Origin of the sequence: Arenibacter amylolyticus, assembly GCF_002150785.1 — a bacterium.
In the GTDB taxonomy this organism is placed as follows: Bacteria; Bacteroidota; Bacteroidia; order Flavobacteriales; family Flavobacteriaceae; genus Arenibacter; species Arenibacter amylolyticus.
Genome location: NZ_MTAZ01000004.1, coordinates 346,029 through 461,371 on the forward strand (window position 1 = coordinate 346,029; position 115,343 = coordinate 461,371).

97 protein-coding genes (2 of these 97 cut by a window edge) are annotated in these 115,343 nt (G+C 42.3%); 43 read left to right on the top strand and 54 right to left on the bottom strand.

Annotation, left to right across the window (positions count from 1 at the left end; translation table 11 throughout):
• Positions 1-394, top strand: partial view of a transcription elongation factor GreA gene (gene greA / locus BV214_RS02230; RefSeq protein WP_086475833.1) — the 3' portion only. 80 nt of this gene lie to the left of the window's left edge; the window shows 394 of its 474 coding nt (coding positions 81-474); its start codon lies off the left edge, out of view; it ends in the stop codon at positions 392-394.
• A gap of 176 nt (positions 395-570) precedes the next feature.
• The gene (locus tag BV214_RS02235; protein ID WP_086475834.1) at positions 571-963 is read left to right on the top strand and encodes an HIT family protein; all 393 of its coding nucleotides are present in this window, start codon (positions 571-573) and stop codon (positions 961-963) included.
• Here BV214_RS02235 and BV214_RS02240 read toward each other — a convergent pair.
• Together BV214_RS02240 and BV214_RS02245 are read right to left on the bottom strand one after the other, a co-directional pair.
• A complete protein-coding gene (locus tag BV214_RS02240; protein WP_086475835.1) occupies positions 956-1,306 on the bottom strand; it encodes a hypothetical protein in 351 nt (116 codons plus the stop codon). The genes BV214_RS02235 and BV214_RS02240 overlap by 8 nt on opposite strands.
• A gap of 4 nt (positions 1,307-1,310) precedes the next feature.
• Positions 1,311-2,459, bottom strand: coding sequence for a sensor histidine kinase (locus BV214_RS02245; protein WP_086475836.1), 1,149 nt, complete (start codon positions 2,457-2,459; stop codon positions 1,311-1,313).
• 116 nt (positions 2,460-2,575) lie between these two features.
• Between BV214_RS02245 and BV214_RS02250 the strand changes: the two genes are divergently transcribed.
• The 3 genes from BV214_RS02250 to aat all read left to right on the top strand — a co-directional run bounded on the left by BV214_RS02250 (position 2,576) and on the right by aat (position 4,865).
• Entirely contained in the window at positions 2,576-3,466 is an 891-nt protein-coding gene (locus BV214_RS02250; protein ID WP_086475837.1) for a flavin reductase family protein, read from the top strand.
• A gap of 226 nt (positions 3,467-3,692) precedes the next feature.
• Positions 3,693-4,070 (top strand): DUF3127 domain-containing protein, encoded by a 378-nt coding sequence (locus tag BV214_RS02255; protein WP_086475838.1) that lies wholly within the window; start codon positions 3,693-3,695, stop codon positions 4,068-4,070.
• 123 nt (positions 4,071-4,193) lie between these two features.
• Entirely contained in the window at positions 4,194-4,865 is a 672-nt protein-coding gene (gene aat, locus BV214_RS02260; RefSeq protein WP_086475839.1) for a leucyl/phenylalanyl-tRNA--protein transferase, read from the top strand.
• Here the strand turns inward: aat and BV214_RS02265 are convergent.
• Both BV214_RS02265 and BV214_RS02270 read right to left on the bottom strand, forming a co-directional pair.
• Positions 4,840-5,412, bottom strand: coding sequence for a hypothetical protein (locus BV214_RS02265; RefSeq protein WP_086475840.1), 573 nt, complete (start codon positions 5,410-5,412; stop codon positions 4,840-4,842). The two genes, aat and BV214_RS02265, sit on opposite strands and share 26 nt — an antisense overlap.
• Entirely contained in the window at positions 5,402-5,965 is a 564-nt protein-coding gene (locus BV214_RS02270; RefSeq protein WP_086475841.1) for a DNA-3-methyladenine glycosylase I, read from the bottom strand. The genes BV214_RS02265 and BV214_RS02270 overlap by 11 nt, the downstream gene beginning before the upstream one ends.
• Before the next feature lie 228 nt (positions 5,966-6,193).
• On the opposite strand from BV214_RS02270, the gene BV214_RS02275 reads away from it, so the two are divergent.
• Entirely contained in the window at positions 6,194-6,820 is a 627-nt protein-coding gene (locus BV214_RS02275; protein ID WP_086475842.1) for a thioredoxin family protein, read from the top strand.
• Here the strand turns inward: BV214_RS02275 and BV214_RS02280 are convergent.
• The 6 genes from BV214_RS02280 to BV214_RS02305 all read right to left on the bottom strand — a co-directional run bounded on the left by BV214_RS02280 (position 6,803) and on the right by BV214_RS02305 (position 12,233).
• Positions 6,803-7,480 carry an energy transducer TonB gene (locus BV214_RS02280; RefSeq protein WP_223883446.1) on the bottom strand — a complete coding sequence of 226 codons (678 nt, stop codon included), beginning with the start codon at positions 7,478-7,480 and terminating at the stop codon, positions 6,803-6,805. The genes BV214_RS02275 and BV214_RS02280 overlap by 18 nt on opposite strands.
• 129 nt (positions 7,481-7,609) lie before the next feature.
• On the bottom strand, positions 7,610-8,305 hold the full coding sequence (gene truB, locus BV214_RS02285; RefSeq protein WP_086475844.1) for a tRNA pseudouridine(55) synthase TruB: 696 nt from the start codon (positions 8,303-8,305) through the stop codon (positions 7,610-7,612).
• Complete coding sequence (locus BV214_RS02290; RefSeq protein ID WP_086475845.1) at positions 8,305-9,090, bottom strand: undecaprenyl-diphosphate phosphatase; 786 nt, start codon at positions 9,088-9,090, stop codon at positions 8,305-8,307. The genes truB and BV214_RS02290 overlap by 1 nt, the downstream gene beginning before the upstream one ends.
• Positions 9,091-9,092: 2 nt before the next feature.
• Complete coding sequence (locus tag BV214_RS02295) at positions 9,093-9,359, bottom strand: DUF3098 domain-containing protein (protein ID WP_086475846.1); 267 nt, start codon at positions 9,357-9,359, stop codon at positions 9,093-9,095.
• Positions 9,360-9,368: 9 nt separating this feature from the next.
• On the bottom strand, positions 9,369-10,247 hold the full coding sequence (locus tag BV214_RS02300; RefSeq protein WP_086475847.1) for a cell division protein FtsX: 879 nt from the start codon (positions 10,245-10,247) through the stop codon (positions 9,369-9,371).
• Between the two features lie 108 nt (positions 10,248-10,355).
• Positions 10,356-12,233, bottom strand: a complete 1,878-nt coding sequence (locus BV214_RS02305; protein ID WP_086475848.1) for a T9SS type B sorting domain-containing protein — start codon at positions 12,231-12,233, stop codon at positions 10,356-10,358.
• A 193-nt stretch (positions 12,234-12,426) separates the two neighbouring features.
• Between BV214_RS02305 and BV214_RS02310 the strand changes: the two genes are divergently transcribed.
• Together BV214_RS02310 and BV214_RS02315 are read left to right on the top strand one after the other, a co-directional pair.
• Positions 12,427-15,354, top strand: coding sequence for a leucine--tRNA ligase (locus BV214_RS02310; RefSeq protein WP_086475849.1), 2,928 nt, complete (start codon positions 12,427-12,429; stop codon positions 15,352-15,354).
• Positions 15,355-15,528: 174 nt separating this feature from the next.
• Positions 15,529-16,224, top strand: coding sequence for a zinc metallopeptidase (locus tag BV214_RS02315; RefSeq protein ID WP_086475850.1), 696 nt, complete (start codon positions 15,529-15,531; stop codon positions 16,222-16,224).
• A 120-nt stretch (positions 16,225-16,344) separates the two neighbouring features.
• Here BV214_RS02315 and BV214_RS02320 read toward each other — a convergent pair whose 3' ends face one another.
• The 4 genes from BV214_RS02320 to BV214_RS02335 form a co-directional block, all read right to left on the bottom strand.
• Entirely contained in the window at positions 16,345-16,860 is a 516-nt protein-coding gene (locus tag BV214_RS02320) for a ferritin (RefSeq protein WP_086475851.1), read from the bottom strand.
• A 178-nt stretch (positions 16,861-17,038) separates the two neighbouring features.
• A complete protein-coding gene (locus tag BV214_RS02325) occupies positions 17,039-17,359 on the bottom strand; it encodes a hypothetical protein (protein WP_086475852.1) in 321 nt (106 codons plus the stop codon).
• A 39-nt stretch (positions 17,360-17,398) separates the two neighbouring features.
• Positions 17,399-17,869 (bottom strand): Lrp/AsnC ligand binding domain-containing protein, encoded by a 471-nt coding sequence (locus BV214_RS02330; RefSeq protein ID WP_086475853.1) that lies wholly within the window; start codon positions 17,867-17,869, stop codon positions 17,399-17,401.
• 185 nt (positions 17,870-18,054) lie between these two features.
• Positions 18,055-19,419, bottom strand: coding sequence for a saccharopine dehydrogenase family protein (locus BV214_RS02335; protein WP_086475854.1), 1,365 nt, complete (start codon positions 19,417-19,419; stop codon positions 18,055-18,057).
• Between the two features lie 78 nt (positions 19,420-19,497).
• Here BV214_RS02335 and BV214_RS02340 point away from each other — a divergent pair, with 78 nt between their 5' ends.
• A complete protein-coding gene (locus tag BV214_RS02340) occupies positions 19,498-19,902 on the top strand; it encodes a DUF423 domain-containing protein (RefSeq protein WP_086475855.1) in 405 nt (134 codons plus the stop codon).
• 44 nt (positions 19,903-19,946) lie between these two features.
• The gene (gene pckA, locus BV214_RS02345; RefSeq protein WP_086475856.1) at positions 19,947-21,554 is read left to right on the top strand and encodes a phosphoenolpyruvate carboxykinase (ATP); all 1,608 of its coding nucleotides are present in this window, start codon (positions 19,947-19,949) and stop codon (positions 21,552-21,554) included.
• Between the two features lie 76 nt (positions 21,555-21,630).
• Here pckA and BV214_RS02350 read toward each other — a convergent pair whose 3' ends face one another.
• Genes BV214_RS02350 through BV214_RS02360 form a run of 3 tightly spaced genes read right to left on the bottom strand, consistent with a single transcriptional unit; the run spans position 21,631 to position 24,712 of the window.
• Positions 21,631-22,383, bottom strand: coding sequence for a uroporphyrinogen-III synthase (locus BV214_RS02350; RefSeq protein WP_086475857.1), 753 nt, complete (start codon positions 22,381-22,383; stop codon positions 21,631-21,633).
• Complete coding sequence (locus BV214_RS02355; protein ID WP_086475858.1) at positions 22,380-23,045, bottom strand: DUF4271 domain-containing protein; 666 nt, start codon at positions 23,043-23,045, stop codon at positions 22,380-22,382. Before BV214_RS02355 ends, BV214_RS02350 begins: the two co-directional genes overlap by 4 nt.
• Positions 23,045-24,712, bottom strand: coding sequence for an ArnT family glycosyltransferase (locus BV214_RS02360; protein ID WP_086475859.1), 1,668 nt, complete (start codon positions 24,710-24,712; stop codon positions 23,045-23,047). The genes BV214_RS02355 and BV214_RS02360 overlap by 1 nt, the downstream gene beginning before the upstream one ends.
• Before the next feature lie 129 nt (positions 24,713-24,841).
• Here BV214_RS02360 and BV214_RS02365 point away from each other — a divergent pair, with 129 nt between their 5' ends.
• From BV214_RS02365 to BV214_RS02375, 3 genes are read left to right on the top strand one after another with little or no spacing between them, the layout of a single operon-like run.
• Positions 24,842-25,570, top strand: coding sequence for a polyprenol monophosphomannose synthase (locus BV214_RS02365; protein ID WP_086475860.1), 729 nt, complete (start codon positions 24,842-24,844; stop codon positions 25,568-25,570).
• Position 25,571: 1 nt separating this feature from the next.
• A complete protein-coding gene (locus BV214_RS02370; RefSeq protein WP_086475861.1) occupies positions 25,572-26,906 on the top strand; it encodes a dihydroorotase in 1,335 nt (444 codons plus the stop codon).
• A gap of 2 nt (positions 26,907-26,908) precedes the next feature.
• Positions 26,909-27,331 carry a DUF4296 domain-containing protein gene (locus BV214_RS02375; RefSeq protein ID WP_086475862.1) on the top strand — a complete coding sequence of 141 codons (423 nt, stop codon included), beginning with the start codon at positions 26,909-26,911 and terminating at the stop codon, positions 27,329-27,331.
• On the opposite strand, the gene BV214_RS02380 is transcribed toward BV214_RS02375, so the two are convergent.
• Positions 27,312-28,319, bottom strand: coding sequence for an NAD-dependent epimerase/dehydratase family protein (locus tag BV214_RS02380; protein ID WP_086475863.1), 1,008 nt, complete (start codon positions 28,317-28,319; stop codon positions 27,312-27,314). The genes BV214_RS02375 and BV214_RS02380 overlap by 20 nt on opposite strands.
• Positions 28,320-28,507: 188 nt before the next feature.
• On the opposite strand from BV214_RS02380, the gene tyrS reads away from it, so the two are divergent.
• Entirely contained in the window at positions 28,508-29,803 is a 1,296-nt protein-coding gene (gene tyrS, locus BV214_RS02385; protein WP_086475864.1) for a tyrosine--tRNA ligase, read from the top strand.
• Between the two features lie 144 nt (positions 29,804-29,947).
• Positions 29,948-30,478: a hypothetical protein gene (locus tag BV214_RS02390; RefSeq protein WP_086475865.1), complete on the top strand. Its 531-nt coding sequence runs from the start codon at positions 29,948-29,950 to the stop codon at positions 30,476-30,478.
• Here BV214_RS02390 and BV214_RS02395 read toward each other — a convergent pair.
• The 5 genes from BV214_RS02395 to BV214_RS02415 form a co-directional block, all read right to left on the bottom strand.
• Positions 30,473-31,462, bottom strand: coding sequence for a LuxE/PaaK family acyltransferase (locus tag BV214_RS02395; protein WP_086475866.1), 990 nt, complete (start codon positions 31,460-31,462; stop codon positions 30,473-30,475). The two genes, BV214_RS02390 and BV214_RS02395, sit on opposite strands and share 6 nt — an antisense overlap.
• Positions 31,463-31,635: 173 nt before the next feature.
• The gene (locus BV214_RS02400) at positions 31,636-31,962 is read right to left on the bottom strand and encodes a T9SS type A sorting domain-containing protein (protein WP_086476020.1); all 327 of its coding nucleotides are present in this window, start codon (positions 31,960-31,962) and stop codon (positions 31,636-31,638) included.
• A gap of 172 nt (positions 31,963-32,134) precedes the next feature.
• Positions 32,135-32,446, bottom strand: a complete 312-nt coding sequence (locus BV214_RS02405; RefSeq protein ID WP_086475867.1) for a T9SS type A sorting domain-containing protein — start codon at positions 32,444-32,446, stop codon at positions 32,135-32,137.
• Between the two features lie 416 nt (positions 32,447-32,862).
• Complete coding sequence (locus tag BV214_RS02410; RefSeq protein ID WP_086475868.1) at positions 32,863-35,691, bottom strand: TonB-dependent receptor; 2,829 nt, start codon at positions 35,689-35,691, stop codon at positions 32,863-32,865.
• An 86-nt stretch (positions 35,692-35,777) separates the two neighbouring features.
• Positions 35,778-37,223, bottom strand: a complete 1,446-nt coding sequence (locus BV214_RS02415; RefSeq protein ID WP_086475869.1) for a hypothetical protein — start codon at positions 37,221-37,223, stop codon at positions 35,778-35,780.
• A 291-nt stretch (positions 37,224-37,514) separates the two neighbouring features.
• Here BV214_RS02415 and BV214_RS02420 point away from each other — a divergent pair, with 291 nt between their 5' ends.
• The 9 genes from BV214_RS02420 (at position 37,515) to BV214_RS02460 (ending at position 44,262) form a co-directional block, all read left to right on the top strand.
• On the top strand, positions 37,515-38,201 hold the full coding sequence (locus BV214_RS02420) for a response regulator transcription factor (protein WP_086475870.1): 687 nt from the start codon (positions 37,515-37,517) through the stop codon (positions 38,199-38,201).
• Positions 38,201-39,268, top strand: a complete 1,068-nt coding sequence (locus BV214_RS02425) for a sensor histidine kinase (RefSeq protein WP_086475871.1) — start codon at positions 38,201-38,203, stop codon at positions 39,266-39,268. Before BV214_RS02420 ends, BV214_RS02425 begins: the two co-directional genes overlap by 1 nt.
• Before the next feature lie 110 nt (positions 39,269-39,378).
• Positions 39,379-40,050 carry a tRNA (guanosine(46)-N7)-methyltransferase TrmB gene (trmB, locus tag BV214_RS02430; protein ID WP_086475872.1) on the top strand — a complete coding sequence of 224 codons (672 nt, stop codon included), beginning with the start codon at positions 39,379-39,381 and terminating at the stop codon, positions 40,048-40,050.
• Between the two features lie 3 nt (positions 40,051-40,053).
• A complete protein-coding gene (locus tag BV214_RS02435) occupies positions 40,054-40,686 on the top strand; it encodes a LysE family transporter (protein WP_086475873.1) in 633 nt (210 codons plus the stop codon).
• Positions 40,686-41,021, top strand: a complete 336-nt coding sequence (locus BV214_RS02440) for an MGMT family protein (protein WP_086475874.1) — start codon at positions 40,686-40,688, stop codon at positions 41,019-41,021. The genes BV214_RS02435 and BV214_RS02440 overlap by 1 nt, the downstream gene beginning before the upstream one ends.
• Positions 41,022-41,175: 154 nt before the next feature.
• Complete coding sequence (locus BV214_RS02445; RefSeq protein ID WP_086475875.1) at positions 41,176-42,315, top strand: Mrp/NBP35 family ATP-binding protein; 1,140 nt, start codon at positions 41,176-41,178, stop codon at positions 42,313-42,315.
• 2 nt (positions 42,316-42,317) lie between these two features.
• Positions 42,318-42,557 carry a NifU family protein gene (locus BV214_RS02450; protein WP_086475876.1) on the top strand — a complete coding sequence of 80 codons (240 nt, stop codon included), beginning with the start codon at positions 42,318-42,320 and terminating at the stop codon, positions 42,555-42,557.
• A 71-nt stretch (positions 42,558-42,628) separates the two neighbouring features.
• The gene (locus BV214_RS02455) at positions 42,629-43,687 is read left to right on the top strand and encodes an NAD(P)/FAD-dependent oxidoreductase (protein WP_086475877.1); all 1,059 of its coding nucleotides are present in this window, start codon (positions 42,629-42,631) and stop codon (positions 43,685-43,687) included.
• Positions 43,688-43,932: 245 nt separating this feature from the next.
• Positions 43,933-44,262: a 2Fe-2S iron-sulfur cluster-binding family protein gene (locus BV214_RS02460; RefSeq protein ID WP_086475878.1), complete on the top strand. Its 330-nt coding sequence runs from the start codon at positions 43,933-43,935 to the stop codon at positions 44,260-44,262.
• Positions 44,263-44,372: 110 nt separating this feature from the next.
• Here BV214_RS02460 and BV214_RS02465 read toward each other — a convergent pair whose 3' ends face one another.
• From BV214_RS02465 to BV214_RS02475, 3 genes are all read right to left on the bottom strand, one after another.
• Entirely contained in the window at positions 44,373-46,172 is a 1,800-nt protein-coding gene (locus BV214_RS02465) for a glycoside hydrolase family 9 protein (protein WP_086475879.1), read from the bottom strand.
• A 179-nt stretch (positions 46,173-46,351) separates the two neighbouring features.
• Positions 46,352-47,140, bottom strand: coding sequence for a polysaccharide deacetylase family protein (locus tag BV214_RS02470; protein WP_086475880.1), 789 nt, complete (start codon positions 47,138-47,140; stop codon positions 46,352-46,354).
• 13 nt (positions 47,141-47,153) lie between these two features.
• Complete coding sequence (locus tag BV214_RS02475) at positions 47,154-48,890, bottom strand: ABC transporter ATP-binding protein (protein WP_086475881.1); 1,737 nt, start codon at positions 48,888-48,890, stop codon at positions 47,154-47,156.
• A gap of 186 nt (positions 48,891-49,076) precedes the next feature.
• Here BV214_RS02475 and BV214_RS02480 point away from each other — a divergent pair, with 186 nt between their 5' ends.
• The gene (locus BV214_RS02480) at positions 49,077-51,257 is read left to right on the top strand and encodes an acylase (protein ID WP_086475882.1); all 2,181 of its coding nucleotides are present in this window, start codon (positions 49,077-49,079) and stop codon (positions 51,255-51,257) included.
• Between the two features lie 32 nt (positions 51,258-51,289).
• Here the strand turns inward: BV214_RS02480 and BV214_RS02485 are convergent, their stop codons facing one another.
• The 4 genes from BV214_RS02485 to BV214_RS02500 form a co-directional block, all read right to left on the bottom strand.
• Positions 51,290-51,931 (bottom strand): hypothetical protein, encoded by a 642-nt coding sequence (locus BV214_RS02485; RefSeq protein WP_086475883.1) that lies wholly within the window; start codon positions 51,929-51,931, stop codon positions 51,290-51,292.
• A gap of 155 nt (positions 51,932-52,086) precedes the next feature.
• Entirely contained in the window at positions 52,087-53,199 is a 1,113-nt protein-coding gene (locus BV214_RS02490) for a D-TA family PLP-dependent enzyme (RefSeq protein WP_086475884.1), read from the bottom strand.
• A gap of 162 nt (positions 53,200-53,361) precedes the next feature.
• On the bottom strand, positions 53,362-54,678 hold the full coding sequence (locus tag BV214_RS02495; protein ID WP_086475885.1) for a gluconate:H+ symporter: 1,317 nt from the start codon (positions 54,676-54,678) through the stop codon (positions 53,362-53,364).
• A 125-nt stretch (positions 54,679-54,803) separates the two neighbouring features.
• The gene (locus tag BV214_RS02500) at positions 54,804-55,379 is read right to left on the bottom strand and encodes a phosphatase PAP2 family protein (RefSeq protein WP_140157703.1); all 576 of its coding nucleotides are present in this window, start codon (positions 55,377-55,379) and stop codon (positions 54,804-54,806) included.
• Positions 55,380-55,631: 252 nt separating this feature from the next.
• Between BV214_RS02500 and BV214_RS02505 the strand changes: the two genes are divergently transcribed.
• The 3 genes from BV214_RS02505 (at position 55,632) to BV214_RS02515 (ending at position 58,927) form a co-directional block, all read left to right on the top strand.
• Positions 55,632-56,369: a slipin family protein gene (locus BV214_RS02505; RefSeq protein ID WP_086475887.1), complete on the top strand. Its 738-nt coding sequence runs from the start codon at positions 55,632-55,634 to the stop codon at positions 56,367-56,369.
• A 194-nt stretch (positions 56,370-56,563) separates the two neighbouring features.
• A complete protein-coding gene (locus BV214_RS02510; protein WP_086475888.1) occupies positions 56,564-58,006 on the top strand; it encodes a spondin domain-containing protein in 1,443 nt (480 codons plus the stop codon).
• A gap of 195 nt (positions 58,007-58,201) precedes the next feature.
• Positions 58,202-58,927 carry an energy transducer TonB gene (locus BV214_RS02515; protein WP_086475889.1) on the top strand — a complete coding sequence of 242 codons (726 nt, stop codon included), beginning with the start codon at positions 58,202-58,204 and terminating at the stop codon, positions 58,925-58,927.
• Positions 58,928-58,955: 28 nt separating this feature from the next.
• Here the strand turns inward: BV214_RS02515 and BV214_RS02520 are convergent, their stop codons facing one another.
• The 3 genes from BV214_RS02520 to BV214_RS02525 all read right to left on the bottom strand — a co-directional run bounded on the left by BV214_RS02520 (position 58,956) and on the right by BV214_RS02525 (position 63,644).
• Positions 58,956-62,660, bottom strand: a complete 3,705-nt coding sequence (locus BV214_RS02520) for a metallophosphoesterase (RefSeq protein ID WP_086475890.1) — start codon at positions 62,658-62,660, stop codon at positions 58,956-58,958.
• A 104-nt stretch (positions 62,661-62,764) separates the two neighbouring features.
• Positions 62,765-62,941, bottom strand: a complete 177-nt coding sequence (locus BV214_RS16705; protein ID WP_176328438.1) for a hypothetical protein — start codon at positions 62,939-62,941, stop codon at positions 62,765-62,767.
• A 79-nt stretch (positions 62,942-63,020) separates the two neighbouring features.
• Positions 63,021-63,644 carry a DUF2652 domain-containing protein gene (locus BV214_RS02525; RefSeq protein ID WP_086475891.1) on the bottom strand — a complete coding sequence of 208 codons (624 nt, stop codon included), beginning with the start codon at positions 63,642-63,644 and terminating at the stop codon, positions 63,021-63,023.
• Between the two features lie 310 nt (positions 63,645-63,954).
• Here BV214_RS02525 and BV214_RS02530 point away from each other — a divergent pair, with 310 nt between their 5' ends.
• Both BV214_RS02530 and BV214_RS02535 read left to right on the top strand, forming a co-directional pair.
• Entirely contained in the window at positions 63,955-64,170 is a 216-nt protein-coding gene (locus tag BV214_RS02530; RefSeq protein WP_086475892.1) for a hypothetical protein, read from the top strand.
• Between the two features lie 188 nt (positions 64,171-64,358).
• A complete protein-coding gene (locus tag BV214_RS02535; RefSeq protein WP_086475893.1) occupies positions 64,359-66,713 on the top strand; it encodes a GAF domain-containing protein in 2,355 nt (784 codons plus the stop codon).
• Here BV214_RS02535 and BV214_RS02540 read toward each other — a convergent pair.
• Positions 66,710-67,912 carry a Pycsar system effector family protein gene (locus tag BV214_RS02540; RefSeq protein ID WP_086475894.1) on the bottom strand — a complete coding sequence of 401 codons (1,203 nt, stop codon included), beginning with the start codon at positions 67,910-67,912 and terminating at the stop codon, positions 66,710-66,712. The two genes, BV214_RS02535 and BV214_RS02540, sit on opposite strands and share 4 nt — an antisense overlap.
• A gap of 132 nt (positions 67,913-68,044) precedes the next feature.
• On the opposite strand from BV214_RS02540, the gene BV214_RS02545 reads away from it, so the two are divergent.
• Positions 68,045-71,674, top strand: coding sequence for a metallophosphoesterase (locus tag BV214_RS02545; RefSeq protein ID WP_245806733.1), 3,630 nt, complete (start codon positions 68,045-68,047; stop codon positions 71,672-71,674).
• 179 nt (positions 71,675-71,853) lie between these two features.
• On the opposite strand, the gene BV214_RS02550 is transcribed toward BV214_RS02545, so the two are convergent.
• Positions 71,854-73,200: a vanadium-dependent haloperoxidase gene (locus BV214_RS02550; RefSeq protein WP_086475896.1), complete on the bottom strand. Its 1,347-nt coding sequence runs from the start codon at positions 73,198-73,200 to the stop codon at positions 71,854-71,856.
• A gap of 328 nt (positions 73,201-73,528) precedes the next feature.
• Between BV214_RS02550 and BV214_RS02555 the strand changes: the two genes are divergently transcribed.
• The gene (locus BV214_RS02555; protein ID WP_086475897.1) at positions 73,529-75,181 is read left to right on the top strand and encodes a solute:sodium symporter family transporter; all 1,653 of its coding nucleotides are present in this window, start codon (positions 73,529-73,531) and stop codon (positions 75,179-75,181) included.
• A 166-nt stretch (positions 75,182-75,347) separates the two neighbouring features.
• Here BV214_RS02555 and BV214_RS02560 read toward each other — a convergent pair whose 3' ends face one another.
• From BV214_RS02560 to BV214_RS02585, 6 genes are all read right to left on the bottom strand, one after another.
• Entirely contained in the window at positions 75,348-78,605 is a 3,258-nt protein-coding gene (locus BV214_RS02560; RefSeq protein ID WP_086475898.1) for a VCBS repeat-containing protein, read from the bottom strand.
• A 9-nt stretch (positions 78,606-78,614) separates the two neighbouring features.
• The gene (locus BV214_RS02565) at positions 78,615-81,914 is read right to left on the bottom strand and encodes a VCBS repeat-containing protein (protein WP_223883378.1); all 3,300 of its coding nucleotides are present in this window, start codon (positions 81,912-81,914) and stop codon (positions 78,615-78,617) included.
• Complete coding sequence (locus BV214_RS02570; protein WP_086475899.1) at positions 81,914-82,498, bottom strand: hypothetical protein; 585 nt, start codon at positions 82,496-82,498, stop codon at positions 81,914-81,916. Before BV214_RS02570 ends, BV214_RS02565 begins: the two co-directional genes overlap by 1 nt.
• Entirely contained in the window at positions 82,485-85,760 is a 3,276-nt protein-coding gene (locus BV214_RS02575; RefSeq protein WP_086475900.1) for a VCBS repeat-containing protein, read from the bottom strand. Before BV214_RS02575 ends, BV214_RS02570 begins: the two co-directional genes overlap by 14 nt.
• A gap of 68 nt (positions 85,761-85,828) precedes the next feature.
• A complete protein-coding gene (locus BV214_RS02580; protein WP_086475901.1) occupies positions 85,829-87,430 on the bottom strand; it encodes a RagB/SusD family nutrient uptake outer membrane protein in 1,602 nt (533 codons plus the stop codon).
• A gap of 10 nt (positions 87,431-87,440) precedes the next feature.
• On the bottom strand, positions 87,441-90,401 hold the full coding sequence (locus tag BV214_RS02585) for a SusC/RagA family TonB-linked outer membrane protein (RefSeq protein WP_086475902.1): 2,961 nt from the start codon (positions 90,399-90,401) through the stop codon (positions 87,441-87,443).
• Positions 90,402-90,771: 370 nt separating this feature from the next.
• On the opposite strand from BV214_RS02585, the gene BV214_RS02590 reads away from it, so the two are divergent.
• The 5 genes from BV214_RS02590 (at position 90,772) to BV214_RS02610 (ending at position 96,470) form a co-directional block, all read left to right on the top strand.
• The gene (locus tag BV214_RS02590; protein WP_086475903.1) at positions 90,772-91,800 is read left to right on the top strand and encodes a LacI family DNA-binding transcriptional regulator; all 1,029 of its coding nucleotides are present in this window, start codon (positions 90,772-90,774) and stop codon (positions 91,798-91,800) included.
• Positions 91,801-91,806: 6 nt separating this feature from the next.
• A complete protein-coding gene (pgmB, locus tag BV214_RS02595) occupies positions 91,807-92,469 on the top strand; it encodes a beta-phosphoglucomutase (RefSeq protein WP_086475904.1) in 663 nt (220 codons plus the stop codon).
• A gap of 113 nt (positions 92,470-92,582) precedes the next feature.
• Positions 92,583-94,403 carry an alpha-amylase family protein gene (locus BV214_RS02600; RefSeq protein WP_086475905.1) on the top strand — a complete coding sequence of 607 codons (1,821 nt, stop codon included), beginning with the start codon at positions 92,583-92,585 and terminating at the stop codon, positions 94,401-94,403.
• Between the two features lie 82 nt (positions 94,404-94,485).
• Positions 94,486-95,175: a glycerophosphodiester phosphodiesterase gene (locus BV214_RS02605; RefSeq protein ID WP_245806734.1), complete on the top strand. Its 690-nt coding sequence runs from the start codon at positions 94,486-94,488 to the stop codon at positions 95,173-95,175.
• Positions 95,175-96,470 carry a BaiN/RdsA family NAD(P)/FAD-dependent oxidoreductase gene (locus BV214_RS02610; RefSeq protein WP_086475906.1) on the top strand — a complete coding sequence of 432 codons (1,296 nt, stop codon included), beginning with the start codon at positions 95,175-95,177 and terminating at the stop codon, positions 96,468-96,470. Before BV214_RS02605 ends, BV214_RS02610 begins: the two co-directional genes overlap by 1 nt.
• Here BV214_RS02610 and BV214_RS02615 read toward each other — a convergent pair.
• The 3 genes from BV214_RS02615 to BV214_RS02625 all read right to left on the bottom strand — a co-directional run bounded on the left by BV214_RS02615 (position 96,467) and on the right by BV214_RS02625 (position 99,768).
• Entirely contained in the window at positions 96,467-97,195 is a 729-nt protein-coding gene (locus tag BV214_RS02615; protein WP_086475907.1) for an MIP/aquaporin family protein, read from the bottom strand. The genes BV214_RS02610 and BV214_RS02615 overlap by 4 nt on opposite strands.
• A gap of 19 nt (positions 97,196-97,214) precedes the next feature.
• Entirely contained in the window at positions 97,215-98,714 is a 1,500-nt protein-coding gene (gene glpK, locus BV214_RS02620) for a glycerol kinase GlpK (protein WP_086475908.1), read from the bottom strand.
• Positions 98,715-99,294: 580 nt separating this feature from the next.
• The gene (locus BV214_RS02625) at positions 99,295-99,768 is read right to left on the bottom strand and encodes a TspO/MBR family protein (protein ID WP_086475909.1); all 474 of its coding nucleotides are present in this window, start codon (positions 99,766-99,768) and stop codon (positions 99,295-99,297) included.
• Positions 99,769-99,863: 95 nt separating this feature from the next.
• On the opposite strand from BV214_RS02625, the gene BV214_RS02630 reads away from it, so the two are divergent.
• The 6 genes from BV214_RS02630 to BV214_RS02655 all read left to right on the top strand — a co-directional run bounded on the left by BV214_RS02630 (position 99,864) and on the right by BV214_RS02655 (position 105,358).
• Entirely contained in the window at positions 99,864-100,946 is a 1,083-nt protein-coding gene (locus BV214_RS02630; protein WP_086475910.1) for a diphosphomevalonate/mevalonate 3,5-bisphosphate decarboxylase family protein, read from the top strand.
• A gap of 126 nt (positions 100,947-101,072) precedes the next feature.
• On the top strand, positions 101,073-102,011 hold the full coding sequence (locus tag BV214_RS02635; RefSeq protein WP_086475911.1) for a mevalonate kinase family protein: 939 nt from the start codon (positions 101,073-101,075) through the stop codon (positions 102,009-102,011).
• 11 nt (positions 102,012-102,022) lie between these two features.
• Positions 102,023-102,931, top strand: a complete 909-nt coding sequence (locus BV214_RS02640) for a geranylgeranylglycerol-phosphate geranylgeranyltransferase (RefSeq protein WP_086475912.1) — start codon at positions 102,023-102,025, stop codon at positions 102,929-102,931.
• A gap of 71 nt (positions 102,932-103,002) precedes the next feature.
• On the top strand, positions 103,003-103,845 hold the full coding sequence (locus BV214_RS02645) for a pseudouridine synthase (protein WP_086475913.1): 843 nt from the start codon (positions 103,003-103,005) through the stop codon (positions 103,843-103,845).
• A 126-nt stretch (positions 103,846-103,971) separates the two neighbouring features.
• A complete protein-coding gene (locus BV214_RS02650; RefSeq protein ID WP_086475914.1) occupies positions 103,972-104,538 on the top strand; it encodes a hypothetical protein in 567 nt (188 codons plus the stop codon).
• Between the two features lie 133 nt (positions 104,539-104,671).
• On the top strand, positions 104,672-105,358 hold the full coding sequence (locus tag BV214_RS02655) for an SMUG2 DNA glycosylase family protein (protein WP_086475915.1): 687 nt from the start codon (positions 104,672-104,674) through the stop codon (positions 105,356-105,358).
• A 102-nt stretch (positions 105,359-105,460) separates the two neighbouring features.
• On the opposite strand, the gene argH is transcribed toward BV214_RS02655, so the two are convergent.
• The 10 genes from argH to BV214_RS02705 form a co-directional block, all read right to left on the bottom strand.
• A complete protein-coding gene (gene argH, locus BV214_RS02660) occupies positions 105,461-106,741 on the bottom strand; it encodes an argininosuccinate lyase (protein WP_086475916.1) in 1,281 nt (426 codons plus the stop codon).
• 113 nt (positions 106,742-106,854) lie between these two features.
• Positions 106,855-107,928: a M20 family metallo-hydrolase gene (locus BV214_RS02665; protein WP_086475917.1), complete on the bottom strand. Its 1,074-nt coding sequence runs from the start codon at positions 107,926-107,928 to the stop codon at positions 106,855-106,857.
• 6 nt (positions 107,929-107,934) lie between these two features.
• Complete coding sequence (gene argB / locus BV214_RS02670) at positions 107,935-108,714, bottom strand: acetylglutamate kinase (RefSeq protein ID WP_086475918.1); 780 nt, start codon at positions 108,712-108,714, stop codon at positions 107,935-107,937.
• 87 nt (positions 108,715-108,801) lie between these two features.
• Positions 108,802-109,746 carry a Rossmann-fold NAD(P)-binding domain-containing protein gene (locus tag BV214_RS02675; protein WP_086475919.1) on the bottom strand — a complete coding sequence of 315 codons (945 nt, stop codon included), beginning with the start codon at positions 109,744-109,746 and terminating at the stop codon, positions 108,802-108,804.
• Between the two features lie 4 nt (positions 109,747-109,750).
• Entirely contained in the window at positions 109,751-110,512 is a 762-nt protein-coding gene (proB, locus tag BV214_RS02680) for a glutamate 5-kinase (RefSeq protein ID WP_086476023.1), read from the bottom strand.
• Between the two features lie 83 nt (positions 110,513-110,595).
• A complete protein-coding gene (locus tag BV214_RS02685; protein WP_086475920.1) occupies positions 110,596-111,720 on the bottom strand; it encodes an aspartate aminotransferase family protein in 1,125 nt (374 codons plus the stop codon).
• 58 nt (positions 111,721-111,778) lie between these two features.
• Positions 111,779-112,573 carry a pyrroline-5-carboxylate reductase gene (proC, locus tag BV214_RS02690; protein ID WP_086475921.1) on the bottom strand — a complete coding sequence of 265 codons (795 nt, stop codon included), beginning with the start codon at positions 112,571-112,573 and terminating at the stop codon, positions 111,779-111,781.
• A 131-nt stretch (positions 112,574-112,704) separates the two neighbouring features.
• Complete coding sequence (gene argC, locus BV214_RS02695; protein WP_086475922.1) at positions 112,705-113,679, bottom strand: N-acetyl-gamma-glutamyl-phosphate reductase; 975 nt, start codon at positions 113,677-113,679, stop codon at positions 112,705-112,707.
• Complete coding sequence (gene argG / locus BV214_RS02700) at positions 113,672-114,862, bottom strand: argininosuccinate synthase (protein WP_086475923.1); 1,191 nt, start codon at positions 114,860-114,862, stop codon at positions 113,672-113,674. The genes argC and argG overlap by 8 nt, the downstream gene beginning before the upstream one ends.
• A gap of 45 nt (positions 114,863-114,907) precedes the next feature.
• Positions 114,908-115,343: the 3' portion of a GNAT family N-acetyltransferase gene (locus tag BV214_RS02705; RefSeq protein WP_086475924.1), read on the bottom strand. Its footprint extends 185 nt past the window's final position; only the last 436 of its 621 coding nucleotides appear in the window; its start codon lies off the right edge, out of view; the stop codon is at positions 114,908-114,910.

Here is a 115,343-nt window from a genome sequence, read left to right on the forward strand (position 1 = left end):
TCCAAAAGCATCACGTGCAATTGGGGAAGCAAGAGATAAGGGAGATTTATCGGAAAATGCAGAATACGATGCGGCCAAAGAGGCTCAAGGCTTATTGGAGATGAGAATTTCTAAATTGGAAGAGACTTTATCGAATGCCCGTTTAATTGATGAATCGCAATTGGATACCTCCAAGGCGCTGATATTATCTACCGTTAAATTAAAGAATTTGAATAACGGACAGGAAATGAAATATACCTTGGTGGCAGAAAGTGAGGCCGACTTAAAAGCGGCCAAAATATCTGTGAGCTCCCCCATAGGAAAAGGCTTGCTTGGGAAGAAAGTGGGTGAAATCGCAGAAATAGCGGTTCCTAATGGGATACTGAAATTTGAAATAGTGGAAATTTCCAGATAACTTCATGATATATGTGGTGATGGCCTTAATTCTCTTGTGAATTAAGGCCGTTCCATTTTATAAGGTGCTGGGTTTATCAATGTCTTTTAGTAAATTGTACTCCAAAGGGGTACGGCTCCATATTTCTGATTGGTTTTGGAGTCTTCTGTCCTATAATTTTAAAAACTACAACGTTTATGGCATCTATCTTTACCAAAATTATTAAAGGGGAAATTCCCTCTTATAAAATTGCCGAGGACGAGCATTTCTATGCGTTCTTGGATATTAACCCTAACAGCCCGGGACATACCCTATGTATCCCCAAAAAGGAGGTAGACCGACTTTTAGATCTGGATGAGGAAACCTATATGGGACTTATGGCCTTTTCCCGTAAAATAGGAAAAGCCATAGAGGCTGCCATTCCTTGTAATAGGGTAGGCTTAACCGTAATTGGTCTGGAGGTTCCCCATGTTCATGTTCACCTGATACCGCTCAATGAGATGCGCGATGCTACCTTTCAGCACAAGGTGCCCCAATCCAAAGAAGAGTTTGTAGAAATTGCAGAAAAAATCAAGGCTCAGATCAAATAAATTCCTGAATTATAAAATAGCCCCCAATGGCTACAATGGAGGTTAGCAATAATATTAGTACATAAAATAAGGTGGTAAACCGTATAGTGGCTCTTTTGGGGGCGGCCATTCTACGGTAATATTCATATACTCTTTCAATATCCTCGGTCCAAGAAACCGGATAGATCAAAGAGTTGCATTTGGTGCACTTTATTTCGTGCTCAATATCCTTGGTTGTCCTGTGAAACAACCTGCCATAAGTGTGTTTTTGATAAAAAGTAAGTTTTAGTTCCTGATTGAAACATTCGGGACAATTATTGGTTAGATCCGCTTCTTTCAAAACTACCATTTTCTCCTTTGCCATCTCCTTATCTATTTGCTTTTAATGTAATTTGCATTATGGTGCCTTCTTTAGAGGACGAAAGTACTTTAATTTTACCATTATGGTATTCTTCTACGATTCTTTTAACCAAGGAAAGTCCTAATCCCCATCCTCTTTTTTTGGTAGTAGCCCCTGGATTGAAGATAGATTGATAGTTTTTCTTGGGTATTCCAGTACCTGTGTCCGCAATAAGAACTTTAACACTATTCCCATTGGGAATAACCTCAATACGAATCTTGCCCTTACCTCTCATAGCATCTATGCCGTTTTTCACCAAATTCTCTATGGTCCAATTAAACAAGGCCTTGTTTAATAATACCGGGTAATGATCTACTTCCGTATGGAAAGTAAATTGGATGAGCTTAGAGCTTCGGGTCTTTAGGTAATTATAGGCATTTTTAGTCTCCTCTACAAGGTCGTGTTCCTCCAGGACCGGAAGGGAGCCAATTTTTGAAAATCTGTCTGTGATGGTTTCCAGCCTCTGAATATCTTTTTCTATCTCCTTGGTGATTTCTGGATTAATAGGTTCTGACCTCAACAATTCATTCCACCCCAGCAGGGAGGATAAGGGCGTGCCTATTTGGTGCGCGGTTTCCTTTGCCATCCCGGCCCAGAGTTTGTTCTGCTCGGAAGCTTTGTTGGTCTTGAACAGGAAATAAATAACGGTCCCAAAGAGAAATATTATTAAAAGAAGTAAAATGGGGTAAAATTTCAATTTGTTTAGAACGTCCGAATTTCCGTAGTAAAGCGTGGCAAGGTTCTCCCCCTTGTATTCTATTAGTATGGGTTGGTTCTCTGCCTTGAACTTCTTAATTTTTTTGTTTATATAAGTAGTATCTGAGATCTGTGCCCCTGGCATGTTATTTATTTTTATGGAACCATCCTTGTTAACCAAGATCATGGGGGTAGAGGTGTTATTCTGAAAAATTTTAATATGAAGATTGCCAGGATCCGCTTCCACCGGTAGGGAAAGGAACTCCGACTGGGCAGTGGCCCATATTTCCATCTTATGTCGTTCCTCCTCCTTAAACTTCTGGAAAAAACTATTGGTATTCCAAAGAATCAGGCTTACTATGGCAAAGGAAGCCATGAGCAATAACATCTTGGGAGTTTTCTTTTTGGGATTAAAGCTCATCCAGCAAAATAATTAAACATAGGTACTACAAGATAACGTAATTTCGGCAAAGATATTCTATTTTGGAAAGGTGGGATATATCTAGTTTTATTCGTAAATTACTACCTTTGACCGCTATGAAGACCAAGGTTTCCCTTCTCGTTTCAGAAGTCCCAATTGCAAAATTGCACGGTATTTTATTGGGCGCAGTAGGACCAAGGCCTATCGCCTTTGCAAGTACTATGGATACCCAGGGGAGACCAAATTTAGCGCCCTTTAGTTTTTTTAATGTGTTTAGCGCTAATCCGCCTATCTTAATATTCTCGCCAGCGAGGAGGGTGCGCAATAATACCACCAAGCACACCTTGGAGAACGTGTTAGAAACCATGGAGGTGGTAGTGAATATTGTTAACCATACCATGGTGCAACAAATGTCACTGGCTAGTACGGAATACGAAGCAGGGGTAAATGAGTTTGTGAAAGCCGGATTTACCATGATGCAATCCGATTTGGTAAAGCCACATAGGGTGGCGGAAGCCCCAGTGCAATTTGAATGTAAGGTACTGAAGGTAGAGCCGTTGGGAGAGGAAGGAGGTGCCGGTAACCTTGTTTTTTGTGAGGTGCTGAAAATTCATTTGGACGCAGATATATTGGATGAAAATGGAAGCATAGACCCATATAAAATAGATCAAGTGGCGCGTATGGGAGGTAATTGGTATAGCAGGGCCAATATGGGATTGTTTGAAGTTCCCAAGCCTCTTTCCACCAAAGGGATAGGAATAGATCAACTTCCCAGTCATATACGATTAAGCCACATCCTTACGGGGAATGATTTGGGTATGTTGGCGAATATTGAAAAACTGCCAAGCAAAGAGGAAGTTAAGGCCTTTATCGATCGAAATTTGGAAGTCCGTAGCTTAATTAGTTCGGGGGAGCCAAAAAAGTTGCACGAGAAGGCGCAGGATCTCTTAAGATCCAAGGAGGTGATGACCGCCTGGATGTTTTTATTGGCAGAAGCAGAAATGTGATCTGCGAACGTCTAGATTGAAAATTAAACTAGGGGATGGGCTTCTGAGGAACCAGATAGAAGGCTAAAATTAGACGGATAGTATTAAAACTAATATGGTTGGGATGTTAAAATAAGGGGGCGCTTAACAGAAGGTAGCTTTTGTACTAGGTGGTCCTTTCCAAAATCCTTAATATTGACAAATATTTAGAATATCAAGTAGAATTATTTAGATAAAGAATAGTAAAATGGAAGTACAAGGGAAAATTAAAATGCTAGGTGATACCCAAACTTTTGGGAGTAACGGATTTAGAAAAAGGGAAGTGGTAGTAACTACAGAGGAGCAGTATCCACAACACCTTATGGTTGAATTTGTACAGGATAAATGTGACCTATTGAACAACTTCAATGTTGGTCAGCAAGTTAAGATTAGCATTAACCTAAGAGGTAGGGAATGGGTAAACCCGCAAGGGGAAACCAAATATTTTAACTCTATCCAAGGATGGCGTATAGAAAGCTTGCAGCAAGATGCGGCAGGAGCAGGAATGCCTCCGGTTCCCCCAATGGATGCTTTTGAGCCAGCAGATAATTTAAACGAAGACGATCATGATGACCTACCTTTCTAAGAAGGTGCTAGGATTTTGTGATCAATAGCTGATACCAAAGGCTAAAAAGAAAAGGAGTAAAACCTACCTGGAAAGAAGCCAGGTAGGTTTTGCTGTTTTTAGGAACATAAAACAATTGGGTGAATGTATCTTTTAGATGAGCGATTATTGTTTCCCGAGGTAACACATGCAGATAAGGAGGGGTTACTGGCAATAGGGGGTGATCTTTCCCCGGAAAGGTTGCTATTGGCGTATAAAAACGGAATTTTCCCTTGGTTTAACGAAGGGTCCCCTATTCTGTGGTGGAGCCCGGATCCAAGGATGGTCCTGTTCCCAGAGGAGGTAAAGATATCCAAGAGCATGAAGCAACTAATTAAAAAGAAACCCTTTCGCATTACTTGGAATACCCGCTTTAAAGAGGTGCTGCACCAATGTTCAACGATAGACCGCAAGGATCAGGACGGGACTTGGATTACCGCTGACATGAAAAAGGCTTATATGCAACTGCATAAAATGGGAGTGGCAAAATCTCTGGAAGTGTGGGAAGATGATAAATTGGTGGGAGGCTTGTACGGCATAGATCTAGGTCAGGTGTTTTGTGGGGAGAGTATGTTCAGTAAGGTAAGCAATGCCTCAAAATATGCCTTCATTCATTTAGCGCAAGTATTAAATGAGAAAGGATACCAGCTAATCGATTGCCAAGTCTACAACTCGCATTTGGCCAGTTTAGGGGCTAGGGAAATTTCACGGAATAAATTTATGGATCTATTACGCGATGCGGATGGGAAAACTAATAGAGGACCCGATCGTAGTTAACAGGGAGTGCTTTCTCAATGGACAGTAAAGTGCCTTCAGCATTAAATAGGAGGTGATAGTCTTGCCGGTTGCCTCGCTGTAGGTCCCTTTTTCCCCTTACCAAGAGTTCGTAGGTATTTGATGGAAGAATTAAATTTTGGAAAGTATTCCTTATGGCATCTGTGGACTCGGCAGAATACCATTGTAGGATACGCTTTACTTTTATCTTTTTAAAAGTTCTTTCTAGATAATTGTTAATTCTGGAATAGCTATCCCTGGGAATATCTACCTCCTTAAGAACAAAACCCAACTGTTGAATATCGCCTTCTTGGTCTACCTCTACGTGATAGTTGATTCTTTCTAATCTAAATTTTAAGGTATATATGGTAGCGAGGCTATCTACCTCTTTGTAGTAGCGAATTCTCTTGGCCGCTTTTGGGATTACCGGAGTCGTTATTTCCGGGAATTGGGATTTTCTAATTCGATGCTCTCTTTCCGGTTTGGTATGGGAAAAACCAAAATGCCCTAGTATTAAAAACAGTACAATAAGGGAGTTCTTATACTTCATGATATCTAAAACAACTTATTTCGTGATCGTTAACCATCCCAGTGGCCTGCATATGGGCGTATATTACGGTGCTGCCTACAAACTTAAATCCTCGCTTTTTTAAATCCTTGCTAATAAGGTCGGATAAGGGAGTGGTGGGCGGAGTATCCTTATAATTTTCAATCTTGTTCTTTATAGGTTGGCCGTTTACAAATCCCCAGATATATTCGCTAAAACTACCGTAGGCTTCCTGGATTTTTATGAATTGCTGCGCATTATTTATCGTGGCCCTTATTTTTAGTTTGTTCCTTACTATCCCCGAGTCTTGTAGGAGTGAGGCTATCTTATCTTCGGAGTATTGGGCAATTTTATGGTAATCGAACTGATCGAATGCCTTTCTGAAATTCTCTCTTTTCCTGAGGATGGTAATCCAGCTTAATCCCGCCTGGAAGGTTTCCAGGATTAAAAACTCAAATAAGGTGGCATCGTCCCGTACGGGAACGCCCCATTCCGTATCGTGGTATTTTTCGTAAAGTGCATCGCCTTTGCACCATCCGCATCTGTGCTTTTCCATGGGCCTGTTTTATAAATTTAAATATAGGGGAATTAATTCATATAGATTAGGGGGAAGAGGATTATTTCTATTTGTTTATTGCGCTAGATGGGGTGTGCTTTAATGCAGATCCGGAGGGTATGGAATAGCATTCTCTCTGCTTGCAAACAATAGGATTAGGTGATTAATGTCATCTTTTATCACGGTTTATAATCCTTATCTTTGCTGCTTTCAATTAAGCGAATTCATATGGAGCAAAATCAAGAACTACTAGTAGATCACCAATTAATAGGTCAGAGTCTAAAAAATAGCATGAGTTATGGGGAATACCGGGAGTTGATGGACCAACTAGTCGTGGAAGGGAAATCTACGGGACCCGAGCAAAATGAAAAGTTGAGCAATTATACTTCCCTAAACCAAAGAAGAATGAAGCGCTTGGAGAAAACCCTTAAAATTGATCCTGAAACTGCCGATAAAATAAAGCGTGTAGACCGCCAGATTACTTGGTTGGTACTTACTGAAAGCTGGTGTGGCGATGCAGCACAGACACTACCTGTTATGGATAAAATGGTCGCCTTAAATGAAAATATCTCCTTGAGATTGGTTTTGCGTGATGAGAATACAGCGCTTATGCAGCGTTTTCTAACCAATGGGGCTATGGCTATTCCCAAACTGATTGCTATAGACAACGCCACTGGGGATATAATAGGGGAATGGGGATCCAGACCTTCTATTGCCAAAAAGATGGTGCAAGATCAAAAGGAAAAATTTGGCGAGTTTACGCCAGAGTTTATAGAGGAGTTGCAGCAATGGTATAATAAAGATAAGGGGCAGAATACGATATCAGACCTCTTGTCGCTACTTCCCTTGGAATAGATAGGTGATGGTACCCGGTTGTTCGGAGCGCTTTCCCGAATTAAACTTGGATCGTAGGGCATAGGCAATGGCATTGTCTACAAGACAGCCGTTTAAGGTGCTAGAACTTCTTTTATTGACCTCTGCCTGGGTTACCCTGCCCAGGTGGTCTACCCTAATATTAATAACAACCTTACCGCCCTCTATACAAGTATAGATTGGAATAGGTAGGCTGCGGTGTTGCCTGTTTACCAGGGAGTAGGATACGGAGGTTCTGCGCTTGGCCAAATTATTGGTCATTACCTCCTTGCTGGCCTCTTTTTCTCCTAAAAGTTGTTGCTTCTCCCGTCTGCGCTGGGCAAGTTCTTTTACCCTTGCGGCATATTCCGAATCTGTAATAGGGAAGTCCATGGGCTCTTCCGTATCCGAGGAGCTTTCCTGCTCCTCCATGAGCTCCTCCAAAGTTTTAAGGGGCTCTGGATTTCCATAGCTAGCTTTGTTGGCTTCGTTATAAGCCATATGACTTTTGATGGGGGGCGTATTGCTGAGGTCTTCCTGCTCTTCTTCCTCCAGGATTTCTTCAAGCTCTTCCTCGTCTGGTAAGATTAATTCAATGGCGTACTCTTCCACTTCCTTTTGTCCCAAATGGATATTGTAAAGGAACAATACCATTAAAGCCATGGAAAGAAAGGTTATTAAAAAAGAAAGCTGTTTCCTGTTTAAAGTCATATAGGATTATAACCGCGTTTAATCAAAAATATTTTAAATTATCGATAAACGGGTAGGATGTTGCTCTTCAAATTAATTTCACTAGCCGTCTATCGCCAATAATTCTCTAAATTCCTCTGGGGCGATTGCTTTATCTACGTTGTAATCACCTATTTTGGTTCTCCTGAGGGTGGATAGATGTGCCCCAGAACCCAATTCTTTTCCAAAATCGTAGGCTAAAGATCTAATATAAGTGCCCTTGCTACAGGCTACCCTGAAATGGACTAGGGGTAGTTGAATTTTGGTGATTTCGAATTCCGTTATGGTCACTAAACGTTTTTTAATTTCTACGCTTTTCCCTTCCCTTGCATACTCGTAGAGTCGTTTTCCATCCTTTTTAAGGGCCGAGAATACAGGGGGTGCCTGCTCTATTTCTCCCAAGAACGCAGAGGTGGCCTCATGGATCATCGCTTCGGTGATATGGTCTGTGGGGTAGTGTTTGTCTACCTCCGTTTCCAAATCATAAGAAGGGGTGGTGGCTCCTAAGGTAAAACTGCCCGTATATTCTTTTTCTTGGCCTTGTAGTTCGTTAATAGTCTTAGTGGCCTTGCCCGTACATATTAATAATAAACCGGTGGCTAGGGGATCTAAGGTCCCGGCATGCCCGATCTTTATCTTCTTTAATTGAAACTTTTTACGGATGGCCCATTTTAAGGAATTCACTGCTTGGAAGGAACTCCAACCCAGCGGCTTATCAATGAGCAGCAATTTTCCTTCCAAAAATTCTTCCTTGGTCATTAGATTACGGTTAAGGGGCTAATAAAATAATGTATGATTAAAATTGCCACTCCTACAATCACTCTATAATATCCAAAAAGTTTAAATCCGTGTTTCCCTAAATAGTCGATAAAAGTTTTAATGGCCACAAGGGCTACAAGAAAACCTACCACGTTCCCTACAATTAAGTAATTGATCTGATCCGAGCTAAGGGTAAATCCTGCCATATAATAGTCGTAGCTTTTTTTCAGTGTGGCCCCCAACATGGTGGGCACAGCAAGGAAAAAAGAAAATTCTGCGGCTGTGGTCCTAGAAAGTTTTTGAGTCATTCCCCCAACAATACTGGACCCACTTCTAGACATTCCAGGAATCATGGCCAAACATTGGAAAAGCCCAATTTTAAAGGCGGTAGAATAGGTAACTTCTGTGTTCTCCTCACCTCCAAACCAATCATCGACCTTTAAGAGGATTAGACCTCCTATTATTAAAGAAATGGCCACGGTTATGGGACTTTCCAAAAGAGAGTCTATTACATCGCTAAAAAGCAACCCTAAAACTACTGCTGGAATAAATGCCACCAACAATTTGTAATAAAAGTCTATGCTTTGAATAAATCGTTTGTAATACAGTACTACCACCGATAATATGGTTCCCAATTGGATAACGATGGTAAATAATTTAGTGAAATCTTCGTGTGCAATGCCAAAAAAAGAGGAAGCAACAATAAGGTGTCCAGTGGAAGAAACAGGCAAAAACTCGGTTAGCCCTTCTATGATGGCTAGAATAATAACTTTAAATATGTCCAAAACTAATTTTTCTTATGGGGGTTTAATAGAATGGCGTACACTTGGAGGCCCAAGCCAATCAAGACCATGGTAGGGGCAAGTCGTATTCTCCTAAAACTATAGACTTCTGGGTTAAAAACAGCATGGTCGTCCATTCCGCCACCGCTCATTAAGATAAATCCAAGGGCTATAAATGCCAAGCCGATAAACATAAAAAGGTAGTTTCTCTTTTGGAAGATAAGTTCCCGAGTGGGTTTTTGGCCTTGTTTAATATTCTTTTTCTTGCTCATGCTGCAAATTTAGTAATATAAATCATCTGTCCTCAAGTTTAGGAAGCGTTGTGTGGCAAAATAGGTACTTATCCATGAAATTAACACTCCTAGTAGAAATACCCCTACAAAAAGCACTATCAATATGGTGGGATCTTGGAAGAGGTTTAATTCCGGGAAGCTTTGATCCACATAATACAGTACCAGCCCCAATGCAATTAAGGCAATAATGGCTCCTAACACCCCTAGCTTAATATTGGTCCAGATAAAGGGCCTCCTAATAAAAGATTTGGTGGCTCCAACCATTTGCATGGTTTTTATAATAAAACGTTTGGAGTAGATGGAGAGTCTTATGGAGCTATTGATCAAGAGAACCGCAATAAAGGTAAAAGCCCCGCTTGCCACTAATATCCAAAAACTCAATTTTTTTACATTGTCGTTCAGTAAACTAATAAGAGGTTGATCGTAGCTTACCTCTTCCACATAGCCTTTCCTGGAAATTTCTTGGGCTATGTTGGCAATGGTATCTGTATGTACATAAGCAGCATTCAGGCGAATGTCTATGGAGTTCTTTAAGGGGTTATACCCCAAAAAATCCAGGAAGTTCTCTCCAATTTCCTCACTGTGCTTTTCTGCGGCTTCTTCTTTAGAGACGTAGATGGCATTCTTGGTGTAGGGTGCCATTGCTAAACTTTTCTGTAACTGGTCTACTTCTACCTCCTTGGCACTATCCTTTAAAAAAACCGATACGGTGATCTGTTCTTTAAAGTGGTCTGCTAATTTTTTAGTATTCAACACCAATAGCCCCAGTATGCCCAATAGAAAGAGCACTAGCCCAATGCTGAGGACCACTGAAAAATACGAGGAAATTAGCTTTCTTTTTTGAAAACGTTCAAAAGATTTGCTCATAATGGAAAATCAATGCGTAAAAATAGCAAAGTAAATTGAAATAAAAATGGCTGATATATGTTCATTTTTATGCTTCTGGTTTTATTCTGGTAAAAACATGAGGATCCATTACCTTTTTAGGGTGAAATGGCCACGTTTTTCCAGGTGGTCCAGCTGTATGCTATACCAATAGTCCGATGCAGGCAGATCCCTATTCTTAAAGGTTCCGTCCCAGATAAAGGGGGCATTCCTAATGCTTTTCAATAAGTTTCCATAGCGATCATAAATATGTAGCTCGGCGTTTCTAAAATTTTCGGTGCCGTTAATAATAAAAAGGTCATTGTGGTGGTCGCCGTTGGGAGTAAAGAATTTTGGGATTACCAAATGCAAGTATTCCATAGTGGCCAATCCACAACCGTTTTTCTCCCTTACATAGATCGTATAATGTCCACCTTCGGTGTTTTTAAAACTATTTTGATGCTGATAATAGGTGCCATCCAAGGAATATTCAAAAGCGCCACGATTTTCCGTTAAGACCGTAATTGTATATTCATCCGACCTAACGGATTCTATTAGGGGGCGGTCTATTTGGGATAGCGTAAAGTTTTTGGTGTTTTGGCATCCATGGGAATTGGTGACTATGAGGGAATAAGTGCCTGAAGAATCTACAACGATGCTAGGGGTAGTTTCCCCTGTATTCCATTCATAGGTTGCATTACTGGTATTTGCATATAGAATAACAGAATCGTCTTCACAGAAATAAATGGTTTCGTCCGTTACCACAGGGAGCTCATAATGCGTCAGCTTAAGCGGGGTCCTACTATCGGCATAACAAGCTGCTAAGGTAGATACGGCCTCGGCATAAAAGGTTCCTTCGTAAGGGGCCAAGAAGGAGGAACTATTCTGTAGTAGAAGGTTTCCTTCGGAAGGGGCGTCGTACCAATTTACTTGTACATCTGCAGGAACACTGACCGTTAATGGCTTGTTTTCGTTGATGCAAGTAGCTATATCCCCATTGCTAGTTGGTGGTTGGGGTTTTGGGACTATAGTAACCTTGAAGACATCCGATAACGTGCTGCAAAGTGGATTAGCTAGGTTAATGACATCCTCTGCCAATTTCACCCGAAAGAAAGTGGTGGTGTTTAGCAGCGGGGAAGTGAACTTTGGGCTGGTTTCCCCCGGGATGTCAGACCACACTGTCCCGTCCGGACTATCTTGCCATTGAAAAGCATGACTGGTGTATATGGAATAATCGGGAGTTGCTGTAAGTGTTACACTGCTAGGAGGGGCTGTTTCACAGAAGGCCATGTCTAAATTTCCCTGTTCATCGGAAATGGCAATGGCATCTCCACAAGTCCTAAAGACAATATCGTCTATGGCCAAATCGTTTCCACAACCGCCTTCCCCGTTATTACGCATTTTTAGAATTACCGAGGTTTGTCCAGGAAGGGTCTGGAAGATTAGGCCGTACTGTTGCCAAAGTGGGGAAGGGGTACCATGAAGGTCACCAGTGTCTCCCCACGCCAGCCTTTGAGTGTCCGTAACATCCCAAATTTCAAAGCGTACGTTTATGGGAATACCGTTGTTGCTACATCCGGATGCCGGCAGAAGGTTTAGGAGCCAGGACGAAAATTCATAGGAGGTATTTTCGCAGAGACCAGTGACCGTTCGCCTAAAAAACTCCCCTGCGCTATAATCGGCATTTACAATAAAGGCCTTTCCATTGGAATCGTTTGGGGTGTGGTCCGTAATGCGATGCCAGTCAAAATAGGGTGTAGTGCTAGAGATGGTATAGCTGCCATCCGTAGGTTCTCCATTTACATATTGGTACGTGGTACTGCCTGGGGGTAAAGGCGGACCATTGGTGGTTCCGCTTCCAAAATCTTCCGTAAAAATAGGTTGGCCCGTATTGCCAGGGCAAAATCCCACTTGTCCCAACAGACTGTTGGCAAAAAGCAGGAGGATGGGAAGTAGCGCCGCTGGGAGCTTTATAAAATTTTGGTTCACCGTTTAAAGATATAGTAAAGGAACAATTTAAACTAGGATGGCCTAATTGTTAGGAATAAATATATGAATCAGAAGCGGATGCCTTAGCGGTTAAGTTGATAATATCTTTTCACCTTTCATAGATTAGACCTATTTTTGCGGTCTATAAATCCTGCCGATATTAGCAGCAGGAAGGTAGAAAGAAATTTGGTACATGGAATACGACTTTAAGAAAATTGAAGAAAAATGGCAAGGGTATTGGGCAGAAAACCAAACCTTTAAAGTAGAGAACAATTCTGAAAAGGAAAAGTTCTACGTGTTGGATATGTTTCCCTATCCTTCTGGAGCGGGATTGCATGTAGGCCATCCATTGGGGTATATTGCCAGTGATATTTATGCGCGTTATAAAAGGCATAAGGGATACAATGTTTTGCATCCTATGGGCTACGATTCTTTTGGCCTGCCAGCAGAACAATATGCTATACAGACCGGACAGCACCCTGCTATTACTACGGAAACCAATATTAATAGATATCGTGAGCAGTTAGATAAAATTGGGTTTTCTTTCGATTGGAGTCGGGAAGTGCGAACCTCCGACCCCAAGTACTACCAATGGACGCAGTGGATATTCATCCAACTCTTTAATTCTTGGTATGATAAGGAGGCCGACAAGGCTAGGGATATTGCCGATTTGATCGCTATCTTCCAAAAGGAGGGGAACTCAGCGGTTAATGCCGTTTGTGACGAGGATGTTGTCCCGTTTACTGCAGCAGCGTGGAATGCTTTCTCCGATAAGGAAAAGCAACAGGTGTTGCTACAATATAGATTAACCTATTTGGCAGAGACCGAGGTTAACTGGTGTCCGGCTTTAGGTACCGTGCTAGCCAACGATGAAATGGTGAACGGAGTTTCCGAACGTGGAGGCCATCCAGTAATCCGTAAGAAAATGACCCAATGGAGCATGCGCATCTCTGCCTATGCCCAGCGATTATTAGACGATCTGTCTATCTTAGATTGGCCGCAGCCATTAAAGGATGCCCAAACCAACTGGATTGGGAGGTCCGAGGGGGCTAGTGTAAGCTTTAAGGTGCTTCCCCAAAATAATACCATGGTAGCGGACGCAGAAATCCCTGTTTTTACTACCCGTCCCGATACCATCTTTGGGGTGAGCTTTATGACTTTGGCCCCGGAACACGATTTAGTATTAAAAATTACCACTCCAGAGCAAAAGGAGGAGGTAAAACAATATATTGAGGCTACGGCAAAACGTAGCGAACGCGACCGTATGGCCGATGTAAAGACCATTACCGGAGCCTTTACGGGGGCCTATGCAGAGCATCCCTTTACCAAAGAACCCATTCCAATTTGGATTGGCGATTATGTATTGGCCGGTTATGGTACCGGGGCGGTAATGTCTGTTCCATGTGGAGATCAACGAGATCATGACTTCGCCAGACATTTCAACATTCCTATTCCTAATATTTTTGAGGGGGTGGATGTGAGCGAAGAGGCCTTTGCCGATAAGGAAAACACGGTTATTGCCAATTCCGATTTTCTGAACGGAATGCCCTATAAAAAAGCGGTGAAACGCGTTATTCATGAATTGGAGCAACTGGGTCAGGGGAAAGGAAAAATAAATTATAGGCTACGCGATGCTGTATTTAGCAGACAGCGGTATTGGGGCGAGCCTTTCCCGGTATATTACAAGGACGGATTGCCGCAAATGATTGCAGCAGAGCACCTTCCCATTGTGTTGCCCGAGGTAGAAAAGTACCTGCCAACCGAAACTGGAGAGCCTCCCTTGGGGAATGCTACCCATTGGGCGTGGGATGTGGAAGCCGCTGCGGTGGTTTCTAATAAGTCCATAGACCATAAAACGGTGTTCCCATTGGAACTGAATACCATGCCTGGATGGGCGGGGAGTTCGTTCTATTTTAACCGCTATATGGACCCTCACAACACCGAGGAGGTGTTCTCTAAGGAGGCTATGGACTATTGGCAGGGAGTAGACTTGTACATTGGTGGAAGCGAACACGCTACAGGACATTTGTTGTATTCTCGCTTTTGGCAAAAATTTCTTTTCGATAAGGGGTTGGTCCCTCAACCCGAATTCGCAAAAAAACTCATCAACCAGGGGATGATTACTGGTACAAGTGCCCTTGCAAAAAGGTTGCAATTTGAAGTAGAGGGGCGTCCTTTCTTTATTTTTGTGGATGTAGATGTATTAGAGGAATATCTTAAATCTCCTGATAAGTCGTCAGGAGATAGTCCAGTAGAGGAATTTGTTAAGAAATATGGGGATTTTGTGGTTCAGGATATCCACGCAGACGTAACCATGGTAGATTCCTCGGATCATTTAGATGTTGACGCTTTTGTTGCATGGCAGCCAGAATATACCGACGTTACTTTTGTTAAGAATACCGATGGTAGTTTTAAGGTTTCCCGAGAGGTAGAGAAAATGTCTAAATCCAAATATAATGTAGTAAGTCCAGATAGTATCTGTGAAGTATACGGAGCAGATTCCTTAAGGCTTTACGAGATGTTTTTAGGGCCATTGGAGCAATCCAAACCGTGGAATACCGCGGGGATAACGGGTGTTTATGGGTTTATGAAAAAGCTGTGGCGATTGTATCACGGTGGTGCCCAGGGAAGCTTCTTGGTTACTGAAGGAGCTCCAACGGCAGACAATCTAAAAACATTGCATAAGACCATTAAAAAAGTTGAGGAAGATATTGAGGGATTCTCTTTTAATACTTCCGTTGCCACTTTTATGATCTGTGTGAACGAATTGGCAACCCAAAAATGCAACAATAGGGAAGTGTTGGAGTCCTTGGCGATTTTGATTGCGCCCTACGCTCCTCATATAGCCGAGGAGCTTTGGAGTAGGTTGGGGCATAGCACATCTATTGCTACGGCACCTTTCCCAAAATTTCAGCCAGAATACCTGATTGAAAGTACTAAGGAGTATCCTATTTCATTTAATGGGAAAATGAGGTTTAAATTGGAGTTGCCGGTAGACCTTTCTAAAGAGGAAATAGAAAAGGCGGTTTTGGCAGATTCCAAAACTCAGGATCAATTGCAGGGTCGCGCCCCTAAAAAGGTGATTGTGGTTCCTGGGAAGATTGTAAATATCGTTGGCTAACGAAGCTTAGGAAGCCAATGAGAATGGTAGGAGTTAGACATTTTGGCAGAAATTGGCACTTAAGATCATTTCGGCAGATCCTTGGTGAATATGGCGGGGTTTTTGCTGTGGTTGAATTAGGATATCAGTGAGTGAATATTAGAACTATTTAAAAAACTAAAAAAGAATATAGATATGATGTTATATTATGTGTTGTTGGGAGCCATCGCTTTAGTGAGCTGGTTGGTAAGCAATAAGTTGAAAAGTAAATTTAAGCATTATTCCAAGGTGCATTTGCGCAATGGGATGAGCGGAGCGGAAATTGCAGAGAAAATGTTGGCAGACCATGGTATCAGGGATGTTAAGGTAATCTCTACACCTGGGATGCTTACAGATCATTACAATCCGGCCAATAAGACCGTAAACCTTAGTGAAGGGGTTTATAATCAGCGCAATGCTTCTGCTGCTGCGGTAGCTGCTCACGAAGTGGGGCATGCTGTACAGCACGCTACTGCTTATGAATGGCTTACTATGAGATCTAAACTGGTGCCTATAGTTAGTGTAACCTCGGGCATGTCTACTTGGGTAGTATTTGGAGGTATTATGCTTGGTGCCGCTGCAGGTGTGGGCTTAGGCTACTGGGTTGCCGTAGCTGGACTGGTAATGATGGGATTTGCTACCTTGTTTAGCTTTATTACCCTGCCGGTGGAATACGATGCCAGTAACAGGGCTTTGGCTTGGTTAAAAAGTAAGAACATGGTAACACAGGAAGAATACAAAGGGTCCGAAGATGCTTTAAAATGGGCTGCTCGTACTTACTTAGTGGCTGCTATTGGTTCCTTGGCTACCTTGGTATATTGGGCTATGCAAGTCCTTGGTAGTAGGGATTAAGTAAGTGGTATTCAAATAAAGAATAAAAAAAGGAGATGCATTTGCATCTCCTTTTTTTTATGGTTGTATGTACCTGTTTTCACTGATATTGATGTGATAATAGGTTATTGGCAATCCACACTATTCGTCTCTTTTAATGCGCTCGTCAATAAATTTAAGCGCAATGCCGTCTCGTCCCATTACTTCAAAAAGGTCCAAGATGTCTCTTAGGGATTTTTCTTCTTCCATTTGTTCCTCAACAAACCACTGAAGGAAATTCTCCACAACAAAATCCTGATCTTTTCTGGCGGTTGCTAAAATTTTATGAATAGAGTTGGTTACCATTATCTCATGATCCAAAGCACTTTCAAAAACTTCCTCTAAATGGGAAAAATCATGATTGATGTTCTCTACGGTAGGGGAAATGGCGTTTCCTCCGCAATCCGTTATAAACTTGAATATTTTCATCATGTGCTCCCTTTCCTCTTCTGCTTGATCATAGAAGAACTCGGCACTGTTTGTAAATGCATGCTGGTCGCACCAAGAAGCCATGGCCAAATAAGTGGCAGAGGCGTGGGCTTCCATTTTTATCTGATCGTTGAGCAGGTCCATAGTACTGACCTTAATACTCATTTGTTGTCTAGCTATATTTTTCATTATCTCAAAGTTTAATAATTGTGTACTGGGTTCCCATGTAAATAGAGCGATATGTTGGGGCTTAAACCAACAATATCACTTCGGAATATCTTAGATTTATATAAAGATATTAAAAGTGTCTGTATTATAAGAATGGAGAGGCTTAAATATAATTGGACTTAGACTCAATAAAAATAGCCTAGGTGTAAGACAAGGTGCTTTCGGAAGAAATACCCAAGAGTGCAAAGCCATTGCTTACTAAGCTTTTTAGGTCCAAGACCTCAAAAGTATTTAATAGGAATAAATGTTCCTTGTTACAGAGCATTAGCACTTCAAAGCCATGCTTGTTTAGGTCCGCATCAAAATGGGACTCAATGGATATGGCATTTACCTTCTGTCTTAATGCCAGTAGTTGGCAAAAAGATAGTTTAACCACTTTTTGGCCAAAATCGATGTAGAAATATCTATCCGAATTGGATTGATATAAGGTGTAGAATTTGGATTGAAATAGTATGCTCATCGGGGCAAAATTAATACTTATTTAGATTCAATCCAAACATTAAATGCTGATTTGGCGATCAATTTGTTGGTTTAAGGATATAAAGGTTTCCGTCCTAGAGACCCCCTCTATTATTTGAATTTCCTTATTTAATACATGCATTAAATGTTCGTTGTCCTTGCAAAGTACCTTAATTAAAATAGACCAGTTGCCCGTGGTATAATGACATTCCAAAACTTCTGGAATCTTCTCCAGTTCCTTTACTGCCTTGGGGTTGCTCATGGCCTTGTCTAGGTAGATACCGATATAAGCCATGGTGGTATAACCCAAGACCTTGGGATTAATAATAAATTTAGAACCTGCAATTAGGCCAGACGCTTCTAGCTTTCTAAGTCGTTGATGGATGGCTGCCCCAGAAATACCAATCTTCCTGGCTATTTCCAATATGGGCTTCCTAGCATCCTCCATTAGGAATCTTAGAATCTCTTTGTCTATTCCGTCTATTTTAACACTTTCGTTAGGTGATTTCATTGGTAGCCTTCATGATTCAGGATAAAGGTATTAAAAATCCTTTCAGTTTGTAACACCCCGGATGGTGTATATCTGGGTGCATTTATTTCAGAACGGATGTACCCATCCATGCAGTGCTAAAGTATCGTTCAGCTAAAACAGGAACCTATTGAATTTTGTAAATGACTTTGCTAGTGCAAGCTGTTTTATAGATGAGGATTATAGCCAAGATAAGGAACCTTCTGCTCCTTAAACTGAATCCCATAATGCTCCAGTTCTTTTAAAATTGGCTCGTACACCTCCTTAGCTATAGGTATCTGTACCCCTGGAATGGTAATTTTTTTGTTCAGGATAAACAGGGCGGCAATGGCTACAGGTAATCCCACGGTCTTGGCCATGGCGGTATGTACTCTGTCTTCCCCTAAAACCACCATGTTGGTGTCTATTTGCTCTTTCTTTCCGTTAAGCAGGTAGCCAAACTTATGGTACATCACAATCATGTCCTTGTCTTGGTCTCCTAGGGTCCAGCTTTCCTCTAAAATTTGTTGAAGGATTTGGGCAGGAGTGGCATTTTTTAGGGTAATCTTTTTTTCATCATCAAATAAGTTGAGCTCTAGGAGCTTCTCCCACATAATGTCGTCCTGATCTATTTTTAAATAGTGTCGCATCTTTAGTTCTACGCTATCGGTTGGGGAGTAGGAGAGGAATAGGTTAACAAATTCCCTATAAGACATCCCTTCCGAGTTTTTTATGGTATAACTATCATCGGTCATGCCCATTTGTACAAACATGTTCCAAGCCTTGGAAAATCCCACCCTTCTCATGGTTCCTCTGTATAGGGTAAGAACATCGTCTAAGCCGTACGTTCCCCTGTATTTTAGGGAGTCCCTATTGGCGTAGGCCTCAAACTTCCCGTATCCCTCTATATCCATAAATTCCGTTCGCCTAAATAATTTGTGATAGGGAATGTATTTATAGGTGCCCTCCTGCAAAAATTTTGCGGCACCCCCTTGCCCAGCTAAAACAACGTTTCTGGGGTTCCAGGTAAATTTATAATTCCACAGGTTGTTGTCGCTCTCAGGTGCTACAAGTCCACCAGTAAATGATTCGAATAATAATATTTTGCCGCCCCTGCACCTTATTTTGTCTATAGACTGCATGGCGCTCATGTGATCTATTCCGGGGTCTACCCCTATTTCATTCATAAATACCAGTCCCCGCTCTTTAACCTGTGCGTCCAAGGCTTGCACCTCATCGCTAACATACGAGGCGGTGACTAGGTGTTTTCTATGCGTTAAACAATCTTTAGCTACAATAATATGCAGACGTGCGGGCAACATGGAGATAACGAGGTCGCAGTTTTTAATAGTGTTGCTCCTTTCCGTAGCATCAAAGATGTCTAACTTTAAAGTGTTGACGGCCTTATGATTTTTTACATTGTCCGGTAACCCTTCCGGATTTAAATCGCAAATGGTAAGGTGAAGCTTTTCCTCTTCCGATTTAGCTATTAAATAATCTAGTAGGTAGGAGGTAGATTTTCCAGCGCCAAGGATCACTATTTTTCGCAACATGTGTAGTTTTATGTTCTGATTAGACAGATACTAAGGTATCAAAATGTTATATTTGTAAAAAATAAGAGAGCACAAGTTATGAACAAAACAATTTTGGGAGCTGGCGTATTTTTCGGTGCCACGGCCGTATTGCTTGGTGCCTTTGGGGCCCATGGATTGGGTAACATCGTGGGGCCCAAGGCGGTAGAGTCTTTCGAGACCGGGGTTCAATACCAAATGTATCATGCCTTTTTTCTAATGATTTTAAGTGGATTAAAACCTATTTCAGAAAAACAGAAAAAAACAATCTCATATTTTATTATTTTAGGGATTATATGCTTTTCTTTCTCCATATACCTGTTGGCACTCAATGAGCTAAGCGGTTTCGATTTTACGCGGATAGCATTGGTTACCCCTTTTGGGGGCCTACTGATCTTGGTAGGTTGGGTACTCTTGGGAGTGGGAATTCTGAAAAAAACACAGCAATCTATACCTAATAATTAATACATAATTTATACTTTATTATAGCTAATTAAAACCCAGTTATTATGGCTTCAACTACGAAATCGATTTCGTTAAAAGAGTATGGTTTAAAAAACTGTAGTATCCATTATCAATTGCCTCCATCAGAATTACATCGGATAACCGTGGAAAAGGGAATGGGGGTAACCTCTTCTACTGGCGCCCTAGCGGTAAATACGGGCGAGTTTACCGGTAGATCTCCCCAGGATAGGTTTATCGTAAGGGATTCTATTACCGAAGATGAGGTGTGGTGGGGAAATGTGAATATCCCATTTGAAAGCGATAAATTTGATGCGCTTTACAACAAGGTGATAACATACCTAGACACCAAAGAAATCTTTGTAAGGGATTGTTTTGCCTGTGCAGACGATGATTATAGAATGAATATTAGGGTGATTAATGAGTATCCTTGGTCTAATATGTTCGCCTATAATATGTTTATAAGACCGACCAAGGATGAATTGGTGGGTTTTGAAGCCGAATGGACGGTAATCAACGCTCCTGGGTTTATGGCAAATAGTGAGGTGGATGGGACTAGGCAACACAATTTTGCGATCTTAAATTTTACCAGAAAAATTGCCCTTATCGGCGGAACTGGCTATACAGGGGAAATAAAGAAGGGGATTTTCTCTGCTCTAAACTTCATTTTACCTGTCTACAAAGACTGCCTTCCTATGCACTGCTCCGCAAACGTGGGAGACGATGGGGATACGGCTATTTTCTTTGGCCTTTCCGGGACGGGAAAGACTACTTTATCTGCTGATCCGGAAAGGAAATTGATTGGGGATGATGAACATGGTTGGACCAAAGAGAATACCGTGTTTAATTTTGAAGGTGGATGTTATGCAAAGGCCATTAATCTCTGCCAGGAAAACGAACCGGAGATCTTTGGGGCCATTAAAAAAGGAGCGCTTTTAGAAAATGTTATCCTGGATGCCAATGGGGTGGTAGATTATGAGGATGTTTCCATAACGCAAAACACTAGGGTAAGCTATCCTATTTATAATATTGATAATATACAGGTGCCTTCCATTGGTAAAAACCCCAAGAATATTTTTTTCTTAACGGCCGATGCTTTTGGGGTGCTGCCTCCAATTTCTAAACTGACCCCGAGTCAGGCTGCCTATCATTTCATTTCTGGATATACTGCCAAAGTAGCGGGTACCGAAGCGGGAGTGGTAGAGCCTGTGCCCAATTTTTCAGCTTGTTTTGGAGCGCCCTTTATGCCCTTGCATCCTACAAAATATGCCGAGATGCTTAGCGCTAAAATGAAAGAAGCGGGAGTTAATGTATGGCTGGTAAATACAGGATGGACCGGAGGGCCTTATGGAGTTGGAACCCGTATGAAGCTAAAATATACTAGGGCAATGATCCGTGCGGTACTAAATGGGGATTTGGGGTTGTACAGTTATGACAAGTACCATATCCATTCCGTATTTGGAGTGGCGCAGCCTAGGGAATGTCCAGGAGTGCCTAGCAGTGTCCTTAGTCCTCGGGCAACCTGGAACAATGATGAGGCCTATTATAAAACAGCTTTTAAATTGACCAATGCCTTTAGGGAAAACTTTAAAAAGTTTGAGGCCTATGCCAATGAGGAAATAAGACGGGGAGGGCCACAACGGTACTCTTTCTAATACAAAAAACCCGAGGTTTCCCTCGGGTTTTTATTTTTATTAAGTAGTTGTTTCTAAAATTCCCAGTGATGGGAAATTAGGATTGCTTTTTGTTTGCTGTAGAAATATACTTTTGAAGCGCCATGGTCATGGACGGGGTTTCGGGAGTAGGTGCTTTAATATCTATCCTTAAACCTGCTTCGGTGGCAGCTTTCACAGTAGAGTTGCCAAACACGGCAATTCTAGTATTGTTCTGTTCAAAATCCGGGAAGTTCTTTAAAAGAGATTCTATACCAGATGGGCTAAAGAAAACCAATACATCATAGTATACATTTCTAAGATCTGAAAGATCGCTGATTACCGTTTTGTAAAAAATACCTCTAGTCCAATCTATTCCCAAACTATCCAAAGTTTCCGGTACAATTGGTTTTAATACGTCAGAGGAGGGTAAAAGAAATTTCTCGTCCTTATACTTCTTAAGTAAAGGAGTGAGATCTAGGAAATTCATTTTTCCAACATAAATTTTACGCTTCCTGTATACGACATATTTTTGAAGATAGTAGGCAACAGCCTCGGACTGACAGAAATACTTCATAGAGTCCGGCACCTTAAACCTCATCTCATCGGCAATCCTAAAAAAATGGTCAACAGCATTTCTGCTGGTAAGAATAATCGCAGTAAAATTATTTAAATCAATCTTTTGCTGCCTTACCATTTTAGCATTTACTCCTTCTACATGTATAAACGGTCTAAAGTCTACCTTTACTTTTTCCTTATCTATAAGCCTAGAGTAAGGGGAGTTTTCCTTCTTGGGTTCTGGCTGCGAAACCAATATTGTTTTTACTTTCATAAGCTGCGGTCTAACAAGTAAGTACCAATTAAAATTAACGGAGCTACTTCTAGAGCGCAAATATACAAAATAAAATAAACAAAGTTATTGGCAATGAATTTTTGATGATTTTTTAAAGTGGTGTACCATCCTACAATATTTATAAGTAAAATCAATAGGACGCTCGTTGCAATCACCGGTCTAGATCCTGGGTATACGAAGTTTAGCATAATATTGGTTAAAAGCATTACCATGCCGCTATAATTAAAATAGGTAAGCTTTTTGTAAACTATTTCTGAAATCGACTTTTCGGAATTAAAGAGAAAACCATTGCCAAGTTGAAAGTATAGTTTCACTACCCAAAGAAGGGTAAGGGTGAGCAGGATGCTGCCAAAGGTTTGCAAGGCCGATTCTTCCGTGGGATTAAAGAATATTTCTCTGATAAAAAATAGAAAAAGGGATAAATTAAGTATCTGAAAAGCGGAGAGGAGTATGTTGAACCAATTAAATATCCTATTCTTTTTATTGTACATTAAGATGTACTTATTGTTAAAGGGTAGTATAATGAAGTTTAGGAACCTACTATAGAATAAACTCTTTGCAAGAACCAGCAGTAGAATGCTAAAAAAGAGGATAAGACTTATCCAGTCGGCAGGAGGTGGGTTTCTTAGTATGGCTTCCATTATTTTAGCGATATGTTTTTGCCGTTATACCCCAAATATAAACCGTTTTCAGATATTCCCATTCTAAGGTAAGCAGCTTCATCCGTCTTGGGCTTGGGAATGCTTAGTCTAAAAGTGGTGGTGTCTTTTTTTTGTACATATAACGCCTGGGGGTCTGTGGGCATAACTTTAACGAATTGGGTTTCTATAACCCGTTTGTATTTGTTTAAAAAGGTGACCCCAAATTTAAGTTTATTTAAATCGATATCCTCACTATATGGATTGTAAACCTTCAGGCTTATTTCCTGCTCAGGCTTTATAGGTTGTTCTTCTTGTGGGATGATGCACTGCAGCTTGCGGAAAGATTCAAAACTATCTAGGTACTTGCCCCGATATGCTTCCCCCTTGGCACCGATAAATTCTAGATCACCTTTATTTAAGTACCTAGAGACATACAGTACCCGTTTATCTTGTACTGCTTCCTCAGAATTGTCTAAGGAGTATTGATTTAGTCGGTATTGGGTATTGTTAAGGGAATAGGAGGTGGCTCCCGTATAAAAGGCGTAGACAGCAGCATTTCCATAAGAATTCTCGAACACTACGGGCATATCGCCTACCGCATCATGGATATAACTTGTCCAAGCCTTGTTGTAATGGGTTTCAAAGGGGATGGGGAGCACGGAGCCAGTAATCAGCCACACTCTTAAGAACAGTAAGATGACCACATTAGCCAAGCCTAAGCGCAGTATCCAAAACCTTGCTTTGGCGTGCTCCGCTAAATAATTGAAAGTAATGATGATTAAAGGGATGCTTATAGCAATCATCCATTGCGCTTGTACCTTTCTACTAAAGCTGCTGATAAAAAAGAAACCTATAAATCCGTAAGTTAAAAACACCAAGGCGCGGTTAAATCGGTCCCCAATTTTGGTGGTTGCGAGTGCATAATATACCCAAGGGAAAAGCAGCCCAAAAAGTGCCATTAGGTTTACGATATAGCCCAAGGTGAAGTCCGCAAATTTGTAAGGACTGTTCGGTCTGTCCGAGAGATGATAGCCAAGGCTAATAAAATCGTTTTGCACCAACCACAGAAAATGAGGTAGGTAGCAAATAAGGGAGATCACTACGGACAACCAAGCATTTCTGTTGAAGACCAATTTTATGTTAGACAGCAGTACAAATATAATTACCAAGAAGCCATGGTATTTACTATACATCATGGCGGCCATTACAAGACCTAGAAATACGGTATTTAAAAGGGTATTGTTGGTAATAAATCGCTTATAGGCCAGTAGAAATAAGGTGGTGAAAAATAGTAAGGGCGTATCTGGGAGGGTTAGAAAGCCATAAGCATGCATTAGGGTAACTGCAAAAACAAGCACGCAATAATGTAGGGTAAACCTATCTTTTTTTGGATGATCTATCAGCCACCATATAAATAATAGGTTCAAGGCATATAAGACGCAGCTTAGGAGTCTAACCCCCAATTCCCCTTCACAAAGGGAACTTCCAAGGGCAATCATCCAGGCCACCATGGGAGGGTGGTCAAAATAACCCCAAGCTAAATTTTGAGCATAATACCAGTAATAGGCCTCATCTAACAATAGCTCCGTTACACTGCTCTGTATCAAATTCAATACAAAGGTAAACGCTATGAAAAACAGTAGAATTTTGGGTGTTTTTTGCAGCATTCGATACAATTTCCTTAACAAAACTACAAATTATACAAAGACCCTTGAATTTAAAAATATCATAAATAAGGTGCAATGCTTCCCTACGGATTATAAAATACTATTTTTGCTAAAAAAGGAAATACCCAGATGACGGATAGTTTGGTCATTATACCGACCTTCAATGAAATTGAGAACATTGAGCTTATTATTGAGGCGGTCTTTGCATTAGAGAAGGAGTTTAGTATTCTAGTGGTAGATGACAACTCCCCGGATGGGACCGCAGCGGTGGTTCGGACTTTACAGAGAAAGTATGAGGATAGACTTTTTTTGGAGGTTAGGCAAGAGAAATTTGGACTGGGAACTGCATATATCCATGGCTTTAAATGGGCCGTTGAAAGGGGATATGACTACATTTTTGAAATGGATGCCGATTTTTCGCATGCTCCCAGTGATTTGATAAATTTGTACCAAGCTTGTTTAAATGGGGCCGATGTGGCCATTGGTTCCCGATATAAAAAGGGAATTAATGTGGTAAATTGGCCTTTGCACCGAATTCTTTTATCTTATGGAGCCTCTTTTTATGTAAAATTGATAACTGGGATGAGGGTACACGACCCCACAGCGGGCTTCGTGTGTTATAAAAGAGAGGTGCTCGAATCGATTAGGTTGGATTCCGTTAAATTTATAGGATACGCATTTCAAATAGAGATGAAATTCAGGGCCCACCTGCTAAACTATAAGCTTGTAGAAGTACCTATAGTTTTTACAGATCGTATCCGTGGAAAATCTAAGATGAGTACTTCCATAGTCGGGGAAGCGGTGTTTGGGGTTCTTCAGATGAAAATAAGAAGCTTGTTTCAAAAAAATAAATTTTAATATGGGCAAAACAATACTAAAGAATGCTACCCTGGTTAATGAGGGGCAAATCGTAACCAAGGATATTCTACTAGACGGAAAGACCATTCAAAGAATTGATGATCACATCACCGAAGCGGGAGCCAAGGAAATTAATTTGGAAGGGAAGTATGTTTTGCCAGGAATCATAGACGATCAGGTTCACTTTAGAGAGCCCGGACTTACCCATAAAGGGAATATTGCTACGGAGAGTAGGGCCGCGGTAGCTGGAGGTATCACTACCTTTATGGAGCAGCCCAATACCAATCCGCAGACCACTACCATTGCCAAATTAGAGGAGAAATTTGATATTGCCCAACAATCGGCATTTGCTAATTATTCTTTTTTGTTTGGAGGGACTAATGACAATTTGGAGGAGCTAAAGCGATTAGATAAGAACGCCTGTTCTGGGGTAAAACTATTCTTGGGGTCCTCTACGGGAAATATGTTGGTAGACAACGAGGAGGTCATTGAAAAAATATTTAGGAATACCGAGCTGGTGATCTCGGCCCATTGTGAGGACGAGGCTACCATACGGAGAAATATGGCGCTCTACACCGAACGCTATGGGGATGACATTCCCATGAAATACCATCCTCTTATACGGAGTGAGGAAGCCTGTTACCTGTCTTCCTCCAAGGCAATTGCCCTAGCAGAAAAAACAGGAGCGCGTCTCCATGTTTTTCATGTGTCTACAGGAAAGGAAACAAGCCTTTTTAGGAATGATATTCCCTTGGAGCAAAAGAAAATTACCGCTGAGGTCTGTATCCATCACCTTTGGTTTTCCGAAGAGGATTATGAAACCAAAGGGACTCATATTAAGTGGAATCCTGCAGTGAAAACCGCTGCCGATAGGGACCAATTATGGGAGGCCCTGCTAGACGATCGGATAGATGTGGTTGCTACTGATCACGCGCCACATACCCTAGAGGAGAAAAACAATTTGTATACCTCGGCTCCGTCTGGAGGGCCTTTGGTACAGCACGCACTGCCTGCCATGTTGGAGAATTACCATTCGGGGAAAATAAGCTTGGAAAAAATAGTGGAGAAAATGTGCCATAACCCTGCAAAACTGTTTCAGATAGAGAAACGTGGGTTTATTAGGGAAGGGTATTTTGCGGATTTGGTGGTAGTGGATCTTAACAGTCCGTGGAAGGTAACCCAAGAGAATATTGCCTATAAGTGCGGTTGGTCGCCCTTTCAGGGAGATGCTTTCCAGGCCAAAATAAGCCATACCTTTGTAAATGGGCATTTGGCATACGAAAATGGCCGATTCTCGGACGAAAGAAATGCCATGAGGCTAACCTTTAATAGATAGTTATGGTAAAATATATTCTACCTCTTATTCTTCTCATAATGTTGGTTTCCTGTAACGAGGAAGTTGTAAAAAAACCGGATAATCTTATTCCCCAGGATAAGATGGTAGCTGTTTTATACGATATTTCTTTGTTGAACGCGGGGCGTGCTATCAATCAGAATGTCTTAAACGAATACGAGATAGAGCCAATGAAGTATATTTATAATAAATATGCCATAGATAGCCTTCAATTGGTAGACAGCGATACGTACTACGCTTCAATTCCCGCGACCTATGAGGCAATTTATACCGCGGTAAAGGAAAAGCTAGAAAATCAAGAGGAAGTTATGAATGCCCAAAAGCAGGCTGCTGCCGAGGAAGCTGCCCAAAAATCCAAAGATTTAAAAAAAGCGAAGCCCGAAGTCGCTAAGGATGATCTTCCATAAATTTTTTGCAGGAAAAGTGGATGCTATCTTCCAAAGCTTGATAGGTATGTCCTAGTTGCTCCTTGGATTTGCTGTTGCTGAATTGTTGCACCTTCCTTAACGAACGAACCGAGTTTTTGGAGAGTCTTCTCCTGCTTCTGGTTAGTAGTGAAGCCACCTTGTCTAATCGCCACAAAATTTCCAATTGCCAAAATTTAAGTTGAATGGTGGGACTTGGTTTGTTAAACGCTTTGGTGAGTCGCTCTAATATCTCCTTATAACTTAAGTTTTCGGCAATCGCAATAAATCGTTCGTTTTCGATGGAGGAATCCATCATTTGAACCATTAAAGTAACCACATCTTCTACGGCAACAAAGGCTGTGCCCCCTGGTGGGTAAAATTTCCTTGCTTTATAGGCATTTTGAAAAAGGAGTCCGCTGCCAGATTTCCAAAACCCTGGGCCAATGATTACCCCTGGATTTACGATTACGGATGGTACCCCCTCCTGTGTTCCTCTCCATACCTCCAGTTCGGCATCCATCTTAGTGAGGGCATATACATTGGCGCGGTGGTTGGTCCAGTCGGTTTCCTCCGTGGCGGGCTTCCCGTCTAAGGTTCTTCCAATGGTCGCTATGGAACTTGCATAGCATAACTTTTTTATCCCGTGCGCAATGCACAAGTTTACGATGTTTTTGGTACCCTCAATGTTTACCGTTCTTAAAAGCTCGTAATCCTCAGGATCAAAAGAAATCAGGGCGGCGCAATGGTACACATGTGTAATATCCTTAAAGGCATGGTCCAGTGCTGGGAGATCCATAAGGTCTGCCGGTACCCAATCAATTTTATTGAACAAGTAATCGGCCTCATTGCTATAGTAGCCAAAGACTTTTTTCACCTGTTTTAGATTGCTGGTTTCCCTATGTATGGCCCTTACCTGATTGCCCGTTTGCAATAAACGTAGGAGTAAATGTGCTCCTACCAAACCTGTACCTCCTGTAACTAAGATCATGGCTCAAAATTACTCATTTGCATTGATAAATCTAAAATTTCCTTAAGGCTTCCATTTTTCGTTGTTCATACAGTTTTCAATTTTTTGAGAACTTGATATTAATAAATACTTAAAACCCTATTTTGCAGGAAAAAAGCTAGCTATTTGCTTTATCTTTGCGGGAATTGTAAAAATTGTAAACTAAAAGCATGACTTCAAATTTTATAGAAGAATTAACTTGGAGGGGGATGTTGCACGATGTAATGCCCGGGACCGAGGAGCATTTGTTAAGTGGGATGCAATCTGCCTATGTAGGGATAGATCCTACGGCAGACTCGCTTCATATTGGACATTTGGTAGGCGTAATGATGCTGAAGCATTTTCAATTAGCCGGCCATAAGCCCTATGCTTTGATCGGTGGTGCCACAGGAATGATCGGTGATCCTTCCGGTAAATCTAACGAACGTAATTTATTGGATGAAGCTACCTTGGCACGTAACCAAGCAGGGATAAAGGAGCAATTATCCCGTTTTTTGGATTTTAATAGCGGAAAGGATAATAGCGCCATCTTGGTTAATAATTACGATTGGATGAAGGAATTTTCCTTTTTGGAATTTATCCGTGATGTGGGTAAGCATATCACCGTAAATTATATGATGGCCAAAGATTCGGTTAAAAAACGATTATCGGCAGAAGCCAGTGAAGGATTGTCCTTTACAGAGTTTACCTATCAGTTGGTGCAAGGATACGATTTTCTACATCTGTACAGAACCCATAATTGTACGTTGCAAATGGGAGGTAGCGACCAATGGGGAAATATTACCACGGGAACCGAGCTTATTAGAAGAATTGATGGTAGTAAGGGATATGCCCTTACCTGTCCTTTAATTACTAAGGCAGATGGAACCAAATTTGGAAAATCTGAAGGCGGTAATATTTGGTTGGATGCCGAAAGAACATCTCCCTATAAATTCTACCAATATTGGTTAAACACCTCCGACGAGGATGCAGAGAAATACATTAAGATATTTACCTTCTTAAGTAAGGAAGAAGTAGATGAGTTGGTGAATTCGCACAAGGAAGCACCACACTTAAGAGTACTGCAAAAGCGATTGGCCGATGAGATTACCGTGATGGTACACTCTCAGGAAGATCTAGACAAGGCAAAGCAGGCCAGTAATATCCTATTTGGAAAATCTACCTCCGAAGATCTGAAAGAACTGGATGAAAAGACGTTTTTAGAGGTTTTCGATGGGGTTCCCCAAGCTGAGGTGCCTATGGAGGAGGTAGAAAATGGTTTGGATATGATTGGTGCACTAGCTGCCAAGACCAACTTTTTGGCTTCCAATGGAGAAGCTAGAAGGGAATTAAAACAAAATTCCATTTCCGTAAACAAGGAAAAAGTGAAGGAAGATTATAGTATTACTGCAGAAGACCTTATCAATAATAAGTTTGTTTTGTTGCAACGAGGCAAGAAAAATTATTTTGTCTTAGTAGTAAAATAAACAGCATCTTAGGTACGCCCCGAAGCTTTAATCTCGGGGCTTTTTATTTGTAAGGGTTGTTTTTTTTATTCGCGGGATTGGAGGTTAGAGAATATTCTATTAATCTTTTCGTTTGTTTAATTAAATAGAAAGTTTAGATATTTTATGAAGAAGTATATATTGATTTTGGCTGTGATGCTGGGTTTAGGTGGGTGCGATAAGTTAGATGAACTCACCAAGTTTGAGATGGATTATAAACAACGAGTGGTAATACCCGCCTCTGCAGGGATGGATTTGCCTTTTGATGTCTTTACGCCCAAAACTGAAACCAACTCCTCGTCCGAATTTGCCGTAAATGATACTAGGAAAGACCTTATTGAAGAAATTGTATTGCGCAAACTAACCTTGAGCATAATCTCCCCAGAAGGAGAGGATTTTAGCTTTTTAGAGTCTATTACCGTATTTATGTCTGCCGAAGATCTTCCCGAAATAAAAATCGCTTGGAACGATGAAGTATCGGCAACAGTAGGTGGGGTGCTAGAGCTAGAGGTTTCAGATGACGACCTAAAGGAGTATATTAAAAAAGATAGCTACTCCTTAAGAGTGAATACGGTTACGGACGAGTTGCTGAAATCGGATCACGAGATAGAAATTGCTTCCATATTTTTTGTGGATGCCAAGATTTTGGGATTATAAAACCATTAGGTTACAGCCCCGGACGTCCGAATGGTCAAAGCGTCCTAAAATTTCAAAACTACCATCCTTATATACTTTTCCCAAATCTTGGGTAGCTATAAAAGCACAGGAATGTACATTGGCCAGGTCTATGATGTTAATGCCGCCAGTCTTACCAGTTGCTTGTAAGGAAAGGGGATCTTCCGTTTCCCGGGTGTACACTTTCATCCATTTTGGGGATTTAAAGAGGCCATTTCCAAACGAATAGGCTTGGGATAATAGTTCTGTCATGCCATATTCGGAATGTATCTGGGGAACCCCAAATCCGGCTTTTAGTAGCTGATGGAGCTCTTCGCGGATGATTTCCTTTTTACGGCCTTTCATTCCGCCAGTCTCCATTACAATCGTATTATTGAGTTGTAGGCGGTAGGCTTCAGCCATATCCAAAAGGGCAAAAGAAACCCCAATGAGTAGTGTTTTGGTGTTAGTGTCTTCTAGCTTGAGTAGTGTTTTACGTAGCTTCCCTAAATCGTCCAAATAAAAACCGCTATCTGGATGGGTGCTTCTCCTTATCAGATCATCCGCCATGTAAATTAAAGATGATCCTTCCCGTTCCAAATAAGAGGGGAGCAGGGCCAAGATGCAATAATCGCTAATGGGACCATAAAAGGCTTCAAAGGCAGATAGATAGCTTTGCTCATAAACTGCTAGGTCGCGTACATGGTGCTTGCTTACTTCGCTTCCCGTAGTACCACTGCTGGTGAAAATAATTTCGGGATCAAAGGCGCCACAAGTCACTTGGTGGGATTTAAAGAAAGATATGGGGAGAAAGGGAATGTCCTCTACACGGGTAACCTTAGCTTCATCCCTTCCTAAATGTTGGCAAAATTCTCGGTATACCTTGTTGTGGTGGTATTGGGAGCTAAAGGTTTGCAACGCCAAGGCGTTAAACTCCTCCTCATTGCCGATGCTAAAAATATCTGTATGGGTGTTATTGCTATTCACGGTTACAAAAATAGTAATATAAGCAGTGGCCGGGAACCAAAATTATGTTTATTATAAGCATAGAACAACAACATGGAGTAAAGAAGTTGGGCAATTTATTTCCCTGCTTTTAGAGATTGTTCCTTGTTTTTATAATCCCGTGCCAAGTATTGGCCATTAAGAGCTGATGTAGGTTATTTGATTACTAATTTTCTGGAGCGTACCTTTTTGTTTTCCGATACTTGTAGCGCATAGACTCCTGGGGATAGTTTGGAAACATTTAATCGGTTAGAGGTAATTTTGTCTTGAAGTACCAAGGCGCCAAATACATCGTAGATAACAATGTCCTTGGTGCTGTGGTTGTTTTTGGTGGAGATATATACCGTCCCATCATAAGTGGGGTTGGGGTATAGCTTAAAGCTTGGGGTAGCCTCCTCCCTAAGGTTTGCGGGGCCTGTTAATTCTTGAGCAGACAGGCTAATGGTGCATATGCTGAGTAGTAAGGTGTAGATTAATTTCATGCTTTCCATTGATTTTGGAATCAATAGCTTAAATATAGGGGTAATCACAAGCGCACAGGGATAGATTGTTGTAAACGGACGTATTTTGTATATGAAGCGTGATTTTCAGATCGATTTTGGTGGGTTATCGATTAAAAAAGAGGGTGTTATGGGGAGGTGGGAGCCTTTAAACCTATTTTATAATTAATTTTCGGGTGGCAATTTTATTTTTTTCGTTTACCCTTAACATATAAACACCCGAATCCAGATTATCTAACTTTAGTTCTTTTCCCAAAAGCGTGGTTTCTAGGACCAGAGAACCAAAAATATCAAAAATCATTATTTTTTTAGGGGCGTTTAAGGTGGTGCTGATGGTTACCCTGCCTTGCGTTACAGGGTTGGGGTATATTTTGAAGCCTTCTATATCCACATTGTTTCCTTTGGGATCTTGCCCATAGGAAAAGGATAGGAATAAGAATGTTACAATTAAGTAAAGTTGCTTCATATATACTTGTTAGCAAAGTGTATACCACAAATGTAATAAATTTCAAGGCAGAACGTTGTCACCTAGCTTGTTGATATCGTTAAAATCGATGAAATGCAAAGGGTTATAGATCTAAAGACGTTAGTCCTTAAAGCCTTTTTATGACTCATAACCTTCTTGTTTACTGTGGTTTTGGGAGGCGTATAAAGGTGACTGCTCCTTGCAATACAAGGCGTCTCATGCGGTTTTGATTTTTTTGGTATTCTGAAGTCTTGGATAATAAAAGCCCCAAGCATTGGTAATAAACCGTAATGCTTGGGGCTAAATTTAAGGTATGGTCAATGGAAGAGGGGTTTACCTTGGTCTCTAACTATTCCTAGGACTTTTGCAGAGACATTAGCGGCAATATACCCCCAATGGTTTGGGTTCTACTAGATTTAGAATGTAATGCTATACCCCAAGGAGAATGTCCTACCCGGATTCCTTTTGGAAAAGGTTTTGTTTTGGGCCTTATAGGACTCATATTCGCTGATTAATTCCTCATCCAAGAGATTTTCTACCTTTAAGCTTATGCGCTGTTCTCCATTGTTCCCAAATTTTTTGGAGAAATTAAAATTTAAGAGATGAAACGGCATGGTGAATACATCTGGAACAAAACCGTTGCCTACTACCTGAAGCGTCTTGCCTTGAACATTGTAGTTCAGCCCCGTTTCTATTCCGTTTTCCACTCCTTTATAATGTAAGCCAGCGTTAATTAAAAAGGGCGATTGTCCTTGCAGCTCACGGGTTTTGCCAAGACGCTCCCCTTCCCTTAGGCCTAGTTCCCGTAAATTGCGTTCGCTTTCTCCAAAAGTTTGGGCCGACTTGATAATGGAGGTGTTTAGGTTAAAACTGAAATTTGAAAGGGTGGGGGTTATAAATCCTAAATTTTTACGCACTTCAAATTCTAAGCCTATCACCTCTGCATCCCCTAGGTTTTTGGGAGTAAAGTTATCGGAAGACGATTCAAAATAGGTTAGTTCTATGGGGTCTGTAAACTTCTTGTAAAAGCTACTCAATGCCATCATCTCAGCACTTTCCCCAAACCATTCAATTCTAAAATCGTAATTATCTATATAGGTGGGATTCAGGTCAATGTTGCCTATAAAGGTGTTGTTGGATAAGGGGTCGTAGATCTTGGCGATGGAAGCCTCTTTAAAAGAGGGTCTTGCCGTAGAAAGGGCATAAGATCCCCGTAAATTGATGGCTTCGTTAAGGGCATAGATGAGGTTGGCGGTTGGGAAAACGTCCAATTTGTCTATAATCTTCTCATTGTTGTAGATTACCTTTCTAGGGTCGTTGGGATCCCTGTTGTCTTCCCCGGTGTACCTGGTGGTGAAATTTTCTACCCTAATCCCCAGGATGGTGCGTAATTGGTTGCCAATCTTAAACTCGTTAGAGACATAAGCGGCCATATTCTGCTGCTTGGCGCGGTAGGTGTTTGCGGGTTCGGAAATGGAGATGTCCGGGTCTATGTAAGTACCTTTATTATTGTCTACGGTCCATAGGTTTTCCTCCAGCAAAATATTATCGGCAATACCATTGAAGTGGGTGGTTTGCCCATTGTTCTCCAATTCGAAGTTTAGAATACCGAAATCCCGGTTCTTGTAAGCGCCATAGGCTCCAAATTTTAACTTGGCGTCCTTATTTAAAAACATATATTTTTTGGTGAAATCCAATTTAGCTACGGTATTCACCTCTTCCAAGTCCCTCCAGATTCGCTTGGGCTGGTTGTTTTGTGGGATGCTATACACGCCATCTTCTACCCTAAAAGAGGTGGTTCTTATATCCTTGTCCTGAATTTTAGAAAGGGTAGGGCTCAGTGCCCATTCCGTAGTCCAAGAGGCATCTTCACTATTGTGTGTACCCGAGAGTTGTAGGTTGGATATGGCCCGCTGGGTGTATTCCAAGTTATCCTTGGAGAAGTTTACGAAGTCACTAAAATTTAAGCTTTGTTGGAAGTATCCTGCAGAGGACTCCCCGTTTTGTATGTGGAGCATATTTAGCTTGTACTTGGAGCGTTCCGTTTTAAAAGAAGTACCCAAAAGACCGCTAAGTAGTACATTGTGTTTTCCTAAATCCCCTTTTTGGGTGCGATCTGTTTCTAATTGAAAGATAGAAGGATCCGGATTTCTTCTGTAAAAGTTATTTTCGGCCCCCTCGTAGTAGGTGGTTTTACTTTTATAAGAAACTGAGCCAAAAAAGCCTATTCTGTTATCACTCTCTCCAAGATGGTATTGGTTGCCCGTGGTAAAGCCCATACTGTAATCCATCCCGCTTTTTTCTCGCATGGCAGAAAGTGTCGGATTAAATTTTTTGGTGATGGCAGTTAACAAGGGGCTGTATTCAAAGGTGTTGGGGATGTATTGCTGGGCATTGATGGGAAGGCTTCTGCTGCCATTGTCAAATCCCAGAAAATCCGTAGGGCTACCCTTGTAATTGAGGTAGTCATTATTAAAATGCATGTCCGGGTTATAGCTCCCGCCAATGGAAAAACTATGTTCTTTGCTGTTGGGGAAGTCCTTGGTTACTATATCTACAATTCCGCCTGTAAAATCTGCTGGTAAGTCGGCGGAGGCCGATTTATGAACCAAGAGGTTGTCTATAATATTGGTAGGGAAAATATCTAGCTGAATGGTATTCCTGTCAGGATCCAAGCCCGGAATATCCATTCCGTTCAGGATGGATTTAGTATATCGGTCCCCCAAACCTCGGACATAGACATATTTCCCGCCTTGTACGGATACTCCGGGAACCGTCTTAATGGCGCTGGCAACGTCGCCAGCTCCCATTTTCTTAAAGGTTTCGGAAGAAATTCCGTCCAGTAGGTTCACTGCCCTTTTTTGGATGCCCAAGACAGACCTTTCTGTATTTTGTTTAATGCTAACCGATATTATCACTTCCTCCAGGCCTTCTGCCAAAGATTCCATGGTAATGTTTAGCTGGGTAGGTTCCTTACTGTTTACCACCACGTCTGAGACTTCCACTGTTTCATAGCCTAGATAGGAAAATACTATGGAGTAGGTGCCTTCCTCTAGTGCTAGCTTATAATTCCCGTCATAATCGGAGGTGGTACCTACCGTAGTACCCTTTACAAGGATGTTGGCAAAGGGAACGGGGTCTTGGAAATCACCATCTATCAAGGTACCCATTACCTCCCCACTTTGGGGATATAGGAGTTGTAGTAGGAAAAATGTAAAAAGAGTGAGTTTAAATGGATGTTTCATGTGAACTGTGAGTTTTATTTTAAAAGTCCAATAACCTGCCTGTTGAAAATGGCGGGTTATTGGTAAAATTGTTATAGAATGGGGTCTTAGAAAGCGGCGGCGCCTAGGCTAATAGCGTAGAAGGTCCACCCAAAAACAGAGGTGTCCGCCCCTACCGTTTGTGATCCTTTCTCTACCTTGCTAGTCCAAGTAGCTGCTCTATCCGTAAAGGAGGGGTCCTTTATGATGGTGGTTTCTAGATCGTTTCCAGATTCGTCCTTTTTAACTTTTTCGGAAAATATGCTGTGGTCAAAGCCAACAACTTGCCAAGCTTCAAAAACTAGCTTGCCGTCCAAAAAGTTTTTGGCCACATCGTTGGCGTCTAGCTCCACATCCTTACCTTCAGGAAATCCGTAAGCATAAATATTGGAAGTGGTTCCCATGGCATTACTTCGGTAATCCGCATACTCCCCATCCGAAGCGGAGGGGCTTCCAACAATAGTGGCATTTTTTAAGGTAAACGAACCTTCCAAGGATCCTTCAGGGCCGTCAATTTCAAAAGCGTGATCGGAATTCTCTCCCTGAATAACCACTACATTGTCTACAGTTCCGGAGTAAGCTTGATCAATATCTATAGCGTCATCGCCCTGCGCCCATACCAAAAGATTGGTAGCGTCTACCGTACCCCCAAAAAACTCGATCCCGTCATCTACATTGGCCACCACTTCTATATGGTCTATAAGGGTGCCCCTTCCTACGGAGCCTAGGGTGAGACCATTTATTTCATTCCCTTCACCAATTAAGGCTCCCCCGTGGCGGATGGAGATATATTGTAATACCCCGGAGTTGTCATCGTCATTTAACGAATCGCCTGGGCCATAGAGTCCATAGGTGTCATCGGCAGGGATGCCCTCTATCTGTACCTCGGATACATCGCCTTTAAAAGAGCCAGATGCCCTTCCAAGTACAATGACTCCGCCCCAAAGACCTCTTTGGGTTTCATCCAAGTTGGTCCCGCTTTTTTGTCCAACACCAATATTATCGGCCTCGGCAGTGAATATAATTGGTTTGTCTGCGGTCCCCTTGGCCATAAGCTTGGCGCCTCTTTGTACAATTAAGGCAGAGGCTAAGGAGCCGCTACCTGGCTTTCCTTTTATGATGGTCCCTGGCTCAATGGTTAGGGTTATCCCATCACCTACCACTACCTTACCGGCCAAAAGGTAAATGTTGTTGGCCGTCCATGTGGTGTCTGTAGTGATTTCACCAGATATGGTGATTATTTCGGCGCAAGACCCCCCAATATCCACACCGGTCTCATCTCCGTTCTGAATGCCATCGTTACAGGTGGCAATCTCATCAGGACAAGGTTGGCAATTGGGGCCACCGCAGTCTACTCCCTGCTCTCCTTGGTTGCGTATGCCATCATTACAAGTGGCAATTGCATCGGCAATAGGTGGTTGGTCGTCGGTGGTGCAAGAAAGGATTAGAATACTGGCTAAGGCTAAGGTGTAAAAAGCCAGGGATTTGCGTTGAATTAAATTTCTAATTTTCATTTGTTTTTAGGTTTTATTCGATTTTTAGAACACCGCAAATAAATTACCCGTTTGTAAAAGGTGGATTATCCTGATATTACCTGTTTGTTGGCTTAAGGTTACCATATTGTTACTATCTTAATTCATCGTTAATGGGTTGGAGGAATAGTATTATCTTTACTTTTAATTGCGAGAAACAGAAAAAAAAGAAGGGTTTTTCCATAGTTTTTTGAGGCGTAGCCGCTGAGTTTATACCTAGAAAAACAAACAAAATCAGCACGGTGAGGCCGAAGGGAAAAGTAAATTAAACAAATGAAAAAGAAGGATATTAGAATACTTTTGGTAGATGATGAGCCCGATATTTTGGAGATCATAAGTTATAATCTTACTGGGGTGGGGTATGATGTCTATACCGCAAAAAATGGGGTAGAGGCTGTAGCCACTGCCAAGAAAAAAAAGCCGCATTTAATTATTTTGGATGTGATGATGCCCGAAATGGATGGAATCGAGGCCTGCGAAATTATCCGCAACACTGCGGGCCTAGAAAATACCATCATTACCTTTCTTACCGCAAGGGGAGAAGACTATTCCCAAATGGCCGGATTTGATGCTGGTGCGGACGACTATATTACGAAGCCCATACGCCCTAAGGTTTTGGTGAGCAAGGTAAAGGCATTGCTTAGAAGACTAAAGGAGATGGAAGGTGAGGAAGTCGATATTGTTAAGGTAGGTGATATTACCATAAATAGGGAAGAGTATAAAATTGAAAACCTTGGAGAGGAGCTTATTCTTCCCAGAAAGGAGTTTGAATTGCTGTCCTTGCTAACCTCTAAGCCCAATAAGGTTTTTAAGAGGGAAGAAATTTTAGATCGGGTATGGGGGAACGAAGTGGTCGTAGGAGGTAGAACCATTGATGTCCATATACGTAAACTACGTGAGAAGCTAGGGGAAGATCACTTTAAGACGGTTAAGGGAGTGGGCTATAAATTTGTATTGTAATGGGTACGCGGATAAAAAAATCGTACCGATTTGCGCTGCGTTCGGGATTGTTAATTGCGGCCATTCTCAGTTTGTTGTTTTGGTTAATGCAATGGCTTTCCGGAAATGTGATTTGGTGGCAGATTGTTGGGTTTGCCGTAGCGGCAAGTATAATTGCCGTAAGTATCCTTCAGGTGCGGGTACAGCGATTTATATATAGGAGGATAGAGCGGATTTATAAAGACGTTACCCTTTTGCAATCTACCTCCTTGGCAGCAAGGACCGTTACTACAGACATGCAGACCCTAACCGAGGAGATCGAGAAATTTGCCAAAGACAAGAAGGTAGAAATAGATACCCTAAAAATTAGGGAAGAATACAGAAAGGAGTTTTTGGGGAATGTTTCCCACGAATTAAAGACGCCGCTCTTTACGGTGCAGGGCTATATCTTAACCCTTTTGGACGGGGCCATGGAAGATAAGCAACTCCGTAAAAAGTACTTGCAACGCGCCAGTAAGGGCGTGGAACGCCTCAATTATATTGTGCAAGATCTAGACCTCATTACCAAATTGGAGATGGAAGGATTAAAGATGAATTATGAGGATTTCGATATCTTGGAGCTGGTGCGAAATGTTTTTGACCTTTTGGAAATGAAAGCGGCCAAAAAAGACATTATCCTAACCTTCGATATGGAGTATAAGGAGCCAATCTATGTGCGGGCAGACCGGGATAAAATACAGCAGGTAATTTCCAATTTGTTGGTGAACTCCATAAAATACGGCCAAGCAAACGGTACCACGGAGGTAAGTGTGGAAAATTTGATTAAAAATAAGGTCATTGTTAGAGTGACGGACAATGGGGAGGGAATTTCCAAACAGCACTTTGGGCGAATATTCGAACGGTTTTATAGGGTGGATAAAAGTGGTAGCCGTGCTGTAGGCGGTTCTGGGCTGGGCCTAGCAATAGTGAAGCATATTATTGAGGCGCATGATGAAAAGATTTATGTGGAAAGTGTTCGCGACGTAGGATCGGAGTTTTCCTTTACCCTGGAGAAATCCATAAAGAAATCTCCCGAGACTGCTGCATAATGGCCTAAAGGAAACTTTAATTAGGAGCATTTTGTAGATCTAAATAACAGATTGATGGCGAAGAAGTTGGATTTCCGTAGCTTTGCCAAATTAATTATCAGTTACAGTCTGTGGGAAGCAAGAATAAACTAAAGAGATTTAAGGAGAACGAAACCTTTAAAAACGTACTACAGCCTACTAGGGAGGAAATTGTAGGCGGCTTATTCCCAAATAAGGGAAAGTGGAATCAGTTTTTTGGGAACGACAATCCTATTGTATTAGAGCTAGGTTGTGGCAAGGGGGAGTATACCGTTGCAATGGCACAACAAAATGCGGAGAAGAATTTTATAGGGATAGATATAAAGGGAGCCCGCTTCTGGCGAGGAGCCAAGACTGCCATTGAAGAGGGAATTGATAATGCCGCCTTTCTGCGTACGCAAATAGAGCTGATTGATCTGCTTTTTGCTCAAGGTGAGGTATCCGAAATTTGGATTACCTTCCCAGATCCCCAAATAAAGTACAAGCGGACTAAGCATAGGTTAACCAACTCCCATTTTCTTGAAAAATATAGAAAAATCCTAAAAGAGGACGGTACGGTTAATCTGAAGACCGATAGTGAATTTATGCATGGATATACCTTAGGTCTCCTGCACGGGAGTGGTTTGGAGGTTATGTACGCCAATCATGACGTGTACAAAAATGCTGGGAGTCCTAAAGAAGTGCTAGAAATTCAGACGTTTTATGAAAAACAGTATCTTGAAAAGGGAAAACCTATTACTTTTATCCGTTTTAGAGTGCATTAATCCATGACCCATATTATAGTCCTTTTCTTTGCTACCTTTTCTGCCGCCTTTATGGCTACGGTTCCTCCGGGCCTTTTAAATATGAACGCCGCAAAAATTAGCGTGGAAAAAGGGAAGGCCAATGGGGTGATTTTTAGTCTGGGTGTTTCCTGTATGATCATGGTCCAGGCCTATATTTCCGTGCTGATTTCCAAATTCTTATTCAATAATCCGGAAATAATCGATTGGCTCTTAAAAATTGCCCTGATGGTATTTGCATTTTTTGCCATTTACTTCTTTGTTAAGGCCAAGAAAAATGAAGAACAAGATCCACTAGAGCGGGTTAAGGTAAGTAAGAAGAATAGCTTTTTTAAGGGGGTGTTGTTAGCAGCGGTAAACCTGCTGACCATTCCTTATTACAGTGGCCTTAATGCTATGTGGAATGCCTCTGGGTGGATTAAGTTTCAATTTAAGGATATTGCTACTTTTATTTTGGCAGCGGGGTTTGGAACCTTTACCGTCCTGTACTTGTACACCGTATATTTTAATAAATTAGAGACCAAGTCTAACCGCTTCTCCAAAAACTCCAACTACATTCTTAGCGTCTTAATGGCACTTTTACTGGTGATTACCCTGATCCGTATTTTATATACCTGATGACGTCCGATAAAGACAATTTTTTTCAAAAAGTATATGCCGTAGCTCGGGAGATTCCCTATGGGCGGGTTACTTCCTATGGAGCCATTGCTAAGTATTTGGGTGCCGCAAGGAGCGCAAGAATGGTGGGCTGGGCCATGAACAATGCGCATTCCATGGAAGATATTCCTGCGCACCGGGTGGTAAACCGCAAGGGACTTTTAACAGGGAAACATCATTTTGAGGGGACCAATCTTATGCAGCAGTTATTGGAAAATGAAGGCTTGGAAATTATGGAAGATCAGATTGTAGATTTCGAAAAATTCTTTTGGGATCCTGCGAAGGAATTAAAATAGGGGCGTTGTAGCAAATCTACCGGAGAATTATAGGTTAAAACCGTGGCTTAGCCTAGGTGTTACTTTTCAGTTCCTAGCTTCTTATTCTCGGTCCTAAGCCTTATCTTTGTAATTTAGAATCAGTTTTAATAAAAGCTGAAAAGATTGTATCAGGATGAAATTGGATAAGAAGGACATAAGAAAGGCACTGGAGAAAATCACTGTTCCGGGAGAAGGCCAAAATATGGTGGAAAGCGGAGCATTAAAAAACATAATGGTTTTTGGGGATGAGGTGGTTGTAGATATCACTATTGCCAATCCCAGCTTACAAGCCAGAAAGAAAACGGAGGTGGAGATTTTAAAAATCATCCATTCAGAAGTTTACGAAAAGGCCAAGATAACCGTTAATGTAAAAGTAGACGCTCCGGCCAAACCAAAGGTGAATGAAATAAAAGGGAAGGCCATTCCCGGGATCAAGAATATCATTGCTGTAGCCTCTGGAAAAGGGGGAGTAGGCAAGTCTACCATTACGGCAAATTTGGCGGTATCCTTGGCCAAAATGGACTTTAAGGTAGGTTTGTTGGATGCGGATATATACGGGCCTTCCATGCCTACCATGTTCGATGTGGTTATGGAAAAGCCCTTGGCCGTAAATGTAGATGGGAAATCTAAAATGAAGCCCATAGAGAGTTATGGGGTCAAAATTTTATCCATCGGATTTTTCACAGAACCTAGTCAGGCAGTAATTTGGAGAGGGCCTATGGCAGCCAAAGCACTCAATCAAATGATATTTGATGCCCATTGGGGAGAATTGGACTTTTTGTTGTTAGACCTTCCACCGGGGACTGGAGATATTCATTTGAGTATTATGCAAGCCCTGCCTATTACAGGTGCCGTTGTAGTAAGTACCCCACAGGAGGTGGCCTTGGCAGATGCCAGGAAAGGGGTGGCCATGTTCCAGCAAGCGTCCATTAACGTTCCCGTATTGGGAATTATAGAAAATATGGCCTATTTTACTCCTGCGGAACTGCCAGATAATAAGTATTATATTTTTGGAAAAGAAGGGGCCAAGTTTTTGGCAGAAGACCTGAAAGTTCCCTTTTTGGGAGAAATTCCGTTGGTGCAGAGCGTAAGGGAAGCAGGAGATATTGGCAGACCGGCGGCATTGCAAACAGCTACTGTTGTGGAAAGCGTTTTTGAGGAACTCACCAAAAATGTAGTAAGGGAAGTAGTAGATAGGAATAAGGATCTACCACCTACCGAAGCTATAAAAATAACTACCATGGCAGGTTGTTCGGCCGTTAAAAAGAAATAACTATGACGTCTATCGAAATCAAAAATAATGTAGAGAAGGCCTTGGATGAAATTCGTCCTTTTTTGCAAAGCGATGGAGGGGATATTTCCCTAGTCTCCATTGAGAACAATACTTCAGTTAAAGTTAGATTGGAAGGAGCATGTGCGGGTTGTACTATTAACCAGATGACCCTGAAAACCGGTGTGGAAATGACCATTAAAAAGCATGCGCCGCAGATATTAGAGGTAATCAATGTGGAGTGATTACCGTACTAGTATCATAAACAGAGGTCGTCTCCTTATACGGTATGGCGACCACTTTAAGTTTATTTTTCATGATTAAAACAGATATTCTAATAATTGGTGCTGGTCCTACAGGTCTATTTGCTGTTTTTGAAGCAGGACTTTTGCAGCTAAAGTGCCACCTTATAGATGCCCTACCGCAGCCAGGCGGACAGTGTTCAGAAATTTATCCTAAAAAACCCATCTATGATATTCCGGGCTTTCCCGAAATATTGGCGGGGGATTTGGTAGATAACCTAATGGAGCAAATTAGGCCGTTTCAACCTACTTTTACCCTAGGGGAGCGTGCCAATACGATTGAGAAATTAGACGATGGAACGTTTGTAGTTACCACCAATAAAGGGACCAAACACCATGCGCCCATTGTAGCTATTGCGGGTGGCTTAGGTAGCTTTGAACCTAGAAAGCCTTTAATTAACAATATTGGTAACTACGAAGATAAAGGCGTATCCTACTTTATAAAAGACCCGGAAATCTATCGCGATAAAAAGGTGCTTATTGCAGGAGGGGGCGATTCTGCACTGGATTGGAGTATTTTCCTAGCTGATGTTGCCTCGGAGGTTACCTTGGTCCATAGGAGGAATCAATTTAGGGGTGCGTTAGATTCCGTAGAGAAAGTGCAGTCCCTTAAAAACCTAGGAAGGATTAACCTTATTACTCCAGCAGAAGTTGTAGACCTAAAAGGCGATGGAAAATTAGAGGCCGTAGTAATTCAGAAATCTGGAGATGCCGAGGAAGAAATTGTTCAGGAAGTGGACGAGTTTATCCCCTTGTTTGGGCTATCCCCAAAACTGGGACCCATTGCAAACTGGGGATTGGAGATAGAAAAAAACGCTATAAAAGTAGATACCTTTGACTATCAGACTAATATTCCCGGAATCTACGCTATTGGGGATGTAAATACCTACCCTGGTAAATTAAAATTGATTCTATGCGGATTTCACGAGGCTACCCTAATGTGTCAAAGTGCCTACCAGCGTATATTTCCAGATAAAAAATACGTCATGAAATATACTACCGTTGGTGGAGTTTCCGGTTTCGATGGAACCAAACGGGAAGCACCTAAAGCAGTGGTGAAGGCCATAGAATAAAACAAAATATTTAGCAATTTTTAGTTACAGCGGTGCACACTACCCCTTTATCTTCCTAGTAAAATGGAATTCACCTATTTTTGCCCAGAAAAGAGGGTGGTCTGTAGCCCGGGGAAACGCAACTATAAACAGATATTTTAAAGGAAAATTCGCCCGATTTAGGGCCAAAATCATAAGCCCAAAGCCTAAGGATGGGATCACTGGGACCTGGGTAGGTATATCAAGAATAAATTTTACCGAACATAATGAGTGATATTAAAATTAAGATTAAAGACCGGGAGGGAGTAGTGCACGAGGTAGATGCACCAACCGATATGAACATGAACCTTATGGAGGTAGTGCGTTCTTACGAACTGGCTCCAGAAGGTACCATCGGGGTTTGTGGAGGAATGGCTATGTGTGCTTCCTGTCAGTGTTATGTAGAATCGGATCATACGCTTCCCGAAATGTCCGATGACGAGGACGCCATGCTTGCTGAGGCGTTTCACGTGCAAGACAATAGTCGCCTAGGCTGCCAAATCCAGATGACCGAAGAGATGGAAGGCTTAGAGGTAACCCTGGCGCCAGAAAGCTAAAAAGGACTCTATTCTCCAAACTTATTTATCACGGAGGGTTGGGTAGCCGCTCCGTGATAAAATATGGTCTCTAAGTCCAGCTTATTGGCTGGTCTATTCGCATAAAACTTTTAGGGATTCTTCCTACTGGCCCAATGCGCCATCATAATGATAGATCCTGCGGTTCCATCCATGGTGGGTTCATTGGTAGAATAATCCCCTATGTCATCGTGATAGGTTACAAATTCGTTTTGAAAGGCTTCAAATACATCGGGGTTCGACAAATGAAGCCCTTTTAAAGAGTTAAAGATGGAGGTGTATACGGGGCCATCTACCAGTCCGCCCGGTACTTCCTTCTTGGTAAGGGCCCATATACTGGTGTGTACGTCTAAGGGATATTCCCCATGATCGGGAAGTTTGGTAAACATAGAAGTGCCCCATGGATTCCTCCCAAAAAGCCAGTCTCGCTGTTCTACTAAAAATTGATTATAAGAAGTATCGCCCGTCATTTTTTCGTAAAGAATGCCCTGTGTAATTATGCTTGTAAGTAAGTTGTTAGAACACCAGACAAAAGGGACGCCAATATTGTATGGGTTTTTGGTAGCGCGTTTTATATTGTCTTCCAGACCGGATTTATAATAGCCTGCCAAAGTCTCCTTAAAATTATCGTCTACTGCATCATAGAGCGCATAATGGCCAAGGTTGATAAAGGGGTAGTATTCGTAATGGGCTACAGAATCCTTAGCAGTCCAAGAAACCGTATTGGCCTTAACCGCATATTCCCTGGCTTCATTTAAGTATTCCTTTTTTCCCGTACTCTTATAGAGTTCTGCAGCGCCCCATTCCATATCGTCTGCCCAGGTTTTTTCGGAATAGCGATAGGGGGCACCAAAGGAATTGCCCTGTTGAAAGCCTTCTTTTTCCCGGCCTAATCTGTACAAACTCTTGGCAGCACGGAGGCATTTGGCTGCAAAAACCGAGTCTTTTAATTCTTCTTTCCATATTCTAGCTGCCAATGCCATTGCTGCAGCAGACCTTCCTGCCAAATTAGAAACTCCTGTTGCCTCACTTTGATACTTTTTAAGGCCTTGTGGCTTGCCCGTGGCAAAATAGGCCACCCGATAGCTGTTGGGACCCCAGCCGTAATCGGAAGGATCTTCATCGGGCATTTTCCACCCAATGTGGTCACGGTCATCTGCAACCTGATGGATCAATTGGTCTGGACCTGGGTGTAGTTTCAAAATCCAATCCAAGCCCCATTTGGCCTCATCCAAAATATCGGGGATGCCATTGGGTATGGGTTGCCCTAAATGGTTTGTAAGGTCATCAAAGGTTTCTGGATACAGCTCATAGGCCATTAGCATATGGGCGGTGGCATAACTACCGGTGATAAGGTATTTTAGTTGGTCACCAGCATCGTGCCATCCTCCGGAGGCATCCACATAGGTGCCCTCGGGCATAGGGCCATAGGCAGAACGGCCATCGCGTTGGTGGCATACCATATCCAAATAAGGATTATAACCACAGCGTTGCTGCCTCATAAACTCCAACAATATATCTGGTTTTTGGTGATAGGCATCGTTCCCAATGGTAAAGGGGGTCGACTTGCTTTTGGATTTTTTTCCCTGTATATAATACCTGCCTGCGGTTTTATGGTCAGAGAAATCAACCTCATAAAAATGATCGAAAGTGCCCCAGCCTTTCCTATCCGACTTTTTAGGTTTAAGGGTAGCTATGGTTTTGTTTGAATCGGCATTGATCAATTGGAAGGTTTCGTTTACCTTGTTGTGGGAAAACACAATAGCGGTTTTATGCTCTTCCTCTATATATCCAACTTGATTGATGCGAATAAACGGTCCACTTGGGCGGTCTTGTGCCATGGAAAAGTGCCCTAAAATAATGCTTAGGAAGCAAATAATGGTGGTTTTCATGGTTGGTATTTTAAGCTATAAGACCTAAATATAAAGTATATCTTGCTGATAATAAAACGTTTCCCTTTAATTGGACCTTGGTTTTGGATAAAGGTAGTAAGGAGGAGGTTTTTTAAAGGCGCCAAAGATATTAGGGGTGTCCTGCCGATAGAAAAATGCAGATGCCCGGATAGATGTTCTTAGTCTGTGTTTAGGAGCTGTGCAACGGTCGTAAATTGGTAGCCCTTATTTTGTAAATAATAGATGAGGGAAGGGAGATAATGGTAGAACTTATCGGTCCTTTTAGGGTCGGTTCCAATGTGGGCCAACAATAAAAAACCATTGAGGCCGTGCGCGTTTTTTTCTTCATACTCGGTAATACTTTCATAGATGGTGTTGCTGGATCGATAGTTTTGGGAATCGGGGGTGGTATAATCGGCATGGGTTAGGGTGCCGTGGGTCATATTGATGAGGGTGAACCCTAATTCTTGTGTCCATTGGGCAATGGTATCATTATACCATTCATAGGGAGGGAGAAAATAGGGTGCGTCTTTTCGCTCTATCCCAAATTTCTTCATCTCCTGGTAATTTCCAAGGAGGTCGCTACCGAATTTCTCTTGGGTCACCAACAGACTATCCCTTTTGGTCCAGTCGCAATATAATAGATGTTCGTTAGAATGCGCCCCTAAATAATGTCCGTCGCGTACCAATTTTTTTATAAGTCGATGAAATTCAGGATTCCGATAAAAATTCCCGGTGAAAAAGAAGGAGGCAGGAATTTTTTCCTTTTTCAGAAGTTTTTGGAGGTAATGCCCACCATCTGCAAATTGATCTCCGGTAAAGACAAGGGAAATGTTTTTCTGGGTACTATCGCCCCGGACCACTGCGCCCTGTACATAGGTAAAGTTTTGCACCAGAGGTTCCTGGGCATGGCCTATAATGGCTGCCAGAAATATTAATTTACATAGTGCAACCAGCCGTAGCATCATATTTTGGTCTTTTTTATATCCTCGCCTGATAAGTGAATAGGTTGTAGTACCTGCCTTCCATGGCAATCAGTTCGTCATGGGTGCCACGTTCTGCTATTCTACCATTTTCAATGACCAGAATTTGATGGGCTTTCCTGATGGTGCTTAAGCGGTGGGCAATCACAAAAGTTGTTCTGCCTTCGGTAAGGGTTGCCAAACTCTTTTGAATCAAGGCCTCGCTTTCGGTATCCAGATTGGAAGTGGCTTCGTCCAAAATCAAGACTTTGGGATTGGCCAATACAGCCCTAGCGATGGCGATACGTTGCCTTTGTCCGCCCGATAGTTTTACACCTCGTTCACCAATCAAGGTATCCAAGCCTTTATCAAACCTATCGGTAAATTCATCCACATAAGCAGCTTTCACCGCTTTCTGTAACTCCTCTTCGCTGGCATCGGGCCTAGGGAATAAAATATTTTCCCGTATGGTCCCTTCAAATAAAAACTCGTCCTGTAATACCACGCCAAGATTTTTTCGGTAGCTGTTGAGGTCTACCTTGGAAAGGTCCGTACCATCTACGGTAATGGTCCCCGATAAGGGATTAAGGAAACTTGCTGCCAGACCCGCAATGGTAGATTTTCCGGATCCAGAACTGCCCACTAGGGCTACCACCTTGCCAGAGCTTACCGTGAAACTGATGTTATGGAGTACCTCCTTGTCTTCCTCATAGGCAAAGGATACATCGTTAAAAGTGATATCTCCCTTTATATTGTCCAAGACTTCCGTTCTTTCCTTCTCCTGGGCTTCTGCAGTCTTATTCATTAACTCCTCTGTTCTATCCAATCCCGCTAATGCTTCCGTAATCTGACTCCCAATATTGCTCATCTGTACAATGGGGGCCACCATCAATCCCAATAAAAAGGTGAAGGTTAAAAACTCCCCAATGGTAAGCTCGTCCATCATAATCTTATACCCTCCAATGCCCATGATACCGGTGGTAGCGATTCCCAATAAAAAGGTAGAAGAGCTGGTCATAAAGGCCGTAGCGGTAAGGCTCTTCTTTACATTTTGGTATAATCGCGCTACGCCTTCCTCAAAAACCTCGTTTTCCTGCGCCTCGGCATTAAATCCTTTAATAACCCGTATGCCACCCAAAGTTTCCGTAAGTCTTCCCGTTACTTCTGCATTTATCTTTCCCCTATTTCTAAATATGGGACGTATAATCTTAAAAGCTTTTAAAGCGATCAGGGCAAAAATCCCAAGGGGAACCAAGGTGAAAACCGTCATAGACGGACTTATGTTCAATAGAAGGACTAGGGAGACTATGGCAGTGATGGTACCTCCAACCAACTGTACCAGTCCTGTTCCTATAAGGTTTCGTACGCCTTCCACATCTGTCATAATCCGTGATACCAAGGCCCCGGATTTGGTGTTGTCAAAGAATCGGATGGGGAGGGTAAGGACCTTCTTCTGTACTTGGGCACGTAGTTCCGAAATTAGATACTGCGCCTGTACACTTAATATTCGGGTGAGCAAAAAGGACGTAACGGCCTGCACCAAAATGGCCAAACCTACTACGATCACAAGGATTTTTAGGAACTCCATATCCTTGTTGGGGATAATATCGTCCATTAAGTATTTGAGAGACATAGGGGCTACAAAACTAGCCGCCCTACTAATTACAATCAATAGTAACCCTATGAAAACCAAATTTCGCCTTGGCCAAATAATGGTTTTAAAGGCGGTGAGCATACTTACTTTTTTTTGGGACATGTAACTTTTTTTATGAAGGATAAGATAACAAAAGTAACAAAAGTAACCCCGTTTTATGCCTACCTAGTTTTCTAGGTGGAAGTACCCCCTTTTATGGAGGTAAGAAGGGATAAAATTAAAAAGGGCTTCATGGAGGTTTTAATAATTAAGCGTACCTTAGTCTACTACCAACAACCGTAATAAATTATGAGACTTTTTTATTTTTTTCTTGTTCTTACCCTCCTATCCTGCAAAACAAACCAAGATGTATCGGAAATGGAGGCCTGGAAGGCCCAAGCGGAAAGGGTGACTATTATTAGGGACAATTTTGGCGTTCCGCATATTTATGGGAAGACAGATGCCGATGCAGTTTTTGGACTGCTGTACGCGCAATGTGAAGACGATTTTAATAGGGTAGAACAAAATTATATATGGGCCACCGGGAGATTGGCAGAGGTAGAAGGTGAGGAGGCTATTTACAGTGACCTAAGAGCCCGCTTGTTTATGACCGAGGAAGAGGCAATTGCTAACTATGAAGCGAGTCCCGCTTGGTTAAGGGAGCTTTGTAAGGCTTTTGCCGATGGAATAAATTACTACCTGCACACCCACCCAGAGGTAAAACCTAAACTTCTGACCCGTTTTGAGCCATGGATGCCCATGTATTTTAGTGAGGGATCTATTGGCGGCGATATAGAGCGGGTAGCTACCCAAAAAATAAAAGCTTTTTACGAAAGCGGGAGGGCCCTTCCAGAAATGGAGGTTTATAAACAAGAAGAACAAAAGAAACAAGAGGAGCCACAAGGTTCTAATGGGATTGCCATTTCTGGGGATCTTACGGAGTCCGGGAATCCCCTGCTCCTGATAAATCCGCATACCTCATTTTATTTTAGGGGTGAGGTGCATATGGTTAGTGAGGAGGGGCTTAACGCCTATGGGGCGGTTACTTGGGGCCAATTCTTTGTATACCAGGGGTTCAATGAAAAAACAGGATGGATGCATACCTCTACCTATACCGATGTGATGGACGAGTTTATGGAAACTATTGTACGGCAAAATGATGAGTTGTATTATGTATATGGAGAGGAATTACGTTCAGTTGAAAGTTCGGATATTCACCTGAAATATTTGGAGGATGGGGTGCTAAAGGAAAAGACATTTCCGGCCTACCATACCCACCATGGTCCCATAACCCATATGGTTGAAGATAGGTGGGTAGCCACGGCCATGATGTGGGAACCAAAAACAGCATTGGAGCAGTCCTTTATTAGAACAAAACAGACGGGTTATAAAGGGTTTAGGGAAATGATGGACATGCGTACCAATTCTTCCAATAACACCGTATATGCGGATGCTGAGGGGAATATCGCTTATTTTCACGGAAATTTTATACCAAAGCGAGATACTATTTTTGATTACTCTAAGCCTGTAGATGGAAGCGATCCAAGAACCGATTGGCAAGGGCTGCACAGCGTAGATGAAAATATCCTATTGTTGAATCCCCAAAATGGATGGTTGCAAAACTGTAATTCAACTCCCTATACCGCTGCGTTGGAGTTTAGCCCTAAAAGAGGGGATTATCCCAACTATATGTCAATAGATAGGGAGAATTTTAGAGGGGTGCATGCTATCAATTTATTGAAAGACAGGGATGGTTTTACCATAGACAATTTAATAAGCTTGGCGCACGATCCCTACCTGCCCGCTTTTGAAAAGCTTATTCCTGGCTTGGTGGAGGCTTTTGATAGGCTAAACCCTAAAAATGATGCCCTAAAGGGACCTATAGAGGTATTGCGCCAATGGGATTTGAAGACCTCCACGGAGGCCGTTGGGATGACCCTAGCCCATTACTATGGTACGCATTACCGCAATAAGGCAGACTTGCCCAATAATATGAGTGATATGGAAGCCATAAACTATCTTGGTACCCAGTCGCCATTATCGGAGCGATTGGCAGCTTTCACAGAGGTGGTAGAACGCTTGGAGGCCGATTTTGGAACGTGGAACCTACCGTGGGGGGAAGTAAACAGATACCAACGTATCAATGGGGATATCCGCCAACCCTTTAATGACTCATTGCCCAGTATACCAATTGGATATGCTTCTGGGCGTTGGGGTGCCTTGGCAGCTTATGGGGCTAGGTATAACAACAATACCAAGAAAATATATGGTACTCGCGGCAATAGTTTTGTAGCGGTAGTAGAATTTGGGGAGAAGGTGAAGGCAAAGAGTATCTTGGCAGGCGGACAAAGTGGGGATCCATCTTCCCCTCATTTTGACGATCAGGCCAAGCGCTTTGCCAATGCAGATTTTAAGGACGTTCTATTTTATAAGGAAGATGTACTTAAAAGGGCTCAGGAGACCTATATTCCTGGAGAGAGGAAACGCTAAGGGCTATTTAATCAGGGTTTATTTACGGGTTTTTATTCCTTAACCACAATAATGGTCGCTTTAGATCCGGTGGATAAATTCCACATATTGGAGTGAATCAATTTACCCTGGTCGTCGTATACGTTTACCTGGGCTGTATTGGGTCCGGAAGTACCCTGATTTAAGGCTTCAAAGTCTATTCTATTAAACCCTTTTTTAAGGTCTAGATTAATACCCTTGAATGCACCTGTAAGAAATACGTTGGGTTCTACCACTTCATCGTTTAGGGAAACCTTAATTCGGTCCCCATCAACATATTCATGATCGCGGTACATGACACCCACAAATTTACCGTTGGTCTTAACATCACCCAGATACATATCCCCAAAATAGGTAGAGGAGCTCTTGCTCTCTTTTTCCCGCACCTTAGGGTCTAGCTTTAGGTTATGGCCCGCTTGAATTAAGTTTCGGGTGGGGAGCATATTAATTTGTCTGGCCGTCAGGGAATCCCTTAGATTGCTCGTAGGCTTCTTGTCTAGTACCGAAGGTATCTTTAGGATAGTGCTTTCCTCTGGCTTATCCATGGTACTCCTATCCCCTTTAATTATTAATGGCTGTGTTGTAGGAAGGTCTGTCTGCGCCCTCCCCAAATTGGAAACTAGAAATACGATAAAACACAAATAAATAATTCTCATAAGGCCAGTTCTAGCTACGGTTGACCTACAAAAATATCAAATACCTTGCCAACAATAGATTAAATGCTTGTTAAATTAAGCCTTATTCTGGGGAGGTTGGGAGGTTGATAGGTTATGTTCTTCTTTGCATCCTTTTTTTATTGAAGCAGGTTTGTTTATAGGGTGATTTTATTGTTGCGTGCTGCCACTTTCCAGCTTCCTGTTATGGTCCCGTCTACAGCTGTTAAAACCCGATTGTACTTTGCCACTGTAGGGCAGATGTGAAGGGGGATGGCATAGGCCAAGGCCCCAATCTTAGGTTGCGAATCCTGGGGGCAATGGACCACCAAATGCTCCTCGCTTTGCCCGGTTTGTTCTGTATTGGAGACATTTAAAAAATGTATCCTAGGTAGTTCCTTTTCACAGGCCACCCATTTATGGCCCAAATCAAAACATAGCATATCCGTATTAGGCTTGCTAACTATCCTGGTAAGGAGCACTGCGGCCGGAAGGAATGCTAAATCTTTAAAGGAGTTGCCATAGCCGGCATCCCATAATAGCGTGGTTCCCGGACTGGTTTCTACCCCTTGTCTTTCGGCATGAAACGGAAAGGTAGGGGAGCCGCCAGCGATAATTGTAGGTACGGGGATATGTGCGTCTTCCAACGACTTTTTAAGTGCTAATACAGGAGCAAAATCCCGGTCGCATGTCTTTTTACGTGCTATAGGGTCCTTATCCCGGATATGGCCATCGTATACATGCAAGCCACTGGCTATAAGGTGAGGATGTTTATGGATTGCTTTATAGAGCTCCTCTGCAGCAGTACCCGGTACTATTCCACTTCTGTTCATCCCATTGTTAATATCTACCCAAAGGGAGATTTTCAGGTTCTTTTCAGCAGCCCTGTTGGCAATCTCCATAGCAATCTCCAGATTATCCGTAATTGTAGAGAAATGGGCCTCTGGGAAGGTAGCTATTAGGGAGAAAAATCGCGCTATGTTTGCCCCTACTGGCTGCATGGCCAAAAGGATGTCCTTGGCTCCGCATTGCCCCAGCAATTCTGCTTCGGCAATAGTGGCACATTTAAACTTATTAATTCCAGCTTGTAGTTGTAGCTGAACAATCTCGGCCATTTTATGGGTTTTTATATGTGGCCTTAAATACTGCGCCCCTCCTGCTATCTGGATCATGGTCTTAATATTTTCCGCTATCCGCTCAGGATAAACCACTAGGGAAGGCGTAAGGATGTTGTTGGTTTCGGTAAGGGTATACCAATCTTTTGTTGTCATCTGTCGTCATTTTAATTGCCTTGAAATCATGTGAGGAATTGCCTGCGTTGGCTGAACTTTTGATGTTCCAAAGGCTTTCAACCTTAAAGCTACTGTGTTTGGAAGGGAATGCCAAGCGCAACTTCATAATTCTTTTGGAGCTATTATTAAATGTGCTTGTATTTAGAGGAATAGATTTAGAACCAATACCCCTACTAAGCCCATCACGCCTACGGTTGTTTCCATAACGGTCCAAGTGCGCAGGGTTTCGTTTACGGTTAGGTTAAAATATTCCTTGAAAAGCCAAAAACCGCTATCGTTCACATGCGAAAGCATTAAACTACCAGATCCTATGGCAAGGACCATTAATTCCGGACTGGTACCAGTGGCCGATACCAAGGGTAAAACGATTCCGGCGGTAGTGAGACCCGCAACGGTGGCAGAGCCTACACAGACCCTAATAACCGTGGCTACCATCCAGGCAAGAACAAGGGGGGATAGGGCAGAGTCTTTTAAAATTTCTGCAATATATAAACTCACTCCACTGTCTATAAGTACTTGTTTTAAGGCTCCGGCCCCTGCGATGATAAGTAGAATCATGGTAATCCCAGATATCCCACTGCTAACCGAACCCATAATTTCCGGCATTTTTTTGCCCCTGGCCAATCCTAGGGTGTAAATAGCCACTAATACAGATAAGAGCATGGCCACTACCGGATTCCCAATAAAATGTAGGAAGGGAAGAAGAGGATTTTCTGCTGGGATGAAGAGATCTGCCAAGGTAGCCATCACAATCAGGAGAATGGGCAGCAATGCAGTAAAGATACTGGTTGCCATTCCGGGCATCTCCGACTCCTTTAGGATACGTGGGTTTACAAATTCTTTTAAAGGGGTGGCAGTAATATTCTTTATAGTACGGGAAAATAAGGGGCCTGCAACAATAATGGCAGGGATGGCGATGATGATTCCGTACAAGAGGGTTTTTCCAATATCTGCATTAAAAGTGGTGGCTATGGCCGTTGGGGCAGGGTGCGGGGGTAAGTAACCGTGTGTAACGGATAGGGCAGCAATCATAGGAAGCCCAACGTATAAGAGAGGAAGCCGGGTAGCGGCAGCAATAGTAAAAATTAAGGGAATAAGAATAACAAAACCTACGGAGTAAAACATGGGGATTCCCACAATAAAACCAGTGAGCACCAAGGCCCATTGTATGTTTTTAGTGCCAAATTTGGCTACCAAACGGCTAGTGATCTGTTGTGCTGCTCCACTGTCTGCTACTAGTTTTCCCAGCATAGCCCCTAATCCCAAAATCATGACCAAAAAACCAAGCGTGCTCCCAATTCCATTCTGAATGGATTGGACCAAGAGTTCCAACTCCATGCCCTCGGCAATGCCAACCCCTAGTGAAACAATGATAAAGGCAATAAAGGCGTTGAGCTTAAATCTGGCAATTAGGATAAAGAGGAGTACTATCCCAAGGACTACGATCAGTAAAGGCATAGGGTTGGTTTTGAGGGTTCGTTGGTTTTTAATCTTTAAATATACTATTTATTAACCTAGATGTAAATAGCACCTTTTGCTTAATTTTTTTTGATCAATGGTAAAAAAAATAAGGAACCCCTAAGTTAAAAGGAGTAGGTAAAACTTAGGGTGTAATAGTCCCTGCCGCTAGAAAATCCAAGGTTCATAGTATTGTTAACATACGGTTTGGTGAATAAGTAAGTGCTTCCAATTCCAATGAGGGCGCCGGCAGAAACATCCCAAAAATCGTGGTATCCATCCGGTGCTTCTGTTCTGCTCACTGCAACAATGGTTGCCAGAATATAGGCCGGAATACCGTACTTATTACCGTACCTTCGCTGTATAAAGGAGGCCCCGGAAAAGGCAGATGAGGTGTGTCCAGAAGGGAACGAATCGTAGAGTTCCCTGCCCTCGGGCCTTTTCTTTTTGGTCAGTTTTTTTAAGGAATAGGTAAGTGCCATAGTGGTCGCATAGGAGAAAGCCAGTTTTTTGGTCCCTTGGTAATCTTTATGGAGCAAGGTCATGATTCCTGCACTAAGCGGTAAGGCCATTTGTAGGACGTCGCCTGTATCTTCCAAAGCATACTCCCATTGCTCGTGCCCTCCTTCTGTATCTTGGGCATACCCCAAACAACCAAATAAAAGGCAAACCCATATCAGCGAGTGGGAAGTTATTTTCATGGGTAGTGTTTGTTCTTGTAAGATACTAAAAATTGAGTAGGCATAAAAGAAGGACGCCCCTTGGAAATTAGGGGTGGCTTTGTTTTGGTGCACATTGGTTTATTTCGTAACTTTAAAGGAGGCCCTCTTAAGAAATGGAAGGTTAGTTGCTTTTCCCTTTCTTGCTCCCCGTTGATGAAGAAGGTCCGCAAGAAAGCTCAGACATTTTTTCTACGGAAAAAGTATTAATAGCATCCACATAAAGAATACGCCATGGCACCACCTTTTGTTTTTTTGGTATTGTTCGTATTATTTCTCCTGTCGGGAATACGAATTGTTTACGAATATAAACGGGCCCTAAAATTTAGGTTCGGTCGGTATATTAAAACCCTGCAACCGGGTTTTAGGTGGATTATTCCTATTGTAGAAACTATTCAGGTAGTGGACATTCGGGTGATTACCATTAATATTATTTCCCAGGAAGTAATGACGGAAGACAATGTACCCTGTAGCATAGATGGTGTGGTCTTCTTTAGGATTAACGACCCTGAAAAAGCGGTGTTGGAAGTAGAGGAATATCGCTTCGCCATTACGCAATTATCACAGGCTGCCTTAAGGGATGTTTGTGGAAAAGTGGAATTGGACACCATCTTATCCAAGCGCGAAGAGATGGGAAAAAATATTAAGGCCATTGTAGAATTGGAGACCAAGGAGTGGGGTATAGAAATAATAGATGTTAAGATCAAGGATATTCAATTGCCCGAAAACATGAAGCGTATGATGGCTAATCAGGCCGAGGCGGAGCGTTCTAGAAGGGCCAGAATCATTCTCGCCTTGGCCGAGGAGCAGGCAGCCGGAAAACTGCTGGAAGCGGGTAAACTCATAGACCAGTCCCCATCTGCTATTAAGCTGCGACTCTATCAAACTCTTTCCAATATTGCCGCCGAAAAAAACTCGACCATTCTATTTCCTTTCCCAGAAGAGGTGCTACCAAGGAAACCAAAACCTTGATCTGAAATTCGAAAAATACGCTATACCATCTTGTGACATACATGGAGATGGGTATTTATTGAGCTGGAATTGAAGCGAACAAATGAAAACCTGATGCAAATTTTTGTAGAACCCAATTATGGGAACTTTTAAAACCCTCCCCGGTTTTTCTTCGTGCGCCTGAGCGTACGAATAATCTAAAAAAAGATGCTATCATGAAAAAGACTTCTTTAATACCCCTTTTTGGGGCCGCTATTCTGTTTGGTGCATGCCTTAGCGATGACAACGGGGAATTTATTCCCGTATTTAATTCGGCAGATTTTACAGTTACCATAGAAAACGTAGTAATTCCTAAACCTATTTTTCAGTCAGCTGTATTCAATATACCTGAGGGTGCGACGGATCCGGCACCTATTTTTCCAGGGGATGCCTATGAATTTACTATAAATGCAGGTCCCGTAGTAGTGCCTAATGATGGTGGTACTCGCTTGTCATTTGTGAGTATGTTTGTGCAATCTAACGACTTGTTTTTTGCTCCGGCAGAAGAAGGCATCGCCCTTTATGATGCCATGGGTAATCCCATTGGAGCCAACGGCCCGGAAGATGTTACAGACCAAGTACTCTTATGGGATGCGGGTACGGAGGTGAATGAGGAAACCGGTGGTCCAAATCAGAAACCCCAACAGGATCCGGATGCAGAAGATCAGGGAGTAGATGAAAATGGGGTGGTGACCCTAGTAGAAAACAATATGGACGCATTTGGGAACGTCATTCCCGATAATAATGCGGTGATCAAAGTAAGCATTGAAAATACAGGGCCTGCCCAGTTTACCGTTCGGATCGAAAATGTTTCCACTGCCAGTACCATCCCTACTCCGGGACAAGGAGCGGGTACTACTGCTGCAGTACCTTTATCTCCAGGAGTTTATGTAGTCCATACTTTAGAATCACCATTTTTTGAAGAGGGAAGTGCATTGGCCAATGCCGGTCTTGTACAAAGTGCCGAAGGGGTAGAAAATATCGCCGAAGATGGTTTTACCGAAGCCTTAGCCGTGGATACCCAAGAAAGTACTGGCTTAATTATTCCCTTGTCCCCTGGGGTATGGGCTGTTCATAGCATGGGTGTTCATCCAATTTATAGTAGCGGGAATAACGATTTTGGCGAGGGACTGGAAGCTGTGGCAGAAGATGGTGACCCTAGCATGCTACTGGCCTCCCTCCAAGGTAAAACGGGAGTAGTATCTACGCAGGTATTCAATATTCCCACAGGGGCTACAGACCCAGGGCCAATAGGGCCTGGTGGGAGCTATGCGTTTTCTTTTACCGCGATAGAGGGAGATTACCTTTCCTTTGCAACGATGTTCGTACAGAGCAACGACTGGTTTTATGCCTTTTCCGAAAATGGGATTCCACTATTTGAAAATAGACAGCCGATTAGTGGAGACATAACTTCACAGGTTTTTCTTTATGATGCAGGTACGGAAATCGATGAGTACCCCGGAGCCGGACTCTCCCAAGTAATTAGACAGTCTGCTTCCAATACGGGAAGTAATGACCCTGATGCTACGGTAAGGTTGGTGGACCCAACATCCCAACCCAATGTGCCAGAATCTGCAGGAGTTATTAAGGTTAGTATTACCGCTACTCCAAGACAATAAGCCATAAGTACGTTGCCCCATGGCACGAATGCTATGCGAATGGGGCAAGTTCTAAAGTTCTTTTCGGATGAATATATTGCTGAAAAGCCTTCGTAGAACAAGCTTTTTTATTTTTTAAAAAATCTGTCCAAACTGATAATTATCATAGGTAAACCGATAATTATTGGGGAAATTAGAGTGACAATTTGTACCGTCATGAAACCTAAAAAGAACCCCAAGGTAGATTTGAACAAAAAAAGTGGTCTTTTTTTTGTTATCGGCCTTGTTTTGGTTCTTTTTGTGGTTTGGAGGGCCTTGGAATTGCGTACCTATCCTAAAGAAGGGGCAGAAGTAGAAATATTATCTGTGGTAGATAATTTGGATGAGATGGTACCTATAACGGATGCCCCAAAATTACCCCCGCCTCCTGCGCCCCCAGCGGCACCAGAGATTATTGAAATTGTAGAGGACATTGCTAAGATAGAGGAAACGGTTATCCAAAGCACCGAAACTAATCAGGAAACGGTGGTGGAAGCTGCTCCCCTAAAGGTAGAGGACGTTGTTGTAGTAGAAGAGGAGGAGGAAGATGTGGAAGTGCCCTTTGCGGTTATTGAAAATGTGCCGGTATTCCCTGGCTGTACAGGGAAAAACAATGACGCCTTAAAAGCGTGTTTTCAAAAGAAAATACAAGAACATATACAGAAACATTTCACTTATCCGGATGTGGCCGTAGAGTTGGGCATTGAGGGTAGGGTATATGTTCAATTTATAATAAATAATACCGGAGAAATTGTACAGATACAGACCAGGGGGCCAGATAAGTTATTGGAGAAAGAGGCCAACAGAATTATTGCCGCACTACCACATATGGAGCCTGGAAAGCAACGTGGGAGGGCCGTTAAAGTGTCGTATATCATCCCCATAACCTTTAGGTTGCAATAATTTAGAAGCACCCATGTTCTTTTGAGCTTTAAAACTCAAAGCCAAATCCTATTTGAACAATATTCCCCTCTACAGAATTAAAATATCCTGCGTTAAAGGTGAGGAAGTTGTAGCCGCTTACCCATGCCCCAAGCCCTTGGGAAGTATGCCATTTATTGCTGTTTTCTCCTTTTTCCCAAACTCGCCCATAATCAAACCCTCCATAAAGTCCCACAGTAATAGGGGCCACAGCTGTCGCAATCCTTTTTATGCGAACCCTTAGGTCTGTGGTATTGTAGAAATAGGAACGGCCGGCAAATCGGTCGTCCCTAAATCCGCGTAGGCCATTATTGCCCCCTAGGGCAGGTGCATGATAAAAGAAATAGCCGCCACCACCTATATTGGTCTTATATTCTGCCGTGCTGCTTAAAACTAGATTACCAGAGGGGATCAGCTTGTGGCTAAAACCGAGCTTAAAGGCAAAATAGCCAAATTGATTGTTGTGGATACGGGTATTCATTTTATAGCCCAAGTTTAATCCAAAATACAAAGCCTTAGTAGGGAAATCTGCCGCATCGTCCATTTTATAATGAGCGGAAGTCTCTGCCCCCACATATTGTTGGGATTCAAAAACATCACTATCTACATTGGAAGGATTAAAATACCTATCCTCCAGATCCTTTAATTTAAAAGATTCAAAGAGTCCCTTTATTTTTAAGGTATGATACGCTATCCCTGCTTTTAATTGTAGTTGTTGCATTCTGGCGCGATAAAAATCACGTCCCAAATCGTCTTCCAAGTTTAAGGATCCGTTTCCAAGACCAAAAAAATTGTGGGAAAACCTATTGGAGGTATAGTACCCGTCCAATTCCAAATTCCATTTGGGTATAATGTTAGCGAATAGGCCTGCATAAGATAATTCCAGCGCTTTAAATTTGAAATAATAATTGGCGGCCAAACGATGTTTCTGACTGAAATTACTCCCGTTAAAACCGCTGTGCGTATAGGTGTTTGAAGCACCTAAATAGAAACCGTCATCCGTTCTAAACCCAATGGAAGGGACCAACACATTACTGTTGCTGCCAAAATACCGCCAATGATAAGTGTTGATTTCGTAGAGATTGCTCAACGTTTTAGAGGGGGTTTTTTCCTCAAATTCCGATTCCTCATGCTTCCAGTCGTATACTTTTAAGGCATTAGCGTTCGTTATTTTGTATTGATCCTTCCCATAGCCTCCTATCAATCGGATAAATATGTTACTTTTACCCTCTCCGGAAACCTCAAAAATATCCCCGTCGCCTAAAGCATAGATCCAAATTTCCTTGGTGCTTCTGGGATCAAAGGTGCGTTCGTACATCAGCTCATTTTCTTCGTCTGTTAACAACCGCTTCATAACCACCTTGGTTTTTCCATCCGCACGTCTGGTTACTTCTATAAGGTCATCCTTCTCGGTGCCGTGTATCAACACCTTTTCGTCTAGGAATTCCCCGTATTCCTTGGCGTATTTATGAAGGTTCTGAAGTCGCTTCTTTAAACTACTTTTAATTTTTGCACTGGTAGTATCCCTTACTTCTTTAGGGAGTCGCATAAATGCTTTGTCTATTTCCTCCTCGGAAAGTTTTTCCTGTATATATCTAGCCTGTTCTTCCCATACGGAGGCATTGTGTTGGTTAAGAAGGGCACGGTCTAACCTATTGCCCCCAATATTTAACCATTTTACATCTTGTATTTCAGGGCCATAGGATTGCCATCGCCTTGCTGCTGGGACAAAAAGCTTAATGGCCTTTATAGCATTTCCATCAAATTTGGGAAAGGCATTGTCCCTATCTCTAGGAATAGGAAGAAATTCGGTATTCCCATCGTCTTTCTCATATTCTGCCCAGCGCCATTGATCTTGATGTCGATCCCAATCCCCAACAAGCATATCAAAAATACGTGCCCTAATAAAATCTTTTTGGTCTGTGGTGTACGACTCATCACTGTTAATTTTCTCCAACATATCGGTGGTGCTCTCCATCACCTTAACTTTCCCTGCCTCATCTATCGCCCTTCTGTATCCCTTAAAATTAACCTGTTCATCCGATGGGCGTTCTTCAATAAAGTAGAGTTCATCCCCAAATTCGTCGTTGAGCGCGCCTAGGCGTTCTTGCTTTGGGATGTAGAAGAGGGACGGACTTGAGTGGTTTACGTCAACTGCCCTTGCCATGGGATTAATAACCAATTGCATATACGGGTGGGCGGTAGTGAAAAAATCGGATATCACTTCCTCTGTCCATGTGTCCTTGTACTCCTCTTCGTTGAAAGCAATTCCTTTTATTTTGAATCGCAGAAATTTAAGGGCGTTCTTTCTTAAAGATCGCATAGAATATTCCTTGCCATCCTTATCTGCCAGTCTTATAGAGTAAGACTGATGTCCTCCCCCTTTTTTTACCACCTCCAATCCTCCATAGAGGGTATCTAAATATGCAACCGGTGCGGTGACGGATTTTCCAAAATAATCCCTGTAGCGTTCACCCCATAGAAATTTGTAGAATTTAGATTTGTTCAATTTTTCTTCGTCGTCCAAAATGGCGACTTGTTCTATAGTATTCTTGTTTCTAGCAATGTTCTCAACAGGGGGTGTTTTTTTAAGGGGAGGGAGAACCGCCATCCCGGTGGTAGCGTCCTCGCTTATAAATGTGGCCTTGGAAGACCCATCCATAAAATAATCTAGCTTCGCGAAGCCTGTGGTGCCCGCGGTAAATTTCCCCTCATATTTTAGGGAGCCCCCTATAGTAGTGATATAGTCCTTCCCTAAATTAGTGGGGGTGTTATTGGTTAAGGAACCTCCAATAACCTGGTGAATGTCCCCGCCTGTAAGGTATTGAAGACTTTCCTCATGGCCAGAGACAATGGTAATCCTATCCGATGCCTTGGCCAAGGCACTTACTAAAATCCTTAGATAATTATACCGCCTACTATTTAAGAGGTCTGGAGAGAAGGCCCCAAGCTCCCAAATACCGTGCATGAGGGTTCCTATAAGAGGGAGGGGGGTAAGGTGATTTTTTAAACTTTCCCGTCCGGCATATTTCCCATTGCTAAAAATGGGATGATGCATGGCAATAACTATATTTTTGTCCTGGCCATCATTAATATAACCTTCCAATTCTTCCAAAAATCGCCTTCTAGTAGTAATGTCGGTGCATTTTTTATTGATGTCCTCCACCCTAGACCAGTTAGAAATAAACCACTTGGAGTCTACCAAAATTAAATCTAATTGATCATTGATAACCACTTGTTCTATTGGGCATGCATTCTCAGGGTAAAAATGAATCCTTTCATTGTCTAAATCCTTTATATAGTCTTCCACCCTTTCTACCTTCCCGCTTTTAAAGCTCTTCCACTCGTTGTTTCCCGGAAGGAAAATGGTGTTTCCCTTAAAATTTTGGATCAATTTTAAGTGCGCATCCAACAGATCTTTATCTAACTCCCAGGCCCCCTCTTTTGGTGAAATCTGATCTCCGGTAAAAATGAGGGTGCTTTCTTCCGAGGCTTTGTTAAGTTCCTTTGCCAAAAGAGAAAAGCTAGGGTAGGTACCACCCTGGTTTTTATTGCCATAACCGCCTGCAATATATATGCTATGGGCTACCTTCTTCCCTGAGTTGCTTACCTTATCTAGGGATGGCGTTTCACTAAACTGGGGAGCATAAGTAGCGCAGGCGTTAATTATACTTATGCATACGGTAAGAATACAGGTTTTAATAAGCCATTTCATAGACATTGGTGATGGATTTATGGGTTGCCAATCTTTAAGTTGCTTAGGTGAATTGGTACACTTCCTAAAATGATTAGTGAGGGGGTGCTGACATAATATGGTATTTAACTCTCTAAAATAAATCCGGAAACAATGATTCCTATTAGAAGTAATAGTAAGATTGCCGTAACAATTCCAGTGGCCAGTATGGTCTTTTTGTTTTTCTGAAAGACGTATTGCTTGGTTGGATCCTTTTCCTTTTTAATGAATTTGGTGTTTTCTTCTCCTTGTTTTATAGCCATGATTTTACATTTTTAGTACCCGAAAAGTACATAGCAAGGCCCAAAACACTTAATCCATTCGGTGTGAATGTTAACGCTATTATTTAGGGTCTATGAAGCTACCCTTTTGCACCCTTGTAAGATCTATGTAGTGGAATTCTATTTTCCCCAGATGCTCTTCCTTAATTAAACCTTTTTCAAAAAGCGCCCATTCTAATTGAATGTTTACTTCTTCCTCACTAAATTGGGATAGTAAATCATTGGAAATTAATATGTATTCTTCCTCCGGGATGTTGTTCTTAAGTAGGCGATGGGCGGTAATCACATCTTCACCAATCAATTTTATCCGTTTTCCAACAGCTACCAATCCAACCTCTTCACCGTAATGTAATATTATTTTTAATCCGAGCACCTCGGGAATAATCTTTGCAGCCTCCGTTCCCTGGTGTCGTTTTTTTAAAGCGTATAGTTGCTTGTAGAATTCCGTATAAAAAAACTTACATTGGTTAAGTAGGTCTTTTAAGGAAGGAAGGTCCCCAGTTTTATAAAATAAAACGGCATCTCCCTCTATTTCGGAAATTTTTAATCCAATGTCGTTAGAATAAACAATCTTATTGAGAAGAGAGGGAATCACTTTTGAGCTTAATTCAAAATCGGTTTTACTCATAAATTGTGTAAAACCACTTATGTCCGGGATGCATAATAAGGTAGGTAAGGCTTTCATCGATATAGTTTGTAGTGTTAAATCTATACGGGGCTAAGGCTTAAGTTTTTAGAAGGACATTAGATTAGGAGCCGTAATTGGCCGACTCATAACAAACCCTGCTAAATTTCTAATGGGCCACCGTTCCCTTAGAAAGACCATGTAAAATAGGTTGTTTTTTTATTAGTCATGCGCATTCGTAGCATCTGTGATAAAGAAAAGTGTTATAGCATTAAAATTTTAACTGTTTAGGGGTCATAGTTCCTGTAAGGCCTTGTTATCTTTAACTATATGGGCATTAAATTGATGTCGTAATAATAAATTATACATTATGGGAAAGAGCATTTATTCTTTACTGGTAACCCTATTTATTCTTTGTGCCATCTGGAGCTGTAGGGAGACTAAAACAACAGAGAAAGAAGTTAAGGGAGACGTGGAACGTGCGGTAGATGAAGCAGCAGAGGGTATAGAAAGAGCCGGCGAGGAAGTTAAGGGGGCCTATAAGGATGTGAAGGAGGAGGTAGATGGGAGTACCGATGATAATTGACGAATTATAAAGGCTATTTAATTTCCTAGGTATTTAGGTGAGATTTGGTCCTCAGGAAAATAGTGTTGTACATTTGTAGCGTTGGGCTCTTTAGGTGGATAAAATGAATACCTGGGTTTTGAGAAAGGGACCTTAATTTGTAATTTTTTGTGGCCATAAAGGACTAATAGCATATTAAAAAAGGATTCATGGAAAAAAGTTTGCCTTTACAGCATCTGATCAGCTTTAATAAGCTGTTACAGCGTTATGAAGAAATGGCAAAAAGTGAAGATCACTATTTAGCTGAAAGGGCGAGGTATATTCTAGACTTACAGGCTCCCTATCCGGAGTTAAGGGAGGGATTTACAGATATTTCCCTTCTAGAAAAACATAGCGAGTTAATAGGCTTGTTATTGCAGGATACCTTTTCTCCACTTCTTGGCGATAACGAGATAAAAGCGGCATCCCTTCCCTATAGTGAGGTGATTTTTAATGCCAGCAATCGCTTTAAAAGAATTCTAGAAGCTGCAGGCCCTGAGTACCACCCTAACTTGGAGAATTTGGAGGATGGGATAAGCTACATCATGTCCTGTGTGGTTATCCTTAATTTTTACTATGGATTCCATATCGATTTTAAACGGCCCTTTTTTTATAACATTCCAGATGCCAATGGGGTAATGCGGCATTATCGCATCTTATATAATGCAGAATTTATAGAGATTATTCCCAATGGCACCCCCATAAAAATTACCCAAGAGGATGTGGATCAATTGCTGGTCAGTATAGAGGATCTAGAACAATGGAAGAAAAAGATTCCTCCCCACAGTTTTATAAGCAAGGGCTTTGTAATTTCCAATATGTTTGATGTGACTGCAGAATATGCCATATCGGAAATTAAATCAAACTTAATAGTCAAGGATTATAAGAATAATTTTTTGGAGGAGGTAGAGCCTATCTTTAAATCTCTCTTTAGTCTTCCTGGCTTGCAGTTGGGGTATGTAAAGTACAACCCAAAATTAGCGCAATTTGAGAATGCCTATTTTGATGGAATCAAAAGCTTTATTTTACAGAAAAAAGACCACGAGAACTGTGGTACCTCCTTGTGTATGCAATCCTATAAAAAATTACTTCGGGAGAGTAAGCTGTTTGTGATTTCAAATGTGGAGCGGGCCTATAAGGGCAGTGGAGGAATTGCCCCGTATAAAGCTTTACACGATCAAAATATTAAAAGTGCCCTATTGGCACCCATAGCAAAAAAAGGGCGACTCTTGGGGGTGTTAGAACTGGTGTCCGATAAGGTAAACGACCTAAACAGTGTAAATGGACAGAAATTGGAGGATATTATGCCTTATATAGTGTCTGCTGCACTGCGTGCCATAGAAGAGGAGGAGAATTTGATCTCTGCAGTAATCCAGAACGAATGTACCTCGGTGCATCCATCCGTCTCCTGGAAGTTTCGGGAGGAGGCACAACGATTTGTAAGGGAGAAATTCCTGGGCAATAATCCTGTTTTTAAGGAGATCGTTTTTAAGGATGTACACCCTTTATATGGGCAGATAGACATCAAAAACTCTTCCCAGCTAAGGAACGATGCCATTCAGCGCGATTTAATGATTCAGCTATCGGAAGTGAAAAGCGTTCTTTCCTCGGCCTTAGAAGAAAAGAAACTCCCTATCATTGAAGAATTGCTGTTTAGGGTAATCAACCACTTGGATGATATTAAAGAATCGTTGCACACAAATAGTGAACAGGACATCTTAGATTTTATCACCCATGAAATTCACCCGGTTTTTGAATTTTTATCCAAAAAAGAGGGCTTGTTAAAAGAAAAGATTCTGCGTTATCAATCCCAGATCGATATGGGGATAGGATCCTATTACGATCATCGTCGCAATTATGATGAGAGTGTAACCCTTATAAATGAGAAACTGGCGGCTATGTTAGATAAGGGGCAGAAAGAGGCTCAATTGATGTATCCTCATTATTTTGAACGCTATAAAACCGATGGCATTGAGCATAATATCTATATAGGGGAAGCCATTTCCGCCGAAGGGAATTATAATCAACTTTATTTGAATAACCTAAGGCTATGGCAGTTGCAAATGATGTGTGAACTGGAAAATGCCCATTATAGGTTAAAACCGGAGTTGGCCGTAAAATTGGATGTTGCCTCCCTTATTTTGGTCCATAGCAGTTCCATGTCCATTCGGTTTAGGATGGATGAAAAGCGTTTTGATGTGGATGGCACCTATAATGCACGCTATGAGATTGTTAAGAAAAGAATTGATAAATCTAATGTGAAGGGTACGGAGGAACGATTGACGCAAGCTGGTAAATTGGTCGTTGTATATTCGCAAAAACAGGAAGAGATAGAGTACCTGCGCTATATAGACTTCCTTACCTCTAAGGGGTACTTTAACAGTGAAGTGGAAATTGTGGAGCTAGAAGGAATGCAAGGAGTTCCAGGTCTTAAGGCAATTCGTGTCGGTATTCTATACCAACCGGAAAAGAAAAGCAATAAGACCTATACCTACCAAGAGCTCCTACAGGAATTAAAGACCTAGGTAGGAAGCTCGATAATTTTTTCGGGTCCAAAAAATTTCAATGCCACGAAAAAAGCAATCACAGAAAGAATCATACCAATCATAAAGATGGTATAGGTCCACCTAAGTAGTTTGTATTTTCGATCCAAAACTACCCCCAAAAAGTATAGATCCTTGGTAAGGGAGTTGTATACATACTCCTGGTCTTTTATCAGTTCTTTCATGGCCCATTCGTAATCTGGGAGTTTCATTTTATGGAAGTTTCCAAAAAATAGCAGATTAACCCTTTTTTGCTCCACATCCTCTTTGGTAAACTCCCCACTGGTTACATTGGGTCTTGTAGCCATAATGGACATTACCATGGAAATGATGCTGAACAGCACAAAAATTGCCGACGGATAAATGAGGTAGTCATTGCTGGGATTGTCCAGTTTGGGCATTAGGTTGGTCAGCAAAAGGGAAATGATAATTGCGTTTACAGAGAGTAGAATATTGGCTTTGGTATCTGCAATATCACTTAATTTTAAATGGTTGCGCATGGTTACCCGATACATGGTCTGTATACCGCGTTCCGGACTTTTATTTTTTAAATTAACCTTCAGCTTTTCTTTTTTGGTCCTATTTTTTTGCTTAGTCCTTTTCTTAATTAGGGACTTAAGGTTATCGTCCTTGCCCTTCTGCCAATTTTTCTTCGCATAGCCGGTATAATAGCGGTGTTCTGTGGTGAACAACTTGATGTTTTCCTCGGCCCAATCCTCGGGGGAAAAGTGGGCGATTCCCAGATTGGAAAGTTCTTCGCGTAGCAATTCGGAGGTCTGGGTATAACTGCCACTGCCCAAATGGGAAGAATCTGCGTCGCGGATAATTTCTTCCGATAAGGTGCTTGGTTCATGATTGCGTTTGGTAGCTTTTATTAAAGAAACTACCTTCTTTATACCCGATGCAGGATATTTTTTTTCCTCTAAAAATTTAGTGGCAATGGCAGAACTTTTTTCCTCGTGATCCTCATGGCCTTGGGTATAACCAGTGTCGTGCAACCACGCGGCCAAAGTAATCGCTTCATTTTCTTTTTCATCCAAGTCAAAAGCTTCTAGCAATTCTTTAGTATTTTTAACAACTCTTTGGGTATGGCGAAGATTATGGTACAGATAGTCCTCACTTAAGCGGGTTGTCAATAAATTTGTAACAAAATCTTCTGTATCTTTAATTAGGTCTGGCATATCTTGACTATATAGCACCCAAATTACAAAATTATGTTATCTGTTTTTATCCGTTTGAACAAAGTTTTTGCACTAATCACTATTCTATTGCTTTTTTGGAGCTGTGCTACCTATGAATCAAAGTACAGATCAATGGAGGCGACCAAGGATGTACCCAATTCCAAAGAAATTTCCCATACCTTTTATTTGATAGGCGATGCGGGGCTGTCGCCTATCAACGGAATGAATCCCGTCCTTAAGGCATTTAAAAAACAAATGGACAATGCTCCCAAAAATAGCACGGCCATTTTTTTGGGAGACAATATTTATCCGGCAGGATTGCCAGATCCCAAAGATTCCACAGTCGCTTATAGACGGGCAAAAAGCCATCTGGATGCGCAGTTGAATGCGGTGCGGAATTACAAGGGACGGGTTATCTTTATTCCTGGTAACCACGATTGGTATACCGAAGGCCTAGTAGGACTAAAAAGGCAGGAGAAGTATATAGAAAAAAGCCTTGATAGAAAGGATTCCTTTATTCCTGAAGACGGATGCCCCATTGAAAAAGTCGAAATCAATGACGACGTTATGGTGGTTGCCATGGATACCTATTGGTATTTAACCAACTGGGATAAACGTCCGTCCATAAATGAAGACTGTGAAATTAAGAGTAGGGAACATTTTTTTGAGGAGCTGGAAAGCTTGATAAAAAAGAATGCGGGGAAAACTATTATTTTAGCCATGCATCATCCCGTTTTTAGTTATGGTCCGCACGGAGGTCAATTTACCTTGTACCATCAGTTTTATCCTAAGAAAAAGGCGGGTCCCTTACCCGTGTTGGGTACCTTAATTAATCTGTTTAGGAAAACTGCTGGGGTCTCCTCCGAGGATATGCAGAATAAAAGGTATAGAGAATTAATAAGAAGGGTTACCACACTTTCCCAATATGCAGAAAAGGTGATTGTTGCCTCTGGTCACGAACATTCCCTGCAATATATCATAGAAAAGAATACGCCACAGATCGTAAGTGGTTCCGGAGCAAAGTCGGGGGCGACTAATTTGTTGAACGGGAGTGAGTTCTCTTCTGGTAGAAGAGGGTATGCGCGCTTGGAAATCTACACGGACGGTTCTTCTAGCGTTAGATTTTTTGGGGTGGATGACAACGCTAAAGAAGAGTTTCTTTTTGCCGCTAACGTGTATCACAGGGATACCACGATGAACCAGAACATCTATCCAGATCAGTTTCCAGAGAAAGTGGAAGCCTCCGTATATACAGAAGAGGAAATAAAGAAAAGTGGCTTGTTTACCGCCATTTGGGGTGATCGATATCGCAAATATTACGGAACAAAAGTTTCTGTGCCTACGGTAGCGCTAGATACCTTGTTTGGTGGATTACGGCCCGTGCGTAAAGGAGGAGGACATCAGTCCAAGTCCCTTAGATTGGAAGATGCCCATGGGAAACAATATGTAATGCGGGCAGTGCGTAAAGAAGCAGAAAGGTACCTCCAGGCCATGGCCTTTAAAGATCAATATATCATTGGGGAGTTTAAGGATACCTATACGGAGGGCCTCTTGCTAGATTTTTATACCGGAGCCCATCCCTATGCGCCTTTGACTATTGGGACCCTTGCCGATGCTGCTGGTATTTATCATACCAATCCCCACTTATTCTATATTCCCAAACAGCCAGCCCTAAAGGATTTTAATTCAGAATTCGGGGACGAACTCTACCTTTTGGAAGAGCACGTATCCAAGGGCCACAAAGATTTGGAAAGTTTTGGAAAACCAGACCACATAGAAAGCACCTACGACTTTCTGAATAAATTGCGATCGGATGAAAAGTATAAGGTAGATACGGATATGTATATTCGCGCAAGGTTATTTGATATGGTCATTGGAGATTGGGACCGTCACCAAGATCAATGGCGTTGGGGAGAATTTAGGGACGAAGAATCTGGGGAAGTACTCTTTAAACCGATTCCCAGAGACAGGGATCAGGTGTATTCCATCATGGGCGATGGTATTCTGATGAATATCGCCACTAGGATAGTGCCTCCATTAAAATTAATGGAAGGCTTTAATGAGAATATAAGAAGTGTAAAGGGATTTAATTCCAGCCCCTTTTCATTGGATATGACAGTACTTAATAGTTCTGTGCGAGAACAATGGGAGAAACAGGTTGCTTATTTAAGGCAAAATATTACGGAGGAGGTCATAGACCGCTCCCTGATGCACTTCCCCGAAGAAGTACGGGACAACACCCTGCAACGGATTAAAAAAGTGTTGTTGTCTAGATTGGAACAATTGCCAAAAGTTGCGGACGATTATTATAGAGCGCTCAATAAATATGTTGTAATCGCCGGAACGGATAAGGACGATTGGTTTCAGATAGAGGTGCTGGCAGATGGAAATACGCACATTAAGGCCTATAGAAATATTAAGGGTGAAAAGAAGAAGCTTTTTTATAACAAGGTTTTTGACAAGCGAATTACCAAGGAAATTTGGATCTATGGCTTGGGAGATACCGATATTTTTGAGGTGGATGGCCATAAGGACAATGCCATACAAATAAGATTGGTTGGGGGCAACGGAGAGGATACCTATAAAATTGGCGATATCCGAAAGGTGGCCGTCTATGACTATAAAAGTAAAACCGACAAGTTTGAGGTAGACAATGCGGTAAAGATAAGATTGACGGATGATTATGAGCTAAATACCTACGATCCTTTAAAGCTGGTTAATACCCAAAACCTACTAGTGCCCACCGTAGGCTATAATCCCGATGATGGCATAAAAATAGGATTGAGCAATACCTTTACTCATTACGGATTTAGGCAAAACCCTTTTACCGCACAGCACACAATCACTGCCGCTGTTTATTTTGCAACCAGTGGACTAGACGTCAGTTATTCAGGGGAATTTGCCCAGATTTTTGAAAAATGGAATTTCGGGGTGGATGCCAGGCTTACGAGCCCCAATTTTAGCACCAACTTTTTTGGACTGGGGAATACTACGTCAAATTTTGACGACGAGTTGGGCATGGATTACAACAGGGTGCGGTTGCAGAACCTACTTTTCTCTCCCTCCCTAATCTGGCGAGGGAAATTGGGAGCAAGTTTTAAAGTCGGACTTTCCTATGAGCAAATAACTGTAGAGGAGACCAACGGCCGATTTGTAAATGAATTTTATGTGGAGAACAACGAGGAAAACAGCAATGAGTTTATGGGGGTCAGTGCCAAATACCACTATAGCAATTCGGACAACACAGCCTTCCCAACACTAGGGATGGCCTCCTCCTTGGAAATAGGGGCGAAATCCAATTTACAGGAAACGGATAGGAGTTTCGGGTATGTTATTCCCAGCCTGTCCCTGATACATAAATTGGTGCCTAATGGCAGGGTGGTTTTGGCTACCCAATGGAAGGCACATTTTAATATAGGGAATGGCTTTGAGTTTTATCAAGGTGCCAGTATTGGTGCCAACGATGGCCCTAGGGGGTATAGAAACCAACGATTTATTGGGAAAACGGCCTATTTTCAGAATACGGACCTTAGACTGCAACTAAGGAAAATGAGAACGGGACTAATGCCCATAGCTTTGGGAATGTACGGTGGTTATGACTATGGTCGTGTATGGCTATCCGGTGAAAACTCTAATAAGTGGCACCACTCCTACGGTGGCGGAATATTTCTGAATGGGGCCGATGTGCTCTCGGCCAGACTTGCCCTATTTACCTCGGAGGAAGGCGCCCGACTCTCTTTTGGAATCGGGTTTGGATTCTAAGACATTCTTAAGGGTGGTGGTTTATGCCGGTGAAGGTGTACAGAAGTAACTAATGCAACCGAAGTTTTTATTCCATATCGGCCAGCTTCCCCCATCAAGGGGAAGTGGCTCTTTCCCTACCTTGGTAGCTATAAGCTGTTAATTATTATTTATAACACCGACCAATGGTTGGTTTTGGATTAATTATCGGTCAGAGCACTGCTGTTCTTCATAGACAGCTTGTTTACCACATATTCACCCAAGTCTGTCCCCTGATCATATCCAAGCTCTACAGCGCTTCTATAATGGATGCCTCCATACAGTCTGCTTGCAGCTGCTTCCTCCGCTGCATGGATAAAAGATTTAAAGCTTCTAATGGGGAGACCAAAGGGTACCTCCGTGTCATCATCAAATGCGAAGTTGTCACCAAAAATTGCGGTCAGGGCGGTTGCTGCAGCACCTGAAACTACCGAGTGACCACTGGTATATTCCGGAAAAGGAGGGGTCTGGAGTACCGGAATCCAGTTTTCATCTATGTATTGGTTTATCAGGGTCTCGGGACGGATAAGGTTACTGCGGTACTTCTCATCCCAACAACTGATGAAGGCATCGGCGATGGCCATCGATGTTTTGGTATAGGCGTAAATGGTTTGGGCAAAATCTGCCTCTGTCATTTTACAGGCAATCTTAGTGATACCGATCCAGTGCGCTCCAGGGGATATTTTTTTGGTAGCAAACATAAGATGGCCTCTGGTTACCGATACATAGGGATTACAGTCCCAGAATTGGGCAATGGCTATTTCTTCGGAATCGTCTCCTTTCTGGGTGATTTCATTACTTATTTCATAGACTTCCATTACTTCCTTGTAAAAGTCGGAGTCCTTCTCCATAGAGAATTCCGGGGCTGCGACGGGCGTAAATTGGTTGGCAGAGTCTAGTGTAAAGGGTCTTATCTTTCCCCAATGAGGCTCAATCCCGTCCATATAGGCCGGTGGGGTGGGTTGCCACCTAGAGGGATCGTCCGTATCTACCGTGTACTTTTGCATGGTGCGCGTCTGGTTGTAATTATCCTTATTCATCCACGCTGCAATATGCTCTGCAACTTGAAGCCCGTAGGTTTTGGATGCCTTAAATAGTCTAGGGTTTTTTGTTTCCCATTGTTGGTATAGGCTATCCCTATAGGCAAGAAGGTCTTTTTCCGAAAAAATTAATCTTCTACTCAGCTCCATATGGGCAACTAAGGAGGACACTTCATAGTTTATAGGGGTCTCTGCTTCTGGCTGGGGAATGGCGGTAAGGTCTGTTACCTGGCCTGCCAAAGAATTATATTCCACATGGTCTAGGGCCATAATCTCATAGGCGGCAATATTGGGGTAGGCAAATATCCTGCTAGCTACCGGAGGAGAGAATATGTCATGAACCATTATATCCGTCACCGTTTGGATAGATTGGTGCAAGTCTTCGGCACTAACTAGTATTGGTTCGTTATTATCCTTACAGGATAGAAGCCAACAAGCTATAATAAGTAATAAAAAACGCTTTGTCATAGATGGTTAATTTTGCCCGTGCCTCAATAGGGGGCATTTATAGTTGGGTTGTTATTTTGACTTTCAAAAATACATTAATTTTATAAACCACGATAGATGTGGATCTTAGAATATATTTAGGTTGGTCAGATTCATAATTAGAGCTCCAGGACCTAATAGTATTGATAACCATCAGGGAGAGCTTTGATGAGGGGGAAGATATGTATAAAGGATTTTCATAAAAACGGCTTATTTTAAGTGACAGATGGGATAAATACCAAGAAGTCACAGGCTATTTCTAAATAATCCAATATATTTATCCATTCAATTCACAAAACACTTACTAACGATGATCGGAATCATATCTTTTGTTGGCTTTACGCTTCTAGTGGCCATAATAGCATATTTGGCAACCCGAAAAACCGATGAGACTTCATCGGACGGATATTTCTTAGGAGGTAGAAGTTTAACAGCTGGCGTGATTGCGGGTTCTTTGTTGTTAACCAACCTTTCCACAGAACAAATAGTGGGGCTAAACGGGAGTGCCTACAAGGATGGGCTGTCTGTAATGGCTTGGGAAACCTTAGCAGCGATTGCCATGGTGGTGACCGCTATTTTTTTATTGCCAAGATATTTAAAGGGCGGGCTTACTACTATTCCACAGTTTTTAGCGAAACGCTTCGACGTAACTACAAAGACCATAACATCTGGCTTATTTCTTACCGGGTACGTAGTGGTGCTACTTCCAGTGATCCTTTACTCTGGCTCGGTTGCTATTAGCGGTATGTTTAACGTGCCCGAATTGTTGGGGGTGTCAGATAAAACCGCCTTGGTGATGTGTATTTGGGGCATTGGGATTATTGGCTCTATCTATGCCGTATTTGGAGGATTAAAGGCCGTTGCGGTTTCGGATAGTATCAATGCCATCGGTCTGATTGTTGGTGGGTTGTTGATTCCTGTTTTTGGGTTGATGGCTATTGGGGACGGAAATGTATTAGCGGGTCTGGATAATTTAATGACTACCAATGCGGATAGATTCGATTCTACCGGAGAACCTGGACAGGAAGTGCCTTTCTCCACTATTTTCACCGGGATGATGTTGGTGCAGTTATTTTACTGGGGTACCAACCAGCAGATTATACAACGCGCCTTGGCAGCGAAAAATTTAGCAGAAGGACAAAAAGGCTTGTTGTTGGCCTCGTTTCTTAAGATTTTGGGGCCGTTAATCCTAGTATTGCCGGGAATGATAGCCTATCACTATTTTGAAGGAGGTTTGGAGACCAGTGACCTTGCTTATCCCGAATTGGTAAGGGCAGTACTTCCAAAACCACTGGTAGGGTTCTTTGCTGCCGTTCTTTTTGGGGCCATCCTAAGTTCTTTTAACAGTGTGCTTAATAGTTCGGTTACCTTATTTGGGATCGATATATACAAACAACATATTAGACCCGATGCCGAGGAAAAGACCGTAGTTAAATACGGAAAGGTCTTTGGCGTGTGTTTGGCTTTGGCAGCTATGTTTATTGCGCCTATGATTGCCAATGCAGGAAGTCTGTTTAACTACCTACAGGAAATTAACGGTATATACAGTATTCCTATTTTAACAGTGATCGTGGTGGGGTATTTAACCAAAAGAGTGCCTTCTATCGCGGCCAAAATCGGAATATTTTCAGGGTCAATTTTATATATCATTAGCCAGTTTTTTCTTAAAGATCACTTTGTGGAAAAAGCTATATCCGCAGCAAAAGAATCGGGTATTACAGATGCAAGTGCCTTAAGATTAATAGAGGCAGAGGCCTATCCGCATTATTTGCATATCATGGCCATTTTATTTGTAACCAATGCCGTAATTATGCTCCTCATTGGTAAATTCTACCCAAGAAAAGAGCCATTTAAACTAGAATATACCCAGCAGGTATCCATAGAACCCTATCGCTATTTATACCCTGTAGGTATCCTTATTTGCGTTATAGTTATCGGAATCTATATTTATTTCGCCAAATAAAGCTTAAGTTTTCCAGGGGAAACTTTTACCGCTGTTTACTAATATACAGGGAGTAGCCTAGGACAGAGGGCCTGCCTCATCTAATCGGATAACCAAAAAAGCATGCTAGGAATCAAGAGTGTTGAGGCCTAGCATGTTTTTTTATTGGGGTTGTGAAATTTATAGATTACTTCATTTCCAAGGTATAGGCCTCGGCATTATTTGAAATCACCAAATAGGTGTATTTGTCTATTTTCTTTATGGAACGAACACTAATACCTTTGGGAAGTGGTAGTCTTTTATAGGAGGTAAATTGGTTATCCTTAAAGTTGCGGAGTACTCCCCCGGGATTGGCCATACTCTGCCCAAGTTCGTTTACATACCCCTTATAATTCCCCACGAAGAACAGGGCAGGATCGTCCAACTCCTCATCCAGATAAAAGCCTTCAATGGTACTCATTTGTGCCTCCTTAGGCAGGGGAGTAGCAGTAAATCCATTCCCGGTATTCATGTAGACCATGGATCGCAATTCCATGATTTGTTTAACCTCTACAATATCGGACTCCTTTTTGCCAGTAAGATCTTCTATGTTTTTGATCTTGGAAAAATCGGTATAGCTCAAGAACTTTTTCTGAAGCATGGGCAGTTGTCGTTTTAGTTGATCCAGGGAGGCAAAGGGTACCTGATGTCCAAAGTAATCATAAAAGATAATGGGGTCCGATTGTTCGTTCTCGTCAAAATCGTCTATATAGAGTTTAACGGGCTGGGTGGGGGAGGCCTTCCATTTAAAATTAAGGCCGGCATTTCCAGCAGCAATATCTAAATGCCCGTTCCCGTCCAGATCGGCAACTAGGACGGTATTCCACATCCCAGCGGTATGCTCTAGTCCCAAGGCTTTGGTTTGGTTGCTAAAGGTGTTGTCCCCGTTGTTCATCAATACGGTTATGGGCATCCAATCTCCCACCATGATAAGATCTAGATAACCGTCATTGTTCAGGTCTGCCCACTGGCTATCCGTTATCATGCCGTAAGGGCCGCTCTCTACAATCTCAAAATTATTGTTGCCCGTATTTTTCAGGATGATACTCAAGGGGGAAAGTCCATAACCTCCAGGAATGGATCTGGAACCAATAAATAGGTCCGTAAATCCATCCTTGTTAAAATCTGCAGCGGCAATGCTACCTCCATTTGTTTTTGGCAAGCTAGCTTTAAGTCGTTCAAAATTACCCTTGCCATCGTTAAGGTACACGCGGTCTTCCAGATAGGTATCTCCTTCGGGGACATCGTTTCCGCCGCTCATCACATACAGATCCAAGTCACCATCATTGTCCAAGTCAAATGCCACGGCACCTACATCTTCATATAGTTTATCACTATCAAAAGTAGCTCTAAAGCTAGTAGTAAAAGATCCGTCTGCTTGTTGGATGAATAAGGTGGCCGACTGATATTTTGCCCCACCAATAAAGATATCGTCCAGACCATCGGAATTAAAATCGGCAACCACTACAGCGGGTCCTTCCTGTGAAAGCTTTTCGGGCATTAGGGGTTCCAATTCGTAATCGTAATAGGTGTTCTCCCTGTGGGTATAGGGGAATACCTTAGCCACAAATTCTGGTTGCTGTTGGGGTTGCTGTTCAGCTAATACAGCGCTCGCGTCCCTTTCAATGGTATGATATTGTTGAGGTTCTAGCCCTTTTACCACCTGCTGCATCCCATCTGGCCATAGTACGGTGAGGGAGTCTATGGAAGTGGCCATTCCCAAGCCAAAATGTAGTTTGTGCGAGGAGGAGGATTGAAACCCCCTAGTGGTGATCAATTCCTTGTAGAATTGTTCTCCGTTGGAGTATACGGTTACCTTAGCCCCTAAGGTCAAGGGTTTTTCTTGGCTACCCCTTAGTTGTACCCCAATCCAACTGTTGCTGTTTTGGTCCGATTTATTTTCTAAAATAACCGCCATTTCGTTGAGGTTGTTCACCACAAGATCCATATCCCCGTCATTGTCTAGGTCTACCGTGGCGGCCCCGTTAGAGTAAGAAGGATTAAATCCGGCCTCTTCTGCATAGCTGGCATAGTCAAAATTGCCTTTATTATGGAAGATCATATTTGGGATCTTTAAGGAGGGCATGGCAGCTATCAGTTTCTGCTCCATTTGGGCAGATTTATTCTGATTGTATTGGCTGAAATCCGTGGAGCTTAGATAGTTTATATAGTCTAAGTCATTGGGACGCTTATAGATACCATTGGTGACAAAGATGTCTTTTAGTCCATCGTTGTCAAAATCCTCCATAAGTACAGACCAGCTCCAGTCGGTTGCGTGGGTTTGGGTCATGAGGGCGATATCGGAAAAGGTGTTGTCGCCATTGTTTAATTGAAAGTGATTACGCGCATACTGGGTGCCAAAACCAAAATGCTCCTTAATCTTACTTACTTTATCCGAGTCTTCACCTCCAGATTTTAGGAAGATATTGTGTTGAAAAGGCATCATATCCAAAGTAAAGAGATCTTGTCTGCCATTATTGTTCATATCCCCTACATCTACTCCCATGGTAAATCTACTGCTGTGATTGAACCATTCTTCTCCAACCTCTTTAAAAGTTTTGTCGCCCTGGTTTATATAGATATAATCATTTTCATGGAAGTCGTTCCCCACGTATAAGTCCATTAAGCCATCCTGGTTTAGATCGGTCGCTATTACGGCAAGGCCGTATCCCAAGGGACTATTGTAAATACCTGCTTGTTCGGTAACATCCTCAAAGTATAAAGTGCCCGATTCCAATTTGTTCTCATATAACCGATCTCCTGCTAAGGCGTCTTTCTCCATTCTTTTATCCACCTTGCCATAACTTCTGTTGCTATGGATGGAATGGTTCATAAGATACATGTCTAAATCCCCATCCCCGTCGTAATCAAAGAAAACCGCTTGGGTAGAAAACCCTGAGAAATCTAGACCGACACTGGTGGAAACTTCGGTAAAGGTATTGTCTCCATTGTTGAGGTATAGCCTATTGTGGGATTGTAAATTCTTGTAATTCCCCACTTTCGAAATATAGATGTCTAGGAAGCCATCGTTATTTACATCGGCCATGGTGGCCCCTGTAGACCAGGTAGCATCCATTTTTATATTGGCAGACTGGGTAATATCCTTAAATTTCAGATCGCCAAGATTTAGATAGAGTCGGTCTGGCAACTCATTAGCGGTAAAAAATAGATCCTCTAAACCATCGTTGTTGATATCACCTACGGCTACGCCTCCGCCGTTATAATAATATAGATAACTTATAATATTTAGGCTGTCATTGGAATGCAGTTGGTTGGTGAAATTCACCCCACTAACGCTTTCGGGCACCGTTTCAAAATAAATGGGCGCCTTAGCCTTGGATGGGTCGGTATTATTACAGCCTAGGAAGCATCCGATAACTAGTATGGAAAGAAGCGTTTTTTTCATGAACTACTGTTAAAATTTAAAAACATTGGTGGAATCGTTGTTCTTGGTTACGATTAAATTACGGCCCATGATCTCCATGTCCCTAATTTCCCCGTCCAAATGGAGTCCGCGGCCATCTTTATGGTATTTAAATTGAAGGTTGCCCTGGTTTTCCAAATAGATACCGAAGGAGGCATCGTACCTTCCTACTTCGGGTTTTACCCCATATAGATTTCCTCCCAAAATTATATCTACATCCCCATCATCGTCAAAATCGTGGGCACTAATGGCGTAAATAGGGGAGAATTGTGCTTCCAAGGGAAGCGCTAACACTCTGAAATTAAAATCGCCCTCATTTATCAGAATTACGGAAGACAGGGTGTTGGCCTCTAGTTTTAGGGCACCTTGTAACTCTTCCGGAGTAAAAATTTCGGTAATACTGGCATCCTTAAAGGAATCGTAATTAGGAAATTTCTTTTTAAGGTCTTTTAATTGGTCTATTAAATTGTGCCTCAGGTTGTAGGGGTAGTGCTTTCCATTTTTAGCAGTAAAGGTCATAATGGGATCACTAAAACCATTGTTGTCAAAATCTTTCACAAACAAATTAATGGGCTTTTCGTCACTAGCCTTAAACCTAGAATTTTTACCATGGTTGCCGAGCACAAAATCCAGGTCTCCATCCTTATCTAAATCTACGGCATGGATTACATTCCACCATCCTTTTAATTGGGAAAGGGGATTGTCTTTCTTGCGAACCAATTTTCCTTCTTGGTTCAGGAATATTTCTATGCCCATAAATTCCCCTGTAACCATAAGGTCTTTATAGCCATTACCGTTTAGATCGATGAATTTAGCATCGGTAATCATTCCAATATTTATCAGTTCTGGGGCAACTTCTTGGGTAACGTCTTCAAAGACTCCCTGCCCATTGTTTCGTAGAATGAAACCAGATCCGGGCACCCCATATTGGCCAGGGATGGATCTCTCGCCTACAAAGAGATCTAGATCTCCATCCATATCAATGTCTGCTGCAATCACGGTAGAGGTACTGTGAGTACCCGTAGGGGTGGGTAGGTGTTGATCTGAGGGGGTAAAATTCCCTTTCCCGTCGTTAAAATAGAGTCGGTCTTTTAAATAAGTCGAAAATTGTGAAAACTCTACTCCGCCGCTACAGATATAAAGATCCAGATCGCCATCATTATCCGCATCGAAAAAGAGCACGCCTGCATCTTCATATTCGGCATCCTTCAGGAAGCTAGGATTGTTCGCGGGTTTAAATTGATTGCCATCCCCAAGCATTAGGGACCCGGGGCTGCCTTTGGCTCCCCCAATATAGATATCCTCCACTCCATCGTTATTTACGTCTCCAATAGCCATTTTAGGACCTTGGGTGCTTAGCATATGGGGGAGTAGACGGTCCCGATCAAAGTCTACAAAGCGGTTCTCCTTATGCGTGTAATCTATTTTTAAATCGGAAGGAGTGAACAAGGGGGTCGGTTTTGTTTCGGTTACTAAAACCGGGGGTAATGCCTCCTCCTCGTATAGGGTGATGGTTTGGTTTACTGGGAGGTCTTTTAAGTGGGTGACTTTCCCAGAAGGCCAGGTTACCTGTAGGGCTACGGGGTCTTGGGTAGGCAGTCCAAAGTTAGGTCTAAGATCTACACTGGACTGAAAACCGCGGGTAGGCTGCTGTTCTAGATACTGACTTCCCGTTTTGGTGGTAAGTTTAAGTTTTGCCCCTATAGCGTTGGTGTTTTTATTGGCTCCCTTTAGGATAACCTTTAAATAATTGTGGTTGGTTTGGGAATCTGCGTTGTTCCTGTAAAGGAACGAGGGCATATTCACGTTGTTTACTATTAGATCTAAATCCCCATCATTATCCAAGTCGGCATAAGCCGCGCCGTTGGAGAAGCTTAATGTGTTTAGGCCGGAGTTCCACTCTTCGGTGAATTTTAGATTCCCCAGATTTTTAAAGGCATGGTTAGGCACCTTGTTAGAGGGGATAATTTCTATAAGTTTATTGTAATCTACCTGGTTATTGGCAACGATAGATTGTATGATTGCCTCACTGGAGATATACTGTAGGTAATCCTGATTGGTGAGATCCTTATAAATTCCGTTGGCTACAAAGAGGTCTTTATGGCCATTATTGTCCATATCAAAAAAGAGTGCTGCCCAACTCCAGTCCGTAGCTTCCACTCCACTTAGCCTGCCAATTTCGCTAAAGGTGTTGTTGCCATTGTTCAATTGCAACGTGTTCCGTGTAAATTGATGGTAATAGTCGTTTTTTAAATTTAGTTGATATTTGTTCCAGTCTTCAAAAGTGGTGACCGTTTTTAATCGGGCATATTCCGAAGGAAGCATTTCTGCTACAAAGAGGTCCATGTGCCCATCGTTGTTAATATCGGCGATATCTGCCCCCATGGAGGCTCCGCTGATAGATTTCATCTGTTGGGTAAGTACTTCCTTAAAGGTGCCGTCTTGCTGGTTGATATAGAGGTAGTCCCTTTCAAAAAAATCATTGGATATAAAGATGTCTTCCCAGCCATCGTTATTCATATCACCCACGGTTACCCCTAGGCCAAACCCAATGACACTGCCATGGATCCCCGCTTCCTCCGTAATATCCACAAACTTGCCTCCGTCGTTTCTCAACAGCTTATCCCCACCCAGGACATCGCGCTCGTATCGCTCGTTTCGCTGGAGATTAAAACTGCCTATGGATCTATAGGAGTTGTTTAGGAGGTACACATCTAGGTCCCCGTCCTTATCAAAGTCGAAGAAAGAAGCATGGGTAGAGTACCCCTGGTCATCCAAGCCATATTCGGCGGCCGACTCGGTAAAGGTAAGGTCCCCATTGTTTATAAAGAGTTCGTTTTGTTTGTTGTCTCCGGCGATGTCCCCGGAATTACACACGTAGATATCCAAAAGGCCATCCCCGTTAACATCGGCCATGGTTACCCCAGTAGACCAGGCTTTTTCACCACCTACTCCGGCCTTTTCGGTGATATCCTCAAACTCAAAATTCCCTTTGTTTAAATAGAGTTTATTACCGGTAAGGTTGGAGGTGAAATAGATATCCAATAACCCGTCATTATTAATATCGCCAACGGCTACGCCGCCGCCGTTATAAAAATTTCGGTAGCGGTATACATTGAATTCCTGGTTATACCGTAAATCATTTATAAAATTGATCCCCGTTTGGGTACTGTCTAACAATTGAAAAAGCGGTGGGGTGCCCTTGGTGGTGCTATCGCTATTTGAACAGGACAATAAGAGCGTTCCTACACCCAATAAGTAAAGGTAAAACTTCATTCGCATAGTCGTCATTAGTTATATTTTTCTGGATATTTTTGCTTAAGGTCTTCAATTTTCACTACTACATCCTTATCGTCCTTGTAATAGGCCATAATCTGTCTGTTGCCATCAATCTTTACGTAGGCCGTAGTATTCGTCTTTTTAGATTTCACTTCAATAAAATCATTTCCCGGAAACCATTTTACAAGGGTATCCTGCACTAAGGGTAATAGGTTTTGGGCCGTTAAGTGCGAGTTCCAAGGGGACCAAGCCGAAAAGGAAAAGGACATGTCCATACCTACCATGGTGTTCTGCTCGTTAAAAGCTCCGTAAAACAAAAGGGTAATGGCAGAGGATGATTCCTGATCTGCAGCCATGGGTAGTTGGTACTTTACCGTTTGATTATTTGGGCCATGGGTTACCACCCCTTCCTGATTAAGCTGCCAACATCGTTTAAAAAAATCGGCCTTACTATCGCCCATAGCCATTCCAAAGATAAGGCTATCTTTTGGTATGTTTTTTTTTGCCTCTCGGTTTAGCATGCTGGTATACTTGGATTCACATCCAATGACGCTTACAACGATTAATATGGCTACTATTAATTTAGGGTACTTCATGAAAAAGTAGGTTATTGTTGTTTATGGTGGTTATTAATAGTTGTCTTCCCTTATAGGGAGCCAATTTAAAGTTTCTTATTTGTCCAGGAATTCCTAAGGACGTTACTTTCCCAAAATGATAATCTTGTTTTCCTGATTTTCTGCCCAGTACCAGCCATCCCTTGGAGGCATCTAACCTTCCAAATTGGGGTTTTACCAAATATTGATTTCCTCCCAACAGGATGTCCGGTACCCCGTCCTTATTATAATCCATGATTTCTATGGCACAAACCTTAGAATACTGGGTTTCTGGGGGTAATTCCTGCCTAATGAAACGCGTGCCTTGGTTTAAAAACAAACTGCTAGTTGTTAATTGCAAGTCTAGCTTATAGGCCTCCTCTAAGCGCTCCTTGTCAAAGAGGTCGCTCATTGTGGCGGTGGCATAATCCTTATAAAATAGCATCTTGCTTTTAAGGTCTGGTAATTGGGCAATAAGTTCGTCCCGGTCTACTATTGGGTAATAGTCATTATCAATTTTATAGCAAATAAGCTGTTCCGCAAAGCCGTTTTGATCAAAATCATTTAAATATAATCTGGTGTCGGGTTTGTACAAGGAGTTAAGGCCGACATTGCCTGCTAATATATCCATTTTTCCGTCCCCATTTATATCTCCTACTTTTAGGGAAGACCACATGCCCGTGGTATTGGCCAAACCATAGGCTTCTGTTTTATCAACAAAATTCCCTTTCTCATTAATGAATATCTTAATCGGCATCCATTCCCCCAGCACAATCAAGTCTTCCCATCCATCTTCGTTTATATCTACCCATGCGGCATCGGTTACCATGCCCAAGTTTTCTAGGACGGGAGCTTTGTAGAGGGAATATTTATTATCGCCTAGGTTCTCCAAAATATAGCTAGAGACGGGACTTCCGTATAACTGCGGGTTAAACCTTCCACCGACAAACAAGTCCAAATCCCCATCGTTATCAAAATCTACCGCCTGTACCGTAGAAGCGCTAAGGGGTTGGTTAAAGGGTAGGGGATGGGGGGAAAGTGAAAAATTCCCTCGGCCATCATTGAGGTATAGCCTATCGTTTAAAGCCCAATCGTAGGAAGAGAATGCCTTGCCACCACTGCTTACATATAAATCCAAATCCCCATCGTTATCGCTGTCGAAGAACAGCGCATAGGTGTCCTCCGATCCCTTGTGGGGCATAAAGGGCTCCTGTATTTCCGTATATCCTTTGGCATTGGAGAGGAATAGACTTCCCGATTGGTTCTTGGCTCCCCCGATGTAAAAGTCCATGATGCCGTCCCCATTAAGGTCTGCCATAGCGATGGCGGGGCCTTCGTTGTTGGTCATATCTGGCAACAACCTTTCCCTATTAAAATCCACGTAGTTATTTTCTTGGTGGGTAAAGGGAAAGAGGGGTGTAATAGGAGTAAGTAGCTGCGACTCTTTAGGGAGGATTGGAGGTGAATCCGCTTGGTTTTCCAGGGGTTCTAAAAAGGTGTACGTTTTATTGGCGCTTAGGCCTACTTCTTTGGACGTAGATCCATTTGGCCAAAGTATTCTAAGGCTATCTATTACCGAATGGGTGCCCAATCCAAAATGCACCCCATGGTTAACAGAACTTTGGAATCCTCTGGAGGGGAAGTTCTCTGCCATGGCTTTTTGATTTTCCCCATAGTATATAATGGCCTTGGCACCTACTGCCTTGGTGTTTTTTGAGTCCGATGCAAAATGGAGGTATATGCTTTTGTTGGTAGTGGTATCCGTTTTGTTCTCGTAGATAAAGGGTGCCATATTTACGTTATTGACTACCAAGTCCAAATCTCCATCGTTATCTAAGTCCACATAGGCGCTTCCGTTGCTAAAACTGGGAGTTCCCAGTCCTAGGCTATCGGCCATATTTGCAAATTGAAAGTTGCCTTTGTTAATAAAGGCTGCATTGGGGACCGGTTGTGAAGGCATGAGGTCTATCAATTTCATAATTACCTCTTCTTCGGTCTTCATCATGTGCTTTACCCTTTCCTCATTGGCCATATAGTTTAGATAATCCCTGTCTAATAGATCCTTATAGATACCATTACCTATAAAAATGTCCCGGAGACCATCATTATCCATGTCAAATATTAAGGAGGCCCAGCTCCACTCTGTGGCTGTTACGCCGGCGAACCTTCCAATTTCAAAAAATCCGTCCTTACCCATATTTCGCTGCAAAACGTTTCTGGGGTATTGATGGGCGTATCCTTGTTTTACCGCCATGCGGTGCTTGTCCCAGGATTCATAGATGGCTTTGGTGCGCTGTCTTTCCATGGTAGCTGGTAGCATTTCCGAGACCATAATGTCTGGAAGTAGGTTGTTGTTGAGGTCACCGGCATCCGCACCCATAGATCCCATAGAAAAAGAGGAGATATAGTCTTCTGCCACCTCGTTAAATCCTCCTTTTTGGTTATTTAGGTAGAGGTAGTCCCTTTCAAAAAAATCATTGGAAATAAATATGTCTGGCCAACCATCCCCATTAAAATCGCTCAGGGTTATGCCCAGTCCAAAGCCTATAGCACTGGTGTAAATTCCTGCTTCCGTAGAGATGTCTACAAATTTCCCATTGTCGTTTCTTAAAAGCTTATTGCCAGACTCACTTGGTATATTTCGTTGGTCTTTGATGAGATCAAAGGCGCCTATAGATTTTATGGAGTTATTAAGGATATACACATCCAGGTCGCCGTCCCCATCAAAATCGAAGAACGCGGCATGGACGGAAAGCCCTTCTATGTCTAGCCCGTATTCTGCTGAGCGCTCGGTAAAGGTTAGGTCGCCATTGTTGATGAAGAGTTCGTTGTGTCTATTGGGTCCTCCAGGTTTCCCGGATTTACAGACATAAAGATCTAAAAGGCCATCATTGTTTATGTCCACAAAGGTTGCCCCTGTAGACCATACGTTTTCACAAGCTACTCCTGCCAACTCAGTGATGTCCTCAAATTCCCAATTCCCCTTGTTTAAATAAAGTTTGTTGCCAGACATATTCCCGGTAAAGTAGATGTCTGGTAGGCCATCGTTGTTTATATCGCCAATGGCTACCCCTCCGCCATTGTAAAAATTGCGATAGGTATAGGGATTAAAATCTTCCGTATAGGTTAAGTCGTTCCGGAAATCTATTCCCGTATCGGTTCGCAACACAAATAGTGGGGAGTTATGATCTTTGGAAGCTTCTTTTTCCAAATTACACGAAAGGAATAATAGGCAGCACAGGGCCATTAGTGGGAACACTTTCATTGCATAGGGTAAAATTAAAAGAGGGTTATCCAAAGATAGCCCTCTTTTTAAAATAATCAATCTTGGAATTAATATCCAGGGTTCTGCGTTAAGGTACCCGAACTAGCATCGATTTGAGGCTGTGGGATGGGGAAAACAGTTCTGTGGGCGCTGCTTGCCGATTTTTCCCACCATGGGTCATTAAATTTGCCAAAACGGATCAAATCCTGTCTCCTAGTAGTTTCCATGAACATTTCACGGCCTCTTTCGGCTAAGAAACTATCGGCATTTAAACCAGATAGTGGCGGTAAGCCAGCTCTGTTTCTAATGGTATTAACATCTGCCTCGGCTAATGACCAGTTGTTTGCAGCTCTTGCTCTACCTTCGGCGCGTATTAAATATAGATCGCCAAGTCGTACAATAGGCATATCGTTATCCATATCATCACGGCCAAATAGTCTAAAGCTAAACTTGCCTAAACGTGCACCTCCTTTTCGGGAAGCGTTTGGTTCTAGCTCATCAATTTCTGGCGTATAGTCCAATTCCAGTTGACCATCCGTAGCGGCATAATCCAATATAGCCGATCCGTTAAAGTCAAATTGGGGCCCAACTATAAAATTGGCCTCTTTTCGCTGGTCGTTATCGTCATAGGAATTGTAAAAATCTTCCAGAGCAGAATATCCGTTCCAAGGTTGTGAAACCAAGTTCCAGGTAAATTGGCTGGAGTAGTGTAGGGTCATATGGGCAAAGTTCATCCCTCCCCCGGTAACCCCATCATAGGCAATAGACCATATGATTTCTGGGTTGTTATGGTTGTTGGGAGCAAATACCGCCGCATATCCTTCTAGGTTCTCTGGGTCGGAAGCTACGTTAGGTCTTTTTCCTGGATTGGGTACGCTGCAGCCAACGCCACAAAGTACGTAACCAGAATTATCAATAACATAAGAGGCCGCTTGTGAAGCTTCCAAATATTTGGGTACTCCTGTATATACTTCTGCGTTAAGATATAGCTTGGCTAATATTCCCAATGCAGCATATTGATTTACTCTATACGGATTTACATCGGTACCAAGGGGGCTGTTGGAAAGGTCCATAGAAGCACCAACGGCTGGGATTCCCAAGGCTTGCAATAACTCGGTTTCCACAAAGGCGTATACTTGGGCACGTGTTGCCTGTGGGGCATCCTGACCTGGGGTGGTAACTATTTTCACCCTTCCGTACAAGTCTAATAATCGATAGTAAAAGAAGGCCCGTAATACTCTAATCTGTGCCCTCTGGTTGGCATCCAAGTCTGTTTGCAACAGATCGTTACAAGCAGCAATGGCGTTGTACTGTTGGGTCCACGCATCATTAATTGGGCCGTTAGACGGACCAAAGGTATGTCTGTGCATATCTATCCAGATACCACCATCGTACCAGTCTCCCCCTTTTTGGGTTACGGCCATTTCATCGGTAGAAACAGATTGAATGGACCAATAGCCACCGTGATTGGCACTACCGGCATCCCGTAATTTACTAAAGGCGACACTAAGGGCGTCGTTAGGTCCGTTTCCACCACCATCAAAGGTAGTGCTGGGTTCATCTATACTTACGGGGCGGTCAATTTCCCCGATCAAATCTTCTTCCAAGTCGGTACAGGATCCCAAGAGGAGTCCGCCACAAAGGAATAATGCTTTATATATGTTTTTCATTGTGAGTCTTTTAAAAGTTTATGTTAAGTCCCAATGTATAGGTACGGGAGGAAAAATAGTTGTTTCTTCGATCAATTCCGGGGATCAAGGGGTCAAAACTTGTTCCTGGGAATCCTCCGTTATCTATGGTACCCGCATCCTGTAATGCTGGTTCTGGATCGGAACCGGTATAGTTGGTTATGGTAAATAGGTTCTGTCCGCTTGCGGTTACTCTAACACCTTTAATATACTTATTTTCCTTAATGTCAAAGGTGTAACCCAAGGAAAGGTTATCCAATTTAAAGAAATCTGCTTTCTCTACATAGAGGGAGCTAAATTTAGCATTGGTGATTTCTGGGTTAGCCAACTCTGTATTTACAAAGTTATAGGAGCCTTGGCTTCCAACACGTGGTTCGTAGAAGGCCCTATAGGTGTTTATTAAACTGTGACCAAAGGCACCTCTAAAAAAGGCGTTTAAATCCCAGTTGCCATAGCGCAATTGGTTGGTCCATCCCAATTCAAAATCCGGGGTACCTTTTCCTAGTACGGCAAAATCCCCATCTGGATCCAACGCATTGTTTTGGTTGGTAAGTAATTGGCCGTCATTGTTAAGGTCTACAAATTGCTGACTTCCATCTATTACCTCTCCGCTAAAAACGGGCCCCCAAATCTGTCCAATTTCCTCACCTTCCTTAATACGGATCATATCGGTATCATTCTGTCCAGGAGCACCTAGGGATCCTCTCATTTCCTGCGGAGTAAGATATTCCTTTAAGACGGTTTTGTTGCGAGAAACAATTACACCCGAGTTGTAGGTTAGGGCATCATTCCTAACTATATCGTAATTCAAGGCAACTTCAAATCCTGTTGAGCGTAGTTTTCCTGCATTTTCTACCCTTCTTCCAGTTGGATAAATGGTAACGTCTACATCTCTTTCCAAGATAAAATCGCTCACATCCCTAGAATAGATATCCACGGTAGCGGAAAGTCTGTCCATGCCAAATTCAACTCCAAAGTTGGTTTCAGCCTTCTCTTCCCATTTCAGGTCAGGGTTTGCGTCTGTTCTTTGGTTACTGCTTAATTTACCGCCAGCTGGCTCATAAAGTGCTCTGGATAAGCCATTAGAGGCTGGTAGTGCACCGGTTACCCCGTATCCTACCCTAACTTTTAATAGGTCTACGTTATTAATGTTTAAATAACGGTTAAGGTCTGCTCCCAATCCAACAGCGGGAAAGGTAGCCCATCGGTTGTTTTCCCCAAACTTGGTAGAACCTTCGTGTCTTAGCGATGCATTAAAGAAAATTGCCCCGTCATAGGTAGCACTGAACCTTCCGAAAAAGGCGATAATTCTATCGTCTGGGCTGGCATTACTGTTAGCATTGATAAAGCCTGCATTTGCCAGATCCTGGGACCACTCCAACGCATTGATATATTCTATATCGTTGTTCGGGAAATCGCCCATTTCCAAGAAGTAATCGTACTGATTCTGTTGTTGCCACGAGTATCCACCCGTAAGGGACATGTCTACCGGACCTAAGAACTTCTTATAGGTACTATAAAGTTCAAATAATTTGAAATCGCGATTTTGTGTATATAGTCTAGCTAAACCCTTTCTGTTAGGACTGGTTGCATTTCCTCTAAAATGGGAAGTGGTTCTATAGTAATCCTGGTTGGTTAGTTTATTAGTCTGCTGGGAAATAAGTGCATTAACCTCCCAGTTATCCATGATATCGTAATTAAAATTGGCGCTATAGGTAAATTCGTTTCTAGCACCGTTGTTGGTATTTTGATTTACGATAGAGAGCGGGTTAAAGCTATCAAAGAGTCCCAAGGTTTCAAAGTACCCACCAAAGGAAGCCGAATCGAAGGGGAAGGGCGCATCTTTTCCAAAAATTGGTGCTGTTGGGTTGTACAACAATGCATACCGCAATGCCTCTTCATAGCTAAAATCACTTTTCCTATTGGTAAAGGATAGGTTGAAATCTATCTTTAACTTGTCATTAAAAGTAAGGGTCGATACACTCGCTCTGGTATTAAATTGCTTAAAACCAGATTCCCGCAAGATACCTTGAGAATCCCTAAAGTTTCCAGAGAACCTATAATTGGTCTTGGTATCGCCCCCAGAAATGGAGACGTTGTTTACCTTAGAGGTACCGTCCATAGTCACTAGGTCTAACCAATTATTTCTGCTTCCCAGGTCTACCCCACCGGCATTTACAAATTCGTCTGCAGACATTACGTCTACGTGGTTCGCAATGGTAGATAAGGCCAGTGATCCGGAATAGTCTACACTAACCTGCCCGGGGGTCCCTTTCTTGGTGGTAACCAAGATAACCCCACTAGATCCGCGGGTACCGTAAATAGCAGCTGCAGAACCATCCTTTAAAACGTTTATGCTTTCAATATCCTTTGGGTCAACGTTATTAAGCGAGGATCCAACCACTCCGTCTATAACGATCAATGGGGAAGAGTTGGCCCCTACGGTAGAAACTCCACGTAGTCTGATGACCGCTTCTTCATTGGGGTTCCCCCCTTTATTGTAAATACTTAAACCTGCCACCTTACCTTGTAACAGTTGGGAGGCATCGTTCACGGTTCCTTGGTTAAAATCCTCTGCATTTACTACCGTGACCGCGGAAGTAATTTCCTTTTTGGATTGGGACCCGTAGCCCGTGACCACAACTTCGTCCAATGCCTGTGCGTCTTCAGTTAATACTACATCGATGGTAGACTGCCCATTTACAGGAACCTCCACACTTAAATATCCAATGTAGCTGAAAACTAAGACTGCATCGCTGTCTACATTGCTGAGCGTATAGTTTCCATCAAAATCGGTTTGGGCACCGTTGGTGGTTCCCTTCACAATTACGCTGGCCCCCGGTAGAGGACCTTGGTCGTCAGTAACCGTACCGGTTACCTCTTGTGCCCTAGCAAACCCCAGACATAAAATTGCCCCGGCCAGCACAATACCCTTAAGTTGTTTGATTCTCATAAATAGTAAATTAAGTTTAGTTATTATTAATTGTTAAAGTTTTGTTAAATTCAAGAAAGGGCTTCCGTATCCATTTTACGCAAACGGTTTCGTGCCAGGAAGTTGTTTCCTAAATTTAACTGATTGGAAAAGTCTTTTAATGCTTACCAGTCCAATAAACTTCGTTCTTTAGGTGGTTAATCCTAAAGTTATGTTAACAAATATAACATAATTTGCCAATGCATACAATATGGGCGCGGATTGATATTTTTTTTGCCTTTATTTTTGCCGTGGTTGAATACTTATTTTAATTCATGAATTAACCTAGAATTCTTTTTTAATAGTATCTTTCACTCTTATATATTAGCCATAACAAGGAAAAAACAAGGTTTTGAAGAGAAAAATTACGCTTAAACACATTGCGCGGGAATTGGGAGTTTCTATTTCTACCGTATCCAAAGCGTTGAAAAACAGTGAGGAGATAGGAGCGGAAACCAAGGTGAAGATTCAGGCTTATGCCAAATTACACAATTACAAACCCAATAATATTGCGATTAGTTTAAAGAACAAACGAACCAAGAATATTGGGGTGATAATTCCGGATATCGTCCATCATTTTTTTACTACTGTATTTAGGGGGATAGAAAAATATGCCAACGGGAAAGGGTATAACGTAATTGTATGTCTGTCCGATGAGTCTTTTGACAAGGAAGTGATTAACATGGAGCTGCTGGCCAATGGAAGTATCGATGGATTTATCATGGCCCTTTCTTCAGGAACCCAATTGAAGGGAGACTACACCCATTTAAAGGAAGTAACGGACCAAGGAATCCCATTGGTATTGTTTGATCGGGTGACCGATGAAATAACCTGTGATAAGGTGGTTATTAACGATAAGGAAGGGGCTTACCAAGCGGTAACAAAATTCATCAAGGATGGCAGGAAGAAAATAGCCTTGATTACTACCGATGAATATATTAGTGTAAGTAGAGATCGTACCGCGGGTTATAAACAAGCCTTATTGGATCATGATTTGGAGTTTGATGAGGAGTTGATTCTAAAACTGCCTACTATGGAGATTGATGAAAACGCAATTGCTTCCTTTTTTAGTAATACGGAAGTAGATGCTGTCTTATGTGTAAATGAGGTGTTCGCTATTGCTAGTATGCGTTATGTAAAGGCCAAAGGGCATAACATCCCAGAAGATATTTCTTTCATTGGTTTTACGGATGGAATTTTATCCAAATACGCTACCCCAGGGCTTACTGCAGTGGCCCAGCACGGGGAGGAAATGGGGGAGATTGCTGCCCAAATGCTTATAGAAAAAATAGAGGTGGAGGTAGAGGAAGAAACCTATGTTACCAAGGTGTTAGCCCCTACCCTTATAGAAAGGGGATCTACCAGAAACAATAAAGTTTAAATTAAGATGTATAGAACCGGATTTATTTTCGATTTGGATGGGGTGATTGTAGACACCGCTAAGTACCATTATTTGGCCTGGAGAAAATTGGCTAATGAATTAGGTTTCGAGTTCACCGAGGAACAAAACGAACTCTTTAAAGGGGTAAGTCGGAAACGATGCCTGGAGATCTTGTTGGATATAGGGGGAATTACAGCAACTACCGAGGAATTTAACCGATGGATGGTAGAAAAAAACGAGGATTACCTAGCCTATATAGAAAAAATGGACAGATCTGAAATACTGCCCAAGGTAGAAGAGGTGTTGTCCTATATTAAATCTAAGGGGATGCCCATTGCTTTGGGATCTGCTAGTAAAAATGCGATACCCATATTGGAAAAAGTAGGGCTATCCAGTTATTTTGAGGTGGTAGTAGATGGGAATCAGGTTACCAAAGCCAAGCCCGATCCCGAGGTGTTTTTAATGGCTGCAGAAAAATTAGGGGTTCCTGCCCAAAATTGTGTGGTTTTTGAGGATGCTGTTGCAGGATTGGAAGCAGCGAACAATGCGGATATGGTGAGCATTGGGATTGGCGATGCCCAAATCCTAACTGCTGCCGACCACGTTTTTAATAACTTTGAGGAGATGGATATTTCCTTTTTAGATAGGTTAATGCAAGAGGGTAATTAACTCCTTGGCCCAAGTTCCCTATAACACCCACCTTATATATCACCTTATGTATATGGGGTTTTTATTAATTGGAGCCTGAAATTTAATCAGAAGCTTCTAAGTAATTTTGCTATATGAACCAAGCTAAAAACCGTGATAACAATTCCGATACAGCAATGGAAAAGCGAAAAGTGGTAGTGTACCAAGTGTTCACCAGACTGTTTGGAAATAGCAATCCCCATAATAAACCCTGGGGGACTATTGCTGAAAACGGAGTGGGGAAATTTGCCCATTTCACAGAGAAGGCTTTAGGAGAAATAAAGGAGCTGGGCGTAACCCATATATGGTATACGGGAGTGCCTCATCATGCGTTAATAGGTGATTATACTGCCTATGGTATTTCTAAGGATGACCCGGAAATTGTTAAGGGCAGAGCGGGATCGCCCTATGCGGTAAAGGATTACTATAATGTAAATCCAGATTTGGCGGATGATCCAAGCAATAGGATATTAGAGTTTAAGGCCTTGGTAAAAAGGAGTCACGCTGCTGGCTTAAAGGTAATTTTGGATTTGGTGCCCAACCACGTTGCACGGAACTATGAGGGCAAAAACAACCCCAAAGGAGTGCTAGACTTTGGAACGGAGGACAATAAGAGCGTGGAATATGATAGGGATAATAATTTTTATTACATCCCCAATGAGGTGTTCCAAGTTCCAGAATGGCGCAATGGATACCAGCCTCTGGGAGGTGAACCCTATGACTTAGGCGCGGATAAATTTGTGGAGAATCCGGCGAAATGGACCGGAAATGGTTCTAGGTTGGCGCAGCCCGATTTTAATGATTGGTACGAGACGGTAAAAATAAATTATGGTATCCGCCCCGATGGGACCAAGGATTTTGATTCCCTTCCCGAAGGATTCGATCAAAAGGATGTTTCGGAGCATGTTGCTTTTTGGAGCGAACGGGAGGTCCCTAATTCTTGGGTGAAATTTAAGGATATCGCCATGTATTGGTTAGATTTAGGGGTAGACGGTTTTCGGTATGATATGGCCGAAATGGTTCCGGTGGAGTTTTGGAGTTATTTAAACGCTACTATAAAAATGAAAAACCCCGAGGCCTTTCTGATGGCCGAGGTATACCAGCCTCACTTGTACAGGGAGTATATTTTTAAGGGGAAAATGGATTACCTCTACGATAAGGTAGGTTTCTACGACGGATTAATTCCGATTATGCAGGGCTATGGGTGGACAGACCACATCCCCGTAGTTCATAAAGAGGTGTTGGATATTGAGCACCATATGCTCCATTTTTTGGAAAACCACGATGAGCTTAGAATTGCCAGTCCTGAGTTTTTGGGCAAGGCGCAATTGGCCAAACCTGGGATGGTGGTATCTGCTACCATTGGCACCTCGCCTACCATGATTTACTTTGGGCAAGAGGTGGGGGAGCCGGCCGCAGAAAGTCCTGGTTTTGGTTCTAAGGGGCGTACCTCCATTTTTGACTATGTGGGGGTGCCTCATTTTCAGCGTTGGACCAACCATGGGAAGTTTGACGGCGGACAGCTATCTTCCGTGGAAAGAGAGCTTCGAGACTTCTATAAAAAGCTTCTAAACTTTACTATTAATAGTAGCGCATTAATGGGGGAGTACCGTGATATCCATTTCTATAACAGGGATCATACCGAATACTATAACCATAGGGTGCTGTCGTATGTGCGCTGGTCCCAAGACGAAAAGCTAATTATTATTATTAATTTTGATGCCAACGATGGCTTCGGATTCGAGTTGAAAATCCCAGAGGAGATCACTAGGGAATGGGGGCTTCAAGATGGTGAACACCACTTACGGGAACAATTGCAAAATGCTAAAGAAAGCACCTTGCGGGTGCTACATGGATTGGGGGAGTTTAGAGTGGATATACAACCCTTGGAATCGCAAATATTTAGAGTTTATTAATACCTATAGAATTGGATATATGAAGTTATCAACTACAGTGACAATTTTCTTGATAGCGCTACTAACCATAAGCTGTGAGAATATGAATACACCTTTAGTTATAGGACATAGAGGCGCCATGGGCCATGAGACCGAAAATACCTTGGCATCCGTTCAGAAAGCCTTGGATCTAGAGGTGGATATGATAGAAATTGATGTCTTTAAAATTAGAAGCGGGGAAATTGTGGTCTTTCATGATAAAACGGTGGAAAGGCTCACGGAGGGTACGGGAAAAATAGAAGACTATAATTATGAGCAACTTCAAGAGCTAACCCTTACAGGCGGGCACAAGATTCCTACCCTACAGGAAGTTATTAATCTCATGGATAAAAAGGCTCATTTAAATATAGAGCTAAAAGGCGCCAATACGGCGGATAGGGTGAATTTTATAATCAATTATTATGTTCGGGAAAAAGGTTGGCCCTTAGACAAGTTTTTAATATCTAGCTTTAAATGGGAGGAACTAAGGCGCATGCGGACTCTAAACCCGCAGATTGGGATTGCTGTTTTAACGGATAAGGATCCTTTGCAAGCAATGGATATTGCTGCGGAATTGGGTGCCTTGGCAATTAACCCATACTATAAAACCCTTAGCTTAGAAAATGTAGATAAAATGCAAGAGGCAGGATTTAAGGTGTATCCTTATACTATTAATGAACCTGCGGATATAAAATCTATGAAGCAAATGGGCGTAGATGGCATTATTACTAATTATCCCGAACGCATAAATTAATGTACGACGTACTTATATTAGGAGGAGGAGCAGCCGGATTTTACGCGGCCATACATATAGCGGAAGCAGATCCAAAGCTAAAGGTGGCCATTATGGAAAGGGGCAAAGAAGTGCTGGGGAAAGTAAAGGTTTCCGGTGGAGGCCGTTGCAATGTTACCCACGCCGAGTTTGATCCTAGGGAACTTGTGAAATACTATCCTAGGGGAGAAAAAGAATTATTGGGGCCCTTCCACACTTATTGTAGCGGGGATACCGTGGCCTTTTTTGAAGAGAGAGGCATTTCCCTAAAAATAGAGGAGGATGGCCGTATGTTCCCTACCAGCAATTCTTCTCAAACTATTATAGATTGTTTAGTAAGTGAAACCGAACGCTTGGGGGTGAAGGTTTTTAGGAATAGTTCGGTAACTGGGTTTGCCAAGCTCAAAGATGCCGCTCAGGATGCTAACGAAAGCTGGCAGGTGCAGACCATACGCGGCAACTATAGTGCAAAAAAACTTTTAGTTTGTACGGGTAGTAATCCCAAGATATGGGGAATACTACAAAAATTGGGACACTCCATAGTACCACCCGTTCCCTCCTTATTTACCTTTAATATAAAAGACGATAGAATCACCGGAATTGCCGGGGTAAGTACTCCCGCAAGAATAAATATAGTGCCTAGGAAAAGTCATCTAGATAAATTTCAGGCTGCCCTAAAAAAGCATGGGTTACAGCTTAGCGATTTAGAGACGGGGGGGGCTCTTTTAATTACGCATTGGGGGATGAGCGGTCCTGGAATCCTAAGATTGTCTGCCTGGGGCGCGTTGTTTTTAAGCGAACTGGACTATAGGTTTAGCATTCGTGTGAATTGGCTGCCCGCTTATCACGAAGGAGGGGTGCTTAAACAGCTTCAGCAAATAAAGGAAGTGGAAGGTAAAAAAACCGTGCTTCGTACCAAATGTTTTGCCCTTCCTAAAAGGTTGTGGAACAGTTTGGTAAAAGCCTCGGGGATTACGGAGGCCGATAAATGGGCCGACATCAAAAAATCCCAATTACAAAACCTAGCAAGGGAATTAACAGCTTGCCAGTTTCAGGTAAATGGCAAAAGTACTTTTAAGGAAGAATTTGTTACTGCAGGCGGAATTGACCTGAAAGAGATTAATTTCAAGACCTATGAAAGCAAACGAATACCCAATCTGTATTTCGCAGGGGAAATTATTAATGTGGATGCCATTACTGGCGGATTTAACTTTCAAAATGCGTGGACGGGTGCTTATATAGCTGCCCAGGGAATTGCAGAGAGTATCAACGCCTAATGTAGCGCCAACATCAATAAGCCTGCAAGGCTAGCCCCTACGATGGGGCCTATCACCGGAATCCAAGAATACCCCCAATCATTTCCTCCCTTGTCTTTCATGGGGATAAGGGCGTGTACAATTCGCGGTCCTAAATCCCTGGCCGGATTAATCGCATATCCCGTGGTGCCACCCAGGGAGAGTCCAATAGACCACACCAGAAAAGCTACAGGGAGTGCACCCAAGGAGCCTAAACCTATAGCGGTCCCTGTTTCGGTAATGGAAGCGTCCGTAAAATAGAGTACTACAAATACTAGGGCAAAGGTGCCTACTACCTCGCTAAGGAAATTAGATAAAGGGTTTCTAATGGCAGGAGCAGTGCAGAAAACTGCCCGTTTTAGTTCCTTATTCTCCGTTACTTCAAAATGGTCTTTGTACATTATCCACACAATAAACGATCCCAACATGGCGCCTATAAACTGCGCCGAGGTATACGATGGCACTAGGGCCCAATCAAATTTTCCTGCGACTGCCAACCCTATGCTTACGGCCGGATTTAGGTGGGCGCCACTATAGGGAGCGGCGACTACCACCCCTACAAAAACGGCAAGTCCCCAGGCAGTGGTAATTACCATCCACCCGTGGTCATTAGATTTGGTTTGGTTAAGAACTACATTGGCAACTACCCCGCCACCGAGAAGTATAAGAAAAAAGGTGCCGATTATTTCGGCAATAAATGGAGTCATACTAGCTTGGTTTTTCTATTTAGTTTTTTTGATCGGACCATACTTGCAAAGCTTCTACCGCCCTATGCCAGCCTTTAATAGTTTCTTCTATCTCTTGGCGCTCGGTACTGGGCTCAAAATTTGCATCGGTCTGCCAAATATCTTGAATTTCTTCTAAACTATCCCAAAATCCCACGGCTAATCCAGCAAGATATGCAGCTCCCATTACGGTGGTCTCTACTACTTTGGGGCGTACGGTGTTAGTATTTAGGACATCGGACTGTATTTGCATCAGTAAATTATTGACGGTAGCCCCACCATCTACCCGCAATTCCTTGATCTCTATGTTAGAGTCGGCCTCCATGGCCTTAAGAACATCCATGGTCTGAAAAGCGATGGCTTCTAAGGCTGCCCGAGCAATATGCGCATCGGTAGTACCACGGGTAAGTCCAAAAATAGTCCCCTTGGCATGTTGGTCCCAATAGGGAGCGCCCAATCCTGAAAAGGCTGGAACAAAATAAACGCCATCCGAATTATCTACGGAATTGGCCAATGCCTCGATTTCCGAGGATTTTTTAATGATTTTTAAACCGTCCCTTAGCCATTGCACCACGGCACCAGCAATAAAAATACTGCCTTCCAAGGCATAATGGGTTTTGCCGTTAATTTGCCACGCAATGGTGGTAAGGAGATTGTGCTCGGAAACAATGGGTTTGTCTCCAATATTCATCAGCATAAAACAACCGGTACCATAGGTGTTTTTGGCCATTCCGGGTTTGGTACACATCTGTCCAAATAAGGCCGCTTGCTGATCACCAGCAATACCGGCAATTGGAATTTTGGAAGCAAAGAAATTGGGGTTGGTATGGCCATATAATTCGCTCGACTGTTTTACTTGGGGAAGCATGGATGCTGGAATGGTAAATAGCTCTAAGAGCTCTTGGTCCCATTCTAGACTGTTGATATTAAAAAGTAGGGTCCTAGAAGCATTGGTAACATCGGTAATATGGAGTTCCCCTTTGGTCATATTCCATATCAACCAGGTGTCTATGGTCCCCATTATAAGATCGCCTGCCTCCGCTTTTTCCCTAGCCCCTTCCACATGGTCCAAAATCCATTTTACCTTTGTGGCAGAGAAATAGGAGTCTATCACTAGCCCCGTTTTTTCTCGGATCATTTTAGATTTCCCCTGCTTTTTTAATTCGTCGCAATAGTTGGAGGTACGTTTATCTTGCCATACAATGGCATTGTAAACGGGGAGTCCGGTATTTTTGTCCCATACCACTACGGTCTCCCGTTGGTTGGTGATGCCTATAGCGGCAATATCGGAGCCATATATCGATTTTTTGGAGGTGGCTTCGGCGGCCATGCCTGCTTGGGACGACCAAATTTCAATGGGATCGTGTTCTACCCATCCGGGCTTGGGGAAATATTGGGTAAACTCCTTTTGTGCAACCGAAACAATGTTGCCCTTTTTGTCGAAAACAATAGCCCGGGAACTGGTGGTGCCCTGATCTAAAGCTAAAATATATTTTGCCATATGGGGGATTTCTAATTGAATAAAGGGCTTAAGATAATAAATTAAGTAAATGGTTCTTAATAAGTAAGGACAATATTGGAAATAGGGCTGTTACACCTGCTGTTTTAAAGGAATCCCAATGGTTGGTTAGGATCCTTAATTTATGCGAAGGTATATTCCGCACCTTATGGTTAAGGCAGTAATAATCGGGATGTGGAGTTTTTCGCTACCTGCTCTTAGTATTAAAAGGCTTTCATATAAGGAGTTTGAAACCTTATAGGTGTTCGGGTTTACTACTCACCAAATGGTTCCTTGGCTACCGATGCCCATGCACTGACCCCGCGTTAGCTATTGCAGCGGCATCCTTTTTTGTATTTGGGGAGTTGGGCAAGGCTTCCCAAACCGGGTAGGTATTGCCGCTATGGGACAAGGACAAAAAAGATATAGCGGAAAGAGCGACCCGTTAGGGGAACGCCCACAAAAAAATAGCTCAGCACTAATCTTTTGGGGGATTATAACTAATAGCAATTGAAGCTGTATTTGGTGAAGGCTGCTCTTGCGCAAAAAGGAAGCTTATTGCGCACTTGTTGCCGATCACTGATCAATTCAACTCCCAAATCTTGTAGTTGAGAACCGTAGCAAAGCAAACCCATAGTAAATACGGGATTAAAAGATAGGCGGCCGTTTTATTCACCACTTTAAACCATTTTATGGTGAAAATTAGCAGCACCAAGAGGGTGATGATCACGAGCAGGGCGCCAAAAGTGTTATTGAATCCGAAGAAAATAATGCTCCACAGGGCATTGAACAAGAGTTGAATGCCAAAATGATAGAGGGCGGTTTTTACCCAAATATGATAAAAGCCTTTAGCCCATACGATGCCTGCGGCTATGCCCATTAAAATGTACATCAAGGTCCAGACAGGGGCAAATATCCAGTTAGGAGGATTAAACCAGGGTTTGTTCAGTTCAACATACCACTCGTTTACCGAGCTTTGGGTGGCAAAGCTAGATAGAAACCCGACCAAAAGACAAATGGCCACGGAAATTCCTATATACTTGTATCGGTTTTTCAAACGCTGGTTGTTATTCGGTCTAAATTAATAATTTATTTTAACAGCAACTAGGGCAACACACCTTAAAACCTATCTTTGTATAAATTTTTTGGATTATGAGGGAAAAAGATTTTGTTGCGGGCGAGTACTCGGGCCCCTTTTTGGATGGAAAAGTTACCTACCGTTCTCCAAGCAATATTGCCTTGGTGAAATATTGGGGTAAAAAGGAGCATCAGGTGCCGGCCAATCCGTCGGTAAGTTTTACCCTGGATACCAGTGCTACCACTACTACGCTTAGCTATACCAAGTTAGCCGCCCCAGGAAAAGACTTCTCTTTTGAGCTGCTTTTTGAGGGCAAGCCCAAACCCGATTTTAAGCCTAAAATCCACACCTTCTTTTCTAGGATAGCACCCTATATGCCCTTTTTAAAATCGTATCATTTTGTAATAGAAACCTCTAATTCTTTTCCACATAGTAGCGGAATAGCCTCTTCTGCCAGCGGGATGTCTGCCTTGGCGTTATGCCTTATGCACCTAGAGAAGGAATTGCAACCTGGGATGGACGAGATATACTTTAAAACCAAGGCATCCTTTTTAGCCAGATTGGGCTCTGGTAGTGCAGCAAGGAGTATAACGGGGCCATTGATGCAATGGGGGCAGCACCAGGATACGGAAGGCAGTTCCGATCTATATGCCATCACCTATCCCCATAAAATTCATGAGGTTTTTGAAGGGTATCAGGATACCATTCTCTTAGTGGATAAGGGACAGAAGCAGGTAAGTAGTACCGTGGGGCATAATTTAATGCACGGCCATCCCTTTGCCGAGCAGCGATTTAAGCAGGCGCATGACAATTTATCGGAATTGAGACGGGTGTTTGCAGAAGGAGACCTTCCCAAATTTATAGAAATTGTAGAGAGCGAGGCCCTGACCCTCCATGCAATGATGATGAGCAGTTTACCGTATTTTATGTTGATGAAGCCGAATACCCTTCATATTATCAATAAAATATGGGAGTTTAGGGCTGCCACTAAGTTGCATGTCTGCTTTACCTTAGATGCAGGGGCTAATGTGCATGTGTTGTATCCGGCCTCCGAAAAAGAATTAATTTTGCAGTTTATTAAGGATGAGTTAATTGTATATTGTGAAAACGGGCAGTATCTTTGCGACCAAATCGGGAAAGGCGCTGTTGCACTTTAAACGATTGATATAGTTGAAGTTAAGGAGTTGTGTGGTAGGCTATTTTATCCCATGCAGGGGTAAGAGACCCTTTGGTAGCTGGCCCCACACCCTATTTAATTGTAAATTTATTAGTAACTTAATAGCATGAAAGGACCACTGTTTTACGCTAAGATCCTGCTTTTCGGGGAATATGGAATTATAAAGGATTCCAAGGGACTCTCCATACCGTATAATTTCTATAAGGGAGCATTAAAGGCTACCAATAAAGATACCGAACAAGCAAAGAAATCGAACGCCAGCCTGGTAGCATTTGCCCAGTATTTGGAAAAGATGCAGGAGGAGAATGCAGATTTGGTGCGTTTTGACCTGGAGGCCCTAAAGCGCGACTTGGAGGAGGGGATGTATTTTGACAGCTCCATTCCACAAGGATACGGAGTAGGAAGTAGTGGGGCATTGGTTGCTGCCATCTACGATAAATACGGGATCGATAAGATTACGGTCTTGGAAAATCTTACACGTGAAAAACTTCTGAAGCTAAAAGCTATTTTCGGGAAGATGGAATCCTTTTATCATGGAAATTCCTCGGGCTTAGATCCTCTAAACAGTTACTTAAGCCTTCCCATCCTAATAAACTCCAAGGATAATATTGAGTCTACCAGTATCCCATCCCAAAACCTAGATGGTAAAGGAGCCGTATTCTTATTGGATAGCGGTAGTATTGGTGAAACTGCGCCCATGGTGAACCTGTTTATGGAGCAAATGAAGCAGGAAGGGTTTAGGACCATGCTTAAAAATCAGTTTATAAAACATACGGACGCCTGTGTGGAAGATTTTATCACAGGTAATATTAAAAGCCTTTTTGGAAACCTAAAACAGCTATCCAACGTAGTGCTAGATAATTTTAAGCCCATGATTCCCGCAGAGTTTCATAAGTTGTGGAAACAGGGCATAGAGAGCAATGAGTACTACTTAAAATTATGTGGTTCCGGTGGCGGTGGCTACATCTTGGGATTCACGGAAGATATCCAAAAGGCTAGGAAGGCACTAAAAGACTATAAATTAGAAGTAGTTTATAACTTCTAAGATGCCCAGCTATGCTTAGTAGAAAAAATAAGCTCTTACTGTTAAAGTTTTTGAGCTTGTTTTCCGTTATTCGTGGTTATAACATCCTAATGATAGTGTTGGCCCAGTACTTGGCCTCCATTTATATTCTTGCTCCAGACCTACCCCTTAAGGAGGTGGTCCTAGATATAAATCTCTTTGTTTTAGTAGTGGTGTCTGCCTTGGTGATTGCAGGAGGATATATCATTAATAACTTCTACGATGCGGAGAAGGACCTTATTAATAAGCCAAGGAAAAGTATGTTAGACCGCTTGGTGAGTCAGCGTACCAAGCTCACCACTTATTTTGTGCTTAATTTTCTCTCCGTTTTTTTTGCTAGCTATGTGTCCTTTAGGGCGGTGTTGTTTTTTTCGGCCTATATTTTCGGAATCTGGTTTTACTCCCACAAACTAAAAAAGGTAGCATTTTTAGGGAATTTTGTATTTGCTACCTTGGCTATTGTGCCATTTTTTGCGGTTTTCGTGTACTACAAAAACTTCGATACCGTAATTTTTGTGCATGCACTCTTTTTGTTTTTGTTGATCTTGGCCAGGGAAATCGTAAAGGATCTGGAAAACATTGCCGGGGATTTGGCCCAGAACTACAAGACCATTCCAATTTTGCACGGGGTGGCCTTTTCCAAAGCCTGCATTACTATCCTTATGGTGCTTACTCTAGTGCCTTCCGTTTTATTGATTAGGTACTTTGATGTAGGCTATATGTACCTCTACTTTATTGCTTGTATCTTTTTTCAGATTGGATTTTTGGTATTGTTGAGCAAAGCCACCACCAAAAAGCATTTTGTTTGGCTGCATGCTATTTTAAAGTTGATTATTATAACCGGGGTTTTTAGTATCTTGTTGATCGATATAGATCTTGTTTTAAATAGAATTATACACTAAGCGCGAATTAGGGAAGCATTCTCACGGTGATACAGTTTCCTTGTATTACCTTTGTATCAAATTAATTAAGTATGAGTAGGTCAAGTTCAAGGGACGATAAGAAGGCATCAGGAAGACAGGGTGGTAACTATCGGAAGAAAAGTTACGCCAGGGGTAATTCTCCTATAAAGAAAAAGAATGATCCAAAACCGCCCTCCGATCCCAATGTGATGAGGTTGAATCGATATGTGGCCAATAGTGGTGTGTGCTCTCGTAGGGATGCAGACATCTATATTGCTGCCGGGAGTGTTACGGTAAATGGGAAACCCATTACAGAAATGGGATATAAGGTAAAGCTCACCGATGAGGTGAAGTTTGATGGACGCTTATTGAATCCGGAAAAAAGAGAATATGTGCTGTTAAACAAACCGAAGGATTTTGTAACCTCTTCCAAGGATGAGTACGGGAGGAGAACCGTTTCTTCATTAATTACGCAAGCCTCCAAAGCTAAACTGACCCCCATAGGGAAAATGGATAAAACCACCACGGGGCTATTGTTGTTTACCAATGACGGGGAGATGCAAAAAAGGCTTACCAAACCCAAAAACGGGCTTCGGAAAATATACCATGTGGAGCTCAATAGAAACCTTAGGGGAGAAGACCTCCAGAAAATCAAGGAGGGGGTTATGGTAGACCAGAAAATAGTGCGTGTAGATGATATCAGTTATATAGATAATTCCCCCAAAAAAGAAATTGGTATAGAGCTTAGAAGTACGCGTAGTAAAATTGTACAACGTATTTTTGAGGAATTGGAATACGAGGTGGTTAAATTAGATCGTGTGGTTTATGCCGGTCTTACCAAAAAAGATTTGCCTCGTGGACATTGGAGATACCTTACCAAGCAGGAAGTAATCAATCTAGGTATGATCAATTAAAAGTTTATTGAGTTCGTAAAAATGCCCTTGAGACTATCTCAAGGGCATTTTTATTTTATACAGCCTTATTTTATCTGGAATGTAAGGAGAAATTGCCCACAAGAAATAAATACATATCTTGCGTGCATGAAAAAATTCCTTATTATTTTGTTGGCAGTACCGCTCCAGATGATGGCGCAGGAGGTGCCTGGATCCGTAGCCTTTTGGAATACCTTAACTACCCATTGTGGCAAAGCCTATGAAGGCGAAATTATTGCCGGTGGTAAAGCCGGGGATGGTTTTACAGGAGAGAAATTGGTGATGCACGTACGTGCCTGTGGCAAAAACGAACTTAGGATACCTTTTTTTGTAGGCGAGGACAAATCTAGGACCTGGGTACTTACCATGGATGAGAATAATCTAATTCAGTTAAAACACGACCATAGGCTTCCAGACGGGACCGATGATGAGGTGACGATGTACGGCGGACGTAGTACGAATACTGGATTGGCAGACATTCAATTTTTTCCTGCAGATCAGTTTACCTCTAACTTAATTGCCTATGCTTCCAATAATGTGTGGTGGATTACGGTGGACGATACTTCCTTTACATACAATTTGAGGAGAATAGGGACGGATCGGTTTTTTTCCGTGAAGTTTGACCTAACGAAGGAAATTGCAACTCCCGGGGCCCCTTGGGGAAGCGAGGAATAAGCTATAGGGTTTCTCAAAATTCCGAAGCAATCATAGCATGGAGCGATTGGTTGTAGGGGACTTTGCTTAGGCCTGATTATTTTCATAATCTTGTTGGTATACTAACTGCCATCTAATAAATAGTTTAGCAAGGATGAAGGAAACATTTGCGACCAAGATTATAAGGTTTAATAAAGAACTCAACTTTTCCCAAGATTTGTATAAGGGAATACAAGTGATGAACCCTTTTCAGGATAACCCCGAAATCCTAGAAATCACAGAGGCTTTTTACGGTAAATTCTATAATGATACCCATAAAAGGAAGCTGATTGTTGGTATAAACCCTGGAAGATTGGGTGCTGGGATCACAGGAATTCCTTTTACAGATTCTAAAAGGCTCAAAGAGGTTTGCGATATTGACATAGCCTCGGTAAACAGTCATGAACCTTCTTCGGTCTTTGTATACGAGGTTATTGAGGCCTATGGGGGCGTAGCGCGCTTTTATAGGGACTATTTTATCAATTCCATGTTTCCCCTTGGGTTTATCCAACAAAACGCCAAGGGCAATTGGGTAAATTGTAACTATTACGATTACCCAGCGTTGTTTGAGCAAACCAAGCCATTTATTGTAGAGAATCTTAAAAAGCAGCTTGCCATGGGAGTAGATACTTCAAATTGCATTGTACTGGGAAAGAAAAATGCAAAATACTTGAAGGCTATCAATACCCAGGAAAAACTATTTGATACGGTTACGGTATTAGATCATCCCCGGTATATTGTGCAATACAAATCCAAGGAGAAAGAAAGATACCTTACCGAGTATCTATTGGCATTGCAATAGACCTTTCACTTATTGGAAATAAGCATTAAAATAAAATGCCCCTCTGGCCAGAGGGGCATTTTAAGTGTATGTTGGTCTTTGCTTTAGTACAAAGGGATATGGTTAGGATATCCGATCCATTTTTCTACGGATGTCTGCCAAGCATAAATTCCCCAAACTTCCCTTATGGGTGTGTTTTATATCTTTCTTGGGGGAGAAAGTTCCTTCATTGATTTCCTTCCCCATTTTTTTATAGGCGTCCCTAAACGGAACTCCGCTCAACACCAATTCGTTTAATGTGTCTACACTAAATAGATAATCGTATTTAGGGTCTTCTAAAATGGAGTGGTTTACCCGTATCTCGCGCAAGCTAAAAGTGAGGATTTCCAAACAGGCTTTAAGGTCTTGGATGGCGGGGACAATGACCTCTTTTACTAGCTGAAGGTCCCTGTGGTAACCACTAGGTAGGTTATTGGTGATAAGAATTAATTGGTTGGGCACCGCCTGTAGTTTGTTGCACTTCCCCCGAACCAGTTCAAAAACATCCGGATTCTTTTTATGCGGCATAATGCTACTGCCTGTAGTAAGTTCGTCCGGAAAGGAAATAAAATTGAAGTTTTGGCTCATATAGAGGCAGATATCCATTGCCATTTTAGACAAGGTGGCGGCCACGTTGCTCATTCCAAAAGCTGCCGCTTTCTCTACCTTACCCCGTCCCATTTGTGCAGAGACTACATTGTATTTCATGCTTTCGAAACCCATTTCTGCGGTGGTGAAATCGCGGTCTATTGGGAACGAACTCCCATAACCGGCTGCACTTCCCAGCGGATTTTGGTCTGCTACTTTATACGCTGCATCCACAAAATATAGGTCATCAATCAAACTTTCCGCATAGGCAGAAAACCATAGTCCAAAAGAAGAGGGCATCGCAATTTGTAAGTGCGTATAACCTGGGAGTAGCACGGTTTTGTATTTGTCGGCCAAATTTAATAGGAGGTCAAAGAGGACTTTTACTTCGCTCTTTATTTCCGCTAGTTCGGTTTTAAGGTAGAGATGCATGGCTACCAGCACTTGGTCGTTCCTAGATCTTGCGGTATGGATTTTTTTACCCGTATCGCCCAGCTTCTTGGTAAGCACATACTCTATTTTGGAATGCATGTCCTCAAAATTGTCTTCAATGACAAACTTTCCCTTTGCGATGGTTTTTGCAATATTGTCTAGTTCCCGTACCAGGTCATCCGTTTCCTTTTGGGTAAGGAGGCCAATTTTCCCCAGCATTTTGGCATGCGCCTTAGAGGCGATTACGTCGTATTTTGCGAGTAGTAGGTCTAACTCCCTATCGTTCCCTACTGTAAAGTGATCAATTTTCTTGTCCGTGCTAAAGCCTTTGTCCCAAAGTTTCATTTTCTATGTATTTACTTCCCCTAGGTGGGAAACTGTTTAGTGTTGCTTGCTATATTCTCTTTTTGCTCACCACTTGGGTGAATCCCAACAATCCTATTAGTATCCGTAGAGCGTTAGTTGTTATCTATTAGAAACCCCTTCAGAATCTTGATATATAGGTCTATTCCCTCTTCTATTTCGCTAAGATAAATAAATTCGTCCGCAGAGTGGGAGCGGGTACTGTCCCCTGGTCCCAATTTTAGGGATTGGCAATATAAACAAGCCTGATCCGAAAGGGTAGGGGAACCATAAGTCTTTCTGCCCAATGCCAATCCAGACTGTACCAAAGGATGGTCTTTAGCGATGGAGGAAGAATTTAAGCGTAAGGATCTTGGGGTCATCTCACAAGGGGCTTCGGCCGCTAAAATATCCGCAATTTCCTGATTGCTATAGCGGTCGTTTACCCGAACGTCTATCACCAGGTCTACATGCCCTGGCACTACGTTATGCTGATTGCCAGCTTTTATTTGGGTTACCGTTAGTTTTACCTCCCCCAATACTTCGGATACCTTGGGAAATTTATAATCTTTAAACCACTGAAGCACCTCTATGGTATTGTAGATGGCATTGTTGTTATTAGGATGTGCGGCATGTGAAGGGGTGCCGTTCACCTTACCATCAAAAACTACCAATCCTTTTTCGGCGATGGCCAATTGCATCAGTGTAGGTTCCCCTACAATAGCTACGTCAATTTTTGGAAGAAGGGGTAGCATACTGTTAAGTCCATTAGGTCCGGAGCTTTCTTCCTCTGCTGAGGCAACTATTATTATGTTGTGGCTTAGGTTTTCCTTGTCGTAAAAGTGGGTGAAAGTTGCCAATAGAGATACTAGGCAGCCCCCGGCATCGTTGCTTCCAAGTCCGTATAGCTTGCCATCTTCCACATGCGGATTAAACGGGTCTCTGGTATAGGCAGAATTGGGTTTAACCGTGTCGTGGTGCGAATTTAACAGGAGGTTGGGCTTGTTGGCATCGTAGTGTTTGTTAAAGGCATAAACGTTGTTTTTCTCCCTTTTAAAAGGGATGTTAAAATCGCTTAACCAATTTTCAATGGCCGCAGCTGTCTTATCTTCTTCGGAGGAAAAAGACTGAATGCCGATCAACTGATGCAGTAAATCAATGGCTTTTTCCGTTCGTTGTTTTTGATCCATAGTTATTTATAAGGTAATTGTGGTATACAAGCTGGCATCTGGGGCTAACATGCTTATATCCCCAATGCACACCTTGCCTACACTTTTGTGAAGCGCATGAAAACAATTTTCCAATTTAGGAAGCATGCCATCCGCTATAATATTCTTTTCCAATAATTCTTGATAGTTGCCAGGTTCCAGGTGTTTTACCACGGAATCCTCGTCCGAGATATCCATTAAAACTCCTTTTTTCTCAAAGCAGTAATAGAGGGTGGTGTCAAAAGCATCACTCATTCCAATAGCAACTTCCGAGGCAATGGTGTCTGCATTGGTATTTAAGAGCTGCCCTTCCCTATTATGGGTGATGGCGCAGAAAACCGGCGTAAAGTCGGCTTGTAGCAATTGATAGATGGCCAAAGTATTTACTTCTTCCACATCCCCGGCAAATCCGTAATCAATATCCTTAACGGGGCGTTTAACCGCTCGGATGGTATTGCCATCTGCCCCGCTCAATCCTATGGCATTGGTGCCACGGGCCTGTAGTTTAGCAACAATGTTTTTATTGGCGAGTCCGCCATAAACCATCGTAATTACCTTTAGGCCTTCGGCATCGGTTATACGCCTACCGCCCACCATTTTAGAGGTTATCCCCAATTTCTCTGCAAGTTGGGTGGCCAGTTTTCCGCCTCCATGTACCAATATTTTTGGACCTTGCATGGCCGAAAAGGCATCGAGGAATTTATGTAGTTCCCCTTCGTTTTCTATAACGTTCCCTCCAATTTTTATAATGGATAATTTCTTTTTCATAAGCCTTTACCTACTTCTCCCACGGGAGCAATAGGGGTGTTTTAGTGAATGTTACTACTTCATATAGACCGGTATGGGTCCGTTAGTTTAGCTGTCTAAGCCCTTTAAGAGCTTTTTTAGCACTATTTGTGCTGCATAGGTCCTGTTATTGGCCTGTTCTATAACTAAGGATTGATTACCATCCAATACCTCGTCTGCGACTATAACATTTCTTCGTACCGGCAGGCAGTGCATAAATTTTGCTTTACCCAACTTCTTGGAGGTGATAGTCCAGTTCTTATCCTGGTTTAACACCTTTCCATAATCTTGGTAACTGCTCCAGTTCTTTACGTATACGAAATCGGCATCTTCCAATGCCTTGTCCTGGTCGTATTCAATCTTCGTATTCTTGGTGATTTCAGGGTTTAATTCATATCCTTTGGGGTGGGTGATCACAAAATCGGCCTCCTGCAACTGCATCATTTCCACAAAGGAATTTGCTACGGCATGGGGGAGTGCTTTTGGATGAGGCGCCCAAGATAGTACCACCTTGGGTCTTTTTTCGGGTTTGTTTTCCGAAAGGGTAATGGCGTCTGCCAAAGCCTGTAAGGGATGGCCAACAGAGCTTTCCATATTAATAACCGGGATTCCAGCATATTTCTTAAAGCCATTGAGTACTATTTCGGCTTCGTCCTGTTCCTTGTCCGTTAGGCTTGGGAAAGCGCGTATGGCTACCAAATCACAATACTGGGCCACAACTTGTGCAGCTTCCTTAATATGTTCGGAAGTTCCCTGATCCATTACCGTACCGTCCCCATATTCCAGGGCCCATCCTTCACTGCCAAAATTCATTACCATCACTTCCAATCCAAGGTTTATTGCTGCCTTTTGGGTACTGAGGCGGGTTCTTAAGCTGTTATTGAAAAATAACAGGCATATGGTTTTTCCAGCACCCAGTGCTCGGTGTTGCAAGGGTGCCGCTTTAAGGGATTTCGCTTCTTCTACCCATTGGGGAAGCGAGTCTATGTCTTGTAAGGATAAAAAATGTTGCATGTGTTTATTTTATAGTGGTAAAAGCTGTTTTGTTTTCTATGGCATCTATAATGAAATGATCCTTGAGGCCATTTACGATCCAGGTTTCTATATTAGCCTTATGTGCAATGGTGGCAGCTTCTATCTTAGATTGCATCCCTCCGGTTCCATGGGAGGAAGTGGAGTGATTTACTTCTTTACTGAGGTCAGACAGACTATGGACCTGTCTAATGGTCTTGGGATCCTTGTTGTCCAAGGATTCCTTGGTGTAAATTCCGTCCGTATTGGTGGCAATAATCAATAAGTCGGCCTTTATCAGGGCCGCAGTGAGCGCTGCCAGCTTATCGTTGTCCCCAAATTTTATCTCGTCCGCTGCCACGGTATCGTTTTCATTGATTATCGGGATAAAATTATTGGCCACCAATATATTGATGGTGTTGCAGATATTCTCCCTGGAGATTTCCCTTTCAAAATCTGAATAGGAAAGCAGGCACTGGGAGGTGAAAAGCCCCAATTCCCTAAAATTCTCCTGAAAAATGCGCATTAGGTGGGGTTGTCCAATGGAGGCCAAGGCTTGTTTAACGGTTATCTCCTGCCCATTGTGTTCTAGTTTTACAAATTGTTTGGCGGCTGCAATGGCACCAGAACTCACGATGATAAACTCGTATTGGTCACTTAGTTGGGCAATTTGTCGCCCAATATCCTCAATTTTTCCCCGTGAAATGTGATCGGTTTCCTTGGTGAGGGTGTTGGACCCAATTTTCAATAATATCCTTTTTCGTTTCATGTGCTTGCTTTTTAACCGATTCCCTTTAAGGGTGATGGTGCCGGGCAGGGCATGGGGTGTGCCCAATGCGTAATGCCATCTGCCTACAATTCTTTTTTCAGGGCTTCAAAAAATACATCTAAATCTCCCTTGGTTATATTGAGTGCAGGTAGTATTCGCAATACGTGTTTGTCACTGGCCCCACCAGTAAACATACGTTGGTTGTGAATTAGTTTCTTTCGCAGTTCTGCCACCTCAAAATCAAATTCTAATCCCAACATCAGTCCCATGCCCTTTACCTGTTTTACTTGTGGGATGGTTGCGGCCTTTTGCTTAAAATATTCATAGAGGAGAGCCGAATTCTCAATGAGCTTCTCTTCTTCCAATACCTCTAAGACCGCCAAGCCTGCAGCGCAGGCCAAATGGTTTCCTCCAAAGGTAGTACCTAAAAGTCCATAGGAGGCTTTAATACTTTCGTGGATTAGCACGCCACCAATAGGAAATCCGTTCCCCATTCCCTTGGCTATGGTAATGATATCTGGTTGTATGTTGAAGTGTTGAAAGGCAAAGAATTTACCACTTCTACCGTAGCCACATTGTACCTCGTCCGCGATGAGAAGCACTTGGTGCTCCTTACAGAGTTTAGCGATGTTTTCATAGAATTTGGGGGATGGCATATCTAAACCACCTACCCCTTGAATGGTTTCTATAATTACGGCACAGACATCCCCTTTGCTGATTTCTGTGATAAACGCCTGCAAATCATCAAAGGGAAGAATGGTAGCTTTCTGCTGTTTGTTGATGGGGGCATTTATTTTTTCATTGTCGGTGACTGCAACTGCTGCCGAAGTACGACCGTGAAATCCATGTTTAAAAGAAATGACCCTGGTTTTCCCATTTTGGAAGGAGGCTAGTTTTAAGGCATTTTCGTTGGCCTCTGCACCAGAATTGCAAAGAAAGAGATTGTAATCCTCGCAATTGGAAAGGCTGCCTAATTTGGCGGCCAGCTCTTTTTGCAGCGGGTTTTGCACCGCGTTGCTGTAAAATCCTATTTTATCTAGTTGGTCTTTTAACCGAGTGATATACGTGGGGTGGGCGTGTCCTATGGAAATTACAACATGACCTCCATAAAAATCCAAATAGTCCTGTCCCTTATCATCGGTAACTACAATTCCCTTTGCTTTAACCGGGGTTACATCATAAAGGGGGTATACATCAAATAATTCCATTTCTTTTACTACTTATTGTCTGCTGGTGCATATATCCACCAGCATATTTGTTATAGGATTAATCCTTTTTAATTTCATTTATTTTATCAAATGAAGCTACAATTCCCCTAATTAAGGAGGAACTAAGGCCTTGGTGTTCCATTTCGTTAAGTCCGGAAATGGTACATCCCTTTGGGGTGGTCACTTTATCTATCTCGGACTCTGGATGGCTTTCCGACTCTATTAATAGGCTTGCCGCCCCGTTACACGTATGCATGGCCAGTTCTTGTGCTTCTTTGGCATCAAAGCCCAACTGTATGGCGCCTTGGGTGGTTGCACGTATCAGTCGCATCCAGAAAGCGATTCCACTGGCGCAGATTACGGTGGCAGCTTGCATCTGTTCTTCGGGAATCTGGAGGGAATGCCCCATTCTGTTGAAAATAGTTTTGGTGAGGTCTATGCGCTCTTTTCCTTTTTCGTTGCTACAGATACAAGTCATAGACTTCCTAACGGAAATAGCGGTGTTTGGCATGGCTCTAATGATATAGTATTTAGACCCAATAATTTCTTCCATTCTGGCAATACTGAAACCGGTAATGGTTGAAATAACCACATGCCTTTCCGTAAGAAGGTCCTTTACCTCCGATAGGATTTTCGCAAAGTGCCCTGGTTGTACGGCAAATATCAAAACGTCGGCTTTGGAAACGGCTTCTTTGTTATCGGAAGTGATAAGAACGTTGTCATAGCTTTCAAATTCCTTAAGATCGGCCAAATTTCTCTTGGTGAGTACCATGGAGGTGGCTCCATTGGTGCTCAAAATACCGTGGGCAATGGATATTCCCAAATTTCCCGCTCCAATTATGGCTATTTTCATTTCCTCTTATTTTAGGTTGGTCCGATAGGAGCGCCTTTCCATGGCGACCTTTCGTGAAAAGTTTGATTTATTGGTCTTAAAAAGAGCTCGTTTAATGATAAAATCCTAAACGAGCCCTTGGTTTTATGTTATTAAAATACGCCTGCCTTTAATTGCAAGCCGGCATCTTCTTCCCATCCGAAGGCCAAATTCATGTTTTGCACTGCTTGCCCAGACGCTCCTTTTAATAGGTTGTCCAAGGCAGAGGTAATTAAAAGGGTGTTGTTGTGCTTGTGCAAATGAAGGTGGCATTGGTTGGTATTTACCACTTGTTTTAGATGGATGTTTTCTTCCGTAACCTGGGTAAAGGCAGCCTCTTTATAAAAATCGGAATATAGCTTATAGGCTTCTTCCAAGCTTCCGTTGAATTCCGTATAAGCGGTTGCTAAAATCCCTCTGGTAAAGTTCCCTCTATTAGGTAAGAAGAACAATTCTCCGGTGTCTTTCTGCAAGCTGTGCAGGCTTTCCTCTATTTCCCCAAGGTGTTGATGCGTAAAGGGTTTATACCAAGATACATTGTTGTTTCTCCAGCTAAAATGAGCGGTTGGGGCAAGGCTGGCTCCTGCACCGGTACTTCCTGTAACGGCATTAATATGGACAGGCTTATTTAATAACTCTGCCTTTGCCAATGGCAACAAGGCCAATTGAATGGCAGTAGCAAAGCAACCTGGATTGGCAATGTATTTTGCAGATTTAATTTCCTCCTTCTTAAGTTCTGGAAGCCCATATATAAAGGTCTTTCCATCCAAGAGAGCATCTTCGGCCAACCTAAAGTCATTGCTGAGGTCTATAATTCTGGTATCCTCGGAAAAAGGGTTTTCTTTTATAAATTTAGTGGAGTTCCCATGTCCTAAACATAGAAAAACGACATCTACATCCGGATTTACCGTTCCTGTGAAGCTAAGATCCGTGGTGCCCAAAAGGTCAGGATGGGCAGTAGTTATTTTTTTATCGGCTCTCGTGGTACTATAGACGAAGTCTATTTTTGCTTTGGGATGGTTTAAAAGTATTCTAATAAGTTCCCCGCCGGTATACCCCGATCCTCCTATAATTCCTACCTTAATCATCTTGTTGATTTACGTGATTGTATATTTTTCCAGGATTGGATAGTATTTTAATAAATCCTTTGGCATCCTCTGCCGTCCAACCTTCATTCATTTCCCCATAACTGCCAAAAGAGGCGTTCATTAAATCGTGGGGAGAGGAGATTCCATCCAATTCAAATCTATACGGGTGAAGCGAAACAAAAACATCCCCGGATACATTTCTCTGGGTATCCGTAAGGAAGGCCTCTATATTTCGCATTACCTCGTCCATGTAGTTTCCTTCGTGCAATAACATGCCATAGAAACTGCCTTGTTGTTCTTTTTGATATTGTTGCCATTTGCTTAGGGTATGTTTTTCCAACAAATGGTGGGCCTTAATTATAATTAGGGAGGCGGGGGCTTCAAACCCTACTCTTCCTTTAATTCCGATGATGGTATCACCTACGTGGATATCTCGGCCAATGGCATATTTGGAGGCGATGGCTTCCAATTTTTCAATATTGTTTACCGGACTGTCATGCTCGCCATCCAAGGCAATTAATTCTCCCTTGTGGAAGCTTAATTTAATCTGGGTGGGTGTTGTTTCCTGTAACTGACTTGGAAAGGCATTGTCTGGAAGGGGTTTATGGGAGGTGAGTGTTTCGTCCCCTCCAACAGAGGTGCCCCAAAGACCTCTGTTAATAGAGTATTTGGCCTTTTCCCATGGATAATCTACTCCATTGCTCTTTAGATATTCTATCTCTTCTTCCCTAGACAGCTTATTATCCCTGATAGGGGTAATAATCTCTATCTCTGGCGCTATGATCTGAAATATCATATCAAAACGCACCTGGTCGTTCCCAGCTCCGGTACTCCCGTGCGCAATATATTTGGCCCCTACTTTTTTAGCGTAATTTACTATTTCTATGGCCTGGACAATTCGCTCTGCACTTACCGATAGCGGATAGGTGTTGTTCTTTAGGACATTGCCAAAGATCAAATATTTAACCACCTTGTCATAAAAGGTCTGTACGGCATCAATGGACGTATACGAGGTAGCACCAAGTTCCAATGCCTTCTTGTGAATACTGGCTATTTCCTCCTGGGAAAATCCTCCGGTGTTTACACTTACGGCATGTACCTCAAAACCTTTGTCCTTGGATAAATATTTTGCACAATAAGAGGTGTCCAATCCTCCACTGTAGGCTAAAACTAATTTTTTCATTTTACTCTTTTATATAGTTGTTGGGATGGCGATGGACGCCTTCCCTTATTTAGGTTTCTTGCTTAAAAATAAACTTTCCTTTATGCTTTTCAATCGTTTGAAAGCTTTGGAATTTAATTTTTCTGTATTGGGTGATTTGGTTTTTGGGGCCGGGTCATAGAGCATTCCGGTGCAAAGACACATTTTTTGCTCCGTCCTAGTGAGAATATCAAAGTTCTTGCAGGTTTGGCATCCCTTCCAGAATTCTGGATCTGTAGTGAGCTCTGAAAAGGTGACCGGTTTATAGCCCAATTCGTAGTTCATTTTCATGACCGCTAATCCCGTGGTGATTCCAAAAATCTTGGCATCGGGAAACTTTTTTCTAGAGAGATTGAAAACCTCTTTTTTTATCCTTTTGGCCAAGCCTTGATTTCTATAATCGGGATGTACGATGAGTCCGGAGTTGGCTACAAATTTTTCGTGCCCCCAAACTTCTATATAG

What these genes read in the sequence shown, in the direction of transcription:
- BV214_RS02405 (WP_086475867.1), bottom strand. Translation starts at nt 32,446, where the DNA reads ATGAAGCAACTTTACTTAATTGTAACATTCTTATTCCTATCCTTTTCC.
- BV214_RS02275 (WP_086475842.1), top strand. Translation starts at nt 6,194, where the DNA reads ATGGAGCAAAATCAAGAACTACTAGTAGATCACCAATTAATAGGTCAG.
- BV214_RS02455 (WP_086475877.1), top strand. Translation starts at nt 42,629, where the DNA reads ATGATTAAAACAGATATTCTAATAATTGGTGCTGGTCCTACAGGTCTA.
- BV214_RS16705 (WP_176328438.1), bottom strand. Translation starts at nt 62,941, where the DNA reads ATGGCTATAAAACAAGGAGAAGAAAACACCAAATTCATTAAAAAGGAA.
- BV214_RS02675 (WP_086475919.1), bottom strand. Translation starts at nt 109,746, where the DNA reads ATGCAACATTTTTTATCCTTACAAGACATAGACTCGCTTCCCCAATGG.
- BV214_RS02600 (WP_086475905.1), top strand. Translation starts at nt 92,583, where the DNA reads ATGAACCAAGCTAAAAACCGTGATAACAATTCCGATACAGCAATGGAA.
- tyrS (WP_086475864.1), top strand. Translation starts at nt 28,508, where the DNA reads ATGACTTCAAATTTTATAGAAGAATTAACTTGGAGGGGGATGTTGCAC.
- BV214_RS02495 (WP_086475885.1), bottom strand. Translation starts at nt 54,678, where the DNA reads ATGCCTTTACTGATCGTAGTCCTTGGGATAGTACTCCTCTTTATCCTA.
- BV214_RS02315 (WP_086475850.1), top strand. Translation starts at nt 15,529, where the DNA reads ATGATGTTATATTATGTGTTGTTGGGAGCCATCGCTTTAGTGAGCTGG.
- BV214_RS02510 (WP_086475888.1), top strand. Translation starts at nt 56,564, where the DNA reads ATGAAAAAGACTTCTTTAATACCCCTTTTTGGGGCCGCTATTCTGTTT.
- BV214_RS02265 (WP_086475840.1), bottom strand. Translation starts at nt 5,412, where the DNA reads ATGAAGTATAAGAACTCCCTTATTGTACTGTTTTTAATACTAGGGCAT.
- BV214_RS02655 (WP_086475915.1), top strand. Translation starts at nt 104,672, where the DNA reads ATGAAGGAAACATTTGCGACCAAGATTATAAGGTTTAATAAAGAACTC.
- BV214_RS02665 (WP_086475917.1), bottom strand. Translation starts at nt 107,928, where the DNA reads ATGGATCAAAAACAACGAACGGAAAAAGCCATTGATTTACTGCATCAG.
- BV214_RS02365 (WP_086475860.1), top strand. Translation starts at nt 24,842, where the DNA reads ATGACGGATAGTTTGGTCATTATACCGACCTTCAATGAAATTGAGAAC.
- BV214_RS02375 (WP_086475862.1), top strand. Translation starts at nt 26,909, where the DNA reads ATGGTAAAATATATTCTACCTCTTATTCTTCTCATAATGTTGGTTTCC.
- BV214_RS02615 (WP_086475907.1), bottom strand. Translation starts at nt 97,195, where the DNA reads ATGACTCCATTTATTGCCGAAATAATCGGCACCTTTTTTCTTATACTT.
- truB (WP_086475844.1), bottom strand. Translation starts at nt 8,305, where the DNA reads ATGACCAAGGAAGAATTTTTGGAAGGAAAATTGCTGCTCATTGATAAG.
- BV214_RS02525 (WP_086475891.1), bottom strand. Translation starts at nt 63,644, where the DNA reads ATGAAAGCCTTACCTACCTTATTATGCATCCCGGACATAAGTGGTTTT.
- pgmB (WP_086475904.1), top strand. Translation starts at nt 91,807, where the DNA reads ATGTATAGAACCGGATTTATTTTCGATTTGGATGGGGTGATTGTAGAC.
- BV214_RS02475 (WP_086475881.1), bottom strand. Translation starts at nt 48,890, where the DNA reads ATGTCCCAAAAAAAAGTAAGTATGCTCACCGCCTTTAAAACCATTATT.
- BV214_RS02350 (WP_086475857.1), bottom strand. Translation starts at nt 22,383, where the DNA reads ATGAAAGTAAAAACAATATTGGTTTCGCAGCCAGAACCCAAGAAGGAA.
- BV214_RS02610 (WP_086475906.1), top strand. Translation starts at nt 95,175, where the DNA reads ATGTACGACGTACTTATATTAGGAGGAGGAGCAGCCGGATTTTACGCG.
- BV214_RS02255 (WP_086475838.1), top strand. Translation starts at nt 3,693, where the DNA reads ATGGAAGTACAAGGGAAAATTAAAATGCTAGGTGATACCCAAACTTTT.
- BV214_RS02420 (WP_086475870.1), top strand. Translation starts at nt 37,515, where the DNA reads ATGAAAAAGAAGGATATTAGAATACTTTTGGTAGATGATGAGCCCGAT.
- BV214_RS02540 (WP_086475894.1), bottom strand. Translation starts at nt 67,912, where the DNA reads ATGCCAGACCTAATTAAAGATACAGAAGATTTTGTTACAAATTTATTG.
- BV214_RS02250 (WP_086475837.1), top strand. Translation starts at nt 2,576, where the DNA reads ATGAAGACCAAGGTTTCCCTTCTCGTTTCAGAAGTCCCAATTGCAAAA.
- BV214_RS02520 (WP_086475890.1), bottom strand. Translation starts at nt 62,660, where the DNA reads ATGAAATGGCTTATTAAAACCTGTATTCTTACCGTATGCATAAGTATA.
- BV214_RS02310 (WP_086475849.1), top strand. Translation starts at nt 12,427, where the DNA reads ATGGAATACGACTTTAAGAAAATTGAAGAAAAATGGCAAGGGTATTGG.
- BV214_RS02380 (WP_086475863.1), bottom strand. Translation starts at nt 28,319, where the DNA reads ATGATCTTAGTTACAGGAGGTACAGGTTTGGTAGGAGCACATTTACTC.
- proB (WP_086476023.1), bottom strand. Translation starts at nt 110,512, where the DNA reads ATGAAACGAAAAAGGATATTATTGAAAATTGGGTCCAACACCCTCACC.
- aat (WP_086475839.1), top strand. Translation starts at nt 4,194, where the DNA reads ATGTATCTTTTAGATGAGCGATTATTGTTTCCCGAGGTAACACATGCA.
- BV214_RS02530 (WP_086475892.1), top strand. Translation starts at nt 63,955, where the DNA reads ATGGGAAAGAGCATTTATTCTTTACTGGTAACCCTATTTATTCTTTGT.
- BV214_RS02560 (WP_086475898.1), bottom strand. Translation starts at nt 78,605, where the DNA reads ATGAAAAAAACGCTTCTTTCCATACTAGTTATCGGATGCTTCCTAGGC.
- BV214_RS02685 (WP_086475920.1), bottom strand. Translation starts at nt 111,720, where the DNA reads ATGGAATTATTTGATGTATACCCCCTTTATGATGTAACCCCGGTTAAA.
- BV214_RS02340 (WP_086475855.1), top strand. Translation starts at nt 19,498, where the DNA reads ATGAACAAAACAATTTTGGGAGCTGGCGTATTTTTCGGTGCCACGGCC.
- BV214_RS02550 (WP_086475896.1), bottom strand. Translation starts at nt 73,200, where the DNA reads ATGACAAAGCGTTTTTTATTACTTATTATAGCTTGTTGGCTTCTATCC.
- BV214_RS02605 (WP_245806734.1), top strand. Translation starts at nt 94,486, where the DNA reads ATGAATACACCTTTAGTTATAGGACATAGAGGCGCCATGGGCCATGAG.
- BV214_RS02545 (WP_245806733.1), top strand. Translation starts at nt 68,045, where the DNA reads ATGGAGGCGACCAAGGATGTACCCAATTCCAAAGAAATTTCCCATACC.
- argB (WP_086475918.1), bottom strand. Translation starts at nt 108,714, where the DNA reads ATGAAAAAGAAATTATCCATTATAAAAATTGGAGGGAACGTTATAGAA.
- BV214_RS02580 (WP_086475901.1), bottom strand. Translation starts at nt 87,430, where the DNA reads ATGAAAAACATATATAAAGCATTATTCCTTTGTGGCGGACTCCTCTTG.
- glpK (WP_086475908.1), bottom strand. Translation starts at nt 98,714, where the DNA reads ATGGCAAAATATATTTTAGCTTTAGATCAGGGCACCACCAGTTCCCGG.
- BV214_RS02575 (WP_086475900.1), bottom strand. Translation starts at nt 85,760, where the DNA reads ATGAAAGTGTTCCCACTAATGGCCCTGTGCTGCCTATTATTCCTTTCG.
- BV214_RS02390 (WP_086475865.1), top strand. Translation starts at nt 29,948, where the DNA reads ATGAAGAAGTATATATTGATTTTGGCTGTGATGCTGGGTTTAGGTGGG.
- BV214_RS02515 (WP_086475889.1), top strand. Translation starts at nt 58,202, where the DNA reads ATGAAACCTAAAAAGAACCCCAAGGTAGATTTGAACAAAAAAAGTGGT.
- BV214_RS02440 (WP_086475874.1), top strand. Translation starts at nt 40,686, where the DNA reads ATGACGTCCGATAAAGACAATTTTTTTCAAAAAGTATATGCCGTAGCT.
- BV214_RS02370 (WP_086475861.1), top strand. Translation starts at nt 25,572, where the DNA reads ATGGGCAAAACAATACTAAAGAATGCTACCCTGGTTAATGAGGGGCAA.
- BV214_RS02280 (WP_223883446.1), bottom strand. Translation starts at nt 7,480, where the DNA reads ATGGCTTTAATGGTATTGTTCCTTTACAATATCCATTTGGGACAAAAG.
- BV214_RS02245 (WP_086475836.1), bottom strand. Translation starts at nt 2,459, where the DNA reads ATGAGCTTTAATCCCAAAAAGAAAACTCCCAAGATGTTATTGCTCATG.
- BV214_RS02645 (WP_086475913.1), top strand. Translation starts at nt 103,003, where the DNA reads ATGAGTAGGTCAAGTTCAAGGGACGATAAGAAGGCATCAGGAAGACAG.
- BV214_RS02240 (WP_086475835.1), bottom strand. Translation starts at nt 1,306, where the DNA reads ATGGCAAAGGAGAAAATGGTAGTTTTGAAAGAAGCGGATCTAACCAAT.
- BV214_RS02410 (WP_086475868.1), bottom strand. Translation starts at nt 35,691, where the DNA reads ATGAAACATCCATTTAAACTCACTCTTTTTACATTTTTCCTACTACAA.
- proC (WP_086475921.1), bottom strand. Translation starts at nt 112,573, where the DNA reads ATGAAAATAGCCATAATTGGAGCGGGAAATTTGGGAATATCCATTGCC.
- BV214_RS02445 (WP_086475875.1), top strand. Translation starts at nt 41,176, where the DNA reads ATGAAATTGGATAAGAAGGACATAAGAAAGGCACTGGAGAAAATCACT.
- BV214_RS02415 (WP_086475869.1), bottom strand. Translation starts at nt 37,223, where the DNA reads ATGAAAATTAGAAATTTAATTCAACGCAAATCCCTGGCTTTTTACACC.
- BV214_RS02635 (WP_086475911.1), top strand. Translation starts at nt 101,073, where the DNA reads ATGAAAGGACCACTGTTTTACGCTAAGATCCTGCTTTTCGGGGAATAT.
- BV214_RS02425 (WP_086475871.1), top strand. Translation starts at nt 38,201, where the DNA reads ATGGGTACGCGGATAAAAAAATCGTACCGATTTGCGCTGCGTTCGGGA.
- BV214_RS02650 (WP_086475914.1), top strand. Translation starts at nt 103,972, where the DNA reads ATGAAAAAATTCCTTATTATTTTGTTGGCAGTACCGCTCCAGATGATG.
- argH (WP_086475916.1), bottom strand. Translation starts at nt 106,741, where the DNA reads ATGAAACTTTGGGACAAAGGCTTTAGCACGGACAAGAAAATTGATCAC.
- BV214_RS02460 (WP_086475878.1), top strand. Translation starts at nt 43,933, where the DNA reads ATGAGTGATATTAAAATTAAGATTAAAGACCGGGAGGGAGTAGTGCAC.
- BV214_RS02630 (WP_086475910.1), top strand. Translation starts at nt 99,864, where the DNA reads ATGAGGGAAAAAGATTTTGTTGCGGGCGAGTACTCGGGCCCCTTTTTG.
- BV214_RS02585 (WP_086475902.1), bottom strand. Translation starts at nt 90,401, where the DNA reads ATGAGAATCAAACAACTTAAGGGTATTGTGCTGGCCGGGGCAATTTTA.
- BV214_RS02295 (WP_086475846.1), bottom strand. Translation starts at nt 9,359, where the DNA reads ATGAGCAAGAAAAAGAATATTAAACAAGGCCAAAAACCCACTCGGGAA.
- BV214_RS02505 (WP_086475887.1), top strand. Translation starts at nt 55,632, where the DNA reads ATGGCACCACCTTTTGTTTTTTTGGTATTGTTCGTATTATTTCTCCTG.
- BV214_RS02480 (WP_086475882.1), top strand. Translation starts at nt 49,077, where the DNA reads ATGAGACTTTTTTATTTTTTTCTTGTTCTTACCCTCCTATCCTGCAAA.
- BV214_RS02355 (WP_086475858.1), bottom strand. Translation starts at nt 23,045, where the DNA reads ATGGAAGCCATACTAAGAAACCCACCTCCTGCCGACTGGATAAGTCTT.
- BV214_RS02360 (WP_086475859.1), bottom strand. Translation starts at nt 24,712, where the DNA reads ATGCTGCAAAAAACACCCAAAATTCTACTGTTTTTCATAGCGTTTACC.
- argG (WP_086475923.1), bottom strand. Translation starts at nt 114,862, where the DNA reads ATGAAAAAATTAGTTTTAGCCTACAGTGGAGGATTGGACACCTCTTAT.
- BV214_RS02465 (WP_086475879.1), bottom strand. Translation starts at nt 46,172, where the DNA reads ATGAAAACCACCATTATTTGCTTCCTAAGCATTATTTTAGGGCACTTT.
- BV214_RS02565 (WP_223883378.1), bottom strand. Translation starts at nt 81,914, where the DNA reads ATGACGACTATGCGAATGAAGTTTTACCTTTACTTATTGGGTGTAGGA.
- BV214_RS02490 (WP_086475884.1), bottom strand. Translation starts at nt 53,199, where the DNA reads ATGACAACAAAAGATTGGTATACCCTTACCGAAACCAACAACATCCTT.
- BV214_RS02335 (WP_086475854.1), bottom strand. Translation starts at nt 19,419, where the DNA reads ATGTTGCGAAAAATAGTGATCCTTGGCGCTGGAAAATCTACCTCCTAC.
- BV214_RS02500 (WP_140157703.1), bottom strand. Translation starts at nt 55,379, where the DNA reads ATGAAAATAACTTCCCACTCGCTGATATGGGTTTGCCTTTTATTTGGT.
- BV214_RS02435 (WP_086475873.1), top strand. Translation starts at nt 40,054, where the DNA reads ATGACCCATATTATAGTCCTTTTCTTTGCTACCTTTTCTGCCGCCTTT.
- BV214_RS02535 (WP_086475893.1), top strand. Translation starts at nt 64,359, where the DNA reads ATGGAAAAAAGTTTGCCTTTACAGCATCTGATCAGCTTTAATAAGCTG.
- BV214_RS02330 (WP_086475853.1), bottom strand. Translation starts at nt 17,869, where the DNA reads ATGAAATCACCTAACGAAAGTGTTAAAATAGACGGAATAGACAAAGAG.
- BV214_RS02325 (WP_086475852.1), bottom strand. Translation starts at nt 17,359, where the DNA reads ATGAGCATACTATTTCAATCCAAATTCTACACCTTATATCAATCCAAT.
- BV214_RS02320 (WP_086475851.1), bottom strand. Translation starts at nt 16,860, where the DNA reads ATGAAAAATATAGCTAGACAACAAATGAGTATTAAGGTCAGTACTATG.
- pckA (WP_086475856.1), top strand. Translation starts at nt 19,947, where the DNA reads ATGGCTTCAACTACGAAATCGATTTCGTTAAAAGAGTATGGTTTAAAA.
- BV214_RS02300 (WP_086475847.1), bottom strand. Translation starts at nt 10,247, where the DNA reads ATGAGCAAATCTTTTGAACGTTTTCAAAAAAGAAAGCTAATTTCCTCG.
- BV214_RS02485 (WP_086475883.1), bottom strand. Translation starts at nt 51,931, where the DNA reads ATGAGAATTATTTATTTGTGTTTTATCGTATTTCTAGTTTCCAATTTG.
- BV214_RS02235 (WP_086475834.1), top strand. Translation starts at nt 571, where the DNA reads ATGGCATCTATCTTTACCAAAATTATTAAAGGGGAAATTCCCTCTTAT.
- BV214_RS02270 (WP_086475841.1), bottom strand. Translation starts at nt 5,965, where the DNA reads ATGGAAAAGCACAGATGCGGATGGTGCAAAGGCGATGCACTTTACGAA.
- BV214_RS02400 (WP_086476020.1), bottom strand. Translation starts at nt 31,962, where the DNA reads ATGAAATTAATCTACACCTTACTACTCAGCATATGCACCATTAGCCTG.
- argC (WP_086475922.1), bottom strand. Translation starts at nt 113,679, where the DNA reads ATGATTAAGGTAGGAATTATAGGAGGATCGGGGTATACCGGCGGGGAA.
- BV214_RS02555 (WP_086475897.1), top strand. Translation starts at nt 73,529, where the DNA reads ATGATCGGAATCATATCTTTTGTTGGCTTTACGCTTCTAGTGGCCATA.
- BV214_RS02570 (WP_086475899.1), bottom strand. Translation starts at nt 82,498, where the DNA reads ATGAAGTACCCTAAATTAATAGTAGCCATATTAATCGTTGTAAGCGTC.
- BV214_RS02640 (WP_086475912.1), top strand. Translation starts at nt 102,023, where the DNA reads ATGCTTAGTAGAAAAAATAAGCTCTTACTGTTAAAGTTTTTGAGCTTG.
- BV214_RS02470 (WP_086475880.1), bottom strand. Translation starts at nt 47,140, where the DNA reads ATGATGCTACGGCTGGTTGCACTATGTAAATTAATATTTCTGGCAGCC.
- BV214_RS02450 (WP_086475876.1), top strand. Translation starts at nt 42,318, where the DNA reads ATGACGTCTATCGAAATCAAAAATAATGTAGAGAAGGCCTTGGATGAA.